Source organism: Flavobacterium panacis, assembly GCF_024649945.1.
GTDB lineage: Bacteria > Bacteroidota > Bacteroidia > Flavobacteriales > Flavobacteriaceae > Flavobacterium > Flavobacterium panacis.
This window is the reverse complement of sequence record NZ_JANKMS010000010.1, coordinates 1-115,343: the sequence shown is the minus strand read 5'-3', so window position 1 is coordinate 115,343 and position 115,343 is coordinate 1. Positions and strand designations below refer to the sequence as shown.

Annotated in this window: 115 protein-coding genes (1 of these 115 running past the window's edge); 61 read left to right on the top strand and 54 right to left on the bottom strand. The window is 33.5% G+C overall.

All coding sequences use genetic code 11. From position 1 onward, the window contains the following. The 3 genes from NQQ59_RS20060 to NQQ59_RS20050 form a co-directional block, all read left to right on the top strand. Positions 1–579, top strand: partial view of an alpha/beta hydrolase gene (locus NQQ59_RS20060; protein WP_144216773.1) — the 3' portion only. The gene continues 573 nt to the left of window position 1, outside the view; only the last 579 of its 1,152 coding nucleotides appear in the window; its start codon lies beyond the left edge, outside the window; it ends in the stop codon at positions 577–579. Between the two features lie 3 nt (positions 580–582). After that, positions 583–1,944, top strand: coding sequence for a DNA repair protein RadA (gene radA, locus NQQ59_RS20055; protein WP_144216771.1), 1,362 nt, complete (start codon positions 583–585; stop codon positions 1,942–1,944). 118 nt (positions 1,945–2,062) lie between these two features. After that, the gene (locus NQQ59_RS20050; protein WP_144216769.1) at positions 2,063–4,027 is read left to right on the top strand and encodes a transglycosylase domain-containing protein; all 1,965 of its coding nucleotides are present in this window, start codon (positions 2,063–2,065) and stop codon (positions 4,025–4,027) included. A 270-nt stretch (positions 4,028–4,297) separates the two neighbouring features. Here NQQ59_RS20050 and NQQ59_RS20045 read toward each other — a convergent pair whose 3' ends face one another. Together NQQ59_RS20045 and NQQ59_RS20040 are read right to left on the bottom strand one after the other, a co-directional pair. Then, a complete protein-coding gene (locus tag NQQ59_RS20045; RefSeq protein ID WP_222104911.1) occupies positions 4,298–5,044 on the bottom strand; it encodes a LytR/AlgR family response regulator transcription factor in 747 nt (248 codons plus the stop codon). Next, a complete protein-coding gene (locus NQQ59_RS20040; RefSeq protein ID WP_144216765.1) occupies positions 5,044–6,867 on the bottom strand; it encodes a tetratricopeptide repeat-containing sensor histidine kinase in 1,824 nt (607 codons plus the stop codon). Before NQQ59_RS20040 ends, NQQ59_RS20045 begins: the two co-directional genes overlap by 1 nt. Positions 6,868–7,034: 167 nt before the next feature. Here NQQ59_RS20040 and NQQ59_RS20035 point away from each other — a divergent pair, with 167 nt between their 5' ends. Then, the gene (locus NQQ59_RS20035; protein WP_144216763.1) at positions 7,035–8,195 is read left to right on the top strand and encodes a vWA domain-containing protein; all 1,161 of its coding nucleotides are present in this window, start codon (positions 7,035–7,037) and stop codon (positions 8,193–8,195) included. 8 nt (positions 8,196–8,203) lie between these two features. Continuing rightward, complete coding sequence (locus NQQ59_RS20030) at positions 8,204–8,827, top strand: murein L,D-transpeptidase catalytic domain-containing protein (RefSeq protein ID WP_144216761.1); 624 nt, start codon at positions 8,204–8,206, stop codon at positions 8,825–8,827. A 69-nt stretch (positions 8,828–8,896) separates the two neighbouring features. On the opposite strand, the gene NQQ59_RS20025 is transcribed toward NQQ59_RS20030, so the two are convergent. The 5 genes from NQQ59_RS20025 to NQQ59_RS20005 all read right to left on the bottom strand — a co-directional run bounded on the left by NQQ59_RS20025 (position 8,897) and on the right by NQQ59_RS20005 (position 12,597). Further along, the gene (locus NQQ59_RS20025) at positions 8,897–9,934 is read right to left on the bottom strand and encodes an aldo/keto reductase (protein WP_144216759.1); all 1,038 of its coding nucleotides are present in this window, start codon (positions 9,932–9,934) and stop codon (positions 8,897–8,899) included. Between the two features lie 148 nt (positions 9,935–10,082). Then, positions 10,083–10,376 (bottom strand): type II toxin-antitoxin system RelE/ParE family toxin, encoded by a 294-nt coding sequence (locus tag NQQ59_RS20020; RefSeq protein WP_144216757.1) that lies wholly within the window; start codon positions 10,374–10,376, stop codon positions 10,083–10,085. Next, a complete protein-coding gene (locus NQQ59_RS20015) occupies positions 10,369–10,620 on the bottom strand; it encodes a hypothetical protein (RefSeq protein ID WP_144216755.1) in 252 nt (83 codons plus the stop codon). The genes NQQ59_RS20020 and NQQ59_RS20015 overlap by 8 nt, the downstream gene beginning before the upstream one ends. A 146-nt stretch (positions 10,621–10,766) precedes the next feature. Then, complete coding sequence (locus NQQ59_RS20010) at positions 10,767–11,711, bottom strand: OmpA/MotB family protein (protein ID WP_144216753.1); 945 nt, start codon at positions 11,709–11,711, stop codon at positions 10,767–10,769. A gap of 124 nt (positions 11,712–11,835) precedes the next feature. Then, complete coding sequence (locus tag NQQ59_RS20005) at positions 11,836–12,597, bottom strand: exodeoxyribonuclease III (protein WP_144216751.1); 762 nt, start codon at positions 12,595–12,597, stop codon at positions 11,836–11,838. Positions 12,598–12,715: 118 nt separating this feature from the next. Between NQQ59_RS20005 and NQQ59_RS20000 the strand changes: the two genes are divergently transcribed. Further along, positions 12,716–14,524, top strand: a complete 1,809-nt coding sequence (locus tag NQQ59_RS20000) for a GNAT family N-acyltransferase (protein ID WP_144216749.1) — start codon at positions 12,716–12,718, stop codon at positions 14,522–14,524. A gap of 67 nt (positions 14,525–14,591) precedes the next feature. Here NQQ59_RS20000 and NQQ59_RS19995 read toward each other — a convergent pair whose 3' ends face one another. The 6 genes from NQQ59_RS19995 to NQQ59_RS19970 form a co-directional block, all read right to left on the bottom strand. Then, the gene (locus NQQ59_RS19995; protein ID WP_144216747.1) at positions 14,592–15,692 is read right to left on the bottom strand and encodes a suppressor of fused domain protein; all 1,101 of its coding nucleotides are present in this window, start codon (positions 15,690–15,692) and stop codon (positions 14,592–14,594) included. 220 nt (positions 15,693–15,912) lie between these two features. Then, a complete protein-coding gene (locus NQQ59_RS19990; protein ID WP_144216745.1) occupies positions 15,913–16,245 on the bottom strand; it encodes a DUF805 domain-containing protein in 333 nt (110 codons plus the stop codon). Positions 16,246–16,439: 194 nt separating this feature from the next. Then, positions 16,440–16,712 carry a TM2 domain-containing protein gene (locus tag NQQ59_RS19985; RefSeq protein ID WP_144216743.1) on the bottom strand — a complete coding sequence of 91 codons (273 nt, stop codon included), beginning with the start codon at positions 16,710–16,712 and terminating at the stop codon, positions 16,440–16,442. Between the two features lie 78 nt (positions 16,713–16,790). Then, entirely contained in the window at positions 16,791–17,255 is a 465-nt protein-coding gene (locus NQQ59_RS19980) for a DUF2752 domain-containing protein (protein ID WP_144216741.1), read from the bottom strand. Continuing rightward, positions 17,230–17,607, bottom strand: a complete 378-nt coding sequence (locus NQQ59_RS19975) for a DUF4234 domain-containing protein (protein ID WP_144216739.1) — start codon at positions 17,605–17,607, stop codon at positions 17,230–17,232. The genes NQQ59_RS19980 and NQQ59_RS19975 overlap by 26 nt, the downstream gene beginning before the upstream one ends. Before the next feature lie 193 nt (positions 17,608–17,800). Further along, a complete protein-coding gene (locus NQQ59_RS19970) occupies positions 17,801–18,745 on the bottom strand; it encodes a 2-hydroxyacid dehydrogenase (RefSeq protein WP_144216737.1) in 945 nt (314 codons plus the stop codon). Between the two features lie 240 nt (positions 18,746–18,985). Here NQQ59_RS19970 and nhaA point away from each other — a divergent pair, with 240 nt between their 5' ends. The 3 genes from nhaA to NQQ59_RS19955 are packed head-to-tail and all read left to right on the top strand — an operon-like array spanning position 18,986 to position 21,104. Continuing rightward, entirely contained in the window at positions 18,986–20,143 is a 1,158-nt protein-coding gene (gene nhaA, locus NQQ59_RS19965) for a Na+/H+ antiporter NhaA (protein WP_144216735.1), read from the top strand. Further along, positions 20,140–20,652, top strand: coding sequence for a hypothetical protein (locus NQQ59_RS19960; RefSeq protein ID WP_144216733.1), 513 nt, complete (start codon positions 20,140–20,142; stop codon positions 20,650–20,652). The genes nhaA and NQQ59_RS19960 overlap by 4 nt, the downstream gene beginning before the upstream one ends. A gap of 32 nt (positions 20,653–20,684) precedes the next feature. Beyond that, on the top strand, positions 20,685–21,104 hold the full coding sequence (locus NQQ59_RS19955) for a c-type cytochrome (RefSeq protein WP_144216731.1): 420 nt from the start codon (positions 20,685–20,687) through the stop codon (positions 21,102–21,104). Positions 21,105–21,256: 152 nt separating this feature from the next. Here NQQ59_RS19955 and proC read toward each other — a convergent pair whose 3' ends face one another. The 10 genes from proC to NQQ59_RS19905 all read right to left on the bottom strand — a co-directional run bounded on the left by proC (position 21,257) and on the right by NQQ59_RS19905 (position 31,434). After that, positions 21,257–22,033, bottom strand: a complete 777-nt coding sequence (gene proC / locus NQQ59_RS19950; protein ID WP_144216729.1) for a pyrroline-5-carboxylate reductase — start codon at positions 22,031–22,033, stop codon at positions 21,257–21,259. A gap of 111 nt (positions 22,034–22,144) precedes the next feature. Then, entirely contained in the window at positions 22,145–23,494 is a 1,350-nt protein-coding gene (gene mgtE / locus NQQ59_RS19945) for a magnesium transporter (RefSeq protein WP_144216727.1), read from the bottom strand. Next, a complete protein-coding gene (rsmA, locus tag NQQ59_RS19940) occupies positions 23,478–24,263 on the bottom strand; it encodes a 16S rRNA (adenine(1518)-N(6)/adenine(1519)-N(6))-dimethyltransferase RsmA (RefSeq protein ID WP_144216725.1) in 786 nt (261 codons plus the stop codon). Before rsmA ends, mgtE begins: the two co-directional genes overlap by 17 nt. A 33-nt stretch (positions 24,264–24,296) precedes the next feature. Next, the gene (locus NQQ59_RS19935) at positions 24,297–24,950 is read right to left on the bottom strand and encodes a hypothetical protein (protein ID WP_144216723.1); all 654 of its coding nucleotides are present in this window, start codon (positions 24,948–24,950) and stop codon (positions 24,297–24,299) included. Positions 24,951–25,096: 146 nt separating this feature from the next. Beyond that, entirely contained in the window at positions 25,097–25,408 is a 312-nt protein-coding gene (locus tag NQQ59_RS19930; RefSeq protein ID WP_144216721.1) for a DUF4286 family protein, read from the bottom strand. 124 nt (positions 25,409–25,532) lie between these two features. Continuing rightward, entirely contained in the window at positions 25,533–27,314 is a 1,782-nt protein-coding gene (locus tag NQQ59_RS19925; protein WP_144216719.1) for a tetratricopeptide repeat protein, read from the bottom strand. 166 nt (positions 27,315–27,480) lie between these two features. Next, positions 27,481–28,311: a prolipoprotein diacylglyceryl transferase gene (gene lgt, locus NQQ59_RS19920; protein WP_144216717.1), complete on the bottom strand. Its 831-nt coding sequence runs from the start codon at positions 28,309–28,311 to the stop codon at positions 27,481–27,483. Positions 28,312–28,395: 84 nt separating this feature from the next. Further along, positions 28,396–29,667: a serine--tRNA ligase gene (serS, locus tag NQQ59_RS19915; RefSeq protein ID WP_144216715.1), complete on the bottom strand. Its 1,272-nt coding sequence runs from the start codon at positions 29,665–29,667 to the stop codon at positions 28,396–28,398. 160 nt (positions 29,668–29,827) lie between these two features. After that, the gene (locus NQQ59_RS19910) at positions 29,828–30,748 is read right to left on the bottom strand and encodes a PA3715 family protein (RefSeq protein ID WP_144216713.1); all 921 of its coding nucleotides are present in this window, start codon (positions 30,746–30,748) and stop codon (positions 29,828–29,830) included. A 146-nt stretch (positions 30,749–30,894) separates the two neighbouring features. Beyond that, positions 30,895–31,434 carry a DMP19 family protein gene (locus NQQ59_RS19905; protein WP_144216711.1) on the bottom strand — a complete coding sequence of 180 codons (540 nt, stop codon included), beginning with the start codon at positions 31,432–31,434 and terminating at the stop codon, positions 30,895–30,897. A gap of 161 nt (positions 31,435–31,595) precedes the next feature. Here NQQ59_RS19905 and NQQ59_RS19900 point away from each other — a divergent pair, with 161 nt between their 5' ends. The 3 genes from NQQ59_RS19900 to NQQ59_RS19890 all read left to right on the top strand — a co-directional run bounded on the left by NQQ59_RS19900 (position 31,596) and on the right by NQQ59_RS19890 (position 33,770). Then, on the top strand, positions 31,596–32,690 hold the full coding sequence (locus tag NQQ59_RS19900; RefSeq protein WP_144216709.1) for a hypothetical protein: 1,095 nt from the start codon (positions 31,596–31,598) through the stop codon (positions 32,688–32,690). Positions 32,691–32,728: 38 nt separating this feature from the next. Continuing rightward, the gene (locus NQQ59_RS19895) at positions 32,729–33,163 is read left to right on the top strand and encodes an SMI1/KNR4 family protein (RefSeq protein ID WP_144216707.1); all 435 of its coding nucleotides are present in this window, start codon (positions 32,729–32,731) and stop codon (positions 33,161–33,163) included. Positions 33,164–33,320: 157 nt separating this feature from the next. Further along, positions 33,321–33,770, top strand: a complete 450-nt coding sequence (locus NQQ59_RS19890) for a protease complex subunit PrcB family protein (RefSeq protein ID WP_144216704.1) — start codon at positions 33,321–33,323, stop codon at positions 33,768–33,770. 66 nt (positions 33,771–33,836) lie between these two features. Here the strand turns inward: NQQ59_RS19890 and NQQ59_RS19885 are convergent, their stop codons facing one another. The 3 genes from NQQ59_RS19885 to NQQ59_RS19875 form a co-directional block, all read right to left on the bottom strand. Beyond that, complete coding sequence (locus NQQ59_RS19885; RefSeq protein ID WP_186296607.1) at positions 33,837–35,390, bottom strand: patatin-like phospholipase family protein; 1,554 nt, start codon at positions 35,388–35,390, stop codon at positions 33,837–33,839. A 154-nt stretch (positions 35,391–35,544) separates the two neighbouring features. After that, entirely contained in the window at positions 35,545–35,772 is a 228-nt protein-coding gene (locus NQQ59_RS19880) for a CDGSH iron-sulfur domain-containing protein (RefSeq protein ID WP_144216700.1), read from the bottom strand. Between the two features lie 358 nt (positions 35,773–36,130). Further along, on the bottom strand, positions 36,131–37,630 hold the full coding sequence (locus NQQ59_RS19875) for a family 43 glycosylhydrolase (RefSeq protein ID WP_144216698.1): 1,500 nt from the start codon (positions 37,628–37,630) through the stop codon (positions 36,131–36,133). 444 nt (positions 37,631–38,074) lie between these two features. Here NQQ59_RS19875 and metG point away from each other — a divergent pair, with 444 nt between their 5' ends. The 12 genes from metG to NQQ59_RS19815 all read left to right on the top strand — a co-directional run bounded on the left by metG (position 38,075) and on the right by NQQ59_RS19815 (position 51,049). Next, a complete protein-coding gene (gene metG, locus NQQ59_RS19870) occupies positions 38,075–40,210 on the top strand; it encodes a methionine--tRNA ligase (RefSeq protein ID WP_144216696.1) in 2,136 nt (711 codons plus the stop codon). Between the two features lie 165 nt (positions 40,211–40,375). Beyond that, complete coding sequence (locus NQQ59_RS19865; protein WP_186296606.1) at positions 40,376–40,939, top strand: NfeD family protein; 564 nt, start codon at positions 40,376–40,378, stop codon at positions 40,937–40,939. A 16-nt stretch (positions 40,940–40,955) separates the two neighbouring features. Beyond that, complete coding sequence (locus tag NQQ59_RS19860; RefSeq protein ID WP_144216692.1) at positions 40,956–42,470, top strand: flotillin family protein; 1,515 nt, start codon at positions 40,956–40,958, stop codon at positions 42,468–42,470. 126 nt (positions 42,471–42,596) lie between these two features. Further along, complete coding sequence (locus NQQ59_RS19855) at positions 42,597–43,484, top strand: DMT family transporter (protein ID WP_144216690.1); 888 nt, start codon at positions 42,597–42,599, stop codon at positions 43,482–43,484. A gap of 286 nt (positions 43,485–43,770) precedes the next feature. After that, the gene (locus NQQ59_RS19850; RefSeq protein ID WP_144216688.1) at positions 43,771–44,478 is read left to right on the top strand and encodes an HAD family hydrolase; all 708 of its coding nucleotides are present in this window, start codon (positions 43,771–43,773) and stop codon (positions 44,476–44,478) included. Then, entirely contained in the window at positions 44,478–45,107 is a 630-nt protein-coding gene (locus NQQ59_RS19845; protein WP_144216686.1) for a chloramphenicol acetyltransferase, read from the top strand. The genes NQQ59_RS19850 and NQQ59_RS19845 overlap by 1 nt, the downstream gene beginning before the upstream one ends. A gap of 33 nt (positions 45,108–45,140) precedes the next feature. Next, on the top strand, positions 45,141–46,535 hold the full coding sequence (locus tag NQQ59_RS19840) for a hypothetical protein (protein ID WP_144216684.1): 1,395 nt from the start codon (positions 45,141–45,143) through the stop codon (positions 46,533–46,535). A gap of 165 nt (positions 46,536–46,700) precedes the next feature. After that, positions 46,701–47,831 carry an OmpA family protein gene (locus tag NQQ59_RS19835; protein ID WP_144216682.1) on the top strand — a complete coding sequence of 377 codons (1,131 nt, stop codon included), beginning with the start codon at positions 46,701–46,703 and terminating at the stop codon, positions 47,829–47,831. 167 nt (positions 47,832–47,998) lie between these two features. Then, positions 47,999–49,390 carry a hypothetical protein gene (locus NQQ59_RS19830; RefSeq protein WP_257698415.1) on the top strand — a complete coding sequence of 464 codons (1,392 nt, stop codon included), beginning with the start codon at positions 47,999–48,001 and terminating at the stop codon, positions 49,388–49,390. 95 nt (positions 49,391–49,485) lie between these two features. Next, the gene (locus NQQ59_RS19825; RefSeq protein WP_144216678.1) at positions 49,486–50,004 is read left to right on the top strand and encodes a ferritin; all 519 of its coding nucleotides are present in this window, start codon (positions 49,486–49,488) and stop codon (positions 50,002–50,004) included. Between the two features lie 82 nt (positions 50,005–50,086). Continuing rightward, on the top strand, positions 50,087–50,272 hold the full coding sequence (locus NQQ59_RS19820; protein ID WP_144216676.1) for a hypothetical protein: 186 nt from the start codon (positions 50,087–50,089) through the stop codon (positions 50,270–50,272). An 81-nt stretch (positions 50,273–50,353) separates the two neighbouring features. Then, complete coding sequence (locus NQQ59_RS19815; RefSeq protein ID WP_144216674.1) at positions 50,354–51,049, top strand: DUF2461 domain-containing protein; 696 nt, start codon at positions 50,354–50,356, stop codon at positions 51,047–51,049. Positions 51,050–51,137: 88 nt separating this feature from the next. On the opposite strand, the gene NQQ59_RS19810 is transcribed toward NQQ59_RS19815, so the two are convergent. After that, positions 51,138–51,464 (bottom strand): single-stranded DNA-binding protein, encoded by a 327-nt coding sequence (locus NQQ59_RS19810; protein ID WP_144216672.1) that lies wholly within the window; start codon positions 51,462–51,464, stop codon positions 51,138–51,140. A gap of 176 nt (positions 51,465–51,640) precedes the next feature. On the opposite strand from NQQ59_RS19810, the gene NQQ59_RS19805 reads away from it, so the two are divergent. The 12 genes from NQQ59_RS19805 to NQQ59_RS19750 all read left to right on the top strand — a co-directional run bounded on the left by NQQ59_RS19805 (position 51,641) and on the right by NQQ59_RS19750 (position 65,551). Next, a complete protein-coding gene (locus NQQ59_RS19805; protein WP_144216670.1) occupies positions 51,641–53,170 on the top strand; it encodes a bifunctional GNAT family N-acetyltransferase/carbon-nitrogen hydrolase family protein in 1,530 nt (509 codons plus the stop codon). 34 nt (positions 53,171–53,204) lie between these two features. After that, positions 53,205–54,224, top strand: a complete 1,020-nt coding sequence (locus NQQ59_RS19800; protein ID WP_144216668.1) for a hypothetical protein — start codon at positions 53,205–53,207, stop codon at positions 54,222–54,224. 69 nt (positions 54,225–54,293) lie between these two features. Next, positions 54,294–54,641 carry a hypothetical protein gene (locus tag NQQ59_RS19795; protein WP_144216666.1) on the top strand — a complete coding sequence of 116 codons (348 nt, stop codon included), beginning with the start codon at positions 54,294–54,296 and terminating at the stop codon, positions 54,639–54,641. Positions 54,642–54,656: 15 nt separating this feature from the next. Then, positions 54,657–57,047, top strand: coding sequence for a M28 family peptidase (locus NQQ59_RS19790; protein WP_257698414.1), 2,391 nt, complete (start codon positions 54,657–54,659; stop codon positions 57,045–57,047). Between the two features lie 96 nt (positions 57,048–57,143). Continuing rightward, positions 57,144–57,959 (top strand): Rossmann-fold NAD(P)-binding domain-containing protein, encoded by an 816-nt coding sequence (locus NQQ59_RS19785; RefSeq protein WP_144216665.1) that lies wholly within the window; start codon positions 57,144–57,146, stop codon positions 57,957–57,959. A gap of 119 nt (positions 57,960–58,078) precedes the next feature. Next, positions 58,079–58,555, top strand: coding sequence for a methylated-DNA--[protein]-cysteine S-methyltransferase (locus NQQ59_RS19780; protein ID WP_144216663.1), 477 nt, complete (start codon positions 58,079–58,081; stop codon positions 58,553–58,555). 136 nt (positions 58,556–58,691) lie between these two features. Continuing rightward, complete coding sequence (locus NQQ59_RS19775; protein ID WP_144216661.1) at positions 58,692–59,405, top strand: 3'-5' exonuclease; 714 nt, start codon at positions 58,692–58,694, stop codon at positions 59,403–59,405. An 86-nt stretch (positions 59,406–59,491) separates the two neighbouring features. Further along, on the top strand, positions 59,492–60,565 hold the full coding sequence (locus NQQ59_RS19770) for a winged helix DNA-binding domain-containing protein (RefSeq protein WP_144216659.1): 1,074 nt from the start codon (positions 59,492–59,494) through the stop codon (positions 60,563–60,565). A gap of 406 nt (positions 60,566–60,971) precedes the next feature. After that, entirely contained in the window at positions 60,972–62,411 is a 1,440-nt protein-coding gene (locus NQQ59_RS19765) for a nucleoside recognition domain-containing protein (RefSeq protein WP_144216657.1), read from the top strand. A 24-nt stretch (positions 62,412–62,435) separates the two neighbouring features. Then, the gene (locus NQQ59_RS19760) at positions 62,436–63,122 is read left to right on the top strand and encodes a hypothetical protein (RefSeq protein ID WP_144216655.1); all 687 of its coding nucleotides are present in this window, start codon (positions 62,436–62,438) and stop codon (positions 63,120–63,122) included. A 4-nt stretch (positions 63,123–63,126) separates the two neighbouring features. Continuing rightward, positions 63,127–63,876 carry a hypothetical protein gene (locus NQQ59_RS19755; protein WP_144216653.1) on the top strand — a complete coding sequence of 250 codons (750 nt, stop codon included), beginning with the start codon at positions 63,127–63,129 and terminating at the stop codon, positions 63,874–63,876. Between the two features lie 70 nt (positions 63,877–63,946). Next, a complete protein-coding gene (locus NQQ59_RS19750) occupies positions 63,947–65,551 on the top strand; it encodes a fumarate hydratase (protein WP_144216651.1) in 1,605 nt (534 codons plus the stop codon). Between the two features lie 125 nt (positions 65,552–65,676). Here the strand turns inward: NQQ59_RS19750 and NQQ59_RS19745 are convergent, their stop codons facing one another. Together NQQ59_RS19745 and dinB are read right to left on the bottom strand one after the other, a co-directional pair. After that, positions 65,677–66,177 carry a PAS domain-containing protein gene (locus tag NQQ59_RS19745; RefSeq protein WP_144216649.1) on the bottom strand — a complete coding sequence of 167 codons (501 nt, stop codon included), beginning with the start codon at positions 66,175–66,177 and terminating at the stop codon, positions 65,677–65,679. Between the two features lie 102 nt (positions 66,178–66,279). Continuing rightward, positions 66,280–67,362, bottom strand: a complete 1,083-nt coding sequence (gene dinB, locus NQQ59_RS19740; RefSeq protein WP_144216647.1) for a DNA polymerase IV — start codon at positions 67,360–67,362, stop codon at positions 66,280–66,282. A 139-nt stretch (positions 67,363–67,501) separates the two neighbouring features. On the opposite strand from dinB, the gene NQQ59_RS19735 reads away from it, so the two are divergent. Beyond that, on the top strand, positions 67,502–68,236 hold the full coding sequence (locus NQQ59_RS19735; RefSeq protein WP_144216645.1) for a metallophosphoesterase family protein: 735 nt from the start codon (positions 67,502–67,504) through the stop codon (positions 68,234–68,236). A 50-nt stretch (positions 68,237–68,286) separates the two neighbouring features. Beyond that, the gene (locus tag NQQ59_RS19730) at positions 68,287–68,814 is read left to right on the top strand and encodes a DUF6646 family protein (protein WP_144216643.1); all 528 of its coding nucleotides are present in this window, start codon (positions 68,287–68,289) and stop codon (positions 68,812–68,814) included. Between the two features lie 128 nt (positions 68,815–68,942). On the opposite strand, the gene NQQ59_RS19725 is transcribed toward NQQ59_RS19730, so the two are convergent. The 5 genes from NQQ59_RS19725 to NQQ59_RS19705 form a co-directional block, all read right to left on the bottom strand. Continuing rightward, positions 68,943–69,596, bottom strand: a complete 654-nt coding sequence (locus tag NQQ59_RS19725; protein ID WP_144216641.1) for a 3-oxoacid CoA-transferase subunit B — start codon at positions 69,594–69,596, stop codon at positions 68,943–68,945. A gap of 101 nt (positions 69,597–69,697) precedes the next feature. Further along, entirely contained in the window at positions 69,698–70,399 is a 702-nt protein-coding gene (locus NQQ59_RS19720; RefSeq protein WP_144216623.1) for a CoA transferase subunit A, read from the bottom strand. Between the two features lie 165 nt (positions 70,400–70,564). After that, positions 70,565–72,865 (bottom strand): penicillin-binding protein 1A, encoded by a 2,301-nt coding sequence (locus NQQ59_RS19715; RefSeq protein WP_144216621.1) that lies wholly within the window; start codon positions 72,863–72,865, stop codon positions 70,565–70,567. Positions 72,866–72,875: 10 nt separating this feature from the next. Further along, a complete protein-coding gene (locus NQQ59_RS19710) occupies positions 72,876–73,355 on the bottom strand; it encodes a gliding motility lipoprotein GldH (protein WP_144216619.1) in 480 nt (159 codons plus the stop codon). Next, positions 73,339–74,733, bottom strand: a complete 1,395-nt coding sequence (locus NQQ59_RS19705) for a PSP1 domain-containing protein (RefSeq protein ID WP_144216618.1) — start codon at positions 74,731–74,733, stop codon at positions 73,339–73,341. The genes NQQ59_RS19710 and NQQ59_RS19705 overlap by 17 nt, the downstream gene beginning before the upstream one ends. A gap of 270 nt (positions 74,734–75,003) precedes the next feature. Here NQQ59_RS19705 and NQQ59_RS19700 point away from each other — a divergent pair, with 270 nt between their 5' ends. The 12 genes from NQQ59_RS19700 to NQQ59_RS19645 all read left to right on the top strand — a co-directional run bounded on the left by NQQ59_RS19700 (position 75,004) and on the right by NQQ59_RS19645 (position 85,572). Continuing rightward, positions 75,004–75,795, top strand: coding sequence for a hypothetical protein (locus NQQ59_RS19700; RefSeq protein ID WP_144216616.1), 792 nt, complete (start codon positions 75,004–75,006; stop codon positions 75,793–75,795). Positions 75,796–75,992: 197 nt separating this feature from the next. After that, positions 75,993–77,171: an ankyrin repeat domain-containing protein gene (locus NQQ59_RS19695; protein WP_144216614.1), complete on the top strand. Its 1,179-nt coding sequence runs from the start codon at positions 75,993–75,995 to the stop codon at positions 77,169–77,171. 33 nt (positions 77,172–77,204) lie between these two features. Further along, a complete protein-coding gene (locus tag NQQ59_RS19690) occupies positions 77,205–78,551 on the top strand; it encodes an ankyrin repeat domain-containing protein (RefSeq protein WP_257698413.1) in 1,347 nt (448 codons plus the stop codon). 52 nt (positions 78,552–78,603) lie between these two features. Then, positions 78,604–79,125: a hypothetical protein gene (locus NQQ59_RS19685; RefSeq protein ID WP_144216610.1), complete on the top strand. Its 522-nt coding sequence runs from the start codon at positions 78,604–78,606 to the stop codon at positions 79,123–79,125. Between the two features lie 19 nt (positions 79,126–79,144). Next, positions 79,145–79,432: a hypothetical protein gene (locus NQQ59_RS19680; RefSeq protein WP_144216608.1), complete on the top strand. Its 288-nt coding sequence runs from the start codon at positions 79,145–79,147 to the stop codon at positions 79,430–79,432. 20 nt (positions 79,433–79,452) lie between these two features. After that, positions 79,453–79,995 carry a hypothetical protein gene (locus NQQ59_RS19675; protein ID WP_144216606.1) on the top strand — a complete coding sequence of 181 codons (543 nt, stop codon included), beginning with the start codon at positions 79,453–79,455 and terminating at the stop codon, positions 79,993–79,995. Positions 79,996–80,167: 172 nt separating this feature from the next. Next, positions 80,168–81,028, top strand: a complete 861-nt coding sequence (locus NQQ59_RS19670; protein WP_144216604.1) for a hypothetical protein — start codon at positions 80,168–80,170, stop codon at positions 81,026–81,028. Between the two features lie 166 nt (positions 81,029–81,194). Next, positions 81,195–81,962: a hypothetical protein gene (locus NQQ59_RS19665; protein WP_144216602.1), complete on the top strand. Its 768-nt coding sequence runs from the start codon at positions 81,195–81,197 to the stop codon at positions 81,960–81,962. 27 nt (positions 81,963–81,989) lie between these two features. Continuing rightward, positions 81,990–82,742: a hypothetical protein gene (locus NQQ59_RS19660; RefSeq protein WP_144216600.1), complete on the top strand. Its 753-nt coding sequence runs from the start codon at positions 81,990–81,992 to the stop codon at positions 82,740–82,742. Positions 82,743–82,758: 16 nt separating this feature from the next. After that, positions 82,759–83,253 (top strand): hypothetical protein, encoded by a 495-nt coding sequence (locus tag NQQ59_RS19655; protein WP_144216598.1) that lies wholly within the window; start codon positions 82,759–82,761, stop codon positions 83,251–83,253. A gap of 59 nt (positions 83,254–83,312) precedes the next feature. Continuing rightward, entirely contained in the window at positions 83,313–84,515 is a 1,203-nt protein-coding gene (locus NQQ59_RS19650; RefSeq protein WP_144216596.1) for a hypothetical protein, read from the top strand. A gap of 10 nt (positions 84,516–84,525) precedes the next feature. Continuing rightward, a complete protein-coding gene (locus tag NQQ59_RS19645) occupies positions 84,526–85,572 on the top strand; it encodes an XAC2610-related protein (RefSeq protein WP_144216594.1) in 1,047 nt (348 codons plus the stop codon). A 55-nt stretch (positions 85,573–85,627) separates the two neighbouring features. Here the strand turns inward: NQQ59_RS19645 and NQQ59_RS19640 are convergent, their stop codons facing one another. The 12 genes from NQQ59_RS19640 to NQQ59_RS19585 all read right to left on the bottom strand — a co-directional run bounded on the left by NQQ59_RS19640 (position 85,628) and on the right by NQQ59_RS19585 (position 97,860). Beyond that, entirely contained in the window at positions 85,628–85,858 is a 231-nt protein-coding gene (locus tag NQQ59_RS19640; protein WP_144216592.1) for a ferredoxin, read from the bottom strand. Beyond that, complete coding sequence (locus tag NQQ59_RS19635) at positions 85,858–87,099, bottom strand: peptidase U32 family protein (protein WP_144216590.1); 1,242 nt, start codon at positions 87,097–87,099, stop codon at positions 85,858–85,860. The genes NQQ59_RS19640 and NQQ59_RS19635 overlap by 1 nt, the downstream gene beginning before the upstream one ends. Positions 87,100–87,547: 448 nt before the next feature. Further along, entirely contained in the window at positions 87,548–87,994 is a 447-nt protein-coding gene (gene tnpA, locus NQQ59_RS19630) for an IS200/IS605 family transposase (protein WP_144216588.1), read from the bottom strand. Between the two features lie 24 nt (positions 87,995–88,018). Further along, a complete protein-coding gene (gene trhO / locus NQQ59_RS19625) occupies positions 88,019–89,377 on the bottom strand; it encodes an oxygen-dependent tRNA uridine(34) hydroxylase TrhO (protein ID WP_144216586.1) in 1,359 nt (452 codons plus the stop codon). 276 nt (positions 89,378–89,653) lie between these two features. Further along, complete coding sequence (locus NQQ59_RS19620) at positions 89,654–90,064, bottom strand: BrxA/BrxB family bacilliredoxin (protein ID WP_144216584.1); 411 nt, start codon at positions 90,062–90,064, stop codon at positions 89,654–89,656. A gap of 127 nt (positions 90,065–90,191) precedes the next feature. After that, a complete protein-coding gene (locus NQQ59_RS19615; RefSeq protein WP_144216582.1) occupies positions 90,192–90,620 on the bottom strand; it encodes an ArsR/SmtB family transcription factor in 429 nt (142 codons plus the stop codon). A 158-nt stretch (positions 90,621–90,778) separates the two neighbouring features. Further along, complete coding sequence (locus NQQ59_RS19610; RefSeq protein WP_144216580.1) at positions 90,779–91,936, bottom strand: lycopene cyclase family protein; 1,158 nt, start codon at positions 91,934–91,936, stop codon at positions 90,779–90,781. A gap of 111 nt (positions 91,937–92,047) precedes the next feature. After that, positions 92,048–93,244, bottom strand: coding sequence for a glycosyltransferase (locus NQQ59_RS19605; protein WP_144216578.1), 1,197 nt, complete (start codon positions 93,242–93,244; stop codon positions 92,048–92,050). Between the two features lie 304 nt (positions 93,245–93,548). Continuing rightward, a complete protein-coding gene (locus tag NQQ59_RS19600) occupies positions 93,549–94,013 on the bottom strand; it encodes a thioredoxin family protein (RefSeq protein ID WP_144216575.1) in 465 nt (154 codons plus the stop codon). A gap of 92 nt (positions 94,014–94,105) precedes the next feature. Further along, on the bottom strand, positions 94,106–96,358 hold the full coding sequence (locus tag NQQ59_RS19595) for a TonB-dependent receptor (RefSeq protein ID WP_144216573.1): 2,253 nt from the start codon (positions 96,356–96,358) through the stop codon (positions 94,106–94,108). Positions 96,359–96,585: 227 nt separating this feature from the next. Beyond that, a complete protein-coding gene (locus tag NQQ59_RS19590; protein ID WP_144216571.1) occupies positions 96,586–97,494 on the bottom strand; it encodes an NAD(P)/FAD-dependent oxidoreductase in 909 nt (302 codons plus the stop codon). 12 nt (positions 97,495–97,506) lie between these two features. Next, positions 97,507–97,860 carry a MerC domain-containing protein gene (locus NQQ59_RS19585; RefSeq protein WP_144216569.1) on the bottom strand — a complete coding sequence of 118 codons (354 nt, stop codon included), beginning with the start codon at positions 97,858–97,860 and terminating at the stop codon, positions 97,507–97,509. Positions 97,861–97,952: 92 nt separating this feature from the next. On the opposite strand from NQQ59_RS19585, the gene NQQ59_RS19580 reads away from it, so the two are divergent. The 3 genes from NQQ59_RS19580 (at position 97,953) to NQQ59_RS19570 (ending at position 101,016) form a co-directional block, all read left to right on the top strand. Beyond that, the gene (locus NQQ59_RS19580) at positions 97,953–98,345 is read left to right on the top strand and encodes a Fur family transcriptional regulator (RefSeq protein WP_144216567.1); all 393 of its coding nucleotides are present in this window, start codon (positions 97,953–97,955) and stop codon (positions 98,343–98,345) included. Positions 98,346–98,419: 74 nt separating this feature from the next. Further along, positions 98,420–100,288, top strand: coding sequence for an Nramp family divalent metal transporter (locus tag NQQ59_RS19575; protein ID WP_144216565.1), 1,869 nt, complete (start codon positions 98,420–98,422; stop codon positions 100,286–100,288). 74 nt (positions 100,289–100,362) lie between these two features. Next, positions 100,363–101,016: a metal-dependent transcriptional regulator gene (locus tag NQQ59_RS19570; protein WP_144216563.1), complete on the top strand. Its 654-nt coding sequence runs from the start codon at positions 100,363–100,365 to the stop codon at positions 101,014–101,016. Between the two features lie 94 nt (positions 101,017–101,110). Here the strand turns inward: NQQ59_RS19570 and NQQ59_RS19565 are convergent, their stop codons facing one another. From NQQ59_RS19565 to NQQ59_RS19530, 8 genes are all read right to left on the bottom strand, one after another. Then, positions 101,111–101,632, bottom strand: coding sequence for a hypothetical protein (locus tag NQQ59_RS19565; protein ID WP_144216561.1), 522 nt, complete (start codon positions 101,630–101,632; stop codon positions 101,111–101,113). A gap of 15 nt (positions 101,633–101,647) precedes the next feature. Then, positions 101,648–102,046, bottom strand: coding sequence for a hypothetical protein (locus NQQ59_RS19560; RefSeq protein ID WP_111425377.1), 399 nt, complete (start codon positions 102,044–102,046; stop codon positions 101,648–101,650). Positions 102,047–102,134: 88 nt separating this feature from the next. After that, positions 102,135–102,917, bottom strand: a complete 783-nt coding sequence (locus tag NQQ59_RS19555; RefSeq protein ID WP_144216559.1) for an enoyl-CoA hydratase/isomerase family protein — start codon at positions 102,915–102,917, stop codon at positions 102,135–102,137. Positions 102,918–102,928: 11 nt separating this feature from the next. After that, a complete protein-coding gene (locus NQQ59_RS19550; protein ID WP_144219795.1) occupies positions 102,929–104,344 on the bottom strand; it encodes a sensor histidine kinase in 1,416 nt (471 codons plus the stop codon). A gap of 318 nt (positions 104,345–104,662) precedes the next feature. Further along, complete coding sequence (locus NQQ59_RS19545; RefSeq protein WP_144216557.1) at positions 104,663–105,211, bottom strand: CopD family protein; 549 nt, start codon at positions 105,209–105,211, stop codon at positions 104,663–104,665. An 86-nt stretch (positions 105,212–105,297) separates the two neighbouring features. Continuing rightward, the gene (gene hemH / locus NQQ59_RS19540; RefSeq protein ID WP_144216555.1) at positions 105,298–106,317 is read right to left on the bottom strand and encodes a ferrochelatase; all 1,020 of its coding nucleotides are present in this window, start codon (positions 106,315–106,317) and stop codon (positions 105,298–105,300) included. A 157-nt stretch (positions 106,318–106,474) separates the two neighbouring features. After that, positions 106,475–106,948: a hypothetical protein gene (locus NQQ59_RS19535; RefSeq protein WP_144216553.1), complete on the bottom strand. Its 474-nt coding sequence runs from the start codon at positions 106,946–106,948 to the stop codon at positions 106,475–106,477. 68 nt (positions 106,949–107,016) lie between these two features. After that, complete coding sequence (locus NQQ59_RS19530) at positions 107,017–107,892, bottom strand: AraC family transcriptional regulator (protein WP_144216551.1); 876 nt, start codon at positions 107,890–107,892, stop codon at positions 107,017–107,019. Positions 107,893–108,119: 227 nt separating this feature from the next. Here NQQ59_RS19530 and hemA point away from each other — a divergent pair, with 227 nt between their 5' ends. From hemA to hemF, 8 genes are all read left to right on the top strand, one after another. Further along, on the top strand, positions 108,120–109,370 hold the full coding sequence (hemA, locus tag NQQ59_RS19525) for a glutamyl-tRNA reductase (protein ID WP_144216549.1): 1,251 nt from the start codon (positions 108,120–108,122) through the stop codon (positions 109,368–109,370). Between the two features lie 231 nt (positions 109,371–109,601). Beyond that, on the top strand, positions 109,602–110,525 hold the full coding sequence (hemC, locus tag NQQ59_RS19520) for a hydroxymethylbilane synthase (RefSeq protein ID WP_144216547.1): 924 nt from the start codon (positions 109,602–109,604) through the stop codon (positions 110,523–110,525). Beyond that, positions 110,525–111,190, top strand: a complete 666-nt coding sequence (locus NQQ59_RS19515; protein WP_144216545.1) for a uroporphyrinogen-III synthase — start codon at positions 110,525–110,527, stop codon at positions 111,188–111,190. The genes hemC and NQQ59_RS19515 overlap by 1 nt, the downstream gene beginning before the upstream one ends. 50 nt (positions 111,191–111,240) lie before the next feature. Next, positions 111,241–112,266, top strand: a complete 1,026-nt coding sequence (gene hemE, locus NQQ59_RS19510; RefSeq protein ID WP_144216543.1) for a uroporphyrinogen decarboxylase — start codon at positions 111,241–111,243, stop codon at positions 112,264–112,266. Between the two features lie 80 nt (positions 112,267–112,346). Further along, complete coding sequence (locus NQQ59_RS19505) at positions 112,347–113,015, top strand: hypothetical protein (protein ID WP_144216541.1); 669 nt, start codon at positions 112,347–112,349, stop codon at positions 113,013–113,015. 3 nt (positions 113,016–113,018) lie between these two features. Beyond that, entirely contained in the window at positions 113,019–113,396 is a 378-nt protein-coding gene (locus NQQ59_RS19500) for a hypothetical protein (protein WP_144216539.1), read from the top strand. 2 nt (positions 113,397–113,398) lie between these two features. After that, positions 113,399–113,944: a GNAT family N-acetyltransferase gene (locus tag NQQ59_RS19495; RefSeq protein WP_144216537.1), complete on the top strand. Its 546-nt coding sequence runs from the start codon at positions 113,399–113,401 to the stop codon at positions 113,942–113,944. Continuing rightward, positions 113,941–114,846, top strand: a complete 906-nt coding sequence (gene hemF, locus NQQ59_RS19490; protein WP_144216535.1) for an oxygen-dependent coproporphyrinogen oxidase — start codon at positions 113,941–113,943, stop codon at positions 114,844–114,846. Before NQQ59_RS19495 ends, hemF begins: the two co-directional genes overlap by 4 nt. Positions 114,847–115,343: the final 497 nt, after the last annotated feature.

Genomic DNA, 115,343 nt, shown 5'->3' with positions numbered 1-115,343 from the left:
TACCTTTCTGCAGGAGAAGGTGATATTAAAAAGATAAAAGAACCGATTGAAAAATTAAACAGTAATATTAAAATCGCTAATAATCCGTTAGTGAATTATAAATATGATGTTTTTAAGGGCGCTACGCATTATACAGAAGTATTGCATTCTATTCCAAGTGCGTTGTACCAGATTTTTGAAGCATACCGACCTATAAATTCTGCCGAATACAATGACAAAATTGCGGTTCTTCAAGAAGGCTATGCAGAATATTTAGAAAAAAAATACGCTGACATGTCTGAAGTTTTAGGCGTTCAGATTCCCGTTCGAATGAGCGATTTTAAAGTAGTTGAAAATCTTATTTTAAAAAGAAACGCCTACAGCGAACTAGGGAAAATGGCCGAAATAGGAAATGTAAATTATCCGAAAGCCATGTTGGGAGAATATGAATTGGGATTAATGTATGAAAAACAAGGTGATCCTAAACACGCATCAAAAAAATATCAAAACGCTTCGCAAATGGAGCCAATTGGTGATTTGAATAAAGATATGATGTATGAGAAAATTGACGAAATGAATACACTTGCTAAAAAAAAGTAAATAATGTCAAAAGTTAAAACTTCCTTTTTTTGTCAAAATTGCGGAACCCAGTACTCTAAGTGGCAAGGGCAATGCAATGCCTGCAAAGAATGGAATACGATTGCTGAGGAAATCATCCAGAAACAGGAAAAAGTAGCCTGGAAAAGTGAAGCTACTCCAGTAGGAAAAGCACCAAGACCTTTAAAAATTAACGAAATTGATTCTGCTCAGGAAGTTCGAATGGACACCACTGACAGCGAATTAAATCGTGTTTTAGGTGGCGGACTTGTTCCTGGATCACTAACACTTTTAGGAGGAGAACCTGGAATCGGAAAAAGCACACTTTTACTTCAAGTTTCATTAAAGTTACCTTATAAAACATTATATGTTTCGGGCGAAGAAAGTCAGAAGCAAATAAAAATGCGTGCAGAAAGAATTACGCCAAACAGTGATAATTGCTACATTCTGACCGAAACCAAAACACAGAATATTTTCAAACAAATTGAAACCATTCAGCCTGAAGTAGTCATTATTGACTCGATTCAGACTTTGCATACCGATTATATCGAATCTACTGCAGGAAGTATTTCTCAAATTCGAGAAACTACTGCCGAATTGATAAAGTTCGCCAAAGAAAGTAATATCCCTGTAATTTTAATTGGGCATATTACCAAAGACGGGAATATTGCCGGTCCAAAAATTTTGGAGCATATGGTTGATACTGTTTTACAATTTGAAGGCGATCGAAATCATGTCTATCGCATTTTGCGTTCACTGAAAAACCGTTTTGGATCGACCGCCGAATTAGGAATCTATGAAATGCTCGGAAGCGGTTTACGCGAAGTTAATAATCCGTCTGAAATATTGATTTCACACAAAGACGAAGAATTATCTGGAACTGCAATTGCCACAACTCTTGAAGGCATGCGTCCGTTGATGATTGAAATTCAATCTTTGGTAAGCACTGCAGTTTATGGAACACCTCAACGAAGTACAACGGGTTATAATGCCAAAAGATTAAACATGATTTTGGCTGTTTTAGAAAAAAGAGCCGGATTTCGTTTAGGCGCAAAAGACGTTTTCCTAAATGTTACAGGAGGAATTTCTGTCGATGATCCTGCAATTGATTTGGCTGTTGTAGCCGCGATTTTATCATCAAATGAAGATATTCCTGTTGGGAAAGGTTTTTGTTTTGCTGGTGAAGTCGGACTTTCGGGAGAAATTCGTCCTGTAAATCGTGTGGATCAGCGCATTCAAGAAGCCGAAAAACTAGGATTTGATACTATCTTTGTTTCCAAATACAACAAAATTGCTTTAAAAAATACAGGAATTAAGATTGAATTGGTTGCTAAAATTGAAGATGTTGCGAGCATTCTTTTTGGTTGATTTTATTTTAGCCCCGAATTACACTAATTTGCACTAATTTTTATTTTTTTAATGAATTTTATTCGCCCGAAGCTTAATTCGAGAAATTAGTGTAATTCGCGGCAAAAAACTAAACTCTATGAATTTTCCAAAACAAAAAATATACAAAGCATTAAAAGTACTAGGAATAATAGTGGTTTTGCTTTGCATCGCACTTTACTATTTTCGGGATTCCCTTTTAAAACAAGCCATTGCAAAAGTCACCCACAAAATGGCTGTCGAATACAACAGTAATTTCTCTGTAAAATCGGCTTCTTTTGATGGTTTGTCTACCATACATTTGACAGATGTTGTTTTGGCTCCTATAAATGCTGATACACTTTGCAAAATAAAAAATGTAGAAACCAGCATCAGTTTAAGCAATTTACTAATTGGAGATGTTCAAGTTGGAACTTTAAAAATTGATAACGGTTACATTCAACTGGTTAAAAAAGGTAAAAAAAGGAATTTTGATGCTTTTCTAAAAAGAGATCGAGAAGAAACTGATTCTAACGAAAAACGTAAATACGCTGCTTTTGCCTACAGAATTATTTCGAAAGTATTGAATTTGGTGCCAACCGATATGGATTTGAAAAACTTCAAATTCAAAATCAATGATAATGACAAATTAACTACTGTTGATGTAGACAAACTGGTTTTAAACAATAAACAATTAGAAACCAATCTTCATGTTCAGGCAAAAGATTTTGATCAGCGCTGGAACATCAAAGGTTTTGCTGATCCAAGAAATAAAAAGGCAGATATTCGTTTTTTCAATTTAGATACTGGCGCTATTCGAGTTCCGTATTTGGATCAGCGTTATAACTTAAAAGCAAGTTTTGATTCGATTCGTTTGAATGTTCAAAACATTGACAAAAGCGGCAGTGAATTGCATATTGACGGTTATACTTCTATTGCCAATCTGACTATCAATCACCCTAAAATTGCCAGCAAAGACGTAGTCATCAAAAATGCTCGTTTTGATTATCGCTTTTTACTAGGAGATAGCTTTATTTCGATTGACAGTACTTCAACTATGCAATTGAATAAAATTAAAGTTCGTCCCTATATTTCGTACGATACCGAAAAAGACACCATTTATACTTTGAAAATGGATATTCCAAAAATGAAAGCGCAGGATTTTATCGTTTCGCTTCCAGATGGTTTGTTTACGCATTTTCAAGGCATGCAGGCGACTGGAAACTTCGATTACAAATTGGATTTCAAATTCAATAAAAACAAGCCAAATACACTTGTTTTTGATAGTAAATTAAATAAAGAAGATTTACGAATCACAAAATATGGCGAAGCCGATTTAAATAAGCTAAACGGCGAATTTGTCTATCGTGCCATAATTCAAAATGTATTACAAAGACCAGTTTTGGTTGGAAATGCCAATCCAAACTATACTCCGTTAGATCAAATTTCTCCTTATTTAAGAAAATCGGTTTTAACGACAGAAGATCCGTCATTCTTCTCACATCGCGGATTTATAAATGAAGCTTTTAAACAATCGATTCTTAAAAACATTCGAACGAAGAAATTCTCTCGCGGCGCCAGCACAATCAGTATGCAGTTGATTAAAAATGTCTTCTTAACTCGTGAAAAAACGCTTTCGCGAAAGCTGGAAGAAATTTTATTGGTTTACATTTTAGAAAACAACCGAATTGTAAGCAAAGAAAGAATGTTGGAAGTATATTTCAATATTATTGAATGGGGACCAAACGTTTACGGAATTGGCGAAGCAAGTCATTTCTATTTTCAAAAAAATCCAGCCGATTTAAATGTTGATGAATGTTTATACTTGGCAACCATTATTCCAAAGCCTAGAAAATTCATGTATCAGTTTAACGATCAAGGAAATTTGAAAGATTATGCTATAAAAAATCAAAAGTTCTTGAAGAATTTAATGTTCAGAAGAGGGCTTTTAGTTCCTGAAGACACAACAGGTATATTACCCGTTTACATTTCAGGAAATGCCCGTTCATTTATAAAAATTAAAGTACCAGATTCTACAGCTATAAAAGCAGATTCATTGGCTGTTGATGATGAATTTGATTTGTAATGTTTTGCCACGAAGGCGCTAAGACACTAAGATTTTTTTAATCTCGCAAAGACGCAGAGTCGCAAAGTTTTTATTTCACGCAGATTTTATAAGATTTAAGCAGATTCTGCAGATGATTTCAAAAAAAATCTGTCCAAATCTTATAAAATCTGCGTGAAACTTTTTTTTTGCTTTTAGTAAATAAAACTTTGCGACTCTGCGTCTTTGCGAGCAATTAAATATGCTTTAATAAAAAAACTTTGCGCCTTTGCGCCTTTGTGGCAAAAAAAACTATTTAAAATTCTTCAAAAAATCCTCTTTATAAGTTGGCGAAACTTCAATTTCAGTTCCATCGTTTAGTGTGACAATTCCACCTTTGTTATATGATTTTACGCAATTAATGTTGATCATATGCGATTTATGAACCCGAATAAAAGGCAAAGGAAGAATTTCTGAAAAATGCTTTAAAAAACGACAAACCATTTTTTTACTTCCGTTGTTAAGGTATAAATCGGTGAAATTTCCATTACCTCTTAGACGTACAATTTCTTCCATCTTTACAACTTCAAAACCTTCTAAAGTTGGTAAAATTACTTGTTGTTTCTCCGGTTTTTGTTCATGAAAATTTTGAACAATAATTTTATTTCTATTGAAAATTTCATGGTTTACGATTTGATGATGCACTTTATTGACCGCAACTATCAATTCTTCTATACTAATCGGTTTCAATAAATAATAAGCTGCACTTTGATTTAAGGCTTTCAAAGAATATTCAGAAAAAGCGGTTACAAATATGGTTTCAAAATGTAAATCTTTACAGGCTTCCAAAACATCAAAGGCGTTTCCGAAAGGCATTTCGACATCTAGAAAAACCAATTGCGGTTTTATTTCATGCAATAACGGAACAGCTTCTTTGATATTCTGCGCTTCACCGACAACCTCAACTTGCGGACAATATTTGCTCAAGTAATTTTTAAGCACTTCTCGCGCTGCCAATTCATCTTCGACAATTACACTTTTAATTTTCTGCAAAGTCATCATATTTTGTCAATTAATGGGAAAACAATTTCAACAATAGTTCCTTTTTCTTCTCCTTCTTTTTCTGAAATTGTAAACGAAATATCTTTTTTATATAATTCATTCAAAAGATCAATTCTCTCTTTTGTATTATTTAAACCACGTGATTCGTAGATTTTCTGATTGGTGGTTTTGAGTTCACGACTTTTGGTCAAACCAATTCCGTTGTCTTCAATAGTCACGATTATTTTTCCATTTTTAAAATCAAATCTTAAAGACAGAAACCCTTTTTTATCCAAATAACGCAATCCGTGCCAAATTGCATTTTCCAGATGAGGCTGCATAATCATATTCGGAACAAAAACTCTTTCGGTATCTAGCAAATCATCTACCACAATTTCAAAATCGAATTTATCCTGAAAACGCATATGTTCTAAATCCAGGTATTTTTTTAAATGTTCCACTTCTTTATCCAACGAAATAAAATCTTTATTCGAATTTTCCATTGTATTTCGCATTAGATTTGAATAAGAAGTCAGGTATTTGTTGGCCTCCAATTCTTTATTTTCTGCAATAAATTGATTGACGCTGTTCAAACTATTAAAAATAAAATGCGGATTCATTTCACGACGCAAAGATTGTAAAGCAATTTCTTTGTTTTTGATTCTAATGGAATACCAAGCTTTTACAATGAAGAAGAACAAAAGCAACAACAAACCAATAGATCCTAACAAGAAATAATTGAACGTGTTTTTCTTGGAAATCAATTCATCTTTTAAAACCTTTTCTTTTTCCAACTGACGAATTTTGTCTTCTGTAACCTGAAAAGTTTTGGCATCAATTAAAGTCGTATCGGATTTGATTAACTGCTCGAAATTATCAAAAAACTGTTCGTACAAAGCCATGCTTTCTTTGTCTTCTCCTTTGGTTTTATAATATTTAATTAAGGAGGATAAACTCTTTCTGGCTTCGGTTGAATTTCCTTTTTGAAAGGATAAATTATAAGCTGCTTTTAATGAAGAAATGGCATTTTCAGGTTCTTTCTTTTCAAAATAAAGCGATGCTAAAGATTGTAGTTGTTTTATTTCGGAAGTGTAATTTTTCTTTTTTCTCGCCTCCTCCAATATTTTTTTAGTAATCAAAAAAGCTTCATCAAACTTATTTTGTTCTGCATACACCTTGGCAATTTCATTTTTGATTCTTACAACCTCGTCTGGTTTATCTTTTGCATAATCCAAAGCCTTATTGTAACTCTCAATCGCAACATTCTTATCTTTTAACTGTAATGAGTTTTGTGCTTTTTGTATGTAAGCCTCTTTAACTTCGCTTTTTCTGCTTTCTTTTTTCAGCAATTCAATATTAGAATTTAAATAATCGGTCTGACTTGCTGGATTAGATTGATTTTTAAGTCGGTTGGCATCATTTAAATTAATTTTTTCTTCAGAGGCATCTTTGGTCAACGAACCAGCTTTTTCATAATTTTTTATAGCCGAATCAAAATTTTTCTGGTTTTCCTGAACTTTGGCCAGACTTCTAATCACGCGAGTTTTATCCTCAGTCAGTTTTAGTTTGGTATAACTGCTTAAAGCTCTTTTAAAATATTCTTCTGCTTTAACATTATCACCTTTATTCAAAAATTCATTGGCTAATTTTTCGTAATTCAGAGCGATTTTCGATTCATCGTTTTCATCCAATGATTTAGATAATTCATCAGCTGTCTTGCTGATTTTGGCTTTACTCTTTTTTTCGATTTTTTGTGCAGGAGCTTCTTGCGCTATCATTTCCACAGGAATTAATAGCAATAGAAATAAAGAAAGCATAAACTTCAATAGTAAATATCTCATAATTGTAATTCTATAGTCTTCAAAAACAACAATGTAAAGTAAAGTATTTTACAATCCTTTTACAACCAGTTTCACCAAGTCAAAACACTGTTTCACCATTTGTCTGAAAAATAGGCCTTTTTAGTTTTTAAGTTTGGTCTATAATCATCCAATTAAAAACTAAAATTATGAAATCAAATCTTTTAATAACAGCACTTTTGGTAGTAGCAATTTCTTTTGTAAGCTGTAATTCATCAAATGCAAAACCAATAAAAAAAACTGAAATCGAAAAACCGGCAACAATTTCCAATACCAAAATACAAGTTGCTCTTTTGCTAGACACTTCGAGCAGTATGGATGGTTTAATCGATCAGGCGAAATCAAGATTATGGAATATTGTAAACACATTGACTACTTTAAAATACGATGGAAAAACGCCTGATATTGAAATTGCTTTATACGAATATGGGAATGATGGTTTATCTGTAAAATCAAATTACATCAGACAAGTTACACCTTTATCAACCGATTTGGATTTAATTTCGGAGAAATTATTCGCCCTAAGAACTAACGGCGGAAGCGAATATTGCGGAGCCGTTATTCAAGATGCAACCAAAGAATTGAAGTGGGCAACAGAAAACAGCAATATGAAACTCATCTATATTGCAGGAAATGAAGAATTCAATCAAGGAACAATCAGTTACAAAGAAGCCATCAGCAATGCTTTAAAAAATAATATTTATGTGAATACTATTTTCTGTGGCAATAAAACTGAAGGCATCAATATTCTTTGGAAAGATGGAGCAGATCGCGGAAAAGGAAAGTATTTCAATATTGATTCTGACAGAGCTGTTGAATACATCGCTACTCCTTATGACGATGAAATTGCAAAATGCGATGAAAAAATGAATAAAACTTACATCAATTATGGTGCAAAAGGAGCTGAGAAAAAAATGAATCAGGTCATGCAAGATCAGAATGCCAAAAAAGTTTCAGCTTCTAATTATACCGATCGTGCAGTGAGTAAATCAAAAGCCGTTTACAAAAATGATAGTTGGGACTTGGTTGATAAAGTAAAAGATGATGCTGGAGCAATTTCAAAAATCCAAAAAGAAGAATTACCAGCAGAACTTAAAAACAAATCTACTGCCGAAATTCAGGCCATTGTAAACGAAAAGAAAAAAGAAAGAGAAACGATTCAGAAAGAAATCAGTGTTTTAGCCAAAAAACGTCAGGAATATATTGACACCGAATCTAAAAAGACCAAAAAGCAAGATGATTTAGGAAACACAATAAATTCTTCTATTCTGGCTTTTGCTAAAGTAAAAGGGTATACTGTTGAAAAATAAGAATCCAGATGAAAAAGAAAATCTTATTTCTTCTCTTTTCAGTGATTCCGCTTCTCTGTTTAAGCTGTGAAAATAAAAAAGAGAAAACAATACATACTAAAAATTCAAAACCGATTTATTCTTATGAAGAGAAATTAAAAACTGAAATAGCTGAAGTGAGGAGCTTCTTGGGGAAATCTCCAAAATACAATTCAGATGTTGCCTTTTTTTTAGATATGAAGATAGAATCAGGAAGAAATCGGTTTTTTATTTATGATTTGAAAAACAAAAAAGTGCTGAATAAAGGTTTGGTCGGACATGGTTCTGGTTCGGAGACAGGAATTAAAGGTGAACTAAAATTCAGCAATGTCAAAAATTCTAATTGCAGTTCGCTGGGTAAATATTCAATCGGTGGTTCTTATGTGGGGACATTTGGAAAAGCCTATAAATTGCATGGTCTCGACAAAACCAACAGTAATGCTTTTGACCGAAACATTGTACTTCACAAGTATGTCGACATTCCTTTTGAAGAACAACCTTATCCAATTTGCAACAGTTTGGGATGTCCAATGGTAAACGAAAAGTTCTTTGGCGTTCTCGAAAAACTGATTGATAATTCTAAAAAGAAAATTTTATTGGTGATGTATTATTAATTCTTATTCCAAAAAAAATCCCGACAACTAAATATTATCGGGATTTTGCTTTTATTCTATTTCCTAAATTTAAGGAGCAGGATCTGGAATTATAGCTTGAACTGCATCAATTTCTGCTAATATTTGTTTAGAAAGTACAATATCTATTGTGTCGATGTTTTCTTTTAATTGTTCCAATGTTGTAGCGCCAATAATCGCACTGGTTAAGAACGGCTGTTGCAAAACAAATCCCATTGCCAATTGTGTTAGCGTTAAACCATGTTTTTTAGCGATTTCCTGATACAATTTTGTCGCTTCGGTACATTGATCGCTATTGTAACGTTTGTATTGCGGAAAAAGGTTTACTCTGGCTTTTGGATGACTTTCTCCTGTCAAGAATTTTCCAGTCAAAACTCCGAAAGCTAAAGGAGAATATCCTAGCAAACCAACATTTTCGTATTTAGAAACTTCGGCAGAATTTACTTCAAACAAACGGTTCAATAAAGAATATGGATTTTGAACAGTTTTGATTCTTGGTAAATTATTGTATTTGCTTTCTTCCAAAAGACGCATCATTCCCCAAGCATTTTCATTTGAAACTCCAATATGTTTGATTTTCCCTTCTTTGATTAATCCGTCGAACGTTTCCAAAATTTCTCTGAAGTTATCTTCCCAAACATCATCATGTCCATGAAAAGCGCGCTGTCCGAAGTTATTCGTTTTTCTTTCTGGCCAGTGCATTTGATATAAATCGATATAATCGGTTTGCAATCTTTTCAAACTGTTTTCAACTGCATATTTAATACTTGCAGGGGAAAAATCCAGTTTTTCACGCATGTATCCAAAATTCGGATTTGGACCTGCGATTTTAGATGCTAAAATAACCTTATCTCTGTTTCCTGATTTCTTAAACCAGGTTCCAATAATTTTTTCTGTGCTTCCGTAAGTCGCTTCGCTTGCCGGAACCGAATACATTTCGGCTGTATCAAAGAAATTCACTCCTCTTTCAAGAGCATAATCCATTTGTTGGTGTCCTTCTGATTCTGTATTCTGCTGTCCGAAAGTCATCGTTCCAAGACAGATTTTACTAACTTTTATATCGGTGTTAGGTAATGTAGTGTATTTCATTTTTTTCTTTAGGTTCAAAGTTGCAAAGAGACAAAGGTACAAAGGCATTGTTCAAATCGAAAAATGAGAAAGGTTAAAAAAAGTACAAGATTTTGCAGCCCTGATAGGATAAAAAAAAGGCTCAAAAGTAAAACCTTTGAACCTCTGTTTATTTTAAACTTTTTAATGGATTTTGAAATGTATTGAAAATTCTAACAATGAATACAGGATCATCTTTGACTTGATAGAGAATTTTAAAATTTCTGACGACAATTCGATGACAATCGATTCTATATTCATCAAGTTGAAATTGTTCAGCAAAAACGATACTATTTGCATTATTAAATAACTCTTCTCTCACTTTCAATGCAGTTTCCTTCGAATATTTACTTTTGAGCTCAAAATAAATTTCTTTCAAATCTAACTTCGCATTTTCTGACCAAAAAACTGCTGGTTTATTCATTATCCCAATCTTTCATTTCTTTTGATAAATCTTCACTTGAAATTGTTCGATTGTATTTTATATCCTCTAAACCTTCTTCCACTTTATTATGATAATCAGTCAATGTCACAGGATTCCCTTTCGCGTCGTATGAAACTACTTCATTTAAATAATTATCAAATACTGAAGAAACAATTCGCAGAACTCTTTCATCAGCCAAATCTAATTGATTTTTTATCTTCTCTTTTAATTCTGGAAGTCCCATAATTCTTAATTTATAGAAACCAAAGTTACAAAAATTTAAATTCCAATAATGAAATCCCAAATTCCAAACACTTTGAAAAATTGGAATTTGGGATTTAAAAAAAGGCTCAAAAGTAAAAACCTTTGAGCCTTTGTCACTTTGAACCTTTAATTTATGCTATTAAGCATCTCAGCAATCTCATCCAATCTTGGCGTCAAGATGATTTCGATTCTACGGTTTTTAGCTTTTCCTTCTGGTGTTGCGTTGCTTGCCAAAGGAGAGAATTCGCTTCTTCCTGCTGCTGTTAGTTTTTGTTTATTGATTTTTGGGTTTTCACTTAAAATCGCTACAATTGCAGTTGCTCTTTTGGTAGATAAATCCCAGTTGTTTGCAATTGGTCCAGAACCTGCATACGGATCGTCATCTGTATGTCCTTCGATTAAAACAGAAAGATCCGGATTGTCACCTAAAACTTTTCCAAGTTCAACAACAGCTCTCTTTCCTTCAGATCCAACGGCCCAGCTTCCTGAGTTGAAAAGCAATTTGTTTTCCATAGAAACATATACTTTTCCGTTTTTATGTTCCACTGTCAAACCTTTACCTTCAAAACCTGTTAAGGCTTTAGATAAAGTTTCTTTCAATTTACGCATTGCTTCTTCTTTCGCAGCAATCATATCTTCCAATTCTTTTAGACGATTTGCTGTTTTGTCTAAACGAGCTTGTTCATCAGCAAGAGCTTTACCTTTTGCTTCTAATTGCGCTAACAATTCACGGTTTTTAGCCAAGTTTTTCTCTAATGCATCGTTGCTGTTTTTCTCCAATGCATTATAAGAATCCTGAAGAACTTTATATTTCTTTTGTTCAGCCGCTAGATCAGCTTTTTGTTTTGCCAACTCATCTTTAGTACTGGCCAAATCTTTAGTCAGTTTATCACGATCTAACTCTAATTGATTTTTTGCTTTCTTCAGATTTTCATTTTCATCCGTAATTGAACGATTTTCTTTTTTCAAATCTGAATACTTTGTTTCTAAGTCATTGTAAATTTTCTTTGAAACACAAGACGTCGTGGACAAGGCTAATGCCAGCAATCCGATGGAGGCTTTTTTAATCATCTTTCTTTGTTTTTATTTCTGGGGCGTTTAATAAATGTTTTTTCGTCTAAAAAGCAATTTCGGGAATTCTAAATTCCAATCCTTTTTTAAACCGAGATACTCTCAGCAAGAACAGTACCAAAAATTAATCAATTTCAACTAAAATCGGGCAATGATCTGAATGCATAGCATCTGGTAGTATAACAGCTCTTTTCAACCTGTTTTCTAACGCATTGCTCACCAGATTGTAATCGATACGCCAACCTTTGTTGTTTCCTCTTGCTCCTGCGCGGTAACTCCACCAAGAATAATGATGTGGTTCTTTATTAAAATGACGGAAACTATCAATAAATCCAGATTTCATAAAAGCATCTAGCCACGCGCGCTCGGCCGGAAGAAATCCAGAAACTGTTTTATTACGAACAGGATCGTGAATATCAATCGCTTCGTGACAGATATTATAATCGCCACATATAATCAGGTTCGGAATAGTTTTTTTCAATTCATCGATATAATTCTGAAAATCATCCATGAACATAAACTTATGATCCAATCTTTCAATGTTTGTTCCAGACGGAAGATACAAACTCATCACAGAAACATCGTCAAAATCAGCACGAAGATTTCGGCCTTCAAAATCCATATGATGAATTCCTGTTCCGTACACAATATTGTTTGGTTTGGTTTTAGACAAAATAGCCACTCCACTGTAGCCTTTTTTGGTTGCAGGATAATAATATTGAAACGGATAACCCGCAGCAGTAATATCGTCTACAGGAATCTGATCTTGTGTAGCTTTTATTTCCTGAAGGCAGATAACATCAGGATTTGCTTGCTTTAGCCACTCAATAAAACCCTTGTTTATTGCCGCTCTAATTCCGTTTACATTATAAGAAATAATTTTCATCAGTGATTTTTTTAGGATTTCAAATGTAATAAAAAAGTGCAAAGTTTGTCTTGGAAACAATGAAAAGTAGACTTTTTTGTTATCTTTGTTCGCTGTTCTAATAAATTAAAAGTAGTACATGGGTTTAGTTACCGCGAAAGAAGTTGCAAAGGCAATAAATGTTGAAAAGTACGGCGTTTTCGGTACTTTTTCTGGCTGGATTCTTATGAAGGTTCTTAAGATCTCAACCCTTAATAAAATTTACGATCGTAATAAACACTTGACAGACCTAGACTTTTTGAATGGAATTTTGGATGAGATGGAAATCAAATTTGAAATCCCTGAAGAAGATTTAAAGCGTTTGCCAAAAGATGGCGCGTATATTACCATTTCCAATCATCCGCTTGGTGGAATTGATGGAATCTTACTTTTGAAATTGATGCTTGAAAGAGAGCCAAATTTCAAAATCATTGCCAATTTCCTGTTACACAGAATTGTTCCGATGAAAAAATACATTATGCCGGTTAATCCTTTTGAAAATCATAAGGATGCAAAATCGAGCGTAATTGGTATTAAAGAAACGTTACGTCACTTAAGTGATGGAAAACCTTTGGGAATTTTCCCTGCTGGTGAAGTTTCGACTTATAAAGATGGAAAATTGGTAGTGGACAAACCTTGGGAAGAAGGTGCGCTGAAACTTATCAGAAAAGCAAAAGTTCCTGTTGTTCCAATTTATTTTCACGCTAAAAACAGTAAATTATTCTATTGGCTTTCTAAAATTGACGATACTTTAAGAACGGCAAAACTTCCTTCTGAACTTTTGACACAGAAAGATCGCGTGATTAAAGTTCGTATCGGAAAACCTATTTCTGTTAACGAGCAAAATGAAATTGAATCTTTTGAAGAATACTCAGAATTCTTAAGAAAGAAAACCTATATGTTGGCCAATCCTTTTGAAAAGGACACCAAACTGATTGACACTGCAACTGCAAGTCTTAAAATCACAAAAACTCCTAAAAAAATTGTGACCGCAGCCAACGAATCAAAATTAATTGATGAAGTTCAAGCTTTAAGAAACAGTGATAGCAGATTTTTACAAAGTAAAAACTATGAGGTTTTCTTTGCCAGCGCAAAAGAAATTCCGAACATTTTACATGAAATTGGTCGTCTTCGCGAAATCACTTTCCGTGAAGTTGGTGAAGGAACAAACGAATCTATTGACTTAGATGAATACGATCAATACTATCACCATATGTTTTTATGGGATGATGAAACCAAAAAAATCGCTGGAGCATACCGTATGGGATTAGGTTCTGAAATCTATCCAAAATACGGAATTGAAGGTTTTTATTTGACAGATCTTTTCAGATTTGAACCGGAACTTCACGATATGATGCACAAATCGATCGAAATGGGTCGCGCATTTATCGTAAAAGAATACCAGCAAAAACCAATGCCATTGTTCTTATTATGGAAAGGTATTATTCATACCACTTTGCGTAATCCAGAACATAAATATTTAGTTGGTGGTGTAAGTATCAGCAATCAGTTTTCAGAATTCTCTAAATCGTTGATGATTGAATTTATGAAATCAAACTATTACGATCCGTATATTGCGCAGTACATTCACCCGAAGAAAGCATATAAAGTAAAACTAAAAGATGCTGATAAAGATTTCATCTTCGACGAAGCAGAATCTGATTTGAATAAATTTGACAAAATCATTGACGAATTAGAACCAGGAAATTTACGTTTGCCCGTTTTGATTAAGAAATACATCAAACAAAATGCAAGAGTTGTTGCTTTTAACGTCGATCCTTTATTCAACAATGCAATTGACGGTTTAATGTATATTAGAATTGCAGACATCCCAGAAAGCACTATGAAACCTGTTATTGAAGAATTTCAGCTTGAATTGGAAAAGAAATTATCTGAGAAAGAAGATTAGCAATTATCTAAAATAAAAAAACTCATAAGCTTAAAAAACTTATGAGTTTTTCTTTTTTATACTATTCTTAAACAACTTCTTTACGGTTCAAATTGAATATTTCTTCGCCGATGTCGTCCAGTTTATCCAATATAAATTGCGAACCAGATTCTTTCATTACCTCCCATTCTGTATCTGAAACAGGTACAATCCATAAAAAATTGGCTTTTGAATTTCCAAAAGCAGGAACATTCATCTGAGGTAAAACTTTTAATTTATTAGTTAGAACTGCATATTTAAATTTTTCACTAACCGCTGTCTGAAACTCTATAGTATGTCCTTCTGCCAAAAAAGTGATATAATCCCACGGTATTGCAGTAGTTCCGCTAACAAAACTTGCAACACTATTCATTTGTTCATTGGTTAATCCTGATTTTAAAATTATTCCAAGTTCGATTCTATTTACTTTTTCAGGATTTTCAAAATACATTTCGATTTTGGGTTGAGATCGCAATGACACTGCTACCGTTGCAAAGACAATCTTTTCTGGACCTTCATACACATACAATCCTTTCGGAGGCCATTCTGAATTATCGATTGCATAATACTTCTCACTTTTACCAAATATTTCATCATAATAATCCAAAATTTTTGGCTGGATTAATTGAAAAGGATTCCCTTCCTCTTCCCATTCTTTTATAAATGAAGCTGCATCTTTAACTCGTTTTTGCATTTCATTATCTTCTGAAAGCTCCCAAGCAAAAGGACCTGCCCCCATACAATCACGTGCATAACCATAAAATTCGCCGTCACCTCCCCAACTCGGAATTACACATAAAATTTCTCCATTTTCTAACAATGCTGCTCCGTCTCCTTCTTGTAACCAAATTACTTCTAGATTGCTCTCATTAAGCAATTCTTGTCCTTGTGGAAATTTACAAAACTCTTTTGGCAACATTGGAGGTACGCCTTTTTCCATCAATTTTACCTCTATCGTTTCTGGCGCCACAGTTAAATTTCGTATCCAACAGCTTTTTACACCAAAATCTTCATTATCTCCAAACAAATAAAAATAAGACGTTCTGTTATCTTGTTCTACAATTGCAGTTATTGGACAACTAGGACTTCTAAGTTCAAGAACAACCTCGGGTTTTTCAATCTTATTATTGTTTCTACTAAATAATCCCATAATTTTATTACTATTATTTTTAGATTTAAACTTTATTCAAGTAACGATTTTTATTCAGAAAATACCATTTGTTTTTAAACAAATTTTAGTTTTTAAACTTATCGTTATTGTTACAAACACAAAAACCCCATTTGCAAATGCAAATGAGGCTTTTCAATCAACAATTTTTATTTAAATCTATTTGGCTTTTTTCGTTTTCCAATCAACCGGTACGCGTGAATTATTTTTTAGGATCTTCACCATATTGATTTGAACCTTTGTCACCCTCAATTGTAAACAAATAAATGTTATAAAGAGGAATTAAAATATACCACCACTCTTTATTAATGTCCTGCATTCTTCTTACAGCAACACCAAGACCTGGAAGCAAAACGGCTAAACTGTAAACATTCGAAATAATCATTAAGCTTGGCGATATTAATCCTGTAACCAAACCAAGTATAATACTAATTATAACGTTTACTAAAAAAAACATCCAAAACTCTTTTCTTCGTGCTCTTCCCTTAAAATTTACGTAGTTTTCAAAAACTACTTTTTTGTAGATTTCTAACATCTTTTCTTTTTTTTCAATTATCCTACTCTTAAGGATTTTCGGTTACTCCATTACTTTCTAACAAAAAGCAAGATTACCTACTGTTGAATTTATTTTAGGGATGTATACGCTATAATTATATCAGAAAAAGACAATTTTAAGCAATAAAAAAACCATTCATTTCTGAATGGTTTTCTGAATTTGATATTTTTTACTTAGAACCAGCCTCTATACCCTTTTTGATAGGTCTGATAAAAGTCATCATCAGATTTTGTTAAATAAATGACTCCTTCTATTATTCCTATTATACCTCCCAGTCCCAACATCAGTCCCAGAAGAAGCTGAATTAATCCTTCTTTAGTATAACCCAGATAGAATTTATGAATTCCTAAATATCCAAGTAAAATAGCCAGAATTCCAGCTACAATTTTTTTGTTTTCCTGCTGATAGCGGGGGTTATTCCAATCTTCTCTTTTTGTATTTTCCATAATCTTAATTTTTATAATTCTTAAAACAGTACTCGAACAAAAAATCTGATTCTAAACAAAATCAAATTGCTGGATTTATTAAAACCAAATTGACTGATGCAAAACATCATCAAAAGAGTTATTATTCACAAACAAAATCAATCTTATAAAATGATAAACAGCTAGAAAAATAGCCAATCCGTAAGCTAATTTTCTATTGTACAAAAGGGCAGTAAAATATTCTTTTTTGGTAATTAATTCCGTAATTAAGACTACAATTGTTAGCACGCAAAAAGCAATAACAAAGGGTCCTAATATATGATAACTCATCGATTTGTATAAATCTCCCTGATAAAAGTAAACAAGAGATTTTGTAATACCGCATCCCGGACATGGAAAGCCCGTGAGCATTTTAAAAGGACAGAATGACTGATCGGTTTCTAAATGATCATTATGATTATGAAGCATTAAAAAAAACGGAACTATCAGTGTAATTGCTGCACCGATAATTCCGTAAATTTTACGTCTTATTTGACTATTATTTATATAACCTGTTGATATCACCTTGTACAATCATTGCTGCTGCCATAGGAAAAAAGAATCCTAAAACAATTAATAATGTAGATTGGTCTTTTTGAAGTTCACCAGTTCTCTCATATACTTTTGGTAATGCATCTTTTCCTGCTAAATAGTAGAAATAAATATTAACTGGCATACAACAACCTGCAAAAATTGCAATTGGTTGCGAAATAACTTCTTTTTTTGCCACTGCGTTAAAAACTTCTGCAACTTTAATATTCCAATAAATCAAGTACAATCCACAAGTTAAAAACCCATAAATTAGTACCATAATAGGATCTACATTAAATACCGGAATTGGTTCTTCAAAATTATTCGATGTCTTTTCTAAGTCCATTTTTACTTATTAAATTTGTTAATTCCTACTCTTTAGGATTTTCGGTTTCTCCAAGTTTTAAAAGATTATTTAGATTGATTCTTTTAAAAACCAGAAACAATATTATTAAAAATTAACAAACAAAACTAATCTCAGCTGGTAAAATTTACAAGAAAAAACTCGTTATTAAATTCTAAAGGCCGTAGGCTACTTTTTATTGATAAATCGCTTTTATCTTATCTACAATTACTTGCGCCAAACGTTCGTGACTTTCAAAAGTCCAACCCGCAATGTGAGGTGTAAGCAAAACATTTTTTGATTCTAATAAATATTGAAAAGCTTCTGGTGTGTTTTTATCCTGAAAAAGCGTTTCAAAAGAAAGCTTCTCATACTCTAAAACATCCAAACCTGCTCCAAGTATTTTTTTTGCTTTCATAGCTTCAACTAAATCGGCAGTCACTATATTTTTTCCACGAGAAGTATTGATAATCCAAAACGGCTTTTTAAACGCATTTATAAAGTCTTTATTGACCATTTTATCTGTTTCTGGTGTCCAAGGAAGATGAAGACTTAAAACGTCTGTTTTTTCACGTAATTCTTCTAAGGAAACTTGTCTGGCATTTTCGTCACCAACATGATCCAAAATATCATAACATAAAACTTCCGTTTCAAAGCCTCTTAGTTTTTTAGCAAAAGCTTTTCCCATATTTCCATAACCGATAATTCCGACAGTTTTCAAATCTAATTCGTGACCGCGGTTGCTTTCACGATTCCATTGTCCCGCTTTAACTTCGGCATCAGCCTGATTTAAATTATTGAATAAAGACAAAATAACACCAAGTGAATGTTCTGCAACAGCGTTGCGATTTCCTTCCGGAGCCGCAATTAGATGAATTCCTTTTGAAGAAGCATACTCACAATCAATGCTTTCCAAACCTGCGCCAACTCTCGCAATAAATTGCAACTTTGTTGCAGCATCTAAAAATGTCTTGTCAATCTTGAAACGACTGCGAATTACGATTCCGTTATAGTCTTTTATTTTTGCTTCGATTTCTTCTTTAGAAGATTTAAAATCAGCGTGATTTTCGAAACCAGCTTCTTCCAATTGATTCCAAAGAATTGGATTATTGCTGTCGATATGAAGAATTTTTATGCTCATTTTGTATTGAATTTTATACAGACAAAAATACGGGAAATGTTTAAGTTTTTTGTTTACACTTTAGTTTTAATCTCGCAAAGACGCGAAGTCGCAAAGAAAAAAATTAAAAATCTAAAACAAAAAAACTTCGTACCATTGTGCCTTAGTGGCAAATCTCTTTTTATTGCTCAGATTTTTTTTTAACTTTGAAAGTATAAGGATTGTAAAAATCCGCCATAAATCTTCAGAAAATCTTCCCAAATGAAACTAACTAAGACTTTTACAGCCTTTTTTGAAAACGAAAAATCAGGAGGAATTATCTTGCTTGTTGTCACACTTTTATCTCTTTATCTTGCCAATTCTTCTTTTCAGGTTCCCTATGTTGCTTTTTGGGAAAAAGAAATTGCTGGACATACCATAACCGATTGGATTAATGATGGCTTGATGACGATTTTCTTTCTATTAATCGGATTAGAACTGGAACGCGAAATTTATCATGGAGAATTATCCAATTTTAAAAATGCTTCATTGCCTATCATGGCCGCTTTTGGAGGAATGCTCGTTCCTGCTGCCATCTTTTTGGTTTTAAATTACGGAACAACTACTCAAAATGGAGCTGGAATTCCAATGGCGACAGATATCGCTTTTGCAATCGGAATTCTGTCTCTTCTCGGAAACAAAGTTCCTGCATCTTTAAAAGTATTTCTGACCGCTTTGGCTGTAATTGATGATTTAGGAGCAATTATCGTAATTGCAATTTTCTACACCACTTCAATTTCTTTTCTAAATCTCGGAATCGCACTTGGAATTTGGATAATTCTATTTGTTCTGAATCGAATGAAAATTCATAATCTAATTCCGTATCTGATTGGTGGTGCTATCATGTGGTATTTTATGCTCAATTCTGGTGTTCATGCCACAATAACTGGAGTAATTTTAGCTTTTGTAATTCCATTTGGAGATGGTGGAGAAAAAACATCATCATTTAGACTACAGCATTTTTTACATCAGCCAGTCGCCTTTTTTATCTTACCACTTTTTGCGATTGCAAACACAGCATTAACGATTACCGAAAACTGGCACGAAGGTTTAAACCATTCAAATACTTACGGAATTATCCTTGGACTCGTAGTCGGAAAACCACTTGGAATATTACTTTTCTCTTCTGTCGGCGTAACTTCCGGCTTGTGCATGCTTCCAAAAAACTTAAAATGGGCTCATATTTTGGGCGCAGGAATGTTGGGCGGAATTGGTTTTACCATGTCAATCTTTATAACGGTTCTAGCTTTTAAAAACCCAGAGATTATTGTTTTTTCTAAAATAGCTATTTTGATTGCATCGTTTTTAGCTGGACTAATGGGATTTCTTTTTCTAAAATATGTTTTGAATAAAAAACACAATGATATACTAGAGTTATGAATAAAATTGTAATAATTCTGTTTTCTTTTTTTCTGATTTTGAGTTCTTGCAATCAAAAACCAGCAACAATTCCAGTTACTGAAAGTTCAAAAACTGACACTCTATCCATAGTAGCAAATTCAAAAGATGAAATAGAAGGAACGTACAAAGCTGCAGATTGTGACCTTTCAATAATCATCTCAAAAATCAAAAATGATTATCAATACGTTTTCAAAACCAATCTTAGAACTTTAAAAGGAAAAGCGACTTATTCTAAAAGCAGTTCTTGTGAAAACTATATTACTTTAGAAGGAATTCAATGGGATGAATACGAAGGCGATATTAGCAATGAGGATGAAAATGATTCAATTCCGAAAAAAGAATTAGAAATTCCAGTTGGAATCGATGCTTTGTATATAAAAGATACCTTAACGATTCAGAATTATGGAAATGCAATGAATTATTATACAAAGATTTCGGAATGTGGATTGAAGTATATTCAGTTGATTAAATCAAATTCCAAAAAATAAAAAATTCCAATTGCAATTGACAGTCTTTTAAAATGAAAAGAATTAGATTAATACTTAGGATCTCAATATTGCTCATAATAGTGCTTGTTGGCGTTATCTTTTATCAAATAAAATATAATCCTTCTTATTCCGATTTAAATTGTCAAACACCAGTTCCTTTTTGCGGAACGAAACCACCTGAATTAACAGAGAAAGAAAAAGAAGGACAAATAGTTTTTAACTCCAATTGCGCTGCTTGTCATAAACTAGACGCAAGAAGTACAGGTCCAGCACTTCGCAGTAAAGATTCACTCGTTTTTGTAAAATGGATTATTGGTAAAAATCACAAAATAGATACCACGAAAATTGAAGAACTAGGAATAGATTATCATAGAATGATGTTTTCTGAACGTGTAAAAGAAAAAGACTTGAAATTAATAATCGAATATTGCTCTCGAGAACGGGATTATTAATTTCTAAAAAAAAACACTTTGGCGAATTTCTAGTGCGATTCCTCGTTCCTCGGAATGACAACTATACCATTCAATATTCGTTAAAACAAAAAATCCCAAACCCCAACAAAATTTGGAATTTGGAATTTAAAAATATTGTAATTTCTTTAAATCTAACCTTTGATTTGTTTCAAAGAAGTCTTGATTCCTTTAATTAATGAAGAACTGAAACCATTGTGTTCCATTTCATTTAAACCAACAATTGTACAACCTTGCGGCGTTGTAACGCGGTCAATTAATTGTTCTGGGTGTACTCTTTCTTCTAAAAGCATTTTTGCAGCTCCTTTTACCGTTTGTGCAGCAATTGCAAGAGCGGTGTTCGAATCAAATCCGATTTCGATTCCTGCTTGCATAGACGCACGAATATAACGTAAAGCGTATGCTGTTCCGCAAGCACCTAAAACAGTTGCCGCATCCATCAATTTTTCGTCGATTACAGGAGCAGTTCCTAAATCCTGGAACAAATCAACAACTGGCGCAGCATTTTCTTTGTATTTTTCTGGGAAAGAAATACAAGTTGCCGATTCTCCAAATTGAGCCGCAATATTTGGCATAATGCGAACTACCGGATATTCGTAATTTGTTTTGGTTTGAAGCACCTCCAAAGACAATCCGCTTACAGCAGAAGCAATTGTTTTCTTTTGAATAACAGGTAGAATTTCAGCTAAAACAGTATCAACCTGATACGGTTTTATAGTCAAAATCACCACATCAGCTTCCTGAATATTGTGTTTATTATCATTAGAAACAGTGATTCCGTATTCTGATAAATATTGAATACTCGCTGTGTTTCTTCTTGTTACGGTAACTTGGTTGTTTTTCGAGAATTTAGCAATTCCCAAGGCAATAGAAACCCCAAGGTTTCCTCCTCCAATAATGTGTACATTCATACTTCTTGGTTTGAATTTATGATGGCAGATTAACAGTATATTTTTCGCCTGTAAATTACGCAGATTTTAGAGATCTTAAATCACTGCAATCCGTTAATTTGTGGCAAAAATCTAGAATCCAAGAATCAAGTTTGCTACTCCAAAGTAGAGCATAATTCCAAAAACATCGTTGGTTGTTGTGATAAATGGACCTGTTGCAATTGCGGGGTCAATTTTATTTTTGTTCAGAAAAAGCGGCACTAAAGTTCCTAAAGTCGCTGCAAACAAAATCACTACAATCATGGAGATTGAAATAGCAAATCCAACCAAATATTGTTGATACATGATTGAATGATATCCTAATAAAAGCAATGAAATTATACTTCCAGAAATCATCGAAACGGTAATTTCTTTCGTAAAATAACCCCGACTGAATTCTTTTAAAGTTCCGTTTGCCAAACCTTGAACCACGATCGCCGAAGCCTGAACTCCAATATTTCCTGCAGTTGCAGAAAGCAAAGGCACAAAAATGATTAAGGTTGAATATTTTTGAAAAGTGCTTTCGTTTCCTTTTAAAACAAAAGAAGCCACAATTTCAATCACCATTCCGATTAAAAGCCAAGGCAGACGCGCTTTTGTTAATTCGTAAACGCTGTCATTCGATTCAACGTCTTGTGTAATACCCGCTGCTAATTGGTAATCTTTATCAGCCTCTTCCTTGATTACGTCTACAATATCGTCAATGGTAATTCTTCCAACTAGACGGCCTAACTCGTCAACAACCGGAATCGCCTCCAAGTCATACTTTTGCATGATACGAGCTACCTCAACATCTTCTGTATCAACTTTTACAAAATTTAATTTTCGGATGTAAACGTCACCAATTTGAGTTTTGGTTGAAGAAGTTAGTAGATCTTTAAGTGATAATCTTCCTTTTAAACGGTTTTCATCGTCAACCACATAAATAGAATGTACTCTGGATACGTTTTCTGCTTGAATTCGCATTTCCTTCACGCAAGTTAGAACGTTCCAGTTTTCATTCACTTTTACCAGCTCTTTTCCCATCAAACCACCGGCAGTGTTTTCGTCGTAACGCAAAAGATCAACAATGTCTTTGGCGTGTTCAACGTCTACTAATTCTGAGATAACTTCCGCTTTAATATCATGCGAAAGTTCGGCGATAATGTCGGCAGCGTCATTGGTTTCAAGCTCATCAAGCTCTTCTGCAATTTCTTTTGGCGAAAGTCGGCTTAAGATATTTTCACGCAGATCTTCTTCTAATTCCAGAAGAATTTCCGCTGTTTTATCACTATCTAAAACCTTAAAGATATAAGTTGCTTCGTCAAAATCTAGTTCTTCTAAGATTTCGGCGATATCGGCGTGGTGCAGATCATTAAGTAAAACTTCAAGTTCGTTGTCGTTTTTCTTAGTGATGAGCTCCTCTAATTGGTGTATAAATTCTTTACTAACTTTGAACTCCATCGGTTTCTATTTTTTGAGTTAGTTCAATAAATTCATCGACGCTTAATTGCTCGGGACGTTTATCAAAGATAGTGTCTTCTCGCAATTGGTCTGATAAATTTAATGTTTTCAAACTGTTACGTAATGTTTTTCGTCTTTGCTGAAAAGCAGTTTTTACAACTGTAAAAAACAACTTTTCGCTACAAGGAAGACTATAATCTTCCTTTCGGGTCATTCTCATCACACCCGATTTCACCTTGGGCGGAGGAATAAAAACGTTTTCATCAACCGTAAACAGATACTCAGTAGTATAGAAAGCCTGGGCTAAAACTGATAATATTCCGTAGGTTTTCGAGCCTTTCTTTTCGCAGATACGCTCGGCTACTTCTTTCTGAAACATTCCCGAAAATTCAGGAATCTGATGTTTAAGATCTAATGTTCTAAAAACAATCTGAGAAGAAATATTATACGGAAAGTTACCTATTATGGCAAACTGTTTATTTTCGTAAACTTCATTTATATTATACTTCAGGAAATCCTGAGAGATAATTTTGTCTTTTAATTTAGGATAATTGGCATCCAGATACGCTACCGATTCGGTATCGATTTCAATAACGTGTGTATTAATTGGCTTTTCAAGCAAATACTTCGTAAGCACACCCATCCCTGGTCCTATTTCTAAAACCTCATCATATCCTTTAAAAGTCAACGTATCTGCAATTGCTTTTGCAATACTTTCGTCTTTAAGAAAGTGCTGTCCTAAATGCTTTTTAGCTTTTACTTTTTCCATATTCGTTATTTGCTTTCTGCTTTTGGTATTATTTTAATGAGCAGATCCTATAATCGTATTCATAAACTTATATTGAAAATGAATAACGTCAAATTGAATTTTTTCTAAACCTGTCAGCAGTCCAATATTCGCTTTGTAACCAAATCTATAGTTTAAAAAATCTACACTTTTATTTTCCTTATTAATGAAGGTTTTATTAGTGTTAAATAGCTTTTCATTGTCTCCTTTAAAAGAAGCAAAAACTCCTCCAGAAGATGTAATCACTTTATTTTGTTTGTAAAATTTATCTATTTTACTTTTCAAAACAGCATATTTTTGTTTTACAAATGCATCGTAAAGCGCAGTATCATTTGTTACAAAACAATCTTCTTCTGAGATTTCTGCTTTAATTTCCTCAATGTAATCGTTAATTTCATTGCCCGTATCATAAATCTGTGTTGCAAACTTCATCATTTCTCCAAATGATTTAGGCGACTCTTCGTTTTTTACTTTCAACACTTCGTATTTAGAAAAAACAGTATTTTTTAAAATTTCTTTCGAAGTATTACTAATTTCTCTAAATTCATTCAGTTGTAAAACAATAGATTTTGAGGTTTCTTCTTCATTCCACACGCCATTTTTACTTTGACAGCAAACATTCAGACTTAGCAATAAAAATAAAACAAGTTTTATGTAAAGGTGTTTCATAAATAAGGGGCGTGAACAAGCACAATTTTTAATTAGAAATTAATTTTTTGCAAATATACTTTTTTTAGGTATTAAGCAGATAGACCTGTTAATTTTAATCTTAATACAAATTATGTACATTTCTAATTAAAGAATACTACTCAAAATTAGTGTTCTGAAACAACCTCTAATTCTGTTCTAAAAGAAAGCATTTTATCTGCAAACAAACTCAGTGCTTCTCTGTGAAATTCCGGTTCGTCTTCGATATAAAATCTATCCAGAGTTTCTTTACTGTCTGTCACATACTGTGTAGAATAAGTAATTCCACCCATTTCTTCTTCAACTAAAACTTTGACAATTCTTGCCGAAGAAAATTTCTGAGTTGCCAGAATTTCTGGTATGTGTTTTTCCTGCATCCATTTCAACCATTTTTCATGAACGCTTTCGTGTATATTGGTGGTAACGTTGTAAATAATCATTTTTTTCTAAGGTTCTGAGGTTCTGAGTTGCTAAGGTTCTGAGGTTTTTCTCGGAACTTACAAACAGATTACCTCACATTTCTAATTCTTCTTTCTTTGGGATTTTGATTTTATAAATTGGAATTTACAAGTTCTTATCCCCTCTCAATTCGCGGTATTTTTTTCTGGCATCAACAAAGTAAATACTGTCTTGATGATTAAAAATCACCTTTTCATATAAAGGCTTTGCCTTTTCTAGATCTTTTAGTTCGTCATTGTAAATTTCTGCTGAGAAAAACAGTGCTTCATCTACATAAATTCCGTCACTATGATTATCGATTATCTGCTGATATTGGCTTAAAGCCGAAGCAAAATCTTTCTGACTTTCGTAAATTTTTCCTAAACGAAGTAATGTTACAGCCTCTATTTCTTGTCCTTTATAATTCTTTAAAATATTCTGAAACTGTGTTATCGCTTCTTGTTTTTTATTCTGATAAATTAAAAAATCTCCTTTTGCAAACTGCTTCAGAGCAACCTGAGTCGAATCTGCAGCGGTATTGTCATTAATTAAAAGAAAATATTCCAGAGCGTCGTTGGCAATTAACTGAGTGTTTGCGGCTTTTAATTCTTTGAATTGTTTATTTGCCCATTCAAAATCACCTTTATAATAACTCGTTTTGGCTGCTTTTAAACTTGCTTCATGCGCCATTACATCATTCTTTAAATCCAATTGAATCTGCGAATAATAAATAAGCGCCTGATTGTATTTTTCTTCTAAAAGCAAAATATCAGCCAACTCCATTTTCGCATCGGCTTTTTGATATTCGTTTAAATTTAATTCTAAAGCTTTTTTGATTACCGTCTTTGCTTCTTCTGTTTTTTTCAAATTAAAAGCCAGAAAATGGGCCTGAATAATTTGCAAAGATAAGGTAAAAGGATTGATTTCGTAAGTTGTCAACAATTGCTGCAACTCCTGATTGATAGCTGGATAATCTTTTTCCTGTGCATTATCAATTTTAATCTGCATTAAATACGCATTAGACTGAATCAAGAGATTTAAATCTTTTGTATTCTGAAGAATGAAATTTAAAATTTCCGTCGCTGTTTCGTCATCATTTTCATTCATGGCAAACTGACTCAGATTAACGATACTCATCAAAGATTCTGGTTCACGCTTGTAAATCGCTTTTTCCTGAATAAAAGCTTTTCCGAATTCTTTCTGTTGAACATAAAACCAACTCAAATAATGATTCCAGAAAACATCTTGATCTTTCTGAGTTTTTAGGATTAATGCTTTTCGCATCGCATCTTTGAAAGCGGTATTATCCGTTTCGCCATTCATGAAACGAGACAATTGTGTCTGAATCAAATTTGTATTCTGCGGATTGGTAAAAGATTCTGTCAATAATAAATCGATCATTAAATCAGTTTTTCCCAACTGACCGTACAACATTCCGATTTGGAAATTGAAATTAAAGTTCGGCTGAACTTGCATTGCGGTTTGATAGGCTTTTAAAGCATATTCCAACAATACTTTTTTCTCAAATGAACTCGCAATTCCGTAAACATCATTCGGACTTGTTTTTATTTTTTCGATTGCCTGTTCGTAGTAACTTTTAGCTTTCGATTCGTTTTTTTGTAATTGAAAATTATATCCCAACTCCACTAAAAAAACGCCTTGTTTGTAACGATTGAAACGATCTTGAATTGCTTTTTCAGCATTCGCATATTGCTGTAATTGCTGATAACAATCCACAGTTCGCAAAAAATATTGAGTATTAGAAGGCGCAGCTTTTAAAAGTTCTTCGTAACTGATTTTAGCTTTCTCGAAGTCGCCTTTATCGTAGTAATATTGCGCCAGCTGCTCGTTTTGTCCAAATGCAAAACCAGAACATAATAAAACGATACAGATTAATATGTTTCTCATATTTTTAGTTTTTCAGTCGCAGTCGCGGTTTTCAGTCTAAGCCTACTGTAAACTGTCACTTTTTTTAGTTTTCAGTCGCAGTCTCAGTTCTCAGTTTTGTTAAAACTGTAAAGTGCGACTGTAAACTGTGACTTTTTAAGTTTTCAGTCTCACAAACTGTAAACTGTCACTGTAAACTGGGACTTTTAAAATTTTTCCAAAAAATCAATCCTAAACCAATTAAAATAAAGGGAATACTCAAAATCTGTCCCATATTAATCAGCATATTATTCTCGAAAGCTTCTTGGTTTTCTTTGAAAAATTCAATTATAAAACGAGCTGTAAATAATAAAGTTAAGAAAGTTCCAAAGATTAATCCCTGCGCATTTCTAATTTTCTCCGATTTATACATATAAAACAGGACTACGAAAATCAATACATAGGCAAAAGCTTCATACAATTGTGTTGGATGTCTCGGAATCAAATCGTCTCTTTGAAAAACTACTCCCCAACTTCCGTTGGTTGGTTTTCCGTAGATTTCAGAATTCATAAAATTTCCCATTCTGATAAAAGCGCCCGTTACAGGAACTGCAACTGCCATTTTATCCAAAAGTCCTAAGAATTGTACTTTATATTTTCGACAATATAAAATCATTGCCGTAATCACTCCAATCGAACCTCCATGACTTGCCAAACCTTGATAACCCACAAATTGATACGCTCCTTTTATTTTTTGAATTGGTAAAAGAATTTCTATCGGATGTTTAAAGAAATAATCTGGCTCATAAAAGAAACAATGTCCAAGTCTTGCACCTAAAACGGTTCCGACAATGACATAAATAAGTAAAGAATCGAGATTGTCTAAGGAAAGATTTTCTTTTTTATAAATGTTTCTTACGATATAAAACCCGAGAAGAAGTCCGCAGGCAAAAAGAGCTCCGTAATATTTAAGAGGAAAACTATCTGTAATCCAGAATATAACGGGATCCACGTTCCAGTTTAAGATACCGTTTTTCATTTAGTGTCAGTTTTCAGTCTCAGTTTTCAGTCGCCGTCCCAGTTTTCTTTACCGAAAACTGGGACTGTGACTGTAAACTAAAAACTAGTTTATAATATCAAATCCGCAGTAAGGACGTAAAACCTCTGGGATTACGATTCCTTCTGGAGTTTGGTAGTTTTCAATAATTCCAGCTAAAACACGTGGAAGCGCTAATGAACTTCCGTTAAGAGTGTGAGCCAATTGATTTTTTCCATCTTTGTCTTTGAAACGTAATTTCAAACGATTTGCTTGGAAAGTCTCAAAGTTAGAAACAGAACTGATTTCTAACCAACGATCTTGTGCAGTAGAAAACACTTCAAAATCATAAGTCAAAGCGGATGTGAATCCCATATCACCTCCACAAAGACGTAAAACTCTATATGGCAATTTCAATTCTTGAAGAATCTCTTTTACGTGTTCAACCATTCCGTCAAGTGCCGCATAAGAATTATCTGGGTGCTCTACACGAACAATTTCTACTTTATCAAATTGGTGCAAACGGTTTAATCCGCGAACGTGTGCTCCGTAAGAACCTGCTTCACGGCGGAAACATGGTGTATACGCTGTATGTAAAACAGGAAGATCACTTTCGTTTAAAATAACATCGCGGAACAAGTTTGTAACTGGAACCTCAGCCGTTGGAATCAAATATAAATCATCAATTGTAGAATGATACATTTGTCCTTCTTTATCTGGCAATTGTCCTGTTCCAAATCCTGAAGCCTCATTTACCAAATGAGGAACCTGAACTTCATTATATCCTGCAGCCGTATTTTTGTCTAAAAAGTAGTTGATTAATGCACGTTGTAAACGAGCCCCTTTCCCTTTGTAAACTGGAAATCCTGCTCCAGTGATTTTTACACCCAACTCAAAATCGATAATATCATATTTCTTTACCAATTCCCAGTGTGGTTGAGCACCTTCATGTAAAACTGGAATATCTCCTTCTTGAAAAACATTTAAGTTATCATCTGGCGTTTTTCCTTCAGGAACAATATCTGCCGGAAGGTTTGGTAAAGTGTATAATTTATTAGTCAACTCAACAGCCAAAGCATCTGCTTTTTCGCTCAGTTCTTTACTTTTCTCTTTTAGTGAAACTGTTTTTTCTTTTAAGATTGCTGCTTTAGCTTTCTCACCAGCTTTCATCAATTCACCAATATCTTTGGACAATTTATTAGATTCTGATAAAGTATTGTCTAATTCTACCTGTGCAGCACGACGATTTTCGTCTAATTGAACCACTTCTTCAACAACGCTTTTAGCATCGATATTTCGTTTTGCTAAAGCTTTGATTACTTTCTCTTGATTTTCTCTAATAAATGCAATTTGTAACATAGCTTGATTTTTATAACTATTGTATTTTTTATAACGGAAGCAAATTTAATGAAATGTTTGTTAACAATAGGTCAAAGTTTTGCAGTAAAACTGAAATCTCTTATAAACAACAAAAGCACCTTAAAAGTGCCTTTGCTGTTATTTTGAAATTTCTATTTTTTTATTCCAGAAAACGATGTCTGTCGTCTCTATGAAAAGCATATTCCCTTCCGTTGAACTTTAGTTTTTCAGATTCCTTTTTGATTTTGAGTTCTTTGTTTTCTTCCATTTCGCTTTCTAAACTGTCTTCGATGGCTTCTTCGTAAGAGAAATTTTTAGTCACAATTAAATCAAAAAAGCCATTAGTTTTCTGATCTCCCAAACTCATGCCGGTCTCCAGAGTTTCAATCTGATAGGTTCCGCTTCCGTTCGAATCTCCATTAGTCAGTCGAATTGGATATTCGTATAAAACTTTCTTAATTTCGTTATCTGCAAGAGTAATTAGAGTGAATTTCTGCTCGTTGTACAAAACTATTCTGCTGCTTGCGCTGGCTTCTGTATAAAAACCGACAGCAGGAGTATTTTCGTTAAGATAAACCAGATTTTTCAAAATATGAGATTTAGAAAAACGAATGGCTTCATTATGATAATATCCTAAATTCGCATCAAACTCTTCTGCAATCACATTCCCGCTTTCGCGATCTACAAACAAATATTTACGTTGAAAATAATTACCTAAATTTTCGTAATCATCCAAATGTTGCTTTTTCTTATTATGCTCTACAATAGTTAAGACAAAAAAAGCAGTCTTATCATCATAGTTTATAGAACTGGTCTCATCAATTTTAATATTTGAATATTTAATTTTTAGATTGGATGCGACTTTTGAAAGCAATGGAAGATTCAACTCTTGCGACTCCTCTATATTATCCAGATTTTTAAAAATGAGTTTTTTAAACTCTTTTTTATTCACATTTGTATCTGTTTCTATCAGCGAAAGAAGTTCCTGATTCTGAATTTCTGCTTCGTTCTTCGTCTTTTCGCTTTTACCACAAGCGAATAAAAACGCTAAAACTCCACTTAAGAGTACAATTTTTCTCATAGGCATCGATTTGTTTGTAGAATATTTTGGGTTCTCCAAATATATACTTTTCTTACAAAACATCTTAAAAAAATTAAAACATCAAATCAATGCGCCAAAAAGAGTTTGTTTTTCTTATCTAAAATTGAATTTTACTGTTTAAAATCTTAATCTCTTTTGATTTCGTGACCAACAAATTCTTCCAGAGCTTTAAACATTTCTTCTACCGAAAGCACTTCTGTATCTGGATGTGACTTTAAAAAAGCTGCATTTAATTCGACCAGATTTTCATCCAATTCAAAATAAGTATTATTATTTAAAAGATCACGTAACGGATTTGGAGTTTCAAACTTTGCCTGTAGAAATTTTCCAAGTTTAATAGTACTCTGCAAACGTAGTTTTCTACTTTGTTCTTTAAATAATTCCAAATGTTTTTCGGCACCGATTAAAGCTAAACCTTCTTCAATCAATTCATTCAATTCTTTGTTCCAACCTGAATCGTGAACAAATTTCGAAAAATTTCCTTCCGTATATTTAGAAGCATAAAAATCTAAATAATAACTCATTAAAGCATCTTCGTGAATCAAATCATCGTCTATTTTTTCTTCACGCATTAGATTGATTACCGAAATATTCGAATTAACAACGTCTTGAGGATTTTCGCTGTTTGCTGCTGTTTCTGAAATAATGATTTTACCGAATTCCATTTGAGTTTTTTGTTTAAGGATTGCTTTTGCAAATTTCGAATAAAATATTCTATAAGTGTCCTTTTTTAAATTTTAAAAACCACAAAAGAAAGAAAAGGATTACTACATTTGCTCTAAATCATACTTTTTAGTACCCGTTTTATAATTCTGAATTTAAGAACATGAAAAACATTATTAAAATAAATCCATTTAAATCCAATATACAGCATACTGACTTTGGAATTCTAACAACACTTGAAACAGAAGTAGAAATTTCGACAAAGGACAGTATATATCATGATAATAAAAGTCTTTTAGCAAACTATATTTATAGTGTCAATGGAACTTATCAATTAGTCTACACCATAATTGACAATGAAGGAAACTCTGAGAGTTATTTGGAAGAAGACGGAATATTACCAACTTTATTTCTAAATCCTGAATTGGAAAATTACGTCTCAATAATTCCGTACAATCCTGATAAGGAACTAGAAATTTCTTTACCTGTTTTTAATAGGCAGAATGAAGACAATCCTAAAGGCAATAAACCTTTTACTGGTGATTTTATTGGCATTGCCAATCAGTATTCTATTTTCTATGATAGCGACACTTGGTCAGAAACAAAACCTGACAAGATTCTGGCAATAGAATTTAATGGAAGAACAATTAAAAAGAAACATAACGTAAAAGTTCCTTTTCCAAAAAACAATAAAATATTTATATCAAATAATGAGATTCATCTATTGTCCATTCAAGATTCTTTTTGGCTTCACAGACAGATCGATGAGAAAGGAAATATTTTAAAAGAGAGAAAAATCAAATCTGATGGCGAATACATTGATCAGATTTTAACTTTATCATTTGAACGCACATCAAGTTTTTTCTATCAAAAAGAAGATAAAATAGGCATTGTAGAAATCGATTCAAATAACAATTTAAAATACAAAGATTTACTTCGATTTAAAGATCCGTTTTTCAACACTTGGAGACCCGAAAAAATTTCAAGAGATACGTATGTAATACGATTTAATACAGAATTCGGTAATGGCTGGCTTACTTTACAAAATGAAAATATATTTGATTTCTTTTATAGTAAAGAAGTGAACGGTTACAAAAACTTAATAACAAACGAAGTTTTAGAAATGCCAACAGAAAACCTAATAATTTCTAGTATAAACAAAACAAAGGAAAATAATTTTTTAATTGTGTTTTATCCACTAACAGATAGACATATTAAAAACAATAAAATAATAACTTTGAATAGAGAATTAAAATAGACGCAATTACTCAAAACATTTAAAACTATTCATTATTTATGTCCATTTATAACTTAGAAAAAGAATTCCTTAAAAATGTTGAAACCAACAATGTAGTAAACAAAAGAGAAACCTTAAACCCTGAAGAGATTAATAATCTCCTATCAGAATATCCTAAACTACCAGAGGATTATTTAATTTATTTACAGGAAATTGGTTCAGGAAGTTTTAGAGAATCTCAATTCAATATTACATCTTCATTGTTCGACTTAGAAGATTTGGGTTTGGAAGATCATTACGAATTAAAAGCAAATGTTTATTTTTTTGGAGATAATTTTTCTGGAGATTTTTCCGGATTTGACTTTGATAAAAATGATGGAAAAGTGGTAGAATTTTGGCATGAAAGTGGTGAACTCTATTATACAAATAAATCTTTTCAGACTTATATTAGAGAACAAATGCTAATGAATGAAGAGGGAAAAGAAATAAAGTGATTTTTTTTGATGTCTATCACAATTTTTAATCAAAACTTACGTTATATCGGGAAGTGATCTAAAAGTTTAATTTCACTTGAACGCAACCATTTAAAAAGAATAGCATCTTTTTAATAAACAGAACTTTATAAAGTTCTCGCAACCAAAACCACAAAACATGAAAAGGATTATCCTAATATTTAGCATATTGCTAGCTTTAACAAGTTGCGACAAAGACGATTTGCCAAATTCTGATGTGCAATATTCGTTAATTGCTAAAGGAGATTCTTTTCCAAATGATGAAACTCTTGCTCCAATCCATTTAATTATTAAAGATCAGAAAGCTTGGGATAAATTAATTGCAGAAATGAACGTTTCTACCAATTTATCTAAAGACTTTAAAGAAATAAACATTAATTTTAGTAAATATCAAGTGATTGCTGTTATAGACAAAACTCAAAACACCGAAGGACATTCTATTGATATTGTTGAAATTACCGAAAATCGAAATACTATAATTGTAAAAGTCGAAAGATTAAAAAACGGTAATAGTACTTTAAAAGTATCCAGACCTTACGACATTATCAAAACAGACAAGACAGAGAAAAAGGTTATTTTTGAGGAATAAATCTGTTTTGAATCATCCACAGCTTTAGCTAAAAACGTTTCAAGCTTTAACAAAACTACGCTGAGTTTAAAATCCTTTATTCTCTACCAGTAAACCTTTCAATTCATTGGTTTTCAAATAAGCTGCAAAACGTCCAGACAGCAATAACATTTCTTTTTCTTCAGGAGTTATTTTTAGTTTGGTTTCAACGTGCGAAGTGTATTCATACAACATTAAAAGTTCACTGGCTCCAAAATCCTTAAACGTCTCTTTGTCTAAACTAGAAAGTAATGGCTCTCCTATTTTATCTTTTTTGAAACGGTCAGCACCAAATTTTTCAATCAGTTTTTCTCTAAAATCATTATGCAGTTTGAGCCAGCTTGCCGCTTCATCATCAGTACTTTTTAGCTCGGCTGCCAAATCATCATAAGCCTGATCTTTTTTCAGTGTTAGCAAATAATCCCTTAAAGTTGTAAAACCAATAATCTGATAGTTGGAAGTCGGAATCTTATATCTTTCCAAAATATTTTCTACATCTTTTTCAAAAGTCATATATCGCGTTTGAACCGTATATAAAGAAGCCGTTTCCAGCAAAGAAAGCAATCCAATCTTTCCATCATTTATAAAAGGAGCTTTCTTTCCTTGTCCTAAACAATCAATAAAAAGCGCTCTTTTGTTTTTGTCATTTACTTTATCGTTATGAAGCAGTTCTACCAACGTTTCATATCCCATATTGTCCGATGCTCCGCCATCAATCACACATAAAATCTTATCCTGATTTTTGATTCCGAATTTGGTTTTTGGTAAAACACCAGGAAAAGCAGAACTTGCTGTAATAGCGTAGGTAAGCGGAAAATCGTAACCATTATTAATTTGATTTTCGTCAAGCGAAAGTGACGCTTTATTGGGAGCCAAAGATGAATTGATTTTTAAAGCACGAATAATATGCGGCATAAACGGAAAACGTTCGCCGTTGTTGTAAGCCGTTCCGTTGGCCACCATAATGGGCAACTGCGGATTTAATTTACTGTCTTTCGGAATAAAGAAATCAGACAACAACATTTGTGTTTTAAACTTATTCTGATTGTCTGGATTGGTACTGTCGTATTGCAAAACTTCCAAATCTAATCGCTGGGCCATGGAGACTTTTTCTCCTTTTTCGTTTCTGCTGTTATTCAAAAGAGAAAAAAGCGTAGCCGATTTATTGACATCTGATTTGAAAGCATCGGCTTTAGAAAAATAAAATTCGTTGAAAGTACAATTGTCATATTGCAGTCTGTTTTTCAGAATCGTCAAATAATATCCTGCTGAATAACATCCTCCAGAAACCGTGGAGAAATAATCGATTTCATTCAAAAAATTACGATTTGACTTATCTTCCTGAATTTCTTCCAAACCCAAAAGAACTCCAAGACTAAAAAACTGCGCTCTGGATCCACCGCCTGAAATTCCGACTCCCAAAGCAATATTAGGATTTTGAAATCGGCTGTCACGATCCTGAACCGACTTGTATTCATTCAAATTAACAGCTGGAATCGAATTGTAATTGATTTCAGAAAACAGATTAATCTTGTTTTGAGCCATTCCTTCATTCATCAAAACAAGAAAAAAGAATCCTATTGAAAGTCTTTTAAACATCATAAACTGCAACATTGTTTTTGAAGGCTTAAAATTAGCTGAATTAATTCAAAATGAAATAATTGTATTTCAATTTTTAACTTTTCTATAAAGTACTAAAATAAAAAAACCGCATCTGGCAGAATGCGGTTTAAATTATTTAAAACTAGAAAACTTCTTAATTGGTTTTCATCGGTGGTAAATCGAATGCAACTGAATCGTGTTCAAAGTTATTTCTGTGTCCTCCGTCGCAGAATGGTTTGTTTTTAGACAATCCACAACGGCAAAGTCCTAGTGCAGATCTTCCTTGTAAACCGTAAAGTGCTCCTTCTGGATCCATGATTTCAAAATCTCCTTCGATCTTGATAGAACCGTTTTTATTGATGATTAATTTAGTCTTGCTCATAAATTTTGTTTTTTTTCGGCTGCAAAGATTGCGAAATATATTGTCATTTATAAGCGCGAAACGTAGTTTAAACTGGTTCTATTTTATTTGAGTTTTTGCCACGAAGGCACTAAGGCGCAAAGTTTTTTTTTCTACATTACATTTAAAATAATCTCGCGAAGACGCAGAATCGCAAAGTTTTATTTTAAGCCAAAGGTAACCGTATTGTTTGTCATTTCGAGGAACGAGAAATCTCCGCGAGTAACTCCGTTCCTAAAAGACCCCATCTTTGTCGAGCTTCTTATGGAGATTTCTCGTTCCTCGAAATTACAAACCAGAACAAAAATCTTAGTGTCTTTGCGCCTTAGCGGCAAAAAAACTATAGCGTCTTGTAAACAAAGTTTTTAAATTTCACACTTCCTTTTCCTATTGAACAAAGACCAATTCTTAATCCCAAGAAGCCACTCAAAACATTATGATTGTATCCTGAAACTTCTACTGAGTTCTCGATTTTTTTCCAGTCTTTTCCATCAATACTATAAAACATATCAACCGTATTTTTGATGTTTTTTAGTTTCAAAAAGACTTTTCGTTTATGTATATTTTTCTCTGTTGGAAATTGCCATCCTCTCAAATTCGCCAAAATATCGTTCTGATCGGCTAATATTCCTGAGTAATATTTATTATCGTAAAAAAGCGTTAATCCGCCTATGGCATTACCTTCAATTTCCATTTCAACCTCAGCAGAATACGAATGTCCGCCAGGAACAACTACCAACGGAGAACTGTTTCCTACTCCATCGCCTTTTCCTTCAATTGTTAATGTGTTGTTGGCGACTTTAAATCTTGAAGCTTCTACTCCACTATAAAACTTCCATTGTGGTTTTAGAGCCGAACCTCCAAAATTGTCGCTCAAAGAAAATTCGGGAAGCGTTTTTCCTTCTGGTTTTGCAATTGGTTTATCGGTCTGAATGTTATCTGGAATTTTGTACCAACCGTCTTTTGTCCATTCAACTGGTTGCAATAAAGTTTGGCGTCCTAAATTGTAATAATCCTTTTCGTAACCGTGAAAAATCATCCACCATTTTCCGTTTGCATCTTCAAAAACGGTGCTGTGACCTTTAGACCACCAAGTTTCAGAACTGCTGTTCGTTCTCACAATCGGATTATGAGGCGAGTTTTCCCAAGGTCCAAAAGGCGATTTTGATCTTGCCGAAATCACCATATGACTTGTCGCTGGGCCCGCAGTTCCGCCTTCGGCAACCGTCAAATAATAATATTCTCCACGTTTAAATAATTTCGGGCCTTCCATACAAAAACATTCAATACTCCATTCGCGCGGAATTTTCCAACCATCATAAACATGTTTTAATTCGCTCGTTACCGAAAGTCCGTCTTTAGATAAAGCGACATAACCGCCATTACTGAAATACAAAAACCTATTTCCTTTATCGTCTGTAACATGTCCGGGATCAATATTTCCGATTTTCAAATCTATAGGTTCGCTCCACGGACCATTTATAGAATCTGCTGTTACAACAAAATTGGTATTATTCGCAGGGAAATAGATGTAATATTTGTTGTTGTATTTGATTAAATCTGGCGCCCAAACTGCTCCAACGTATTTGTGAAGCGCATTGGTTACAGGTTCCCAATTCATTAAATCGGTCGAATGCCAAATTAAAAGTCCAGGATAATAATCGAAAGAAGAATGCACGACATAATAATCTTTTCCGTCGCGCAGCAAACTCGGATCTGGATAATCGCCCGCAAAAATTGGATTGGAATAGTGTCCTTGCTTTAGACTTTCTGCCGACTGCGATTGAGAATAACCGTAAAACGAAAACAGTACTAAAAAGGTTAGATATATTTTTTTCATGTTTTGATATTTTTCTCAAATATAGTCAAAAAGACCATAAGGTTTTGATTGAGGAGAATTTTTGTAATTGTTACGCAGAGATGCGCGGAGGAATTCGCAGAGATGCGCAAATTTTTTTATAGTGCTCGCAAAGACGCGAAGTCGCAAAGTTTTATTTTAAGCCAACAGTAACCGCGCTATTTGTCATTTCGACGAAGGAGAAATCTCCGCGAATAACTCCGTTCCTAAAAGAGCCAATCTTTATCGAGCTTCTTGCGGAGATTTCTCCTTCGTCGAAATGACAAACTGATGCGAAAAAACTTTGCGCCCTTGCGACTTTGCGAGATTAAATTTCACTTCTTTCAAAAAAATCTTTGCGAATCTCTGCGAAAAACCTCTGTGAATCTCTGTGTAATATTAAAATCTCAATTCTATTGCTTATTTTTGCACTCTAAAATTCATATAATGACACAGAATCCAAAGAGATATACGATCACGGCGGCATTGCCTTACACCAACGGACCTATTCATATTGGTCACTTGGCGGGGGTTTATGTGCCTGCAGATATATATTCGAGATATTTAAGATTGCAAGGAAAAGATGTAGCATTTATTTGCGGGAGCGATGAACATGGGGTTGCAATCTCTATGAAAGCCAAAAAAGAAGGAATTACACCACAGCAGGTTATTGATAAATACGATGGAATTATCCGTAAATCGTTTGAAGATTTCGGAATTTCATTCAACAATTATTCAAGAACTTCGGCGAAAATTCATCATGATACGGCTTCGGAATTCTTTAGAACATTATATGATAAAGGAGATTTTATCGAAGAAGTTACAGAACAATTGTACGATGCAAAAGCAAATCAGTTTTTGGCAGATCGTTTTGTGGTAGGTACTTGTCCGAAATGTGATAATCCGGAAGCTTATGGAGATCAATGCGAAAAATGCGGATCTACTTTGAATGCGACAGATTTGATCAATCCAAAATCTACAATTACTGGAGAAACTCCTATTCTTAAAGAAACAAAACACTGGTTTTTACCTTTAGACAGATATTCTGATTTCTTAACTGAGTGGATTTTAGTTGGACATAAAAACGACTGGAAAACCAATGTTTATGGTCAAGTAAAATCTTGGATTGACGCAGGATTAGAACCTCGCGCCGTAACTCGTGACTTAGATTGGGGAATTGATGTTCCAGTTGAAGGTGCTGAAGGCAAAAAACTTTATGTTTGGTTTGATGCGCCAATTGGATACATTTCTTCTACAAAAGAATGGGCAGCGCGCGAAGGAAAAGATTGGGAACCATATTGGAAAGATGAAGAAACAAAATTGGTTCACTTTATCGGAAAAGACAATATTGTTTTCCACTGTATCATTTTCCCAGCGATGTTAAAAGCGGAAGGAAGCTATATTTTACCAGACAACGTTCCAGCAAATGAGTTCTTGAACTTGGAAGGAAACAAACTTTCGACTTCTAAAAACTGGGCGGTTTGGTTACACGAATATTTAGAAGAGTTTCCAGACAAGCAAGATGTTTTGCGTTACGCTTTAACATCAAATGCGCCTGAAACAAAAGATAACGATTTTACTTGGAAAGATTTCCAAGCGAGAAATAATAACGAATTGGTTGCTGTATTTGGAAACTTCGTAAATCGTGTGGTGGTTTTAACCAACAAATATTACGATGGCGTTATTCCAACTCCAAACGAATTTACAAAAATTGACGAAGCGACTTTAAACGAATTAAAAGCGTATCCAGCTGTAATTGCAAGTTCGGTGGAGCGTTACAGATTCCGTGAAGCTTTGGGCGAATTGATGAATGTGGCTCGTTTAGGAAATAAATATTTAGCAGACGAAGAGCCTTGGAAAGTAATGAAAGACAATCCAGAGCGTGTAAAAACTCAAATGTATGTGGCATTGCAAATTGCTGCTGCATTGAGCGTTTTAGCTGAACCATTTTTACCTTTTACAGCGGCTAAATTGTCCAAAATTTTGAATCTAAGTGATTTGAAAGAACACTTTAAAGGATTCAGTAAATATTTGCAATTGAATCATCCTGGATCGACAGATGTTGTTTTGGATAAAACGTTAGGATGGAATGATATTTCTGAAAACTCAGATTTAATTCCTGCTGGACATAAAATTGGTGAAGCAGAATTGCTTTTTGCTAAAATCGAAGACGAAGAAATACAAAAACAAATAGATAAATTGGAAGCAACAAAAACAGCTAATTTGGCTGAAAACAAACAAGCTGAACCACAAAAAGATTTAATTCAGTTTGAGGATTTCGCGAAAATGGATATTCGTATTGGAACTATTCTTGAAGCTGAAAAAATGCCAAAAGCAAACAAACTTTTAGTTCTTAAAGTAGATACAGGAATCGATGTTCGCACCATTGTTTCAGGAATTGCTGAGAGTTTTTCTCCAGAAGAAATCATCGGAAAACGTGTTTCTGTATTAGCGAATTTAGCTCCAAGAGCTTTACGCGGTGTTGAAAGTCAAGGAATGATCTTGATGACAACCAATGCAGAAGGAAAGTTGGTTTTCGTAAATCCAGATGCTGATGCGCCAAATGGGGCGACTGTGAACTAAATTTCACACATTACATAACATGAAGCGTGAATCGATTGAATTTCTCAATTGATTCACGCTTTTTTCATTCTACAAATAGCTGTACATACATTTTTCTTTAAAATTAGTTTTCTTACAAAAAAAATGAGATATTAGCGCCAGAAGTTATTCGAAAAACCGACAATTATGGAAGTATTAGAAAGTTTACCTACGTTGCTTAAATCTTTTTGGTATATCGCTATTCCAACAAGTTTAATTTTTCTTATTCAAACCATTATTACCTTTTCGGGTCTAGATATTGCCGATGGTTTTGATACCGATTTTGATGCACATCTGCATGACGGAGGCGATTTTCAGTTCTTTTCATTAAGAAACCTAATCAATTTTCTTTTAGGATTTAGCTGGACTGGAATTTCGTTCTATTCTACAATTGGCGAACAGCCTTGGTTTCTCATTACGCTCGCTTTTGTTGTTGGAGTTTTCTTTGTTCTTCTGTTTTTCTTCGTGATTAAACAAGTACAAAAACTAGCTGAAGACAATTCTTTTAAAATTACCAATACACTCGATAAAACTGCAGAAGTTTATTTGACCATTCCAGAAAATAAAACTGGAAAAGGCAAAATTATGATTAGCGTAAACGGCGCTTTTCACGAGTTGGAAGCCATGACCGAAAACAATAGAATTCCATCTGGAAGTGCTGTAAAAGTAATCAAAATCGAAAACAATATTTTAATCGTAGAAACCATATAACATAAATACAATGATAATGAACCCAATTATTTTGATTGCAGTTGCGGCAATCGTTTTATTCGTAACCATTTCAGCATTAATCTCGAGGTACAAACGTTGTCCTTCAGATAAAATTTTAGTTATTTACGGTCGTACCGGCGGAACCTCAGCACGATGTGTTCATGGTGGAGGTGCTTTTATCTGGCCCGTAATTCAAGATTATTCTTTTCTAGATTTAAAACCGCTTTCTATCGAAGCGAATCTGACAAATGCCTTAAGCCGTCAGAATATTAGAGTCGATGTACCTTGTCGATTTACCATTGCCATTTCTACAGAATCTGACAGTATGAATACGGCTGCTGAAAGATTACTAGGTTTATCATCTGAACAAGTTCAAGAGCTTGCAAAAGATATTTTGTTTGGTCAATTGCGTTTGGTTATCGCTACCATGACTATTGAAGAAATCAACTCAGATCGTGATAAATTCTTAGATAATATTTCTAAAAACGTTGATAGTGAATTGAAAAAGATTGGTCTTAAATTGATCAACGTAAACGTTACTGATATTAGAGACGAATCTGGTTATATCGAAGCTTTAGGAAAAGAAGCGGCTGCAAAAGCCATCAACGAAGCGAAAATTAGTGTTGCTGAACAGGAAAAAATCGGGGAAATTGGTAAAGCTCTTGCCGATAGAGAAAAAGATACTCAAATCGCAGAAACACATAGAGATCGTGACGTAAAAATTGCGATTACTCAGAAAGATAAAGAAATTAGTATTGCAACTGCTTCTAAAGACGAAACCATTGGTAAAGCAGAAGCACAAAGAGATACAAGGGTAAAAACTTCTGAAGCTAATGCCATTGCGATTCAAGGAGAAAACGAAGCGAAAATTGCCATTGCAAATTCTGAAGCTATTCGTAGAGAAAGAGAAGCAGAATCTTTGCGTATTGCAATAGCAGCAGAAAAAGTACAGCAAGCAAAAGCATTAGAAGAATCATATCTTGCAGAGCAAAAAGCCGAGTTGGCTCGTTCTGAAAGAGAGCGTTCTACACAAATTGCCAACATTGTAGTTCCTGCAGAAATTGCCAAACAAAGAGCCATTATCGAAGCACAAGCTGCTGCAGAAACCATCAGAGAAAATGCAAAAGGAGAAGCTGATGCTATTTTCGCTAAAATGGAAGCAGAAGCAAAAGGTTTATTTGAAATCTTAACCAAACAAGCAGAAGGTTACAAAGATGTTGTGTCTGCAGCAGGCGGCGATCCAACCAAAGCATTCCAACTTTTATTATTGGAGAAACTTCCTGAACTGGTTAAAACTCAAGTCGAAGCGGTTAAAAACATCAAAATTGACAAAATCACGGTTTGGGATTCTGGTAATGGTCAGGGCGAAAATGGTTCTACAGCCAACTTTGTTTCTGGAATGATGAAAACGGTTCCACCATTAAATGACTTATTCAATATGGCAGGATTAAATCTTCCAACGTATTTAAAAGGCGAAGATGTTGCTCCTGAAGTTCCTCCAACTGTACAAGTAGAAGAAACCAAAGAGTAAAAAAACTTCTTTTTAAAATAAAAAAGCGCGAACCGATTAAGATTTTTAATTGATTCGCGCTTTTTGCTTTCAAAATAGTGACTTTCTAAACTATCTTTGAAAAATAATTTACGAATAAAATTCATAATGAAAATTACCAAACCAAGATTAGCTTTAATTGCTGGAATACTTTGTATTTCAATCTTTCCAATCTTGGTAAAATTACGTTTAACTCCAGGGTTAATTTCGGCATTTTACCGAATGGCTTTTGCAGTTACTTTACTTTTACCTTATGTCATTGTTACAGGAAATTTTAAACTTCCAAAACCAAAATTTTTGATTTTAGCAGCACTTTGTGGTGTTATATTCTCGTCGGATGTTGCTGTTTGGAATATCGCCATTCAGGAATCGAGCGCGACACAAGCTTCACTTTTAACGAATTTATCTCCGGTTTGGGTTGGAATTGGCTCCTTTTTCTTTTTGAAAGTTCGTCCAGCCACTAATTTTTGGATCGGAACTGTAGTTTCACTTTTCGGAATGATCACTTTGGTTGGCTTTGAATTTTTTGTCGATCTCAACTTTGACAAAGCGTTTCTTTTTGCAGTTTTATCCGGGATCTTATATTCGATTTATCTTTTAATCAGCAAAAATGTTTTATCGCAGGTTGATGTTCTTTCGTTTATGACGATTAGTTTAATGTCTTCCAGTATTTATTTGGGAATTTTATGCTATTCGCAAAACGAACCTTTTACTGGTTTTACAGATGCTGGCTGGTTTGTCTTGGTTTTACAAGCTGTAATTTGTCAATTGTGTGCGTGGCTTTCAATCAGTTACGCAACACAGCACATGCGCGCGACCAGAGTTTCATTGAGTTTGTTAAGTCAAGCTGTAATTACCTCGATTTTGGCTTGGTTGTTTTTGGAAGAAAAAATAACTTTACAAATGGTTTTCGGCGGAATCGTTCTCCTTTTCGGAATCCGAATTACTTTTTACGATAAAACGATTTCTTTGAAAAGGTTATTTTCTAAAGATTAAGATTAAAAGTTTCACGCAGATTTGAACAGATTTGAGCAGATTTATTTTTAAAAATCCTAGAAATCATTTTATCCCGATAGCTATCGGGAGTGGCTAAAAAGGTTTCCCGCAGATTTGGCAGATTAAGCAGATTTATTTTTTATCTTAACAGAAAAAATTCGTGAAATTACTTCTCCAGATTTCAAAATAATTTATCTCATTAGCTATCAAATAAAAAATTCGTGACTCGAGCGATAGCGAACAGATGAAATAATTCGTGGCTAATAAAACTTGAAACAAAAAAACTATGTTACATAAAACTAAAATACCAAACCTAAAAGTAATCGCCTTTGATGCCGATGATACTTTGTTTGTAAACGAGCCTTATTTTCAAGAAACCGAACATAAATTTTGTGCTTTGATGGAAGATTATCTTTCGCATCAAGGCATTTCACAAGAATTATTCAAAATTGAAATTGCCAATCTGCCATTGTACGGATACGGAATCAAAGGTTATATTCTTTCGATGATCGAAGCGGCAATGAATATTTCAAACAATACTATTCCCGTTGAAGTGATTGAAAAAATCATTCAATATGGAAAAGAATTATTGGAGAAACCAATCGAACTTTTAGATGGAATCGAAGAAACTCTCGAAGCCTTAAAAGGAAAATACAAATTGGTTGTTGCCACAAAAGGAGATTTAAAAGATCAGCACAGCAAATTGCATCGTTCTGGATTGGGTCATTATTTTCATCATATCGAAGTAATGTCAGACAAACAAGAAATTGATTATCAAAAACTGTTGGGTCGTTTAGACATTCAAGCGCATGAGTTTTTGATGATCGGAAATTCACTAAAATCAGATGTTCTTCCAGTTTTAGGAATTGGCGGTTATGCTGTTCATATTCCGTTTCACACTACTTGGGAACACGAAAAAATTAATCATACCATAGAACACGAGCATTTTAGTTCATTTGAAACTATTGCAGAAGTGGTTCCGAATTTATTATAATGAAAACACTTTTAGACTTAGAAAACTGGAATAGAAAAGAGCATTTTGCACATTTTAAACAAATGGAAGAACCTTTCTTTGGTGCAACCGTAGAAATCGATTGTACCAAAGCCTATCAAACGGCCAAAAGTTTCAACAGTTCTTTTTTCATTTTCTATTTACACAAAACTTTAACTGCGGTAAACGCAATTGAAAATTTTAAATATCGAATTTCAGGAGATCAGATTTACATTAATGAACGTGTTGATGCTTCGGCAACAATTGGCCGTGAAGATGGTACTTTTGGTTTTTCATTAATTGAATATCATCCTGATTTTAAAACATTCGAACAAAATGCATTAGCAGAAATCGAGCGTATTCAAAACACAACTGGACTTTTCACCAGATCATTTGATGATGACAATTTGATTCATTTTTCGGCGATTCCGTGGTTGAACTTTACATCGCTTACACATGCAAGAAGTTTTACCTATCCAGACAGCTGTCCTAAAGTTTCATTTGGCAAAATGATGGTTTCTGAAACAGGAAAAAGAACCATGTCAATGGCTGTTTATGTTCATCATGGTTTAATGGACGGAATGCATTTAGGACAATTTGTAGATCTTTTTCAAGAGCTTATGAATCAATAAATTAAATGGAATAATTTTTGTTCAAAAAAACACATGAAACAAATCTTCCTTTTTTTGGCTGTAATCTGTAGTACTGTTTCGATAAGTCAAACAGTACTAACTTCTTATCCAATAGATTTAAAAACATCAAAGGAAGAATGTGAAACTTTAAATGCAGAAAACACCATTACACATGATGTTTTTGTTTTTATAGCATCGCTCAATAATTTTACGATTCTCAAATACAATAGTGCTCTCTTCCTGAACGATCAGTTTGTGGCTACACGCCAATATGTCGAAAACAGATCAATCATGGGATATAGCTTCAGTGAAGATGGTAATCCGACCGTTTACTGGTTTTCGGCTGTAGAAAAGAACATCATTGTCATCAAGTATTATTTTGAAACTAAAACCACAAAAGCATTAAAATTTACTTTTCCTTCTGAAAATCAATCTATTATTGCACAATATCAAAAAGACAACAATTTCTATTTGATTCTGAAATACAAAGACAAACAGGCATTAACCGCATATACTTTTAAAAACGGAATTGCCGACGAGAAGTTTCTAGATTTCTCTTCTTTTACGTTTAGAGATCGAAAAACCCAGCAGAAAACCTTCAATCAGATTTTAAATGAAAACCCGATTGAGAAAATGGATTCCGGAGAATACAATCCATTGTATCGGGTTGTGGCAAAAAGCAAATTATATACGCTTCCAAATCGTTTAATTTTGACCTTAGACCAAAGTCCTAGAAAAACTCAACTTTTTGATATTAATTTAGAAAATTCTGAGATTAAAGAAAAGACATTTATAAAGCCTTTAGGTCAGAAAAACCCAAGAACTTCCAATTCTTATTACCACGAAAACAAACTGTATCAGCTCACTGTAAATTCAAATGAGCTTTTATTTGACGTGAAAGATTACGATTCTGGTGAAGTTTTAAAATCGTTTAATGTGACGAAAAAAGATACCATTCGCTTTAACAATTCACCACTTTTGATGCAGATTGAAAACCGAAAACCTAAAGTAATCAAGAAAACCGCCAGCTTTATAAAAGAATTAGCATCTGTTGATGCAGGACTTTCGGTATTCAAAAACAAAAAGAATCTTTTTATCACTTTAGGAGGTTCCGGTAGTAGTTCAAGAACCGTATCTATGAATGGTTTTAATATGTTTGATGATTCTTTTGGAGATTTTCCGTCCAGCAATTACAGTATAGACAGCAATTATTCTGTATTTTTTGAAAGCGTGTGGACTAAAAAACTGGAATTAACCACCGAAACTCATGAACCTTTTGCAACAGACAAAATGTATTATTTTATAGATAATCATCGAGAAATATTTTTTCCGAACATTCTAAAGCTAAGCAATTATTCGATCTTGGGGTATTACGATACAATTGCAAAAGAATATGTTTTACGCAAATTTACAGACGGATTTGATTAAATATTTCATTATGAATCAATTACCAAAAAACACCTCATTCCCTCCTTATTTTTACTTAAAAACTACCTCGTAAATTATCCTATTATAGCATTTTTCTGACTTATAGGGGAAGAATTTACTTATATTTTATTGTTGTTTTGAGCCAAATTTAAAACCTCAATAAAAATGAAAAAAGTTGTCATGACTTTAGCATTTGCTCTTGCGTTGACAGGAGTTCATGCACAAACAGAAAGCAACAGTGGATTCAACAAATGGTCTGTAGAATTTGCTGGAGGATTAACTAAACCTCAAAGGCCTTTTTCTTCAGGTTATTCAACAGATACTCCAAGTCCTTGGGTTGGTGATCTGGGAGTTCGCTACATGTTTAACAACAAATTTGGTTTAAAGGTTGACTTCGGATATAATAGTTTTACCGGGAAAAAAAATTCTATCGATTTTGATTCAAAATACTACAGAGTAGATTTACAAGCTGTTGCCAACTTAGGTCGTATCATGAATTTCGAAACCTGGACTAAAACTTTTGGTTTATTAGGACATGCTGGTTTTGGTTATGCGCAATTAAGAAGCGATAATTTTAAAGGCGCCGATGAAATAGGCAATTTTATTGCTGGTGTTACTGGACAAATAAGATTATCGAACAGAGTTGCTTTAACAGGTGATTTTTCTACTATTTTGAATGCTACACAAGATCATACTTTTGATGGAACGTTTGTGGAGAATAGAGGTTTTTCGGGATTAATCTTTAACGGAACAGTTGGTTTAAACATTTACTTAGGTAAAAACACAAAACATGCTGACTGGGTTGTAACTGATAACAACACTAACTATGCTGATATTTCTGCCTTAGAAAACAAAGTATCAGAACTTGAAGAACAAATCAAGAAAATACCTTCAAAGAAAGAAGTTGTAATCGAAAAACAAACTCCTGCACAAGCTGTTGATAATGATTTGATCAAAAAAATGATTAATGACAAATATTACAGCGTGTACTTTGATTTTAATAAAACAACTCCAATAGAAAACTCGACTGCTGCTATTGATGTTGTTTTAAATTATCTAAGACGAAATCCATCTGCCACTCTTGATCTTATAGGATATGCCGATCAGGTTGGAAAAGCAGAGTACAATGAAAAACTATCAAACACAAGAGCAAATAATGTAAAAACTATTTTTGAAAAAGCTGGAATTGCTTCTTCTCGTTTGAATGTTATTGCAAATGGTGCAGATACATCAATTCAAAAAGATTCTGATGAAGCAAGAAGATTAGCAAGAAGAGTTACATTTTTAGTAAAATAATTCCTTTTTTTAATTACAAATAAAAAGTCCTTAAGAAAGTTTCTTAAGGACTTTTTTGTTTAACTTTCAGTTAATATAATGGAATAAAATTTGATAGATATTTCTCTATGAAAAAACTGCTACTCCTCTTGCTTTTGTGTTCTAAGACAGTTCTGTTTAGTCAAACAGTGCTAAATTCTTTACCATTAAATCTGAACTTTCTAGGAAAAACTCAGATTTTAAATGCTCAAGATGAAAAAACCAAGGATATTTATATTTTTACTTGGGACAATAAAAACGTAAATATTTTAAAATACAATACGTCTTTATTCCTTACAAATCAATTTACAGATTCTATAAAACATGAAATTAGCCGAGATTTAATTGGTTACAGTATAGATGAGCATAAACAACCATCGCTTTACTGGAATTCCAATAATGATAAAAACATTTTAATCACAACTTATAATCTCGATAACAAAACCTCAGAATCCTTAAAGTTTGATTTTCCTAAAAATCACGAGTATATTATTAGCTGTTTCCAACAACTTAACAAGTTTTATATTCTGGCAAAAGAAAAAGATTTTGAGCATCTGCTTCTTTACAAATTCGAAGATGGAAAATGCGAAATTAAAATGTTTGATTTTTCATCATTTATTTTCAAGAATGAAAGGAATGTACAGATTTCTTTCAATGCACTTATTAAATATTTCCCGATAAACAAAATCGACCCAAATATTTACACTCCTATAGAATTGGCTTCAAGCATAAGCAAAATGTATGTTGTTCAAGACCATATTATTTTGACATTCGATAATACACTTACCAAAACACAAGCTTTCGACCTTAATATTAAAACTGGTGATTTAAAAGAAAAAACTTTTGATCTGCCTGCTTCAGGAACTCCATTCCGAACAACGAATTCATTTTATAGTGATAATAAAATATTCCAAGTGAAGGCAAATAGAGAATTCATTCTGTTTGAAATCAAAGATTTTGATTCCGGAAAGGGCATTAAGAATTATTCATTCTCAAAAAATGATACGATTCCTTTTATGAACTCACCTTTTATAATACAAATTGATAACAATTCTCCTCGTCAATTAAAAAACACTGAAAAATTCCTGAAAAATATAAACGGACTTCCTGCTGGTATTTCTATTTTTAAAAACCACCAAAACAGTTTTATCACTTTTAGCGGTTTTGGAGAATATTCCGATTTTTATTTTTCATTTAATTCTTCAACAGATTTTGGCGAACGCACTCCATATTCGCTAACTAAAGCCGTTTACTTTGATGCTATGTTAAACGAAAACTTAAACTTCACAAGAGATCATCAATCAAGGCCTTTGGCTATTGACAACTTATTTTACTATTTAAATAGCAATAAAGACATCAGAATATATGATGTATTAAGATTGAAAGATTATTATGTTTTGAGTTATTTCGAAAGTGGCTCTCAACAATTTTTAATGCGAAAATTTACGGATGGCATGATGATCCAAGACAATGGAAATCCAATTATGAACAAATCTCAATTCTCGAAACCGTTCACTTTTGGCGATATAAAATCACATTAACTTTAATAAAAGTTAATCAAAATGTGTAATGTTTTCGCGGTTTTCAAAAAGTGATTTGGATTATTTTTTCTAATTTTACAAAAAAGACACATATTATGCTATCAAAAAATATTGAATCAGCTTTAAATAAGCAAATCAGAATAGAAGCAGAATCTTCACAAACGTATCTTTCAATGGCTTGTTGGGCGGAAGTACAAGGATTAGAAGGAATTGCTCAATTTATGTACACACAGTCAGATGAAGAGCGTGCACATATGCTTAAATTGGTTAAATATGTAAATGAACGTGGTGGACATGCTCAGGTTACAGATCTTAAAGCGCCAAAAACAACCTATTCTACTTTCAAAGAAATGTTTGAGGAACTTTACAATCACGAACTTTTTGTTTCTCAATCGATTAACGAATTAGTGCATATTACTTTTGAAGAAAGAGATTATGCAAGTCATAATTTCTTACAATGGTACGTTTCGGAACAAATCGAAGAAGAAGCTACAGCAAAATCAATTCTGGATAAAATCAATTTAATTGGTGATGATAAAGGCGGACTTTACTTGTTTGACCGTGATATTCAGCAATTAACAGTTACAAGTTCAATTGCTATCAATCCAAAATAAAAAAAGTTAAAGTTTATTTAGAATACTTAAAAATTACTTTTTTGATTTATATTTGTCTCTGTTTTTATAATACAGAGGAAAATTGGGCAAGAAAGAAAAAGACAAGGACAAGAAAAAGGATAAAAAAGACAAAAAAAATAAAGTTATCCTTGAGAAAATTAAGAAGATTGAAAACTGTAAATCTTCTTGTTGTGAGAAATACAAAAAAAGCGAAAAGAAGCGTTGCTCACGTTGTCCTATGTTTGATTTATTCAAAAAAACGGCTTAACAAAATATAGAAAAACCCATCAGATTTCTCTGGTGGGTTTTTTAGTTTTAAATTGCAGTCTCTTTCGATTTTAAATTCATTATGGAAAACAATATTACAATCCCTAAATCAAGTCTTGATTTCTTGGTTCAGCTAAAAGAAAACAACAATAAACCTTGGTTTGAAGCTAATAAACCTCAATATTTAATCGAGTTAAATCATATTGAAAACTTTGCAGGCGCTTTGCTAAAAGAACTTTCTAAAACAGATGTTTTAGAAAATACTTCGGGCAAGAAAAGCGTTTACAGAATCTATCGTGATATTCGATTTTCTAAAGACAAAACTCCCTTTAAAGATTATTGGGGTGGCAGTTTTACTCGCGCAACCGCAGCAAGACGTGGCGGTTATTATTTTCACCTCGAAAAAGGAGGAAACAGTTTTTTCGCAGGAGCTTTCTGGGGACCAAGCGCTGCGGATTTAAAAAGATTAAGAGCCGAATTTGCCCAAGATCCCGAAACCTTTCAAAAAATACTAAATTCAAAAACTTTCAAAAGTAACTTTGGAACTTTGCAAGGCGAACAACTCAAAACAAAACCAAAAGGTTTCGATATTGATCATCCCGCTATCGATTTACTTCGTTACAAACAATTTCTAGTCATAAAACGCTTTACAGATGAAGAAGTTTTAAGTCCGAATTTTTTAGAAATGGCTTTGGATGCTTTTAAAAACATGAGACCTTTTTTTGATTATATGAGTGAAGTGCTTACGACGGATATAAATGGCGCTTCAATTCTATAACTATATTGCATTATAAAAGTTAAACCCGACAGGTTTTTAAAAATCTGTCGGGTTTAATTGTATTTCGTGGCGTTTAGTCAAAGATTATTTATAGCAACAAAATCTCGTTTACAACAACTTCTGTAATGTATTTTCGCTCTCCATTTTTGTCTTCATAACTTCTGTGCGTCAACTTTCCGTCAACAGCAACTTCTTTTCCTTTTGAGACAAACTTTTCGATAATTTCTGCCGTTTTACCCCAAGCTGTTACTCGATGCCATTCGGTTTGTTCTACCTTATCTCCTTTTTCGTTTCTGTAAACATCGTGGGTAGCGATTGTTAAATGCGCTAGTTTTTTACCGCTTTCTAATGTTTTGATTTCTGGATCATTCCCTACGTTCCCGATTAACTGTACTCTGTTTTTCATTGCATTCATGGCGTATATTATTTTAAGGTTATATAAATTGAAATTATTCGTCAACTTCAACGATGCAAAGATGAGAAATCCCTTAAACGACAGTCGGTTATTAACTATTTACTATCGACTGTAACTATTTGTAAGCGTTTGTAAATGGAAATCTTTTTTTGTATATTTGAGATAAATCTTACTATATGCAGGCAAAAATCAAAAAAGTAGAATTACGAAATTTAGAAATTGAAGATTACAAACAGTTAAAAAAATCAATGATCGAATCGTATCCAGAAATGGCCGATTCGTATTGGGGATCTGATGATATCGAAAGACTTCTTTCTATTTTCCCAGAAGGACAGCTCGTAATTTTAGTGGATGGAAAGGTAGTAGGCTCTGCATTATCGCTCATTGTCGATGAAAAACTAGTAGAGAAAAGACACAATTACCAACAAATTAGCGGTGATTACACCTTCTCTACTCATAATCCAAATGCTGAAATTTTATACGGAATAGATGTTTTCATTCATCCAAACTATAGAGGTTTGCGTTTGGGAAGACGTTTGTACGACGCGAGAAAAGAACTTTGCGAACAATTAAACTTAAAAGCGATTGTTTTTGCAGGCCGAATTCCGAGTTATAGAGAACATGCTAAAAAAATGTCTCCTAAAGCGTATATTGAAAAAGTTCGAACGAAAGAATTATACGATCCAGTATTGACTTTTCAGTTGAGCAACGATTTTCACGTTTTAAGAATCATCAAAAATTATTTGGAAGGTGACGAGGAATCAAAAGAATTCGCTGTCTTACTGGAATGGAATAATATTTATTATGAAGATAGTCCGAAACTGATTAATCTTAAGAAAAACATCATTCGTTTAGGATTAATTCAATGGCAGATGCGTCCTTTAAATAATGTTGAAGCTCTTTTTGAACAAGCAGAATTCTTCATCGATGCCGTTTCAGGTTATGGTTCTGACTTTGCTTTATTTCCAGAATTGTTCACCGCTCCTTTAATGGCCGATTACAATCATTTATCTGAGGCAGAAGCTATTCGTGAATTGGCACGTCATACCGATCCCATTCAAAAGAAATTCCAGGAATTTGCCATTTCATACAACATCAATATTATTACAGGAAGTATGCCTTATGTAGAAAGTGGAAATCTGTATAATGTCGGTTTTTTATGTAAAAGAGACGGGACTTCAGAAATGTATACCAAAATTCATATTACACCAAACGAAGTAATTCACTGGGGAATGAAAGGCGGTTCTGAATTTAAAACTTTTGATACCGATTGCGGTAAAATTGGAATTTTAATTTGTTATGATGTCGAGTTCCCAGAACTTTCAAGACTTTTGGCAGATGAAGGAATGAACATTTTATTCGTACCCTTTTTAACCGATACACAAAACGGTTACACCCGTGTAAAACATTGTTCGCAGGCACGCGCTATCGAAAATGAGTGTTATGTAGCCATAGCAGGTTGCGTTGGAAATCTTCCAAAAGTGAACAATATGGATATTCAATATGCACAGTCTTCTGTATTTACTCCATCGGATTTTGCTTTTCCAAGTAACGGAATCAAAGCAGAAGCAACTCCAAACACAGAAATGACTTTAATTGTTGATGTTGATTTGAATTTACTGAAAGAACTTCATGAACATGGAAGCGTAAAAACATTAAAAGACCGTAGATCTGATCTTTACGAAATTAAGAAATTGAATACCTGATAAAAATGTTGTACAAAGGCCAATAAAAGTGCTTATGAAAAAAGTAATGTTTCTTTTTATAATCTCAATATTATACAGCTGTGGAAAAGATCCATATCCGAATGCTATTTCAGATTTCAGACCTGAATTACAAACTCATCTTAAAAAATTAGCATCAGAAAAAAAACTTCCATCAGGAGATACTATTGCAAGAAACTATATAACTAAAAATTGCACAAAAAATGAACTTTTAGAATTACTTAAATGCAATCAGCCAGTCTTAAGAGTTATTGCCTACAGAACTTTGGTAAATAAAAAGGACAAAGATTATTTTAAAATTCTTTTAGGCCATTTAAGCGACACGGCTAAAGTAACTTGGTGGTTTTATGAAGATGCTGCTGATGATTTTACAGTCTCTGATTTATTAATTAGAAAGGCAGAAGATGGCAAAATGTTAACTAAAGCCCAAAAAAGTATTTTAGTCGATAGTGTTTTATTAAAGCATTCTTACTTAGATGTTGCCAATTGGATGATTTATGATGTTGAACCTAATGAAAAATATTATGCACTAATAAAACAAAAATCAAAATTGAAAACCAATAGATGTGGTAAACAGCTTGGTGCATGTTATGCTTTATCAAAATTTAAGAAAAAAGAAGATTTAGCCTATTTAAAGAGTGTTTTTAATAAGTTCGAAAGCCCTTGCGAGGATTTAATTTTTAAGGCAATTGAAGAAAATCCAGATAAGATTTATTTTCCAGTACTTGAAAAGTATTTTGAGACAGTCGTTAAAAAGAAAAAACAATATTCATACGATGATTTAAAAGATTATTGTCTCGCAGTTGCAAAATATAAAAATGAAGAGAGTCTAATGCTTCTGGAAAAATTATTAATTAAAAAAAATTATCCAGATCCATGGTACTTTAAACATAATGAAGGGTACGTTTTTAAAGCCATCCATAAATATAAAGCTCCCATTTATGACGATTTGTATAAAAGATTAAAACCTAAAATGAGTGAATTTACCATCGAATATCTTGATAAGCCAGATTATGATGATAGAAAAACGTGGTAAAATAGTCCTATTTTACTTTTAAAAATAAAATAAATCAAGTCAAATAATTTTAAAAATTAAGACAGATCTATGAAAACATGCCTCGAATGTTCTATTAAAATTGTTGGTCGTGAAGACAAGAAATTTTGTTCGGATGGTTGCCGAAATGCGTACAATAACAAAATAAATAAAGATAGTACGAATTTCATGCGAAATATAAACAACAAGTTACGCAAAAATTACCGTATTTTGGCAGAGTTAAATACAGAGGGAAAATCAAAAGCAACGCGTGAGAAAATGTTAAACAAAGGCTTTGATTTTGAGTTCTTTACTAATATTTTACAAACCAAGACAGGAAATACATATTATTTCTTGTACGACCAGGGCTACCGTTCCTTGGACAATGATTATTATATGCTTGTTAAAAAAGAAATATAGATAGTTTTATTAACCATGAGAAAAAACCAAACCTCCATTCTCGCAATTGCCTGCGTTTTAGCTTTGCTAGGCATTATATACGCCACAATGATGCCGCAAGGCATCAATAAAGACGACGAAGCACTCGCAGAATTCTCTACCGAAAGGGCTTTAAACCAAGTCGGAATTATTGCGCAAAAACCACATTATGTCGGATCTACAAATCATGAACTGGTTGCCAATTATCTGAAACTTGAATTAAACAGAATTGGTTTAGAAACGAGTGTTCAGGAAGGTTTTACTCTAAACGATAAAGGTCTTTTAGTAAAGTCAAAAAATATTTTGGCTCGAATTAAAGGAACAAACAATACCAAAGCACTTTTACTTCTTTCTCATTACGACAGTGCTCCGCATTCTTTCTCAAAAGGTGCAAGCGACGATGCTTCTGGTGTCGCAACAATCTTAGAAGGCGTTCGTGCCTTTTTATACTCTAAACATCCTCAGAAAAACGATATAATCATACTCTTTTCAGATGCGGAAGAATTAGGCTTAAACGGTGCCGCTCTTTTTGTAAACAAACATCCTTGGGCAAAAGACGTTGGATTGGTTTTGAATTTTGAAGCACGCGGCTCTTCTGGTCCAAGTTATATGTTAATGGAAACCACTAAAGGAAATGAAGCGCTTGTAAAAGAATTTTCTAAAGCAAAAACTTCTTATCCTGTTTCTAATTCGCTGATGTACAGCATTTATAAAATGCTTCCAAATGATACCGATTTAACTGTTTTTAGAGAACAAGGAAACATTCAAGGATTTAATTTCGCTTTTATTGATGGGCATTTCAACTATCACACACAACAAGATGATGTTCAACATTTAAGCAAAACTACTTTAGCACATCAAGGAACGTACTTGATGCCATTATTGAAATACCTGACCAACATTGACTTAAACCAAACAGAATCTACTGAAGATAACGTTTATTTCAGTGCTCCTTTTTCATTCATCAACTACCCGTTTTCTTGGGTAATGCCAATGACATTAATTGCTTTTGGATTATTGGCTTTATTTATTTTCGTCGGAAAAGTAAAAAGAATCATCACTTTTAGAGAAATATTCAGAGGATTTGTGCCTCTTTTGGGTTCTATAATTATTGCAGGATTAGTAACTTTTTTAGGATGGAAACTTATTTTAGAAATTTATCCTCAATATTCTGATTTACTAAACGGCTTTACTTATAACGGACACGCTTATATTGGCGCTTTTGTCACTCTAAGTATTGCGATTTGTTTTGCTTTCTACCATCATTTTTCTGATACCAAAATCACAATGAATCACTTTGTGGCGCCATTGTTACTTTGGATCATCATTAATGCCTTTTTAGCAAATAGTTTAACGGGAGCAGGATTTTTAATTATTCCTGTTTATTTCGGAATATTATTATTCGGAATTTTCGTTTTCACACAACATTACAGTTTAGGAGTAAATCTAATTTTCAGTATTCCGGCTTTGGCTATTGTAGCGCCATTTATCGTAATGTTTCCTGTTGGCTTAGGACTTAAAATTTTGTTTGGAAGTGCCATTTTAACTGTTTTATTGTTCGGATTGTTATTACCAATATTTGGAGATTTTGCCAGAAAAGGAATTTGGACAGTTGTTTTCTTCCTAACTTCTATTGGATTTTTCATCTATGCTGGATACAATTCAGGCTATGAATATGGAAAAGCAAAATCAAACAGCTTATTATATGTTTACAATGCTGATCACAATTCTGCAGTTTGGGCGACTTATGATAAAAACTTGGACGATTGGACCAAATCGTATTTAGGAGAGAAAAATCAAAAAGCGGTTGGTTTAAATTCGCTTCCGTTGGCAAGCAAATACAATTCAACATTTACTTATAGTTCAATTGCGCCTGTTGTTGATGTTCCGAAACCTACCATTCAATTTTTGAGAGACAGTGTAATTGGAAGCAATAGATATCTAAAAATCAAGATAACGCCAAACAGAAAAGTAAATCGTTACGACATTTATGCCAACCCAAAAATGACGTTTTACAACTTTAAAGCAAACGGAGTAACGACTTCTGGAGAAAAAGGCAATCGTTTACAAAGAGAAGACAGCAAAATTTTATGTTATTATGTTGTCGGAAATGAACCGCTTGAAATGGAATTCTACATCAACAAATCGTCTATTTTTGATATGGATTTGATAGAAAGTTCATTTGATTTAATGACAAATCCACTATTAAACGTCAAACCAAGAGAAAACTGGATGATGCCAACTCCTTTTGTTTTAAATGATGCTGTTTTAATTCAGCAGAAAATAAAAAGATACGTTGCACCAATAAAACCAATTGAACCTGTAATCGTTAAAGATAGTTTGGCGATTCCAAAAGACAGTATAAAACCGGTTGTAACACCAGAATAATAAATAAAGGCAGATTTTAAAATCTGCCTTTTTCTTTATAGCTCAAAAAACTTTGCAACTCTGTACCTTTGTTACTTTGCACCTCAAAACAAAAAAATGAAACAAATAAGCATATTAGGTTGTGGCTGGCTCGGATTTCCTTTAGCAACAAAGTTAATTGAAATTGGAAATTCAGTAAATGGATCAACAACTTCTGAACATAAACTTTCTATTTTAGAAAGTGCTGGAATAAATCCGTTTTTAGTAACTGTTGAAAGCGAAAGTGTTTCTGAAAATATCGCTGATTTTTTAGCGCAGAGCGAAATTCTAATTATAGACATTCCGCCAAAATTGCGAGCTGCAAACCCTGATTCTGAAAGGAAACTTTTTGTTGAAAAAATCGAAAATCTAATTCCTTTCATAGAAAAATCAAAAATTAAGAAAGTTCTCTTTGTAAGTTCAACATCGGTTTATGGCGATGATAACAGTAAAATAATCGAAGAAAGCATTCCAAATCCCGAAACAGAAAGCGGAAAACAATTGCTGTTGGCAGAAAATCTTCTTCAAGAAAATAAAAACTTTGAAACCACAATTCTACGTTTCGGCGGATTAATCGGCGAAGACCGTCATCCTATTAAATTTTTATCCGGAAAGGAAAACATTGAAAATCCAGATGCGCCTGTAAATTTAATTCATCAAAAAGATTGTATTGAAATCATTGAAGCCATCATCAATCAATCCAAATGGAATGAAACTTTTAATGCCGTAGCACCTTTTCATCCTACAAGAAAAGTATATTATACTCAAAAAGCAATTGAAATGAATTTGCCATTACCGAAATTCAGTTCACAGCAATCTAACATCAAAAAAGTGATTTCAAGCGAAAAAATTGAAAGTGTTTTAGATTATAAATTTAGAATGAACAATTATTAAACCATATAAGTGATGTAAGTAATTTAAGTTTTAGAGAATTAAATGAACTTATATGACTTATATGGTTCAAAAAAAATTCGCGAACTTTGCGAAACTCTTCGCGCTTTTGCATTTAAACTATGGAAACAGTCTTCATCAATTCACCTTTAGGAATCACCAAAATAGTTGGAGATGAAGATGGTATTGCCATAATTTCTGTTTCTGATGTTGGAACAAATGAAGTTTCTACAGAAATTCCAGAAGTTTTGAAAGAAGCCGTTTTACAGCTAAATGAATATTTTGAAGGCAAAAGAACCGATTTCGATCTAAAATTAAACCCAAAAGGCACCGAATTTCAGCAGAAAGTATGGAAAGCGTTATTAGAGATTCCGTATGGAAAAACGGTAAGTTACATGGATCAGACCAAAAAGCTTGGCGATGTAAAAGCAATCCGCGCCGTAGCATCGGCAAATGGTAAAAATCCGCTTTGGATTGTTATTCCTTGTCATCGTGTTATCGGCACAAATGGATCTTTAACAGGATACGCCGGCGGATTATCACGCAAAAAATGGCTTTTGGAACATGAATCACCTTCTGCACAACAAAGTCTGTTTTAGTTTTTTTGCCAATTAAGTTTAAAACTTATAAATCTTCCCCAATAAAAAGTAGTAAAATTCCGCATTAAACCTTATCGCTTTATATTTATCTTAAAAAGAATTTGTGTAAATTCGTGTAATTCGTGGCAAAAAAATTATGATTGAAAAAATAAACCTCAATAACATTCTCTTTCTGGATATAGAAACCGTTCCTGAAGAAGAGAATTTCAATTCGCTTGACGCGGAAATGCAATCGCTTTGGGATTCGAAAACGCAATATCAGCGAAAAGACGATTTTTCTCCTGAAGAATTTTACGAACGTGCAGGAATTTGGGCTGAGTTTGGAAAGATAATCTGTATTTCTGTTGGCTTTTTTACCATCAAAGGAGATGTTAGAAACTTTAGAGTGACTTCTTTTTTTGGTGACGAAAAGAAAATCCTGAAAGACTTTTCAAATCTGATCAACAATCATTTCAATCAGCCGCAGCATTTAATGTGCGGACACAACTCAAAAGAGTTTGACATTCCGTTTATTGCCAGAAGAATGATCATCAATCAAATGCCGATTCCTGACAAATTAAACCTTTTCGGCAAAAAACCTTGGGAAATTCCGCATCTGGATACTTTAGAATTATGGAAGTTTGGCGATTACAAACATTTTACTTCTTTAAAACTGTTAACCAAGATTCTCGGTGTCCCATCGCCAAAAGGCGATATTGACGGAAGCCAAGTTGGTCATGTATATTATGTCGAAAAAGACATTGACCGAATTATAACCTACTGTGAAAAGGATACAATTGCCGTAGCTCAGGTTTTTCTCCGATTAAGAAGAGAAGATTTATTGATTGATGAGGAGATTATTCATGTTTAGTTTTTTGAGGTCCTAAGACTCTAAGACGCTGAGGTGCTAAGGTTTTAAAAACTAGAATTACTTATATCACTTATATGGTTTACAAAATGACGCACGAGCAAATTTCACATCATCGTTTGGTTGCTCAAAAGTTGTACAAAACTAGCCCTTGTTCTCCACAAGAAGTGGTAAAACATTTTGGTGCCATGCAGGCGCAGGATTACGCCATGGCAAAATGGGCGATTGGTTCTCGTTGCGATTCATCAGAAAAAGAGATTGAGGAAGCTGTAAATTCGGCTAAGATTATTCGAACCCATATTTTGCGTCCAACGTGGCATTTTGTTTCTCCTGATGATATTTATTGGATGCTTGAACTATCTGCTCCACAAGTAAAACGTTTCACCAATTCTGCAGCTAAAAAATTTGGCTATGACGAGAAGAAGCTTAATCAGGTCAATTCTTCTATCGAAAAACTACTCGCAGGAAACAATCATTTGACACGTGATGAAATCATGCAAGAACTTGATATCAAAAAAACCTCAAAGGAAGATTTCCTAAGTGCTGCCATTATGATGAATGCCGAATTGGATGGTTTAGTCTGCAACGGAAGAATGAAAGGCAAACAAATTACTTATGCTTTGCTCGAAGAAAGGGTTTCTAAACCAAAATCCAAATTAAGTAAAGAAGAAGCATTGGCAAAACTTGCCCAACGTTATTTTGAAAGTCATGGCCCCGCAACCCTGCTTGATTTCTCTTGGTGGTCTGGTTTTGCGCCAACAATCTGCAAGAATGCAATTAACGCAATAGAGTTGCAATTAAACTCTGTCTCTATTGACAATCAGCTATATTGGTTTAAAAAAGAGGACACTAAAGAGAATGACTTTCACGAAAGCGTTCATTTTCTTCCGGCGTTTGATGAGATTTTAATTTCATATAAAACACGTGAAGCTTCTTTCAATACAGAACATCAATCTAAAGTTTTTACCAATAATGGCATTTTTAAACCCATCATTTTAGAAAACGGAAAAGTGATTGGAATCTGGAAAAGAACCATTAAAAAAGATTACGTCAAAATAGAAACAGAATTTTTTAATGAAACCGAAAATTCTAAAAAAGAGATTTTATTTGAAGGAATTAAAGCTTTTGAGAATTATTTGGAAATGAAAATTACCATTGAATAATTCATTATTATGTCGCTCCGCTGGAGCTTTTGGTTGTCTTTAGATTTTATTTTCTATAAATATTTCGCTCTTCTAGAGCTATTGGATTTTTTTAAATTTATAATATACTTTCTTTGGCATATCGCTCCGCTGAAGTTTTTCATTATTTTCCAATTTGATTTCTATAAAAATTTCACTCTTCCAGAACTGCCAAATTCTTTCAAATTGCTCTCACTCAAAAAGCTCTGGAAGAGCGAAATATTTATAGCTCAAAAAATCCACATAATAAAGAGCCCCAGCAGGGCGACATATAAATTTAACCTCATTTGTCATTATTTCTCATTTACAACCCATCAAATTCTTCATCAAAAACAAAATATTTATGCATTTTATCGCTAAATAATTACATTTACAAAAAAATGTAATTATGGTATTAAGCAGATTTTGGTTAGTTATTTTTATTTCTTCGATTCTTTTTATTGTAGTCAGTTTATTTACTGCCAATACTTATACCATTGATTCTGTTTTAAATGGAAAAAAAGATGATCCGATTTTAGTTTCTGAAAAATATGTAGAAGAACTTCCTACTTTCATCAAAGACAGCATTAAAAAAGCGCCAGATCAAACCATGATTATCAATCGTGATACGCTTAATGCCGACACAACTTACGTTTTTAAAAACAAAACTGTAAAAATCTACAGCGGACTTCAAAAGTCTGATGGTTTACTACCAACTTGTAAAAGCACTTTGGTCGATTTAATTCTGCCTCTAATTGCTTACTTGGCCTTTTTCTGTGGTTTAATGGAACTTCTAATCATTTCTGGAGCTTCTGGAAAATTGGCAAAAGCGTTAAGTCCAGTATTTGTAAAAGTGTTTCCAAGTATTCCTAAAAATCACCCTTCGATATCGTACATGACTTTAAACTTTGCTGCTAATTTCTTGGGATTAGATTCGGCTGCAACACCTTTTGGATTGAAAGCCATGGAAAGTTTACAAGAAATAAACCCTGACAAAGACAAAGCCAGCGATGCACAAATTATGTTTATGTGTCTTCACGCTTCTGGTTTGACCTTAATTGCCACTTCGATTATTGGATATCGTGCTGCTGCAAATGCCAGTAATCCTGCCGATGTTATGCTTCCGTGTATCATTACTTCATTCATAGGAACTATCGCTGCTTTCTTAATTGTCGGAATCAAACAAAAAATCAATTTTAAAAGTGCTTCGCTTCTAATTGGTTTAATGGGATTAATTGCCGCTATTGTTGGTTTGCTGATGTATGTGAATCATTTGGATTTAATTGGAAAAAACTATTTTACGTCAAACCTTTCTGGATTAATATTATTGGCGATTATTGCTTTTACCCTGATTTTTTCTTTCAGACATGAACAGAAATTTAAAGATGCTAATACAACAGTCTTCGACACTTTTGTAGTTGGAGCAAATAACGGAGTGAAAACGGGAGTTACTATTTTTCCGTACGTTTTAGGAATGTTAGTAGCCATTTCACTATTCAGAAATAGTGGTTTATTCGAAATCATTAGTGACGCAATCGGATTTGTGTTTTCTAACTTAGGCGTAAGCAAAGAAATCACTAACGCACTTCCTGTTGCAATGCTTCGTCCGTTTAGTTCTGCGGGATCTAGAGGTTTCTTGATTGATTCAATGAATACCTTTGGCGCCGATTCTTTAACTGCTAGATTAAGCAGTATTTTTCAATGCAGTGCCGAAAGTACATTTTATGTAATTGCGGTATATTTTGGTTCAGTTAACATCAAAAATACAAGATATGCTTTAGGCACAATGCTTTTAGTAGATTTAATTTGTGTAATTACAGCAATATTTGTAGCAACTTGGTTCTTTTAATTTCATTTCATAAAAGCTCAAAATATGAATTTATTTAAAAAATTATTCGGCAAGGAAAAGGAAGTTAAAACGGTCAAAGAAGAGCCTTCTTCTGAGCAGTCCAAATTTACAGAAGAAGCACAACCTTTGGAAAATACGCAGTCTGAGGAAAATCAATTTGAACCCAATAAAATCGACTGGCTTATAAACGATTCTATCTTGACTTTTATGCCAAGAGAATTGTATATGCATTATTCTGATTCTGAAACCGAAAAAGACTTTCAGAATCCGTCATGGCAAAATCAGGGAATTTATTTCTGGAGAGAAAAAGAAGCTTTTGAAAACAAATCTCTTCCTGAATTCTTTCAAACAATGAACCAACGTTTATTTGTGATCAATGAAGCTCCAGATTACATCAATCTTGTATCAGGAAAAGCAATGCCTTGGTTTGGAATGCCTGGAGGTGGTGAAAAATTCTTTTTTAGATATGATGAAAGTACGCCAGTAACTCTGGAAGAAGCACATAAGCTCAATATCATCAAATATGTTGAAGTAATCGAATTGAATTATGATAACCTGAGCGTTTTAAACGATCGTGATAACTACTGTTTTTTAATTGATCCTAATGAAGTAAAATTTGAAGACCAACTTTTTTACTTCAATGGCGAAAAAATATCACTGGCAGAACTTTATCAAAAGAAAAAACTTTTAGTTTTACTATTAGAACAATAATACCATGAAAATACAAGCCCTCCTCTTCTCAATCCTACTAATCGGATGCCAAAAAACAAAAACCACAGATTCAGAAATTGCAGCATTACCGGTTGTTCAGGAAATTCCAATGGAATCTATCGACACTTCGGCAGATGAAAAAATCATAAAAACGGATACCGTTGCAATTTATGTTAATGGCGAAGAATCTTCAAAAGACTACATTTTAGCCAATTTGGTAGAACAGCAAGCAGACAAAGACAGCATTGTAACCGTAAAATACCGACTGGATTTTTATCAGAATAAAAGCAAAACAGGATCTTCAAAAGTTACAATTAAAGGTTTTGAAAAAGGTTCAGACTGGATGGCTTCTTATGGATTGACATCTGAAACTTCCAAAAATTCGCCTTTCATACATATTTCAGTGGGATATCCTGCTTGTGGTTATACGCATGACAACTATTTATATTACTTAAAAAACAATAGCTTACAGCTTGTTCATCAATGGAATACACTATCTGACAGTGGTTGGGGAAGTTGGGTAGAAATCGCTAATCCATCAAAAAGTTCAGATCCAAAATCTTTTTATTGCAAAACTGTTGCATTTGTACCAGCAGATGAAGATGAAAACATGGACATGGGAATCCTAACACATTCTGATTCAATTTCTTTTGAATTGAAAGGTAACCAATGGAGCAAGAAATTACTATCGGCAAAAGACAAAGCTTACTTTCAAAAGAAGATGACTTTTGATCAGTTTAACAGTCAGGAATAAACTGCTCCAGAACGCTTATTCAAACTCTTTCTAAAATAAATTCTTTCTAACTTTGTGAAAAAACAAAGCAATGATTGATTTTATATACCAAGATCCTTATCCGATCTTAAAGGATGATACGCAGTACCGCAAAATCACCTCAGATTTTGTGAAAGTGGAACAATTTGGAGAACGCGAAGTTTTAACCGTTGATCCAAAAGGTTTAGAATTATTAGCAGAAGAGGCATTAACAGATGTTTCGTTTATGCTAAGAACGACTCATTTGCAAAAACTTAGAAAAATCCTTGATGATCCAGAAGCTACAGATAACGATCGTTTTGTAGCCTACAATTTGCTTCAAAATGCTTCTGTTGCTGCTGAAGGTCAATTACCAAGCTGTCAGGATACGGGAACGGCAATTGTTATGGCTAAAAAAGGCGAAAGCATTTTTACAGGTGTTGATGATGCAGAATGGTTAAGCCGCGGAATTTTTAATACTTACCAAAAAAGAAACTTACGTTACTCGCAGATTGTTCCGATTTCGATGTTTGAAGAGAAAAATTCAGGATCAAATCTTCCGGCACAAATTGATATTTATGCTAAAAAAGGAACTTCTTACGACTTTTTGTTTATGGCAAAAGGTGGAGGATCTGCAAACAAAACATACTTATACCAACAGACAAAATCTTTGTTGAATGAAAAATCATTAGACGAATTCATTCGTACAAAAATCAAAGATTTAGGAACTTCTGCTTGTCCTCCATACCATTTAGCTTTGGTAATTGGCGGAACTTCTGCAGAAGCCAACTTAAGCGCTGTTAAAAAAGCTTCTGCAGGATATTATGATCATCTTCCAACTTCTGGAAATATGTCTGGTCAGGCTTTCCGTGATTTTGAATGGGAAGAAAGAGTTCAGAAAATTTGCCAGGAAAGTGCAATTGGAGCACAATTTGGAGGAAAATATTTCACGCACGACGTTCGTGTAATTCGTTTGCCTCGTCACGCGGCTTCTTGTCCAGTTGGATTGGGAGTTTCTTGTTCTGCAGATAGAAACATCAAAGGAAAAATCACGAAAGACGGAATCTTCGTTGAGCAATTAGAAGTAAATCCGAAACAATTTTTACCAGAAACAGCACCGCATTTAGAAGCTCCTGTAGAAATTGACTTAGACCAACCAATGGCTGATATTTTAGCTAAATTATCTCAATATCCAGTTAAAACGCGTTTGAAACTAAACGGAACTGTAATTGTTGCGAGAGATATTGCTCACGCAAAAATCAAAGAATTGTTAGACGCTGGAAAACCAATGCCAGAGTATTTCAAAAATCACCCTGTTTACTATGCTGGTCCTGCAAAAACTCCAGACGGAATGGCTTCAGGAAGTTTCGGACCAACAACTGCTGGGCGTATGGACGTTTATGTAGATGAATTCCAAAAAAATGGCGGAAGCATGATTATGTTGGCAAAAGGAAACCGTACCAAACAAGTAACTGATGCCTGCAACAAATACGGCGGATTCTACTTAGGTTCTATCGGAGGTCCTGCTGCTATTTTAGCTCAAGACAACATTCTAAAAGTTGAAGTGGTTGATTTTGAAGAATTAGGAATGGAAGCCGTTCGTAAAATCACCGTTAAAGATTTCCCAGCATTCATTATTACAGATGATAAAGGAAATGATTTCTTTGCTGATTTATAATAGAATTTGCCACGAAGGCGCTAAGACACAAAGTTTTTTTATAAATAAAAGCCACCAATAGGTGGCTTTTATTTTTTCTTTATTTAAAAATATCTTCGTGTCTTAGCGCCTTCGTGGCAAAAAAACTAAGCACTTAAATCCTGTTTTTCAAAAGCTATAAAATGCGATATTTCGCCATTTAATTTATAAACTGGCGAAGCATCAATTTTACATTTATACGTTTTACCGTTTTTACGGTAGTTTTCAAGCGTTTTTTCAAAAGGAATCTTCTTCTTTACTGCTGCTCTAATTTCTCTTAAATCTTTTTTAGAAGTTGCTGGTCCCTGAAACATTTTTGGGGTTTTACCGAGAATCTCTTCTTCTTTATAACCCGTCATTTTTTTGATTCCGCTTGACGCGAAAACTATTCTTAAATCCAGATCCGTAATCAAAACAACTTCATCTTTGATTCTTTCGCTGATATTCAGTTTTTTTTCATCCCAAGTAAACTCACTAGAAATTTTACTTACTCTTTCCAGATCATCCGTTAAAGCTTTCAGTTCTTTTATATATTCATGGTGAAAATCCCATGACAGAATTGGAACCGTGTTTCGTTGTAAAAAATCGTCGGAATTTTTATTTTTCATGTAAAATACAATTTAAATGATCAATAAATATTTTATCCAAAGATAGAGGAAAAATCCTCCCAATAAGTATCATTAATACTCTTTTAAGCATTGAAAATGTTATCAAAACGTAAATTTTAACTGAACCACTACTTCTTTTTTAATTTCATTGTTCAGATTGCTTAACGAAATACCGAGCAATCTTACAGAATCTTTCATTTTTTCCTGGTATAATAATTCTTGTATATTCTCCATAATCAATTTTTTATCGGAGATAAAGTAAGGAAGCGTTTTACTTCTGGTTTGTTGCGAAAAATCACTGTATTTTATTTTAAGTGTTATAGTTTTACCTGAAAGTTTATGTCGTTCGAGTCGTTTTTCTAAAGAAGCTGCAATTCCTTCCAGTTGCTCAATCATAAAAATTTCAGAAGAAAGATTAACGTCAAAAGTATGTTCTGCGGCAACTGATTTGGTAATTCTGGATGATTTTACTTCACTATTGTGAATGCCACGTACTACATGATAATAAAATGCACCCGATTTTCCGAAGTGTTTCTCTAAAAACTCTAAGGATTTACTTTTAAGATCTGTTCCCGTAAAAATACCAAGCTGATACATTTTTTCAGTAGTTACTTTCCCTACTCCATAAAATTTTCGAATGGGCAAATCTTCTAAAAAAGCTTCTACTTCATCCGGATTTACCGTTTTCTGTCCGTTTGGTTTATTGTAATCACTCGCAATTTTAGCCACAAATTTATTAATCGAAATTCCCGCAGAAGCCGTTAAACCAACTTCATTAAAAATTCTCATTCTAATTTCTTCTGCTAACAAACTTGCACTCGGATTTCCTTTTTTATTATGAGTAACATCCAGATAAGCTTCATCTAGTGAAAGAGGTTCCACTAAATCAGTATACTCATTAAAAATTTTATGAATTTTGGATGAAATCTCTTTGTAACGATCAAATCTGGGACGCACAAAAATAATATCGGGACAATATTTTTTGGCCAAAACTCCGCTGATAGCACTTCGAACACCAAATTTTCGAGCCTCATAACTAGCTGCTGCCACAACTCCTCTATTTTCTGAACCACCAACTGCCAAAGGTTTCCCACGCAAATCTGGATTATCCATCTGTTCTACAGACGCATAAAAAGCATCCATATCGATATGAATAATTTTTCTATATGTAGCTATTTCAGACATTTTGCAAATTTAAAAAGGAAAGCAATAAAAATGCACCCGAAATAGTTATAAATAGTATCAATTTTTAAAGAATATAAATTAGGTGAGTGCAAACCAATAATTCTTTTTATTTTTGTTCTTCTACTCGAAAAATTAAATAATGCGAACATTTGTTATAGGTGACATTCATGGCGGATTACTTGCACTTGAACAAGTGATGAAAAGAGCCGAAGTTACCACAGAAGATACTCTAATTTTTTTGGGCGATTATGTTGACGGCTGGAGTCAGTCTGTTGAAGTGATCGACTATTTGATTGATTTAAAAAGCAAACAAAACTGCATCTGCATAAGAGGGAATCACGATCAGCTGGCATTAGACTGGCTGGAAGAACGAAATGATGACTTTGATGAAGAAATGTGGTACAAGCACGGCGGAAAAGCAACTGTTGAAGGTTACGCTAAAATTTCGGCTGATAAAAAGAAAGCTCATATCGAATTCTTGGAAAATCTTCAAGATTATTACCTTGATGATCAGAATCGTTTGTTTGTTCACGCAGGTTTTACCAATTTAAATGGTGTAAAATGGGAATATTTTTCAAAACTATTTTATTGGGACAGAACACTTTGGGAAACGGCACTTTCATTAGACCCAAAATTAAAGGAAGACGATTTACACTATCCTAAAAGATTTACCGTTTATAAAGAAGTTTACATCGGACATACTCCTGTTACCAGAATAGGAAAAACGGTTCCAGTAAACAAAGCTTGTGTTTGGAATGTTGATACGGGTGCTGCCTTTAGAGGTCCGCTTACGATTATGGATGTCGACACCAAAGAATACTGGCAAAGCGAGCCGTTAAACGAATTGTATTTCAATGAAAAGGGTAGGAATTAATTGATAAAAAAATTACATTTGCCCAGCAAAATAATTAATATTTAAAGTTTATGAAAAAGGTTTTTACACTCTTGTTTTTAGTATCATTCGGATTTATTAATGCACAAAGTGCCTTTACAGGAAAAGGTGACACAAGAGTAAATGTTGGAGCTAACCTTCAAGATGGTGGGTCTGGAATTCAAGGATCTATTGATTTTGGTTTAGGAGAAAATTTCTCATTTGGTTTTGTTGCAAACTACTTATTAGGCGTTGATAATTTTAATGGTTTTTACCACGGCAGTACAGTTTATTACGGCGATGCAAAACCAGATTTCGGTGATCGTTTTGATGCAAAAGCAAGAATAAATGCGAACTTATCTAGTGTAATTGGAGTGGAACAATTGGACGTTTATCCTGGTTTAAGCTTAGGTTTGCATAATTTTGGAGGACATGTTGGTGGTCGCTATTTCTTTACTGACGGATTTGGTGTTTTCACAGAAATCGGATTTCCAATTGCAAAATACGGTTCAAACAATGATCCATTTTATCATTTGAATAATCAAGCTACTTTTAGTTTAGGAGCTTCTTTCAATCTATAATATTTTGTGTTTTGCCAAAAAGGCACAAAGACTCAAAGTTTTTATTATAAAAAAACCGCCTTATTGGGCGGTTTTTACTTTTACTTAAAAAATACTTTGAGTCTTTGTGCCTTTGTGGCTGTATTTTTCTAAATCGACATTTCAGGAATTTCGCCTTCGATGATTAAATCAGCTTCAGTCGAAGCGATGATATGCTCGACTGAGACACCTGGTGCTCTTTCTAAGAGCTTAAAACCTTTTTCTGTTACTTCGAGAACCGCGAGCTCCGTTACAACCTTTTTAACGCATCCTACGCCTGTTAATGGCAAAGTACATCTTTTTAAGATTTTTGACTCTCCTGCTTTGTTCACGTGCATCATGGCAACAATGATATTTTCGGCAGAAGCCACCAAATCCATTGCGCCTCCCATTCCTTTTACCATTTTCCCTGGAATCTTCCAGTTGGCAATATCTCCGTTTTCTGAAACTTCCATTGCGCCTAGAATAGTCAAATCTACTTTCTGGCTGCGAATCATTCCGAAACTAAATGCCGAATCAAAAAAACTGGCACCCTGAAGCGTGGTAATAGTTTGCTTTCCTGCATTAATAATATCAGCGTCTTCTTCTCCTTCAAAAGGAAAAGGTCCCATTCCGAGAACACCATTTTCACTTTGGAATTCAACTGCTATATCTTCTCGAACGTAATTCGCTACCAAAGTCGGAATTCCGATTCCAAGATTTACGAAATAACGGTCTTTAACTTCTTTTGCAATTCGTTTTGCTATATCTTCTTTTGTTAACATAGTTTGAATGTGTCTTTTTAATGTGTCAATTAGTTAATTTGCCAATTAGAAAATGCTCAAGTAAACTAAAAAATTATCTAATTATCACATTTCCTAATTATCTAATTTCTAGCTCTTACAGTACGTTGTTCAATTCTCTTTTCAAACTTTTCTCCTTGAAAGATTCTCTGCACCATAATTCCTGGAATATGAATCTGATTGGGATCTAATGTTCCAACAGGAACCAATTCCTCAACTTCCGCAATTGTAATTTTTGCCGCTCCAGCCATTGGCGCATTAAAGTTTCTTGCTGTTCCCTTAAAAATCAGATTTCCAGCTTCATCACCTTTCCATGCTTTTACAATAGCAAAATCGGCTTTGAAAGCTTCTTCCATAATATGCATTTTTCCGTTGAATTCTCTAGCCTCTTTTCCTTCTGCAACTTCAGTTCCGTAACCTGCTGGTGTAAAGAAAGCTGGAATTCCCGCCTGGGCCGCTCGACAGCGTTCTGCCAAAGTTCCCTGTGGTGTTAATTCAACTTCCAATTCTCCTGAAAGCATTTGACGTTCGAATTCGGCGTTTTCTCCCACATAAGAAGAAATCATCTTTTTAATCTGCTTTTTCTGCAACAATAATCCTAAACCAAAATCATCTACACCTGCATTGTTAGAAATACAAGTTAAATCTGAAATGGAAGTATTTACCAAAGCTGCAATTGTATTTTCTGGAATACCACACAATCCGAAACCTCCAAACATGATGGTCATGCCACTTTCAATTCCGCTTATAGCATCCTGAACGTTATTTACTTTTTTTGTTATCATAACAAACTATCTTTATTGCTGAATATTTTTGATAAAAATAAGATTTTTAGATGAAATTATAACGATTTCGTAAAAATAAAACCAAAAGAAAAATCCCTTTACAAATCTTTCAAAAGAACTGTAAAGGGATTGATATGTAATTAAATACGTTTTATTGCAACATTGTTACAATTCAAATTCATCTGTATTTTGTTCGGTCTGCGTTGTATCTTTTACAATCGCTGGTCTTTGGTAGCAATCTACTTTGATCGAAAGGTTTGCTGGACGTTCAAATTCTGCTTTAGAAATTTGAAGATCTTTATCGGCATAACATTTTTTCATATAATACCCCCAAACTGGTAATGCTGCAGTTGCTCCTTGTCCGTACGTCAAACTTTTGAAACGTGCAGAACGGTCTTCACACCCAACCCAAACACCAGTTACTAAATTAGGAACCATTCCCATAAACCATCCATCAGACTGGTTTTGTGTTGTTCCTGTTTTACCAGCAATCGGGTTTGTAAACATGTACGGATAACCTGTCCAACGATTATCTCCACTTCCACCGCCTTGCGTACGCAAACGTACACCAGAACCACTTTCTGTTACCCCTTGAAGTAATTTGATTACTGCAAAAGCAATATCTTTATTTAAAACGTCATGAGACTCAGGAATCGGTTCGTAGATCACTTCACCACTCTTATTCTCAATTCGGCTTAAAAACTGTGGTTTTACATAAACACCTTGATTAGCAAATGTGCTGTACGCCGCAACCATATCTTCAACAGTAATATCTACAGCTCCTAATGCGATTGAAGGTTGTACTGGAATTTCTGTTTTTACTCCTAACTTTTTAGTTAATTCTACAACTGCTTCTGGACTCGTTCTGTCAATTAATTTTGCCGAAACGGTATTAATAGAAGCCGCCAAAGCTTGTTTTAAAGTAACCATTCCTCTATATCTATAATCAGAGTTTCTTGGTTCCCAGTCTGCAGTAACGTGGTGGCGTCCTTTATGAATCATGAAAGGTCCATCTAGAATAGAATCACAAGGAGACATATTTAATTCTTCGATAGCAGTTGCATAAACGAATGGCTTGAAAGTAGAACCTACTTGTCTCGCTCCTTGTCCTACGTGATCATATTGGAAATATTTGTAATTGATACCTCCAACCCAAGCTTTAATTGCTCCTGTTTGAGGTTCCATCGACATTAAACCAGACTGTAAAAAGTGTTTGTAATAACGAATAGAATCAAGAGGCGTCATTGTGGTATCACGCTCCCCTTTCCAAGTAAAGACACGCATTTTTGTCTTTATTTTGAAAGAAGCAATAATATCCTCTTCACTTTTATCTGCTTCTTTCATTTGAGCCCAACGAACAGAATTTTTCATGGCTTGCATCATGATTCTGTCTGTTTCAGCTTGTGTAATATTTACGAAAGGAGCGTTTTTATTGTTTTTTTGTTCAATAAAAAACTGCTGTTGAAGGTTTTGCATATGAGCCGCAACTGCTTCTTCTGCATACGTTTGCATTCTAGAATCTATTGTAGTATAGATCTTAAGTCCATCTTTGTAGATATCGTATTCTGATCCGTCAGGTTTTTTATTTTCGGTAACCCATTTTTTCATATAATCACGAAGATACTCTCTAAAATAAGTTGCCATACCTTCACGGTGGCTTTCCAATTTAAATTTCAACGTAATTGGCAAGGCTTGAAGTCTTTCTTTTTCAGCTTCTGAAATCATTTTTGCCTTTTCCATCTGAGACAAAACCACATTACGACGATTTTTTACTCCCTGTGGATTACGAACTGGATTATATAAACCTGAGTTTTTGAACATTCCAACCAAAATTGCCGATTCATCAACTGTCAAATCTTTTGGATCTTTAGAAAAATAAGTCTGAGCTGCTGAACTTACCCCAACAGAATAGTTTCCGAAATCATAAACGTTGCAGTACATCGCTAAAATTTCATTTTTGGTATATTGTCTTTCCAGACGAATGGCGATAATCCATTCTTTTATTTTTTGTACAATCCTGAAAGGCAAAAACTTAGAACCTTCACCATGAAATAATTGTTTTGCAAGCTGTTGCGTTAATGTACTTGCACCTCCATTTGTTCCTAAACTAAAAACAGCTCTTAAAGTTCCGCGTCCGTCAATTCCTGAATGTTCGTAGAAACGTGCATCTTCAGTTGCCACAAGTGCTTCGACTAAATTTTTAGGTAAATCAGAATATTTAAGTTGTGATCTGTTGGTTTTGAAATATTTACCCAGCACTACTCCATCAGAAGAAATGATTTCTGTAGCAAGGTTTGAATCTGGATTTTCTAAATCCTCAAATGAAGGCATAGAACCAAATAATCCCCATGAGGCAAATAAAAAGAAGGCTAAAATCCCTAGCATTGTGTAGGCAAAAACCCGCCAGAATTTCTTTTTATAATAATTAATATCCTTGTTTGATTGATTGTTTTTTTTAGCAGCCATAACTATTTATCTAATCTTTTTGTTCTATTCTAAAACCAACGTCTGTAATTCCTTCTAAAGCTTCAACACCAGGTATTTTTCCTGATTGTCTTACTGCTTGTTTGATGTGGACTTTGTAAGTTCCTTTAAACTTAACATCTTCTTTGTAAAACAGTTTACTTTCTTTAATATCAGTAAAACCGTTTCCTAGTAAAGTCCCGTCTGGAGCTGCCATTTGGTATTCTAAAGTATCTACTTTTGTAAATCCGCTTGGCGCTTCAATAGCAACAATTAAAAACAAATTATTAAACGGATAATTGTTGTTGTCTCTAATGTTTACAAATAAATTGTACTTTTTTGTAGAATCTAAAACTGGCAGATTAAAGCTTACAATACTGTCTTTATGCCAAGCACTTCCAACAGATTTATACTCGTCGAATACTCTTTTTTTATCACAAGAAAAAAGAAGTATTGCCGCCAAAAGAAGAATTCCGCTATTTTTTATTCTCATTTTTAGTATTCGTTATTGGTTTTCTAGGTTCAGCAGATTTATTTTCATTAGAATTCTGCTTATTCGAATTATTTTGTTTATTCGGATTTTGCTTATTTCTATGATTTTGCTTATTTGAATTATTCTGTTTGTTCTGCTGATTCGGATTTCCATTTCCTGAAGGTTTATTATTTCCTGCAGGTTTAGGATTATTATTCGTGTTTTTTTCCTGTTGTGGTTTCTGCTGAGTCGGAACACCTGCAGGTTCAGCATTTTTGCGTTTGCGGTTTGGCTTTTTCTTTCTTTTTGGTTGGTCAAAACGAGTTAAACTCTCTTGTCCCATTGCATTATTGAAATCCTTTTCAGGCTCTGCAACTACCTCAACAGCAAAATCTTCTAAAGATGAAACTTTATTTTTTTGTTTGTTCTCAGCAATAATTTCTTTTACCTGATCAATTTTTAAAACATGCCAGTTTGCGAAATTGTTGGTGTAGGCAAACCACATTAAGCCTTTAAAAATATCCTGTTTTTGGCAAACGGCATCACCTTTTTCAGTAATCAGTTTGGTATCATAATCTGGAAAATCTTTAAGAGCATCCATATAAGTGTCTAACTCATAGTTCAGACAGCATTTTAATTTACCGCATTGTCCAGCCAATTTCTGTGGATTCAATGATAATTGCTGATAACGTGCCGCAGAAGTATTTACACTTCTAAAATCGGTCAACCAAGTTGAACAGCAAAGTTCACGTCCGCAAGAACCAACTCCACCTAAGCGAGCTGCTTCCTGACGGAAACCAACTTGTTTCATTTCTACTCTCGTACTGAATTCTTTAGCAAAATCTTTAATCAGCATTCTAAAATCGACACGATCATTTGCGGTATAGTAAAACGTCGCTTTTGATCCGTCACCTTGAAATTCGATATCCGAAATTTTCATTTCCAATTTATGCTGAATAGCCAATTCACGTGCACGAACTTTCATTGGTTCTTCACGATCACGTGCTACAGACCAGATATCAATATCTTTTTGAGATGCTTTTCTGTAAATTTTTGGAACTTCATTACTTTCGTAATTCACTCCTTTTTTCTTCATTTGAATCTTTACCAATTCTCCTGTAAGAGTCACTATACCAATATCATGTCCTGGTGAAGCAACAGTTGCTACAATATCACCAATACTTAAAGTTAATTTTTCTGAATTTCTAAAAAATTCCTTACGTCCGTTTTTAAAACGAACCTCCACACAATCAAAAATCGCCTCTCCATTAGACGGGCTCATGTTCGAAAGCCAGTCAAAAACTGTCAATTTATTGCAGCTATCGGTGCCGCAAGTCCCATTATTTTTACAACCTTTTGGTGCGCCACCATCTGAGGTTGAACAACTTGTACATGCCATAATTATATATGTAGTGCTGCCACAATGCAGCTTAAGTTCATAAACGTTTGATCGGTAAAGATAGTATTTTTTTTATTTGGCTATTTATAGATTAATTCTAAAGGCTTGTTAAATAAAAAATCACTCTTTTTTTCGAGTTCCAATATCTTCATTTTTTTTATCATTAGTCAAAAAACATTCCATAAAATTTACCTTTCGCAAAAGCTTATTTTGAAAAGTGAATAGAATCGGCTTAACTTTAGGCTCATTTATAAATTTTAAATTCAAAACATGACATTTTCAATACTTACCAACCGAAACGAACAAGAAAAAATCGTAAAAGACTTTGACTATATTGAAAATGAATTGAATAAATGCAAAAAGATAGACGATTTTATTATCTTAAATAGCGTTCCCGCTATTGATAACGCCATTTATCTACAAGCAATCGTTACAAGCAAAAATAAGTTTACGCTCGAAATAAGACTGGAAACTGAAAATGATTTTTCTCAATTTGGTATCGAAGAAGCAGACAAAACAGTTTGCCTGAACATGTTTAAACAATATTTCGAAGGTCATTTGCCCGATTTAAATCAATGGGAAAACATTACAAAATATGTGAAACAATATTACTATGATAGCGAAATTGGTCTAAATCAAGAAACTGTACATCCATCATTCAATGATTACTTCAAAGAGGATTGCTATTTTAGTATAAGTGATTATCATTCGCCATTTGGGAATGATGCCGGATTTGACACCATGATGGAAGCCGAAAGGTTTTTACAAAGTGATGATTCTAACAATTTTTATCTCATACAGTTAATCGACGAAATGAATATTGAAAGTTATGATTATGATGAAAAGAGAGATAACGAAAACTTGCATTTAATCGTTTACAATCATAATTGTGCTGTGGCAATTGGCTTTACAAACCTAAAAGTAAACGGATATATTCTGGAAGATGTAAAAGAAAAGACGTTAGATTCACTTCGTTTTTTAAATCAAGTACAAAATCACGAAAATTATCAAACCATGATCGCCGATTTAAGTAAAGTGGAAGCTGTAACCTATGGTTCGTAAGTCTTCGGTTTTTGACTGTCAATGCTAATTTTTTCTTCAGAAAAACATATTCTGTCTGTTTTATGCCGTAAATGGTCTTTTTTACTTTTTATCCTGAAATATATTTACGATTTTTATGTTTTATCTTACAGCATGGTTTTTAATCTAAGACCAAACCGTACTTAAAGTTTATCATTCATTTTTTAAATATATTTCAAATGCAGACAAACCAAATTGAAAATTTCCTTTTTCAGGGAAAATTTGACGAGGCCAGAGAATGCCTAAATAACGGAGAAAAGTTTAACGAACAATATCTTAAAAACAACTTTTCGCAGATCGCAGCCAGAATTATCGAAGCGAAAGAGATTGATTTTATAGAAAAACTCATAAAAGCCGGTTTTATTGAAACGGATATTTACGAATTGGACAATTTTGACCAATCTATTTTTAAACCACTGGCTTTATATTTAAAAGATGACGAAGATTCGATTGCTTTTTTCAAAGAATTGATGTCAAAAATAGACAACATTAATGACGAAATCAGCGATAAAACGCTACTTGGTTATTTTCTTGAAAAAGGAATGTCGCCAAAAATTGTTCAAGTTTTAGTTGAAGATTTTGGAGCTAACACTCAGTATAAGAACAATGCAGGAGAAAATTTCATCTATACCATTCTAAACACTTATGGTCTTGACGCTGAAAAAGTAAAAGAATACATCAGCATTTTGATCAACAATGGCGTTGACATCAACGAGAAAAACATTGTTGGAACGACTCCACTAATTTGTGCTGTTAAGAGAAATCAAAAAGACGTTTTGCCATTTTTATTAGAAAATGGTGCCGATCCTAATGAAACTGATAACCAAGAAAACAGTTCTTTTTATTATGCGGCAGCTGAACAATTTTCTTTTCCGATGTACGAACTTTTAGCAGAATCCTCATCAGCCAATTTTAATAGTATCAATAAAAACGGAAAAACTTTGCTTACAGAATTTATTCGAATGATGTCTGATTCTGAATATGATCTGAATTCGCTGCAAAGATTATTATCAGATGGAGCCGATTTAAATCATTGCGCTGAATATTATGGAAATCCGAAATCAGGTGTAGATTATATTGTGGAGAAAAAATCAGGTATTTTAAAATCAGTGCTTGATACTGGTTCTGTTGATGTTAACGAACAAGACAACCAAGGTAACACTGTTTTACACAAAGTCTGCGCATATAATGTAAATTATGATGCCGAAGCCGCAAAAGAAATTTATAGAAAAGTAAAACTACTTCTTGAAAATGGTGCCGATAAAGAAATCACCAATGATAAAGATGAAACGGCTCTTATGCTTGCTTCTGGCGACAATCTGAAAATTAAAACAGTCGAGCTTTTAATGAAAAACTAACGATTATTTATTTAAAAAACTTTAAACATGTCCATGTCCTTTATAGTTGCCTGTGAAAACGGGAACAGAAAAATAGCCGAATTATTGCTTCAAAACAAAGAAGTAGACGTTAAGTATACTGATGAATTAGGAAGAACAGCTCTTCATTATGCTGCACATCGCGGTTATCTTGATATTGCAAAAATCCTTACCGAAGATGGGGCCGATATTAATTACGAAGATCATCAGGGAGAAACGCCATTGTATTTTGCCTGTCTTCAAAAACAGAAACAAACTGCATTGTTTCTTTTAGAAAATGGTGCAGAAATTACCAAAAACGACAAATACGGAAACAGCCTTCTGCATTTAGTCGTTCAAACAGCTCAAATCGAAATTGCAACAAAGTTGCTTGAAGCCGGAGTTGATGTTAATTTACTGAATAACAATGGAGAAACACCATTATTATTGGCTTCAGCAAAACTAAATCGAGAAATTATTCAGTTGCTTTTAGACAAAGGAGCCGATATTAATATTACCGATAAACAAGGAAATACGCCTTTATTGTACGCTTGTTATACCAAATCGATTCCGATGGTAACCTTGCTTTTGGATAATGGTGCTGATGTAAATCATGTCAATCATTCGGGAGAAAATGCACTTTTAATTGCCTGTTATGAAACCAATCGAATGTTGGCCAAATTATTGGTTGAAAGAGGTGCTGATGTTTTCACTTCAAATAATAATGGATATTCTCCTATTTGGTACGCTTGCGCGAATAATCAAAAAGAAATTGTGGCCTTGTTTTTAGAAAACGGAGTCGATGTCAACTACAGTAAACCTGTTGCAGGCGACACTTCATCAATGAATGATTATCTGGATTGGGTTACAAGTGCATCAAGTATTGCTAATGAATCTAGTTTTACATTAAACAGCTCTTATACTTACGGTGGAGAAAGTCTTTTGCATGTAGCAACTAAAAAAGGTAATCTAAGCATGGTAAAATTATTGATTGAGGCTGGAGCAGATATCAACATCCAGGACGAATCTGGAAATACGCCATTACATTACAGCGCAGCCAACGGAAAGAAAGATGTTGTAAAATATTTATTGGATAATAAAGCCGATGCTTCAATCGTAAACGTAAAAGAGCAAAAAGCAATTGATTATTCGAACGTAAAAGGTTTCAATGAAATCACAGAATTAATCTTGAAATATGCGCCTTCGGGAACAGTTGTAACTCCGATAAACACAGCACCACAGACTGAAGCTCCAAAAGCGGACACTTCAAATTCTATGGAGGCTAAGAAAAAAGCATTACTAGATTTAAAAGAACTTCTGGATGCTGGGATTTTGACTTCGGAGGAATTTGAAAGCGAGAAAAGTAAAATTTTGAAAGGATAATTTTTCTTTTACCAGAAAAGTATCAACGTATTCAAATCATATCTATCATTTTATGACTCAAATTGTCTCTAAAGAAAACCGATTGAATGAACTTTTGAATTTTGGATTTCCAAAAGAATTTTTAGAAAACATCGGAAAGATTCCTGAACTGGCCTATCGAGTTCAGGATACAGAAGGAGCTTATTATTATTTGCCCACGATATTGAATTATGAAATTCTGAAGGGTAAAGACATTGTTCCTATTTATGGTTCTGGTGAAAGTTTTTGTGTTCTTATTTCTGATAACGAATCCAGAAAAATTATTTGGTTCGAATTAGAATGCGATGAGATTTATAGAGATTACAGAGATAACTGGGAATTGCTCCTTATGGATATCATGATTGAATATTTTGATGATACTATTGATAATGAAATCGGAATCGAACAATTCCAATCCGTTGCCCATAAAATAGGTTTCAGTAAATCGGAAGCATTGTTTCGATTAAGAAATCTTTCGATAGACGAATACAACTCCAAATATGAAGAGATGGAAGAATGGCGAAATGAAATAGCAAGGGAACTACAAATACTTTAAACAGTAAAAAAACCTTACAATGAAAAAAATCATATTCATCTGTCTCTTTACAATAATTACTTTTACTGTACTTACTTTTTCGACTGCCTCTCTACAAAGACAAGTTGATGGAAATGACAGGTATGGTTTTCCGGCTTCTTTCTATATACTTTATAGCGAAATGGTCTACCCCGCACCTGTAGAAGACATGACCCGCTTCGTTTTTCTAAATCTAGTTCTGGATATTGTCGTTGCTTTTGGAATCACAATCATCATTCTAGGAATTTATAAGAAGATCATTAAAAAATTAAAACCCCTAAAAGAATAAATAATAAACAAAATTAAAAAATGAAAAAAATATTAAATACCACAATCTTATTTTTAGTAGTAATAGCAGGAAGTTTAATCGCTACTTCTTGCTCTAACTTTTCACCAGAAAAAACTTTTGATATAGCGGTTCTAAATTCAAATTTATTATCCCGTTTTGGAAGTAAAGAAATTAATGAAAAGCTACAATCAGAGGCACAAGTTTATGATGAAAGTCAAAAAAAGATGATTCCTTCTTCTTATCAGGATGCTTTCAAATATGATATATCAAATTTAGAAATCCGTTTAAAATCCATTTCGGAAATAACAGAAGATGAAGACAACAAAGAGCTTTTACAGGCATCAAAAGACCTATTCTCTTATGTAATTACAAAACAAAAAGAAGGTTATTTACCAATCGCTAAGATGAAAGACGAAAAAGCTTCGCCAGAACAAATAGAAAAAGCAATAGCCGATTTTGACACTTCAACTCAAACCGAAGTTGATGCCAAGTTTACCAAATTAATGACCATTGGAAAAGCATACGCTGAAAAGCATAATATTGATGCCAAATTTGGGATCTAATAAACTTATCGCTCTTAATAAATAACAAGAACCCTACTTTGTAGCATTACAAGTAGGGTTTTGTTTTTTATCAGATTTTGTAAGTATTAAAACTTATTTGGGTTCTGAATTCCACATAAGTCCATATATTTGAGAATTGACAACAATTTTCTCTATATAAAAAAACAAAAAAATGAATCAAAAAACATTGGAAGAAAGACATCCGGTATTTAAAGAATTATATAATCGAGTTGATGATTTAATATATTTAAGCAATTATACAACTTTTAGGTTACTCTCTGATTTTCGTACAAATGATGACTCTTTAACCATCCTAGAAATGTATGGAGAATTGCTTAATAGTTATCCTAATTTAAAAGATATACCTTTTGCGGCAGAGTTTAATTTTAATGATAATGACAAGGTATTACTTCTATCTCCTGACAATTGTATTACATATATTGACCAAAACAAAGACAATAGTTATAAAACAATCAGTACATCAATTGAACAGTTGTTTGAAAATAAAGTTTCTGAAATTCCAGATAATGATAACATAAAGCATGTGCAATCTATGGGACATAAGTATCAAATCATAACTAAGGATATAACAATAGAAGATATTTTACCTTCAAACCGATACATTGAATTGGCCGAGAATGGATATTATACAATTGATGATTACAAAGAATTAATATTAAAAATTTTTCAACTTGATAGCGTTTCCGGAGATGTTTATAATGTAAAAATAAATACATCAAACGTTGAGAGTGACATTAAGCATGAGATTGCTCTGGTGAAAAACAATAAAATTGACAGTTTTGATTTAATGGAATCAGACGATCCAAGCACCATCAATAGTGGTGATGGATTTCTGAGTTATGATTTCATCAAAAACATGACAGATTATTTTGCTATTAATAAAAGCGGAAACTTCTTTTTCAAGTTCGCTGAAGTCCCTAAAGCTTTTACCAAACACAAGGAATATTTTATATTTATTAATGAAGCAGAATTTGAACAATTAGTCAAATTTAATTTTCGATTTAGATTTTAACTTAGTAATCTTTATTGATTCGGTGGAAAGAGGTGATTCTTTTTAAAAGAATTCACCTCTTTTTATTTTGAGATTAAAAACACAATAAACAGAGAAACTTCTCACAATATTCACTTTTAATGCTATTTTTGAAGAAAATGAAAACAACTGTGATTATAAATAAAGAATGAAAAATAAAATATACTTTTTACCTCTTCTTATTCTTCTGTTTTCTTGTCATAAAAAAGATTCTACAACTGCTTTTATTAAAAAGGCTATCGCAAAAGATAGCATAGAGTCAGTACAAACAGAAACTGATTCTGTATACAGAGTTGTTTTTGAAGTCAATTTTCCTCCAAATGCTCAGGACATAGACGAAATTGATTTTGCTAAAGAAAAACCTATCGGCGAATTTGAATTGAAGGGAAAAATTCCGCTGAAATATTCTTTTCATTTAGAAAATGACTCGATAGTTTCTCTTTATCAATTTAAAAACAACACATTTCAGTTTGTAGAAAAGATAAACTATCAGCCCATTTATTGGCATTTTGATGGAAATGAGCTTGTTTCGAACTTTAAAATTCTTGATTTTGATCATGATGGAGATGAAGATCTGGTATGTTGGGTATTTTCGAATATTAACGGAAATGAATGGACAGTTGTATACCTAAATGACCAAACTCAGCAAAAACTGGTAAAGTTATACAATACAGCTGATGATACAGCTATTTGGGATAAACCAGAATTTGACAAAAAGACCCGAACAATAAACACAGAACGCTATGGAAGCGCTTTTGGAACTTCGGAAGAAGGCAATTATAAATTAAATAATGATCTGACTATTATTCCATTAAAAAAACATTATCAAGACCGAACTGGGAAAAATGTGTTTGATTATGAATACATTGGAAAGAATGGAAAATGGAAATTAAAATCTAAAATTAAGAACCAATAATCTGTTAAAATATTCAAGTAAATCAATATGAACAAATATTATTTTCTGCCAATCCTAATTTTAATCCTTTCTTTATCCATAAGCTGCAAGAAGGATTCTAAAAACAACTCAGAAACACCGAAAACAGAAGTTGTAGATCTAAAAGAAATCCCAGAAGTTGAAGAAACTACAGTCGAAACCAAAAAGAATCCGACCGATTTTATTCCAAAAAATTATGTTGCTTTCGATACCATTTATGGCGATTTAGATAAAGATGGGCTAGAAGATTGTGTACTAATCATTAAAGGAACTGATAAAAGCAAATTTGTTAAAGACGAATCGCGAGGTGAATTAGATCGAAATCGAAGAGGAATTTTAGTACTCTTCAATAAAAATGGAAATTACGAAATGCTGGTGAAAAATTACAATTGCTTTTCTTCTGAAAATGAAGATGGTGGTGTTTACTACGCTCCTGAACTTGATTTTGGAATAGAAAAAGGTAAATTATATATTAATTATCGTCATGGCAGGTATGGCTACTGGCAATATACATTTAGATATCAAAACAATGATTTAGAATTGATTGGCTATGATGAGAACAGTAATCGCGGGCCTATTACGCTTACAGAAACCAGTATCAATTTTTTAACCCGAAAAAAAATTGTCAACCAAAATGTTAATGAAAACACTTATGATGGTGAGGAAATTTTTGAGAAAACAGAATCTAAAATCAAAAGAACAAAATTGATTAAATTATCTGAAATCAAGGATTTTGATGAACTTGAAGTTTCAAACGATTAATTATTACCTTAAAAAAATGAAAAGCAAAATACTTTTTCTAGCCCTGATTATCATTCTCTTTTCTTGTCAAAAAAACGAAAAGACAAAAGCCACAGAACCTGTAATCACTAAAAAGGTTGTTGTAAAAGACAGCGCAAAATCTGAGGCGACAGAAAAAACAGTTGATTCGATAACTTGTGTTGATGTTGTTTTAGAAATTCTCACCACTGCTCCTTCGTATGTTGAAGGAACAAAAGGTTTGTACGAAGCTGTTGTAAAAAATGGCGGCACTTCATTCGGAATTACTGTTGAAGGAAGTCCGAATCCTAAAATTGACAAAGCTTGGAGTTATTCTGAAACTTATGATTTAAATCTTCACGAAACTTATCCTGATCGAATGCCAACAATTTCACGTTACACATTTGATCCTGCTAAAAAACAACTTTTTGAGTATAATACTGCAAACGACAGTTTGATCCCAATTGATTTTAATAAAGATTTACTTTTAAAATTTGACAAAATCTGTAAATAAGACATTAAAATTGAATAGTAACGAAAGAAATTTCATTTAACCAAAAGTATTAGAATCATATGACTAGAAACTTAAACCGACTCGGACAACCCGTTTTTATTTGCTCTTTGATGATTCTAATTCTTAACGATTGGTTCTTTAAAAGCATTTTCCATAATTTCATTACAGGAAAACTATCCGATTTTGCTGGTTTATTTGCCTTTCCTTTCTTTTGGAGCGTTCTTTTCCCGAAGAGAATTAAAGAAATCCATTTGGGTACACTCCTATTTTTTGTGTTTTGGAAAAGTCATCTCTCAGATGCATTTGTTGCATTTACCCAAACCTGCAGAGTGGTCGATTTTTCAGATAACATTGCGCTTATAAGTATTTTTATTTCCTATCGGTCACTTCAAAAAGAGGCTTCTGTTTTAAAACTTTCTCCTGTTTTTCTATCGTTGATTGTATTGCTTTCCTGTTTCTCTTTTATTGCAACGACGCAAAAACGGGAACTTCAAGATTATAATGAAAACTTAAATCTTGTTTTAGACAATCAAACAGACCAAAAGTTAGTGGTACTGATTGATTTTAAATATTCTGAAAAAGAAATAGACACTTATAAAAAGCTTCAAATTTCAGAAACTATAAAAACATTTAAAGAGATTTATGCTAATAACAAAACCTTTGTTTTCAAAAAATCTGATTCGATAGACATTGCAAAAGCAGTAAACGAACAATGGAATATCATGAATACAAACACTATTTCAGAACCAGTAGTTTTGGATATTCAAAAATCAGCAACTGTTCAACTGCCTAAGTCGTATCATGAAAACTTAGTCGGTTTTCCAGAAAACTTCAAAATTTCAGTGCTTGATTCAAAACAAAAGATCATTAAAACGTACAATAAAAAGACCTTTTTCGAAAAAATAAACCAAAATTCATCTGTTGTACAAAATGAGTTTTTTTGCGAAAACACCTTATATCTAACTTTTGGAGAAGCAAAAAAACCTTTCATCGTATCTTATTATTATGGAAAATGGGAATCTAAAAACACTGGAACTTTCAATAAAATAGAATTCAATTCGAAATATTTCAGCAATGACAAAACAGGCGATGTATACGATTGCGAATATAAAAACGACACTATTTTAGTCTATACTCCAGAAAAAACACACATCGGAATAATGAAAAAACCGAAAGATGATGTGCTTGTTATTTCATGGGATAACAAAAAGACTTTAACATACAAAAAATCATCAGAACCAACCTCTTTAGGAAATCAGTAATTCTATTATCATGAAATTAAAACTTATTTCTTTTTTTCTATTTGCTTCAATCGCTTTTGCAAATGCTCAAAAAGCCTATCTCGTTAATGATTTTATGAAAGGTTATACGTTGCTTTTTGTGACACAAACTACAGGCACTAAAATAAAACAATATTACAAGTTGACTGAAAACGAAAGCAAGAAAATGGTACTCGAGTTTGGCTTGAAAGAACTTTCTAAACCAACAATATTAAAAACCGCCAAAATCACTGCATTCAAAAATATTTCAGAAAGTCATATTCATATTTTGGGTGATGCTAATTTTGATGGTAGACAAGATATTTGTATTTATGAAACAGAGGCATATGATGAAGGTTGTTATACACCACAAGCAACCGCTCATGTTTTTATTAATTTGCCAACTTCTTTTGTTGAAAGTCCAAGTATAAGCGATGTATATAACAGCGCAAACTGTATGCGAGGAGGATCATTTGACATTGACACAAAAAACAAACGACTTATAACCTGGAGCCTTGGTGGAGCCGCACTTCACGGATGTTCACAGTATAGTGTTTCAGGCATCAAAGCAAAAGAAGAATGTTACTTTGAAGAAGATGGATTTGGTGCATCTCCATTTTCGCAAATAACGGGCAAAAAATTAGAAAACAACAAATGGGTTCCTTTTACCTCCCTTTCTCTATATGAAGAAGGTTTAGAGGAAGATAAACTGCTTGCCTTTGACACAAAAAATGGCAAAGGACGTATCATACTTTTTAAAGTAAATAATGTACTTTATTATGCTTTTCAGCAAAATGACCAATACAAGTTTATTTCTTTTGCTCATCCTTCGAGCCCAGAAAAAGCATCTAAAGCAACATTTAAATTCCGAAAACAGAATTCCACTTCTGAATTAGAATTTAATAGTGGAAGCATAAAATACATCATCTACGAAACTACAAATGCATTTGGAATCAGGATTTACGTAAATGGAAAATTATCGGATTGGCAAGGTACTGCTAAACAAGGAAGTTTAGCTAAATTGACAAACTCCAAATTCCTAAATATTTTAAAGGAATAGTTTTCTTTAATAAAAAAACAGCTGCAGTTTGCAGCTGCTTCTATTTTATATATTTCTAAGTTTCTTTAACCGTAATAATCTTAACTGGACAAGCTTTTGCTGCCAATTCGCAACTTTCAACAATGGTATGATTGGGAGATTTTAAAGTAAAAAATCCTTTTGCATTCTGTGAATGAAGTAATACCGATTTTCCGTCTTTTTTGGACATTTGAAAATGAACCGGATCCATTTCAACACAGTAATTACAACCAATGCATTTGTCTCTTTGTAAAGTAACAATGACCATTACGCTTCAACAATTTTATATAATTTGTCCGACATTCTGATTCTAAACGGAAGTTTGAAAGTACAATCGTCTCCTTTTGTTGCTTTTTCTACCGTAAGATCATTCACAAACATTTCGTCTATAATCATTTCCTGAGCTCCTGTACTTGGTCCAGTTACCAAAATTTTATCACCAATTTTGATATCGTAAGCTTCAATCTTGAATTGTCCAACTTCGGCTTTTGGAAAATAATGAGTTCCTTTTCCAACATAAACCTTCTTTTGAGTTGCTGCAGAACCTGGAATATCGCTCCACTCTCCTAGTTCCTGACCCAAATAATATCCAGACCAGAAACCACGATTGTAAACCGTATTTAAAGCTTCCATCCAAACTGCGGTTTTCTCTTTTGAGAAAGTACCTTCGTAATAGGCGTCAATTGCTTCACGGTAAGTTTTAATAACAGTTGCCACGTATTCAGGCGCACGGCCGCGTCCTTCGATTTTTAAAACCTGAATTCCAGAATCTATTACCTGATCTAAGAAATCGATTGTACATAAATCCTTTGGTGACATCATATATTCGTTATCCAATTCGATTTCGAAACCTGTTTCTTGATCGATAACAGTATATTTTTTTCGGCAGTTTTGTTTGCAAGCGCCACGATTTGCAGATGAATTATGCGAATGTAAACTCAAATAACATTTTCCCGAAACCGCCATACACAAAGCACCATGACCGAAAATTTCGATTTCTACTAAATTTCCGTTCGGTCCTTTGATTTGTTCTTTTTCAATCTGCTCTGTGATTTTCTTTACCTGACGCAAACTCAATTCACGACTCAAAACCATCGTATCAGCAAATAAGCTGTAGAATTTAATGGTTTCGATATTGGTCACATTCAGTTGAGTCGAAATATGAACTTCTATTCCAATCAATCTTGCCATGGCAATTACAGCTTGATCTGATGCAATTACTGCAGTAATATTGGCTTCTTTGGCTTTATTCAATAATGTTTTCACAACCGATAAATCGTGATCGTAAATAATGGTGTTTAAAGTAAGATAGCTTCGAACGTTTTTGGCTTCACAGCGATTGGCAATTTCTTTTAGATCTTCGATTGTAAAATTCACTGTAGATCTTGCACGCATGTTGAGTTGTTCAACACCAAAATATACAGAATCACAGCCATTATCTAAGGCAGCTTGAAGCGACTCAAAGTTCCCAGCAGGAGCCATGAGTTCGATTGTATTGTTAATTGTCATTTTTGATTTATTATTCTGATGGCATGTTTTCGAATTTAGCCACCTAACAATTGACAAAAATAATGTGGTATGGATTAGATTTCTATGATTTATATCATAGTCTATATTTAAAAATTATCGCAGGATCATTCATTAAATATAGCTTACTGTTTAAACGTTGAGGATTCACATTGTGTACCCACGGTTAAAACCGTGGGCAATGCCTAAAATCGTTGCGCAATCTTCATCAAATATAGCCCACGGTTTCAACCGTGGGAAACGTATTGTTGCGTTATATTGAGGATGCGCGTTGTCTACAATTCCCACAATCACTGCACAATCTTTATAAATATAGCCCACGGTTTCAACCGTGGGAAAAATATTGTTACGTAACGTTGAGGATTTGCATTGTGCACCCACGGTTGAAACCGTGGGCTATGTTTTTTATAGATTGTGTTATTTTTTGCGTTTAATCTTTTTGGGTATTATTTTCAAATCCATGCAGTTTTATAAATTCATCAAATTCCTGCTGCCCACTCTTTTTAAGGTGGTGCTGTTTCTGATTTTTGATATAATTATAAACAGCATCAAGCTGGGATTCACTTACCGCGAAAGCCGCATAACCTTTTTGCCATGCAAATTTTTCAAGAATTAGATTTTCTCCATTTATACAATGTGAAGAACCTCCTTTCGCTTGACGAATAACCTCTGAAATAGATTTTTGGGGATTTAGTAAAAACAAAACATGCACATGTTCAGGCATTCCATTTATGATTCTAACTGGACAACCTAGTTCAATTAATTCATCGTGAACATAATTATGCAATTTTTTTTCAATTGAATAATCAATTAGTTCTTTACGATTTTTGGTTGCCCAAATAGCATGAATCCATAATTTAGTAAAAGAATGCGACATTGTAAATTAGGGTTTTAAAAACCACTAATTTACAATTTTATACAATTTATCTGACAATCTAATTCTAAACGGAACTTCAAAAGTAACTTTATCACCAATTTTAGCAGATTGAGTTTCTGCGCCATCAACGATGAATTTATCTAAAACCAGTTCTTGATCTCCCGTTGTTGGACCCGAAATAAGGATTTTATCACCAACGTTTAATTCGTGATTTTCTATAATAAATTGTGCTACTTGTGCTTTTACATAATAATGCTCTGCTTTTCCAAGAAGTACTTTTTTTACTTTTATTTTCTGACGAATATCAGCTGGTTTTTGTGCAGTTGCTAAAGCCGTTTCTGGCAATTCCCCTGAATGTTTGAATTTCAAATTTTCAGACTTTCCTTTTCTGAATACTTTGTTTCCAACTTGTTTCCCCGTTCTTAAACGAACTTGATCAACTAAAGGCATGTGGATGATTTCCAGACATTCTGTAGAACAACAGTTTTCCATTGCAGCTTTACATTCATCACATTGAATGAATAATAAATGACATCCATCATTTTCACAGTTAGTGTGATTATCACAAGGTTTCCCACATTGGTGACATTGTGAAATAATATCATCTGTAATTCTTTCGCCCAGACGATTATCAAATACGAAGTTTTTACCAATGAATTTACTTTCTAAACCTTCTTCTTTCAATTGTTTCGCATAATTGATGATTCCACCTTCTAATTGATACACATTTTTGAAACCTTGGTGTTTGAAATATGCACTCGCTTTTTCGCAACGAATTCCTCCAGTACAATACATGACTAGATTTTTATCGTCTTTATGATCTTTAAGCTGTTCGTTGATGATTGGTAAACTTTCTCTAAAAGTCTCAACATCTGGAGTAATAGCGCCTTTAAAATGTCCAACTTCACTTTCGTAGTGATTTCTAAAATCTACTACAATAGTATTTGGATCATCAAGGATTTCATTGAATTCTTTGGCTTTCAAGTGAACACCGATATTAGTTACATCAAAAGTTTCATCGTTTAAACCGTCAGCAACGATTTTGTGACGCACTTTGATGGTCAATTTTAAAAAGGAGTGATCGTCTTGTTCTACGGCAACATTCAATCGGATGCCTTTCATGAAATCGTAAGCTTCAAGGGTTTCTCTAAAAGCTTCAAAATTTTCAGCAGGAACACTCATTTGAGCATTTATTCCTTCGCTGGCAACATAAATTCGACCTAATGCATCAAGGGCATTCCAGGCTACGAATAAATCATTACGAAATTTTTGTGGATCTTGAATTTTGGCATACGCATAGAAAGACAACGTTAGTCGTTGTTTACCTGCATCATCGATCATGATGGCTCTTTCTTCTGCGCTCAAAGTGTTGTACAGTTGCATGCTATAAACAGTTTTAAGTGAGAAATTATTTTTTTGAAAGGTGCAAAGGTAGCTAAAAAGGTTCAAAGTTGCAAAGTAACAAAGTGACAAAGGCTTCTGTAAGGTTCTAAGGTTCTGAGATACTAAGATACTAAGCTTCTAAGTTTTTTAAGTTTTTTAAGTTTTTTAAGTTTTTTAAGTTTTTTAAGTTTTTTAAGTCCATAAAAAAAGCACCCTAAAGGTGCCTTTCAAAATCTTTGTTACTTTGTCACTTTGCAACTTTGTAGCTTAAAAAAATTAACAAAACTCGTTAAAAGCGTCTTGTAAATTCTCAGCGATTAATTCAGCTGGACGTCCTTCGATGTGGTGACGCTCTAACATGTGAACCAATTCTCCGTTTTTGAACAAAGCCATAGATGGCGAAGATGGAGGGAAAGGAAACATATGTTGTCTTGCAGCATCAACAGCTTCTTTGTCAACACCAGCAAAAACTGTAATAAGGTGATCAGGTTTTTTAGCTCCTTCTAAACTCATTTTTGCTCCCGGACGTGCATTTCTTGCAGCACAACCGCAAACAGAGTTTACAACAACTAAAGTGGTACCTTCAGCTTTGATAGCATTATCTACAGCTTCAGCACTATGTAAATCTTGAAAACCTGCAGCTGTTAATTCAGCTTCCATTGGTCTTACCATGTCTAGTGGATACATATTCTTGTCTTTTAAATTTTACTTTTGAACTGCAAAGTTACAAAGTTTACTCGCAACTAGTTAATTTGAAGTATAAAGTTTTGTTATAGTTCGATATTAAATTTTTAAAATCAAATTCTACCAGAATTTAAGTAGTCGTTTCTTTGATCCGTTTATGTTGAAATTGATAATTATATTGCTTCAAATGATGATTCTTTCCGACTACATTGTGAGTAGTTAAAACTGTAGATTTATTTCGTTCTGAAATCTCAATGGTTGAAAGATAACTGCTGAAATATTTTTTAAGTATCTGAATATTATCTTTTTCAACAGAATAAATAGTCTTTTTACCTTCATTTTTAATGTTTACTAGACTTGCTTTTTTCAACTCCGTTAAATGTTTTGAGATTGTAGATTGCGCTAGCGGAATTAACTCGACAATTTCACCACAAGTTCTGTTGTCCCTTTTCCATAAAAGCGTCATAATCTGAATTCGAACAGAATGACCAAGTGCTTTACAAATCTTACTTAACACTTCTGTTTCCGAATCAAATTTTAAGTCTTTTGAAATCCCCATTGCACAGTAATTAATTCATTATCGCAAAATATCGATCTATTTTGTGAGCAACAAATCTAACAGGTTCTCTCCTTTTGTAACAACCTCAAAAAGTCATTAAAACAAGAAAATAAGTCAATCTGCATTTTTAGCCAAAAGGAATAATTGCATTATCAATGCTAAAAAAACACTCGAAACAAAGCTTTTAAAAATGGTATTTTCGGACATTTAAAAATTACCTTTAAATCCTCAATCAGATTGGTTTCTTCATCCAAAAACTTAAAGATCAAAGCAGGATTTCCTTTTTTAAACAAGGAAGAAAAAATAGTACTTCCCAACTCATTATGACGATACAAAATATCCAAAAGCAGTAAATCGTAAAACCAAAAACGATTTTTTTGATGAAAGTCTTTCATTTTGACCTCTTCATTCTGAATAAACTGCACTAAATCAGACGACTTTTTATCTGAATTTTTAAATGTATAACCTGTACTGGCTTTGGTCCAGCCACCTGCAGTACCAATATTTAAAACGCGGTTTGTGTTTTTATTCCAAAAAGGATAACAGGTCATTGCAATACTTCCCTGTTCTTTTTCTATAATTTGATATTGATGAACTCCCAATTGCTTTAAATAACTCTGAATCTCATTTTCGTATTCTTCTTTTGAAAGTAATTTTTCCGAAAACAATGTATATTCTATCAAAGCCTCTGTTGCAGAAGTTGGTAAAACATACATAAATCTAGTATTCTCTTTTTGTTGAACCGAAAAATCCATGAAAGTAACTTCTTCAGCATTAAAAACTTCTGTTTCTGACTTAACAAACCATCCCACAAAATGTTGTTGCAGAACTGGATATTTCGTCTGACTTTCGGCAAAAGCCTTGGTATAAATGCTATTGAATAAATAAGTACAGGTAAATCGGTTTTCTTCTGTACCCACGAAAACATGAGTTTCGAGTTCGTTGATATCCGTTACTTTTTCATTTAAAAAAGTAATATTAGAATATTTGGAAAGTTCTTTAAAAACAAAATTATAGAAATCTATTGCCTTAATTTGATTGTATTTATAAGGCTTCAACGCAAAATGACGATTATAACTTTCATCGGCAAACAAGGCAGAATCCCACTTTTTAGAAATAGCAGAATCCCAGACGGACTGTCCTTTTTCCCAAAAACACCAGGTTCTGTCATTGGTTTTCTTCAAATCCTGATCTAACAACAAAATGGTTTTATCTGTAAATTTTCCAGACAAAACCATTTTATAAACAGTCATTAAAGACGCAAGTCCTGTTCCTGTAAAAATGTAATCGAAGTGTTTAATTTGCGAAGAGTTCATTCTCAAAAATAAGAAAAATATATTTTCTTCTACTTTGAGATTACATACTAAGTAATTTATTTTGTTAAATACAATATACTTGAAGTCGTTAGATCTCCGAAAAACATTTCATTACAAAACATCAAATCTGGCAAACACCTCTTCTAATACCTGAAACGAAAATGGTTTAAGACTTTCCTCAGAGTTTTTTTGTAGTTCTAACCAAAGATTTTTATCCGAATATAATTCAATTATTCCTGCTGCAAATTCTTCTTTTTCTTCATGAATTAAAGCATTTTTTCGATGAACTAATTTCATTCCTTCCGCGCCTACAGGAGAAGTGACAACTGGCAAATAATATTCAAAAGCCTGCCCGATTTTTCCTTTTACTCCCGCGCCGTAACGCAGTGGTGCAACCATAAGTTTATTGCTCATAAAAAAGGGCTCGATATCTGGCACATAACCATGAAAAACAAATCTTGGATCAACAATATCTTTGATCCTGTCTTTCACATTCCCGATAATATTGACTTTTATTGTATCGTCTTTCTGCCAGACAATTGGCATAATATCATTATGAAGAAAATAAATCGCATCAATATTAGGTTCGTGTTGAGAACCTATAAAAACGATATCTTCTCTTTTTTCAAATGGAAGAACTTCTTCAATAGTACTTTTTGGATAATGAATATTCGACAGTGTAATTAACTTATTATCAGCAATATATTTCGTCATAATTTCTCTTTCGAAATCAGAAACCGTAATCACAAAATCTACATTTTGAGCTAATTTTGTTTCAATAAAAAGAAACTTTTTGTAGTTTTTTCTATTTGAAATTCTTTTTGGATCAAGTTTAATCGCTCTTTGATAACGCAGAAAGTGAATATCTGTCATATCAAAAACAGATTTAGATTCCGGAAGTATTCCTGAGATTTTTCTAAAGTTATAATCAAAAGCTCTTGCTCCATAATACCAGACAAAATCTACTTTAGGAACTGTTCTTAAAAAATCGAAATAAGTACGATATTGACTAGTTTCAACGTAAACAATAACACCTAACTTGCTAAAATCAACAACGTCTTTGTTGGTTCGAAATGTATTTCTAGAACAAATAATGCAATTGTAACCTTTGGCTTTAAAAAACAAAATGATTTCTTTAAGTCTGTTAGAACCTGAATCCTGGTCTGGAGAAGGCATACTAAGATTAAAGAAAACAATCGTTTTGTTGGATGAATTATAAGTATCATAATTCGGAATCGATTGATCCGACTGATTCTTAATTATTTCCTTTTTTTTATAATAATGCTTAAGATTTTTAAATATTCCCATCAATAATTTGTTATTCGCTATTATTTTACCCTTTTAACAATGAAGCAGTTATAACAAAAGTGATCGCCATCTTCAATTCTAAAATTACATTTATCAGATTAAAACTCATTTTGCCGTTCTTTTATTATATTAATAAAAAAATCAACTTAAAAGAGCTTTTTAATGAATTTATAATCAGAAAAATTATACTAATTCATTTTAACTGTTGTGCAAATTAATGACAAAAAACTTTCACAATAAAGATTATCATCAAATTTCTTTATTATTTCGATAATCAGTGGAATTAAGCCTTCTCAAAGTTTTTTTATTCCTTTAACTTTTCGAGAAGGTTAGTAAAATTATTTGAATCTAAGTAATTGTTATATTGAAATATAATTTCATATTTCTCATTCAAAACACACAAAACCGGATATACAATCTGGTTGTTGATGGTTCCCAATTGCAAAGCCAGTTCATGAACACCAACATTGTTTCCCGAAGGTTTATATGCAAAAGTTTGATTATGGAATCTAACTTCTCGTTTTTCCTCAGCATTAAAATCAATAAAGTAAAAATCGGAGTTCAGTTTTTGAATGATTTTCTGATTTTTGAAAGTTGTTGTTTTCATTCTTTGGCAAAACTGACACCAATCAGTATGGATAAAAACAATGATTTTTCGTTTTTGAATTTGCTGCAAACTATCTACTTCTTCAAAAGTTCTGCTTTTTAACTGGCAGAATCCCATTGAAGTTATTCCGAAGAAAAGAATAAATAGAATTAGCTTTTTCATTGTTTTTTGTTTTGCCACGAATTACACTAATTTACACTAATTAAATTCGTGATAATTGGTGCAATTCGTGGCAACATTTCGTTTAAATCTTTTTACCTAAACGTATATCGCAATCCCAAAAACCCTCGAATTGTTTGGTTTTGTCCGTAAACATAAGTCGTATCAAATGTCAATCCGTACGGATTATCGGGCGTTACCAAAACTTTTCCGGCCGAATCGTATTGCACATTTTTATCAAAAGGATCATTAGTTCTCGAAATCAAAAACGGATTGTTTTGTTTGGGTCTAAAGTTCAACAGGTTTTTAATTCCGCCATAAACCTCAAAATCTTTCCATCCTGAATATGTAAACTGAATATTCTGAATACTATACCAAGGCGATTTTGGACTTCTCGGATCGTATTCGCTCAGCAAAGGCAGTTTCATCGGACTGTAAACATTTCCAGTATAATCCATTGATAAATTCCAAGGTTGGATTTTATATGAAACACTCCAAGTTCCTGTAAAATTCTCTGTGAGATAAGGTCTTTCTGAAATTCCGTTTTCTACATTTTTATTATCTAAAACCGTAGCCCCCACAATAAATTTTAATCCCGAAGGAAAATTAAGATCCACATTGGTGCTTATTCCTTGACTTATCGCATAACCATCAATATTGTCGTAGATAATTTGATTTGGATCACTTTCATAATCTGAAATAATTTTATTGCTGAATCTGGTATAAAAAGCCGTTGTTTCAATTCCCATAAAAGTTCCATTTCCGAAGTTGATTTTCTGAATGTAATTCAAATTGACATTTACTGATTTTTCTGGTTTCAAATCGTTTTTAATAATTACATCTCTAGAACCCGTTAAAGCAGCATGATCTTCGGTAAACAAGTTCACAACACGAAATCCAGTTCCAGCATTTAATCTAAAAATCGTGTTTTCGTTGGCTTTAAATCGGTAAGCAAATCTTGGCGTAAAAATAGAACCGTGAATAGAGTTATAATCGTAACGCATTCCCAATAAAACCTGACTTTTTGGAGAAAACGTAATTTCGTCCTGAACAAAAATCCCAGGAAGCCAAGTGTTTTCTGGATCTTTTGTAGCTGGCGTATTATCATCATAATAGGTATATCGACTTGCAATTCCCGCAAGCAAATCATTTCTTCCAATCTTTTTATCCCAAGTCAACTGTAAAAAACCAATTTTCTGATTGGCGATATAAGAGGTTGTTCCGTATCGGCTGTCTTGATAATGAACATTTCCGGAGAACGAAAGCATCAGTTTTTCTTCAAATGGCAATTGATAACTTCCGATTAATTCGGCTCTTTTGGTATAAATACTTTCACCGTATATTTCGTCGCCTCCACGGTATTTCTTTTCCCAACGAATGTCTCCGCCCCAACGGTCTTCGTACATTCCGCGCGCTGCAATCGTAAAAAGGCGATTATGATTTCGTTTAAAACTCCATTTATTAAAAACCGAAATTCGTTCAGAAAGCGTGACATCCGTAAAATTGTCTTTGTCTTTATCAATAACCTGATCGTAATTAAAATAATTAATTCCAATAAGAGAAGTTGCTTTTTTCCCAACATTAAACTTCATTCCCAAATCGAGATTGCTTTCAAAATAAGAAGTCGTAAAATAATCGGCTGAAAAAGTCGGCGCGTTAGTTGGATTTTTAGTGATAATATTGATTAAACCACCAACGGCTTCACTTCCATAAAGAGACGACGCGGGACCTTTTACAATCTCTATTCTTTCTACCAAAGAATTTGGAATTCCAGACAAACCATAAACTGTGGAAAGACTGCTCACAATTGGCATTCCGTCAATCATAACCAAAGTATACGGACCTTCTAACCCGTTTATATGGATATCACCCGTATTACAAACGCCACAATTCAACTGCGGACGAACGCCATTGATATTTTGAAGTGCATCGTAAATACTTGGCGTTGGATTTTTCTTGAAGAAAACTGGTGAATAAACCTCAACAGGAACGGCACTTTCTAATCGTTTTACGGGTTTTAAAGTTCCCGAAACCACTACTTCGTTCAATTCGTTTTGATCTTCTTTTAATTCAAAATCAAGGCTTAGATTTTCATTTTCTAAAAGGGAAATTCTTTGAGTTATAGTTTTGAATCCAGTCGAGGTCACTGCGATTTTATAAGAACCGCTTGGAATATTTTCTAATGTGTAAAAACCTAAAGAATCCGTTTGAGTTCTAAAGTTTGTATTTAATAAACGAACAGTAATTTCCTGAATTGATGGAATATCCGCCTCTACTTTTCCAGAGATATTTTGAGAATAGAAGTTTTTAGTCGAAAGTATTAATATTGTCAAAAATAAATATTTCATTATTATAAAATTAAATTTAGACAAAACTAAAAATTAAATTTGACATACAATTATTCTTAAAACAAAAATTTTCAAACTGATTGAAATCAATATGTTAGATTTTTGTTTTCGCCAAATAATTAAACCATATAAGTCATATATGAAAATTTAAGATTCCCCTTAAATGAAACTTATATGGTTTAAAAAAACTTTGCGACTTCGCGTCTTTACGAGCAATTTCCACGAGCTTATTTAAAATCCTCGTCAATAAGTTCTTTATTAATTACCGCTCCCGCGAAAGATCCAGAAGAAACTGCCAAGGCAACAGAACGCATTTGAGAGGTAGCATCTCCACTTCCGAAAATACCCGGAATAGTTGTTTTCTGCATGAAATCGACTTTTAAATAGCCTTGTTCATTAATTTCACAACCTAAATCTTGTGGCAATTTGCAATGCTGTTCAAAAGGAACTCTAGCATAAATAGCTTTTACATCAACTTTTTTTCTGTTTTTGAAAACAATATTCGAAACATAACCGTCACTATGTTCTAAAAAATCAATTTCATCTTCTAACATCAAAACACCATGTTTTTGTAGCATTTGAGTTTGTTCCAAAGTCAATTCTGATTTTCCGTTGGTACACAAACGAAGATCTTTTGTCCAATTCGAAATCAGTTTGGCGAACTCAAATCCCATTTCACCATTGGCAATAATGGCTGTTTTTTCGTTTTTCACTTCATAACCATGACAATACGGACAATGTAAAACCGATATTCCCCAACAATTTGCAAAACCTTCAATTTCTGGAAGCAAATCTTTGACGCCTGTCGCAAACAATACCTTTCTCGCTTTAAAAATTTCTCCAGATTCAGTCGTAATTTCAAATCCTTTATTTGTTTTAAGTGCTTTTACAGCAAGTCCATTATAGAATTGAACTGTTTTATAAATATCAACTTGTAATTTGGCTTTCGCCGAAATTACGGCGGGTTTTTCACCATCTTGTGTAATAAAATTATGAGAATGCGGTGTTTGTCTGTTGCAAGGCAAACCGCTGTCGATAACCAAAACCTGACGTAGAGAACGTCCCAAACTCATTGCTGCCGAAAGTCCGCTGTAGCTTCCTCCAACGATAATTACGTCAAAACTCTTATTTTCCATGAGTACTACTTTTTAATGATTGTGTTTTTTGTGTAATTTGTAATTGATCAAATGCCCAATGATCATTCCTATTCCGCCAAAATAAATGAGATCTAGATGAATTTCTAAAAACAAGTCGGCCAAAATACTGATCCAAATCAAGGTCATTGAAACTATCAAAATAGAAGAAACCAAAAGAGTTGATTTTTTTGTAATTTTGAAAATTGCAAACAAACCTATTGAAGCAAATAGTAAATCGACAAAAGGATTGTGACTTAAGCCTAACGGAAGAATGGTTAAAAGTGGAAAAATCAAACAATGAACCAGACAAATAGTTGCGCTCGAAATTCCTAAAATATCGTAAAAGGGCGTCGTTATTTTCTTCATTTTGTGTACTTTTACTTAATGCAATTTTGTTGCAAATATACATATTAAAATCAAATGCAACATTGTTGCGTTAAATTTTTTAATTTATAAAAATGAAAACAACACGTAATACTACCGCGAAAACAGCTGTATTAGAGGTATTTGAAAAATCTAAAACGGCATTGTCTCATACCGAAATTCAAAAACAATTGAATGATGTTTGCGATCGCGTTACCATTTATAGAATTTTAGATCGTTTGGTAAACGACGATATCATTCATAAAATTTCAAATCTAGATGGTACTGTAAAATATGCAAAATGCAATCATTCGCATCAACGCGTACACATTCATAACCATGCACATTTTAGCTGCGAAAACTGTCATGAAATTACTTGTCTTGAAAATGTAAAACCGAGTTACATTATGCCGCACAACTATAAAGTAAACGAAATAAACTTTACATTATCAGGTTTGTGCCCAAAATGTTTGAATTCTAACATTTAAGTTTTAGACAAGACTAAAAATATTGTTGTGCGAATATAATTTTTCTATATATTTGGAAAATCAATATTTTAACAATGAGCAAATCATTAGAAGAAGTCCACGAATCCGTTTCTACAGAACATAAAAAAACAGGATTCCGAAAAATATTAGCCTTTTTAGGTCCCGCCTATTTAGTAAGTGTTGGTTACATGGATCCAGGAAACTGGGCCACAGATATTGCCGGCGGAAGTCAGTTTGGCTACACTTTAGTTTGGGTTTTGTTAATGAGTAATTTAATGGCTTTGCTTTTGCAGAGTTTAAGTGCAAGACTTGGAATTGTAACACAGCGCGATCTGGCGCAGGCTTCGAGAGAAACGTATTCTAAATACATTAACTACATTTTATATTTTCTGGCAGAAATTGCCATTGCTGCCTGCGATCTTGCTGAAGTTCTCGGAATGGCAATTGGTATTAATCTTCTTTTTGGAATTCCATTATTAGAAGCCGTTCTAATTACCGTTTTAGACACGTTTTTACTGCTTTTCCTGATCAATAAAGGAATTCGCAAGATGGAAGCCTTTATTATTGCTTTGGTTGCTATAATTGGCTTTTCTTTCATTTTTGAAATGATCTTTGCCGAACCTGAAATGCACAAAGTGCTAGCTGGACTTGTTCCTTCTATTCCAAACTCTGCCGCTTTATATATTGCAATCGGAATTATTGGGGCAACCGTTATGCCTCATAATTTATACCTACATTCTTCTTTGGTGCAAACCAGAAAATTTGACCGAACTCCTGCGGGAATCAAACAAGCATTAAAATACAATTTCATAGATTCTACCATTGCGTTAAATCTTGCCTTTTTTGTAAACGCCGCCATTTTAATTCTTGCCGCCGCGACTTTCCATAAAAATGGAATGTATGAAGTCGCCGAAATTCAAGACGCTCACAAATTTCTAGAACCCCTTTTGGGAACAAAATGGGCACCCGCTTTATTCGCCATCGCTTTAATTGCGGCTGGACAAAGTTCGACTGTAACAGGAACGCTCGCTGGACAAATCGTAATGGAAGGCTATCTTCACTTTAGAATCCAGCCTTGGGTTCGCCGAATCATTACACGTTTGATTGCAATTATTCCAGCAGTAATTGTGATTTTAATTTATGGCGAAAGCGTCACAGGAAAGCTCTTAATTTTAAGTCAAGTCATTCTGAGTTTGCAATTGGGATTTGCGATTATTCCGTTGATTCACTTTGTAAGCGATAAATCAAAAATGAAAGGTTTTCATATTTCTAGAACGACTCAAGTCATTTCCTGGATTATCGCTACCATTATTGTTTCACTGAATGCAAAATTGGTTTATGATGAAATTACTTCATGGTTGGAAAGCTCCAATCATCCTATGATTCTTTGGTTTACAGTTGTTCCTTTGGCTTTCGGTTTTTTAGGTTTATTGTTGTATATCATTTTTAATCCTTTCATTGTAAAAGCAAAAAATAAGAATGTCAACCATTCTCCGCATCATCTTAAACTGAAATTTTCACCAAGAGAAAGTCAGAGCATAAAAAACATTGCTATTTCTGTAGATTTCTCTTCTGCCGATGAAGCGGCTTTAAACAAAGCCTTCGAATTGGGAGGAATTGACACTGAATATACGCTTATCCACATTGTAGAAACCGTTGGCGCTTTAATGTACGGCGTTCATGTTCACGATCATGAGACTACCATTGACGAGAAATTATTATTGAAATATAAAGACATGCTTTCCGAGAAAGGATTCAAGATCAAAACGGAGCTCGGCTTTGGAAAACCAAACAAGATAATTCCCAAAATAATAAACGAAGGCAATTTCGATATTCTCGTTATGGGAACCCACGGCCATACTGGCTTAAAAGATATTCTATTTGGCACAACGGTAGACAAATTGAGACATAAAATTTCAATACCTTTGTTGATTGTTAAATAAAAGGTGCAAAGGCTCAGAGGAACAAAGTTTCCCTATGAACCTTTGTAACTTTGTAGCTTTGAACCTTAAAAGAAATGACTTTTTCAGAAGAAAATTACCTTAAATCGATCTATCACTTAACAGCGACTTCGGAAACGGAAGTGAGCACGAATGCTATTGCGGAAATCATGGAAACGAAAGCTTCCTCTGTAACCGATATGCTTAAAAAACTGGCGGAGAAAGATTTGGTGAATTATAAAAAATACCAAGGTGTTTCTTTAACAGAAAACGGAAAGTTGGCAGCCAAAATGATTGTTCGTAAACATCGTCTTTGGGAAGTATTTTTGGTGGAGAAACTTAATTTCAGCTGGGATGAAGTTCACGATATTGCTGAACAATTGGAACACATTAAATCGGAACAATTGATTAACCGTTTGGATGATTTTCTTGGAAATCCAACTGAAGATCCGCACGGAGATCCGATTCCAGATGCAAATGGCCGTATTATTAAAATTGAAAAACAGCTTTTATCTGAATTAGAAGAAAACCAGAATGGAGTTTGTGTTGGGGTTAAAGATACTTCTTCAGAGTTTCTGAAATATCTGGACAAACAAGGAATTGCTTTGGGCTCTAAAATTGAATTTCTATCTAAAGAATCTTTCGATTTATCGGTACGAATTAAAGTTAATGATAGAGAATTATCTATTTCTAATAAAATTGCCTCAAATTTGTTTGTAAAATTGATTTAGAATATAGTTATTTCACAGAGATACACAAAGATCTTTCGCAGAGACACACAGAAAATAAAAATCCCAAAACTATTTTTAAAGTTTTGGGATTTTTTCATTTCGTTTCATCAACTTTTTGTTTATCGATGAACTTAACTATGTTTTTACTATTTGTCATTATTAAGTAACCAAATAGGCCTTTTAAAAAATAAAAAATGAGCCACGAAGTACCTGCATAATCTTTAATAAGTTCTTTTTGCTTTACAAATTCATAAATTGTTGAACACAATTTAGGAAGAGCCTCTACAAATACTATTGCTCCAATAATAACTACTGCAATAGAAATAACTGTACGATACGGTAAATTTATATCTATCTTTTCTTGAGGAAAATTTTTATCCAGTTTCAATTTATTAACTATCCATTCTGTTTTGAAAAGAAAAAATCCTGTTATCAGTAAGTAAACAAATAGATTTCCTAAAAGTACAGCCCAGACTCCAGTTAAAATATTCCAGTTTACTCCATTTTCAGTAAGAGAAAATGTTGAAGCAAACTGCGGAATAATATAAACACTGTTTATCAAAAGCCACAAACCAATACCTTTTACAATTATTCTCCAAAAAGTTTTAATTTCCATAAAGACAAAGCGTTTTTAAACAATTCCTTTCTCAATCATTTCCAACATTACTGGCGAAGCATTTTTAAAAGTTGGTGCTTGCTCAATAATACTTCCTGCATTCTTTTTATTTACTTTGAAAGTAACATCATCATTTGTTGTAAATAAAAGTGCCGTTAAGAAAGGATTCTTAATGTGCGTGCCTAAAATCAATAAAGCTTCATCTAAAGTATGAATGCTTTCAATTTCTTCTGTTTTATATCTAAAAGTAAGCGAAATTGAGAAGGTGTTATCTTCATTTAGAACCAATCGGAAATAAACATTCTTAAGTTCTGTATCGCCCATCGTTTTGGCCAAAGTCAGTTTTGCGAAAGTTCCAGATTGGATACTTTCTTTAACTCGTTCACAAAAAAGGGCAAATATTGGTTCGTACATTTTCTTTTAAAGTTTCAAAGGTTCTGAGGGACAAAGGTTCAAAGGTTTAAATTCTTTGTGCAACTTTGCCAAACTCTGTGTTTTAAATTTATTTTCCTGTAAATTCCGCTTTACGTTTTTCTAAAAATGCTGTTGTTCCTTCTTTAAAATCCTGTGTGCCAAAACATTCTCCAAATGATTTGATTTCAGTATCGAAACCATTTTTGCCGTCTTTGAAATTGGCGTTGATTGCTTTTATGGCTTTTCCAATTGCAAATGGTGCATTTTTAATAATCTTATGAGCGATTACGTTTGTAAAAGACAGTAATTCTTCTTGAGGCACAACATGATTTACCAAACCGAAATCTTTTGCCTGCTCTGCGGTAATCATCGCTGCAGTCATAATCATTTCCATTGCACGCCCTTTTCCAATTAATTGCGGTAAACGTTGCGTTCCTCCATAACCTGGAATCAATCCTAAAGTTACTTCTGGAAGTCCCATTTTAGCATTGTCTGAAGCTATTCTGAAATGACAAGACATTGCCAATTCTAATCCGCCTCCAAGGGCAAATCCGTTAACGGCTGCAATAACTGGCTTTTTAAGATTTTCGATGAAATCAAACAAAGATTCCTGTCCTTCTGCCGCTAGCTGTGCACCTTCAACAGTTGTATAATTTGCAAACTCTGAAATATCTGCTCCAGCCACAAAAGCTTTTTCTCCGCTTCCGGTTAAAACAATAACGCGAACGTCCTCGTTTTGGGTTAATGATTGAATGGCATTACTCAAGTCACTAATCGTTGCTTTGTTTAAAGCATTTAGTTTAGTTGGTCTGTTAATTGTTATTGTTGCAACTCTTTCTTCAATAGAAATTAAGATATTTTCGTATGTCATAACTGCTGGTTTTATGAGTTTGTGATAGGTAAAGAAACCCTGAAAGTAGTTCCTTTTCCGTAAGTTGATTCAAAGGTAATTGTTCCTTTGTAATTTTCGATGATGTTTTTGATAATTCCTAAACCAAGTCCCATACCACTGGTTTTAGTTGTGAATTTAGGTTCAAAAATTCGGCCGATATCTTGTTTCTGGATTCCGATTCCGTTGTCTTTAACGGCAATTTCAACATTATCATTTCTTCTTTTTACAGATACCACAATAGATTTTTGAAACTGACTTTCTGGAATCGCCTGAGTCGCATTTTTAACCAAATTGGTAATCACACGAATCAATTGCGTACGATCCATTTTAGAAATGATTTCTTCCTCTTCTTTTTCGAAAGAAATATAATCTTCATTGAAAATATCCAAAGCCAATTCTACAACCTCAACAACATTCAGCGTTTCATTTTGCTGAGCAGGCATCGAAGCAAAGTTCGAAAACGCCGAAGCTACAGATGTCATAGTATCAATCTGCTGAATCAAAGTTTCCGAGTAATCATTCATTTTTTGCTTCACGTCTGGATCGCTTGGATCGAACTTTCGCTGAAAACTCTGAACTGTCAAACGCATTGGCGTAAGCGGATTTTTAATTTCGTGTGCAACCTGTTTTGCCATTTCGCGCCAGGCTTCTTCTCGTTCACTTTGTGCTAATTTAATCGCGCTCGTTTCCAGTTTATCCACCATTCCGTTATAGGCTTTTATCAAGAAATTGACTTCCTTGCTATTTGCTTCTAAAACAATTTTCTCGTTTTTCTGATCCAGATTGGTTTCTTCCAAACGATCTGAAATGGTTTTCAATGATTTTGTAATGTAAGTGGAAAGGAAATACGCTAGAGCGAAAGCCACAATCAGCATGAAAGAATACACCTGACTCAAACGAATCAAGAACGTATTCAACTCATTATCGTAATATCCGTCGTCTTCTAAATAGGGAAGATTCAGGATCCCAAGTGGTTTGAATTTTTCGTCTTTAATCAAACTGTAGGATGATCGGTTTTTGATTCCATCAATAGTTTTAATATCTACAAATCGCTTTTCGATAGAAGAACGAACTAATTTCAGAATATATTCCGGAATTGGAGGTGGCGCTTTATCAACCGCGAAAGATTCTTTTGAAGATTTTAAAAGTTTTCCGTCAAGGCTGTAAATGTTAATTTCAATTTTATGAATTTGCGCCAATTCATGGATTTTATCTTTAAAAATCAAATCCAGATTTTGGGTTTTCAGCGGATAAGTTGTAGTTGAAAGCACATAATTGATGTGTTCTTTTACCGCATTTTCTTTTCGTTCTAAACGTTCTTGATGATATTCTTTGGCTTCAGTCTTAAACTGAATAATTGAAATCGAAGCCAATAAAAAAGATGCCACAACAATCAATACAATCATCGACAGGAAAATCCTGGTACGAAGCGAAAGCATTGTCATTTTGAAGTTTAGCATATTTTTTAGTATTCAGTCTCAGTCTCAGTCCCAGTCTCAGTCTGAAAACTGTCACTGCGACTGGAAACTATTTCTTTTGCCACGACCCGAGCGATAGCGAACAGGCGAAGCAATTACATAAATTCGCACGAATTAAATTTTGATATTTTTAGCCACAGATTAAAAGGATTAAAATGATTTTTAACGTAATATATAAATCCAAATAATCTTTTTAATCTGTGGCTAAATAAATTAGTGTCAATTCGTGCAATTCGTGGCAACTTTTTATTTTTTCTCTCTAATTCTTTTATAAAATCGGAAACCCAGCATAATTAAAACCGAGAATAAAATAATTCCGATTACGCCGAAAATCCAGTTGATGGCACTTTTTAAAACTACTAAAAAAACAACGGCGAACAAAATAATCGTCGCGCCTTCGTTCCATAAACGCATGAAATTGTTCGAATATTTTACCTCATCATTTTGCAATTGCTTAAAAATCTGATGGCATTTTCCGTGGTATAAATACAAAAGGAAAACGAAGCACAATTTTACATGCATCCAAGGCATTTTTATCCAAATATGACCTGCATCTGTAAAAAACAGCATCCAAAAAGCAAAAATACTCGCCAAAACCGCCGACGGCCATGTAATAATGTACCACAAACGATAGGCCATAATTTTGTATTGTGCCTGCAAAATTTCTTTTTCTGGAGAAGGCTTTTCACTGGCCTCAATTTGATATACAAACAAACGCACAATATAAAACAAACCTGCAAACCAAGTTATGACAAAAATAAGATGCAGTGATTTTAGATAATTGTAGTATTCCATTGTTGTTTTGTTTCAGGTTTCAAGTTTCAGGTTTCTCTCAAAGTTGGCTAACTTGGAACGTGAAACCTTAAACTTGAAACAAAATATTACTTCGCCCAGTCGTTAATCCAATTCGAAACTGTCTGACACCATTCGTCGTCGTCATTCAAACAAGGAATCGCCAAGAACTCTTCTCCTCCATTTGCTTCGAAATCTTCTTTGGCACGCATGGCGATTTCCTCTAAAGTTTCCAAACAATCGGTAACGAAAGCTGGAGTTACAACCGCAATTTTCTTAATTCCTCTTTTTGGCATATTATCGATTTCAACATCGGTATAAGGCTCAAGCCATTTATCACCTGCTAATCTAGATTGGAAAGTCACACAATATTTATCTTTCGGAATTCCTAATTGTTCTACAACTAAACGGGTCGTTTCATAACAATGTGTTCTATAGCAAAATTCTGCTTCTGGAGTTCCCACTTCGCAACACATTTCATTGGTTACGAATTTTTTATGTGATTTTGTTTTATCTGTTTTGCGAACGTGACGCTCTGGAATTCCGTGGTATGAAAACACCAATTGATCATAATCATACCCTTTCAGATTCTTTTCAATAGAATCTGCTACGTTTTTGATGTAATCTGGTTTGTTATAAAACGCAGGAACATCACTGAACTTCATATGCGGGAATTTCTTCTTGCGAATTTCTTCTGCCAAAACTAAAATCGTCAAAGTAGAAGCCATCGCATACTGCGGATATAAAGGAAAAAGCAAAACCTCCGTTACGCCTTGGTCGCTCAATTCCTGTAAACCTTTTTCGATTGTCATAGATCCGTAACGCATTGCCAACGCAACAGGAATTTTAGATAAAGGCTGTACTTTTTTGTGCATTCTTTCAGAAAGAACAATTAGCGGAGAACCTTCGTCCCACCAGATTTTCGCGTAAGCATGTGCCGATTCTTCTGGTCTTTTTCTTAAAATAATTCCACGAACTAAAAATGCTCTTAATAAATACGGAACATCGATCACGTATTTATCCATTAAAAATTCATCTAAATAAGGTTTTACATCTTTTGGAGTTGGACTATCCGGAGATCCTAAGTTTATTAGTAGTGCGCCTTTCATTATGTTTTTTGCTTTAGGCTTTAAGCTCTAGGCTTTAAGCTTTTTATTTGTTTTTAAAAATTTCGGCAAAAGTAGAACTTGTAACTTTTTCGAAATATGATAATTATTACTTTTTAATTATGTTCTTATTTATAAAATTGATGCTTTAAAAGCATCATTAATTTTTATCCTTTTTATAAGTATTAAATATTTTTTCCAACAATTTATACTCTTCAGATGTTCCAAAATCTTCTGTATTAATTCCTTTTTTAGAACTAACAAAATAAAAGTCACCACAGAAAAGGCAGATTTTAGCGATCCCAGAAATTTCGTTTTTCTTTCTAAAAATCAAAATATCTCTATATTCTGGAGCACAAGCTTTTACCGTTCCAAACATTTTTAGAGAAAATTTTTCTGCAAAAACGTCATTCTTTAAATACTCAACATCCTTTTGAGATAACTCAAACTTCGAAAACCCACCAAAATTAATTGTTTTGTAAAAAACAGTATTATTTATTTTGTCTGGAAATTCTGAATACAAAATATTGTTTAAGATTGAATCTTTAATCCCTTTTCTATTATTTTCATTTACTTCGTCTTCTTTACTTTTTTTCAATGAATAATATTCAACACTGTCAAAATCAAAGAACATTTTTTCTTCTTTTGATTTGCAGGATATCATTACGAAAAGCAATAAAACTATGGAATACCTTTTAATCATTAAACATTCGCATTAATCGACATCAAATATTTTTTTGGTGTTGTTCCGAATTTCTTTTTGAATGCAGCAATAAAATGACTTCCTGTACTGTAACCAATTTTCAATCCTACTTCGTTTACATTATAAGAACCGCTGTCTAATAGTTTTCTGGCGAAATCCATTTTGTAATCGAAAAGGAAACCGTAAACCGTATCGCCGTAAATTTGTTTGAAACCCATTTTCAGCTTTTTCAAGTTCAGACCAATTTCATCTGCCAATTCTTGCAATCCTGGAGGTTCCGCCATATTCGCGATTACAATTTCTTTGGCTTTTCTGATTTTCAAAACATTGTCTTCATCAATCAAAAACGGACATTGCTCTGCATTTGGATCTTCCGTTCTATTGAAATACAAACTCAACAATTCGTATCCTTTTCCTTTATAATAAAGGTTTTTTATCGAAGGATGGAGATTATAATGAAACAACTGACTCAACACAATCGCCATCGACGGACTGATATTTCCTTCGTTATAATATTTCTTATCCTTATTGTCAGCACTTAAAAAAGTAATATAATCGGCTTCAGCAGAAAATAACGCGTGAAATTTCTTGATGGAAACAATTACTGAAATCACCCAAGAATTTGGAGCGAGTTCTAAATGAAGCGGTAATTCCTTCTGCGGATTGTATAAAAGCAATGATTTTTCTTCTTTTAACTCTAAAGCATAAGTGCCTTGATTGAATAAGAATTTTGCATTCCCTTTTATCCCGAAGTGAAACTGTATCAGACCAGTACCCACAATTTCATGTTGTGCAAAAAATGGCTCGGCACCGTCGTTTTGAAAACGGATCAGCGTAAAGTCGTCTTCAATTTTTATAATTTCTTGAGAACCCATAGCGATATTTTTTTGAAACGAAAATCAAAACAAACTTCAATTGTTATTTAGAATCACTCTAAACTAATCACTTGTAACGAGTTGATTTTGCTACAAAAGTAGTCCTTTTTACTCAAAAACACCCATTTAGGTTCAAAAAAACATACAGCGACATAAAAAGTACTTTTAGCGTTATTTTTATCGATGGTATAGTAATAATTTTGTTGCACTTTTATGAAAGTGAATTTATGGAAAACAATAACGTACCGAAACACCTTTATTTTTATTCAGTTGGTCTGAGTTATAAAAAAGCTGATGCTGAGGTAAGAGGTCAATTTAGTTTGGATGCTGCTGCGAAAACTCGCGTGCTGGAACAAGCTAAAAGCGAAGGAATAGAAAGTTTAATAGTTACTTCAACCTGCAACAGAACCGAAATCTACGGTTTTGCAGAACATCCCTTTCAATTAATAAAACTAATCTGCGATAACAGTAATGGTTCCGTTGACGCTTTTCAAAAGGTCGGTTTTGTTTACAAAAATCAAGAAGCAATCAATCACTTATTTCGCGTAGGAACTGGTTTAGACAGTCAGATTCTAGGTGATTTTGAAATTATATCTCAAATCAAAACCAGTTTCGTTCATTCCAAATCTTTAGGATTAGCGAATAATTTCATGGAAAGACTGGTAAATGCGGTTATTCAAGCGAGTAAAAGAATTAAAAACGAAACAGAAATTAGCTCTGGAGCAACTTCAGTTTCTTTTGCATCGGTACAATACATTCTTAAAAATGTAGAAGACATCAGTAATAAAAACATTTTACTTTTCGGAACTGGAAAAATCGGAAGAAATACGTGCGAGAATTTAGTAAAACATACTAAAAACGAGCACATCACTTTAATAAACCGTACTAAAGATAAAGCAGAGAAATTAGCAGGAAAATTAAATTTGATTGTTAAAGATTACTCTGAATTGCATTTAGAACTTCAAAAAGCCGATGTTGTCGTTGTGGCAACAGGCGCGCAAAACCCAACTGTTGACAAAGCGATTTTAAATCTGAAAAAACCTTTATTGATTTTAGATTTGTCTATTCCGAAAAACGTTCATGAAAATGTGGAGGAATTAGAAGGCGTAACGTTGATCCACATGGATTATTTGTCTCAATTGACAGATGAAACTTTGGAAAACAGAAAATTACATATTCCGGCTGCTGAAGCCATCATCGAAGAAATCAAAGAAGAATTTGTGACTTGGATGAAAGGAAGAAAATTTGCTCCAACAATTAATGCTTTAAAAGAAAAACTAAACGCGATAAAAACTTCGGAGTTGGATTTTCAAAGCAAAAAAATCGCCGATTTTAATGAAGAGCAGGCTGAAATCATCAGTAACCGAATCATTCAAAAAATCACTACACATTTCGCAAATCATTTAAAAGACGAAGATACCATGGTTGATGAAAGCATCGAATGGATCGAAAAAGTCTTCAAAATAAAAGCATCTTAAATTTTAATTTTACCATTAAGACATTAAGTAAATTAAGGTCAAGCTTTGTCAAGAAAATTAAGTTTTTATTCTGACAATGCTTAATAAAAATTAAACCATTAAGATATTAAGTAAATTAAGACCATTCTTTGTCAAGAGAATTAAGCCACGCTATAACACAAAGCTTAATAATCTTAAATTCAACACAAAGACTTAATTCTCTTAATGCCCTTTATGGTAAAAACAAAAAATATGGCTGAAAAAACAATCAGAATAGGAACGCGTGACAGCGAATTAGCACTTTGGCAGGCACATACTGTCGAGAAAAAACTAAACGATTTAGGTTATAAAACTTCAATTGTTGCGGTAAAATCTCAAGGTGATATTATTCTGGACAAACCTCTTTACGAACTTGGTATTACAGGAATCTTCACCAAAACGTTAGACATTGCCATGATCAATGGCGATATTGATATTGCGGTGCATTCTATGAAAGATGTTCCAACGGCGTTGCCAAAAGGTATCGTTCAAGGTGCTGTTTTACCAAGAGCCAATGTTTTAGATATTTTAGTCCATAAAGGAAATCCTGATTTTGTAAATCCAAGTACAATTGCCACCGGAAGTCTGCGTCGCCAGGCACAATGGTTCAATAAATATCCAAATCATACCGTAGTTGATTTACGCGGAAACGTAAATACACGTATGCAAAAGTTACAAGATAATGATTGGGACGGAGCTGTTTTTGCTGCTGCTGGTTTGGAAAGAATTAATCTGAAACCTGAAAATTTCATCAACTTAGATTGGATGATTCCAGCGCCTGCACAAGGAGCGATGTTGGTTGTGGGAATGGAAAATGACAATTATACTTTGGATGCACTTTCTCAGTTAAATGATATCGAAACTGAAATTTGTACACATATCGAGCGTCAGTTTTTAAGAACGCTTGAAGGTGGATGTACAGCACCAATTGGAGCTTTGGTTACCTATAACGAAGATGAGGACACTTTACATTTTCAAGGTGTTTTACTTTCTATCGACGGAAAACAAAAATTGGAAATCGACAAAACGGTTGATATTTCTGAATGGAAGAAATTAGGATTCAACTCTGCTCAGGAGATTTTGAATAATGGCGGAACGGAATTAATGCAGAAAATCAAAGAATCTCTGAAAAAATAATGGCAACCCGAGTTCAAATAGTATCTACTAAAATATTATCTCCTCTTCACAAACAAGAGTTAATGAAATACGGCGTTGAATTAATCGAAGCCGATTTCATTAAAACCGAAAACAAACCTTTCGAATTAAAAGACCTCAACGAAAGTCTGATTTTTACAAGTCAGAATGCTGTTCATAGTATTTTATCTCATCCAGATTCTGAGCAGTTAAAAAAGAAAAACGTCTATTGCGTTGGGCTTAAAACCAAAACGCTTTTAAGCGATAATGGCTTTAATGTTGTGGCTTACACAGGTTACGCTGCAGATTTGGCTGAAATTATTACTTTGATTTACGGAAATGAGAGTTATACTTTTTTCAGCGGCAATATGAGAAGAGATACTTTGCCAGAGGCTTTAAAAGAAAACGGAATTAAATTCAATGAAATTGAAGTTTACGAAACGACACTTCAACCTCAGAAATTAAAAGCAAATCCAGAAGCGATTCTGTTTTTTAGTCCGTCTGGAGTTAAAAGTTATTTGAAACACAATACTATAAATAAACAAATTTGTTTCTGCATTGGAGATACAACCGCAGAAGCTTTGTCAAAAATCACCAAAAACATCATCGTCGCAGATCAGCCTACAATCGAGGATGTGATCGAAGATGTAATTCACGAATATAAATAAGAACCTTTGCAACTTTGTCACTTTGAGACTTTGCAACTAAAATAAAAAACATGTTAAAAAACGACCTATTTTTAAAAGCATTAAAAGGAGAAACAGTTCAGCGTCCGCCAGTATGGATGATGCGTCAAGCGGGAAGATATTTGCCAGAATTTAGAGAACTTCGTGATAAATATGATTTTTTTACACGTTGCGAAACTCCAGAATTAGCTGCTGAAATCACAGTTCAGCCAATTCGCCGAATTGCTCCAGATGCTGCGATTTTATTCTCAGATATTTTGGTAGTACCACGCGCAATGGGAATTCACGTAGAATTGAAAGACAATTTAGGTCCGATTATTCCAGATCCAATTCGTACGATGGAGCAAGTAAACCAGGTTTATGTTCCAGATGTAAATGAAACTTTAGGTTATGTTTTCGATGCGGTGAAATTGACAAAGGAAATGTTGAATGACGAAGTTCCTTTAATTGGTTTCGCAGGTTCACCTTGGACAATTTTCTGTTATGCTGTTGAAGGAAAAGGTTCTAAAAGTTTTGATACTGCAAAAGGATTTTGCTTTTCAAACCCAGTTGCAGCGCACACTTTATTACAAAAAATCACAGATACCACTATTTTATATTTAAAAGAAAAAGTAAAATCGGGCGTAAATGCTGTTCAGATTTTTGATTCTTGGGGAGGAATGCTTTCTCCTGTTGATTATCAAGAATTTTCATGGAAATACATCAACCAAATTGTGGATGCTTTAGCGGAAATTACTCCGGTTATTGTTTTTGGAAAAGGATGTTGGTTCGCTCTTGGCGATATGGGTAAAAGTAAAGCTTCTGCATTAGGAGTGGATTGGACTTGTTCTGCAAGAAATGCGAGATATTTATCTGGTGGCAACATTACTTTACAAGGAAATTTTGATCCGTCAAGATTGCTTTCTCCAATTCCAACGATCAAAAAAATGGTTCATGAGATGATTGATGAGTTCGGAAAAGATAAATATATTGTAAATTTAGGTCACGGAATTTTACCAAATATCCCTGTAGACCACGCAAAAGCGTTTATTGACGCGGTGAAGGAATACGGGCAATAATAGTTTTCAGTATTCAGTCGCAGTTTTCAGTTTGACTGAGACTGGAAACTGCGACTGTAAACTTAAAAACCAAAAAGCCTATGTTTGCTACTTTAAACTTCAAAAGAAACTCCCCTTTTTCATTTATTGAATACGGTTTTCAAGCCTATTACGCTTACGTATTTTTGATGGTTTGGACACATCCAGAGCTTCATCCAGTAAGTTTGATAAATGATTTGGCGATTTTAATGGCTTTTGAGTTTATAATGGTACATTCAGGTGTTTTTATGGCAGTTATGCCCAAAAAATGGTCCCTTTTTGTATTTTTCCCTTTGTATGCAACATTTGCCTATTCTTTCAATGAATCGGTTATCAATACCAATATTCTGTATATTTATCTGCTGACCGTTTTAAATAGAATGCGATTTGCATTTTCAAATGTAAGTCCAGAAGTTCGAATGACACAAATGGGAAAATCCGCTCTAAGAGCCATTTTCTATTTTTTCCTGATTCTGGCGGTCTGTATTGGAAATGCTATAATCCCTCCGTTTGGATTGACACAAGAATATTTAGAAACAGCAGGTTATTTTCAAACCGTTAAGTCAAGCGGTTTGTTTATAGAAAAGCCTTTTGTACCAATCTGCATGGGATTTATCTATTATGCTTTGCCTGTTTTATATTTTGTTTATCGAATAATAAAGAAATTTGGTCAAACGTCAAAAGGAAAATTAGTTTATAGCCAGACCACATTCAAATCTACTAAAATGTAATTTATGCTGAACAAAGGTTTAAGAGACGAAGAAAGCATCCGAATAGAGAATACTCTACGAACTTTGCATGCTTTAATTTTTGTTCCAAAATTTTGGAATGTTGAAGATACAAGTCTTATTGACGAACAGTTAAAAAGCTTCGGTTTAAGTTTACAAAGAACAATTGAAATACCAGAAGATGAGTTAATCATTCTCTTGCAAAGATGTCATTTAGATTGGAATCAGCAAGAACAGTTCGCAGATATTCTAGTTGGATTGTCTCAAGAGAATCAATTTAATTTTTTAGGTAAAGCACTTGCCATTTATCAATACATTCAACAAGAAAGCAAAGTATTTTCTTTCGGAATAAACACCAAAATTTCTTCACTAAAAAACAAATAGAAATGAGTTTTACAGATTGGAAAATAGACCGAATTGAAAATGTTCTTCCCGAAGAGTTTTACAAACTGATTGAAAAGAATAAATCACACATTGAAAAAACTTTTCCGGTAACTTTAGCCAATTCTGACTCTTTAGAAAAAGCACAAAACTTCATTTCATTCAACCTTGAAAAAGAGAAGAACAAAGAAGCTTTTCATTTTTATGCCCGCGATATTCAAACCAATAAATTAATTGCTTATTTGAATGTAAAAACGATCGATTATCGCATTTCAAAATGTGAATTAGGATATTTTGTTGATGAAGATTATCAAGGAAAAGGAATTACATCGAAAATGGTTTCTAATGCACTTGACTTTTGTTTCAACGAATTAATGCTGAATAAAGTTTTCATTTGTACTTCCGAAATTAATATTGCAAGTCAAAGAGTCGCATTAAAACACAATTTTAAACAAGAAGGAATATTAAGGGACGAATTTAGAAACGGAGACGGCACTTTGCAGAACTCTGTATATTTCGGACTTCTTAAATCAGAATATATAAAATCATGAAAGACAAATTTTACGCATACATACAAAATTTACAAAACCAGATTTGCGCTGGTTTAGAAGCTGTTGATGGAACTACGAAATTCCGTGAAGACTTATGGAAACGTCCTGAAGGCGGTGGAGGAAGAACACGCGTTATTGAAAATGGAACTGTTTTCGAAAAAGGTGGCGTAAACATTTCAGCCGTTCACGGAAAACTTCCAGAAACGATGCAGAAAATGTTTAATGTTGGCGAAGCTGATTTCTTTGCTTGCGGATTAAGTTTGGTGATTCACCCGAAAAACCCAATGGTTCCAACAGTCCACGCCAATTGGCGCTATTTTGAAATGTATGACGAAAAAGGAAATGTAATCGAACAATGGTTTGGTGGCGGACAAGATTTAACGCCTTATTATTTGTTTGAGGAAGATGCCATTCACTTTCATCAAACTTGTAAAACAGCTTGCGACAAACACAATCCAGAGTTTTATCCAAAATATAAAAAACAATGCGATTCGTATTTTTGGAATGCGCATCGTCATGAAGCACGCGGACTTGGCGGTTTATTCTTTGATTATTGCAAAGCAAATGAACAAATGTCAATGGAAAACTGGTACGATTTCGTAACCGAAGTCGGAAATAGTTTCCTTCAAGCCTATGTGCCAATCGTAGAAAGAAGAAAAGATCTTTCATACACACCAGAACAAAGAACTTGGCAGGAAATCCGTCGTGGTCGTTATGTTGAATTCAATTTGGTTCATGACAAAGGAACTTTGTTCGGTTTAAAAACCAACGGAAGAATCGAGAGTATTTTGATGAGTTTGCCACCACATGTACAATGGGTTTACGATCATCATCCGGAAGTTGGAAGCGAAGAAGAAAAATTGATCGATGTTTTGGCAAAACCGCGCGAGTGGATTTCTTAATCTAAAAATTCATTTTGATACTTTTTTCGATTTGCTAGAGATTTGGCTTTCGATTTCTATAAATATTATGCTCCAACGGAGCATTTTTTTATACTTATTATTTAAACGTTATATAAAGTATATTTCGCTCCGCTGGAGCTCTTGATGTGGTCTAGCATTTTCAGTTCTATAAATATTTCGTCCCGCTGGGACTTAACAATTACTTAAAAATGCTATAGCTTAAGCGAAATATTTGTAGAATCTGAAATATATCATTACATCAAAAGCTCCAGCGGAGCGAAATATCTATAGAATACAAAACATATCATCCATCAAAAGCTCCAGCGGAGCGAAATATCTATAGAATAAAAAACATATCATCCATCAAGAGCTTCAGCGGAGCGAAATATTTATAGAATACAAAACATATCATCCATCAAGAGCTCCAGCGGAGCGAAATATCTATAGAATACAAAACATATCATCCATCAAAAGCTCCAGCGGAGCGAAATATCTAT

Excerpts from the sequence above, each read along its gene's own strand:
- radA (WP_144216771.1), top strand. The coding sequence starts at position 583 with ATGTCAAAAGTTAAAACTTCCTTTTTTTGTCAAAATTGCGGAACCCAG.
- NQQ59_RS20050 (WP_144216769.1), top strand. The coding sequence starts at position 2,063 with ATGAATTTTCCAAAACAAAAAATATACAAAGCATTAAAAGTACTAGGA.
- NQQ59_RS20045 (WP_222104911.1), bottom strand. The coding sequence starts at position 5,044 with ATGACTTTGCAGAAAATTAAAAGTGTAATTGTCGAAGATGAATTGGCA.
- NQQ59_RS20040 (WP_144216765.1), bottom strand. The coding sequence starts at position 6,867 with ATGAGATATTTACTATTGAAGTTTATGCTTTCTTTATTTCTATTGCTA.
- NQQ59_RS20035 (WP_144216763.1), top strand. The coding sequence starts at position 7,035 with ATGAAATCAAATCTTTTAATAACAGCACTTTTGGTAGTAGCAATTTCT.
- NQQ59_RS20030 (WP_144216761.1), top strand. The coding sequence starts at position 8,204 with ATGAAAAAGAAAATCTTATTTCTTCTCTTTTCAGTGATTCCGCTTCTC.
- NQQ59_RS20025 (WP_144216759.1), bottom strand. The coding sequence starts at position 9,934 with ATGAAATACACTACATTACCTAACACCGATATAAAAGTTAGTAAAATC.
- NQQ59_RS20020 (WP_144216757.1), bottom strand. The coding sequence starts at position 10,376 with ATGAATAAACCAGCAGTTTTTTGGTCAGAAAATGCGAAGTTAGATTTG.
- NQQ59_RS20015 (WP_144216755.1), bottom strand. The coding sequence starts at position 10,620 with ATGGGACTTCCAGAATTAAAAGAGAAGATAAAAAATCAATTAGATTTG.
- NQQ59_RS20010 (WP_144216753.1), bottom strand. The coding sequence starts at position 11,711 with ATGATTAAAAAAGCCTCCATCGGATTGCTGGCATTAGCCTTGTCCACG.
- NQQ59_RS20005 (WP_144216751.1), bottom strand. The coding sequence starts at position 12,597 with ATGAAAATTATTTCTTATAATGTAAACGGAATTAGAGCGGCAATAAAC.
- NQQ59_RS20000 (WP_144216749.1), top strand. The coding sequence starts at position 12,716 with ATGGGTTTAGTTACCGCGAAAGAAGTTGCAAAGGCAATAAATGTTGAA.
- NQQ59_RS19995 (WP_144216747.1), bottom strand. The coding sequence starts at position 15,692 with ATGGGATTATTTAGTAGAAACAATAATAAGATTGAAAAACCCGAGGTT.
- NQQ59_RS19990 (WP_144216745.1), bottom strand. The coding sequence starts at position 16,245 with ATGTTAGAAATCTACAAAAAAGTAGTTTTTGAAAACTACGTAAATTTT.
- NQQ59_RS19985 (WP_144216743.1), bottom strand. The coding sequence starts at position 16,712 with ATGGAAAATACAAAAAGAGAAGATTGGAATAACCCCCGCTATCAGCAG.
- NQQ59_RS19975 (WP_144216739.1), bottom strand. The coding sequence starts at position 17,607 with ATGGACTTAGAAAAGACATCGAATAATTTTGAAGAACCAATTCCGGTA.
- NQQ59_RS19970 (WP_144216737.1), bottom strand. The coding sequence starts at position 18,745 with ATGAGCATAAAAATTCTTCATATCGACAGCAATAATCCAATTCTTTGG.
- nhaA (WP_144216735.1), top strand. The coding sequence starts at position 18,986 with ATGAAACTAACTAAGACTTTTACAGCCTTTTTTGAAAACGAAAAATCA.
- NQQ59_RS19960 (WP_144216733.1), top strand. The coding sequence starts at position 20,140 with ATGAATAAAATTGTAATAATTCTGTTTTCTTTTTTTCTGATTTTGAGT.
- NQQ59_RS19955 (WP_144216731.1), top strand. The coding sequence starts at position 20,685 with ATGAAAAGAATTAGATTAATACTTAGGATCTCAATATTGCTCATAATA.
- proC (WP_144216729.1), bottom strand. The coding sequence starts at position 22,033 with ATGAATGTACACATTATTGGAGGAGGAAACCTTGGGGTTTCTATTGCC.
- mgtE (WP_144216727.1), bottom strand. The coding sequence starts at position 23,494 with ATGGAGTTCAAAGTTAGTAAAGAATTTATACACCAATTAGAGGAGCTC.
- rsmA (WP_144216725.1), bottom strand. The coding sequence starts at position 24,263 with ATGGAAAAAGTAAAAGCTAAAAAGCATTTAGGACAGCACTTTCTTAAA.
- NQQ59_RS19935 (WP_144216723.1), bottom strand. The coding sequence starts at position 24,950 with ATGAAACACCTTTACATAAAACTTGTTTTATTTTTATTGCTAAGTCTG.
- NQQ59_RS19930 (WP_144216721.1), bottom strand. The coding sequence starts at position 25,408 with ATGATTATTTACAACGTTACCACCAATATACACGAAAGCGTTCATGAA.
- NQQ59_RS19925 (WP_144216719.1), bottom strand. The coding sequence starts at position 27,314 with ATGAGAAACATATTAATCTGTATCGTTTTATTATGTTCTGGTTTTGCA.
- lgt (WP_144216717.1), bottom strand. The coding sequence starts at position 28,311 with ATGAAAAACGGTATCTTAAACTGGAACGTGGATCCCGTTATATTCTGG.
- serS (WP_144216715.1), bottom strand. The coding sequence starts at position 29,667 with ATGTTACAAATTGCATTTATTAGAGAAAATCAAGAGAAAGTAATCAAA.
- NQQ59_RS19910 (WP_144216713.1), bottom strand. The coding sequence starts at position 30,748 with ATGAGAAAAATTGTACTCTTAAGTGGAGTTTTAGCGTTTTTATTCGCT.
- NQQ59_RS19905 (WP_144216711.1), bottom strand. The coding sequence starts at position 31,434 with ATGGAATTCGGTAAAATCATTATTTCAGAAACAGCAGCAAACAGCGAA.
- NQQ59_RS19900 (WP_144216709.1), top strand. The coding sequence starts at position 31,596 with ATGAAAAACATTATTAAAATAAATCCATTTAAATCCAATATACAGCAT.
- NQQ59_RS19895 (WP_144216707.1), top strand. The coding sequence starts at position 32,729 with ATGTCCATTTATAACTTAGAAAAAGAATTCCTTAAAAATGTTGAAACC.
- NQQ59_RS19890 (WP_144216704.1), top strand. The coding sequence starts at position 33,321 with ATGAAAAGGATTATCCTAATATTTAGCATATTGCTAGCTTTAACAAGT.
- NQQ59_RS19885 (WP_186296607.1), bottom strand. The coding sequence starts at position 35,390 with ATGATGTTTAAAAGACTTTCAATAGGATTCTTTTTTCTTGTTTTGATG.
- NQQ59_RS19880 (WP_144216700.1), bottom strand. The coding sequence starts at position 35,772 with ATGAGCAAGACTAAATTAATCATCAATAAAAACGGTTCTATCAAGATC.
- NQQ59_RS19875 (WP_144216698.1), bottom strand. The coding sequence starts at position 37,630 with ATGAAAAAAATATATCTAACCTTTTTAGTACTGTTTTCGTTTTACGGT.
- metG (WP_144216696.1), top strand. The coding sequence starts at position 38,075 with ATGACACAGAATCCAAAGAGATATACGATCACGGCGGCATTGCCTTAC.
- NQQ59_RS19865 (WP_186296606.1), top strand. The coding sequence starts at position 40,376 with ATGGAAGTATTAGAAAGTTTACCTACGTTGCTTAAATCTTTTTGGTAT.
- NQQ59_RS19860 (WP_144216692.1), top strand. The coding sequence starts at position 40,956 with ATGAACCCAATTATTTTGATTGCAGTTGCGGCAATCGTTTTATTCGTA.
- NQQ59_RS19855 (WP_144216690.1), top strand. The coding sequence starts at position 42,597 with ATGAAAATTACCAAACCAAGATTAGCTTTAATTGCTGGAATACTTTGT.
- NQQ59_RS19850 (WP_144216688.1), top strand. The coding sequence starts at position 43,771 with ATGTTACATAAAACTAAAATACCAAACCTAAAAGTAATCGCCTTTGAT.
- NQQ59_RS19845 (WP_144216686.1), top strand. The coding sequence starts at position 44,478 with ATGAAAACACTTTTAGACTTAGAAAACTGGAATAGAAAAGAGCATTTT.
- NQQ59_RS19840 (WP_144216684.1), top strand. The coding sequence starts at position 45,141 with ATGAAACAAATCTTCCTTTTTTTGGCTGTAATCTGTAGTACTGTTTCG.
- NQQ59_RS19835 (WP_144216682.1), top strand. The coding sequence starts at position 46,701 with ATGAAAAAAGTTGTCATGACTTTAGCATTTGCTCTTGCGTTGACAGGA.
- NQQ59_RS19825 (WP_144216678.1), top strand. The coding sequence starts at position 49,486 with ATGCTATCAAAAAATATTGAATCAGCTTTAAATAAGCAAATCAGAATA.
- NQQ59_RS19815 (WP_144216674.1), top strand. The coding sequence starts at position 50,354 with ATGGAAAACAATATTACAATCCCTAAATCAAGTCTTGATTTCTTGGTT.
- NQQ59_RS19810 (WP_144216672.1), bottom strand. The coding sequence starts at position 51,464 with ATGAATGCAATGAAAAACAGAGTACAGTTAATCGGGAACGTAGGGAAT.
- NQQ59_RS19805 (WP_144216670.1), top strand. The coding sequence starts at position 51,641 with ATGCAGGCAAAAATCAAAAAAGTAGAATTACGAAATTTAGAAATTGAA.
- NQQ59_RS19800 (WP_144216668.1), top strand. The coding sequence starts at position 53,205 with ATGAAAAAAGTAATGTTTCTTTTTATAATCTCAATATTATACAGCTGT.
- NQQ59_RS19795 (WP_144216666.1), top strand. The coding sequence starts at position 54,294 with ATGAAAACATGCCTCGAATGTTCTATTAAAATTGTTGGTCGTGAAGAC.
- NQQ59_RS19790 (WP_257698414.1), top strand. The coding sequence starts at position 54,657 with ATGAGAAAAAACCAAACCTCCATTCTCGCAATTGCCTGCGTTTTAGCT.
- NQQ59_RS19785 (WP_144216665.1), top strand. The coding sequence starts at position 57,144 with ATGAAACAAATAAGCATATTAGGTTGTGGCTGGCTCGGATTTCCTTTA.
- NQQ59_RS19780 (WP_144216663.1), top strand. The coding sequence starts at position 58,079 with ATGGAAACAGTCTTCATCAATTCACCTTTAGGAATCACCAAAATAGTT.
- NQQ59_RS19775 (WP_144216661.1), top strand. The coding sequence starts at position 58,692 with ATGATTGAAAAAATAAACCTCAATAACATTCTCTTTCTGGATATAGAA.
- NQQ59_RS19770 (WP_144216659.1), top strand. The coding sequence starts at position 59,492 with ATGACGCACGAGCAAATTTCACATCATCGTTTGGTTGCTCAAAAGTTG.
- NQQ59_RS19765 (WP_144216657.1), top strand. The coding sequence starts at position 60,972 with ATGGTATTAAGCAGATTTTGGTTAGTTATTTTTATTTCTTCGATTCTT.
- NQQ59_RS19760 (WP_144216655.1), top strand. The coding sequence starts at position 62,436 with ATGAATTTATTTAAAAAATTATTCGGCAAGGAAAAGGAAGTTAAAACG.
- NQQ59_RS19755 (WP_144216653.1), top strand. The coding sequence starts at position 63,127 with ATGAAAATACAAGCCCTCCTCTTCTCAATCCTACTAATCGGATGCCAA.
- NQQ59_RS19750 (WP_144216651.1), top strand. The coding sequence starts at position 63,947 with ATGATTGATTTTATATACCAAGATCCTTATCCGATCTTAAAGGATGAT.
- NQQ59_RS19745 (WP_144216649.1), bottom strand. The coding sequence starts at position 66,177 with ATGAAAAATAAAAATTCCGACGATTTTTTACAACGAAACACGGTTCCA.
- dinB (WP_144216647.1), bottom strand. The coding sequence starts at position 67,362 with ATGTCTGAAATAGCTACATATAGAAAAATTATTCATATCGATATGGAT.
- NQQ59_RS19735 (WP_144216645.1), top strand. The coding sequence starts at position 67,502 with ATGCGAACATTTGTTATAGGTGACATTCATGGCGGATTACTTGCACTT.
- NQQ59_RS19730 (WP_144216643.1), top strand. The coding sequence starts at position 68,287 with ATGAAAAAGGTTTTTACACTCTTGTTTTTAGTATCATTCGGATTTATT.
- NQQ59_RS19725 (WP_144216641.1), bottom strand. The coding sequence starts at position 69,596 with ATGTTAACAAAAGAAGATATAGCAAAACGAATTGCAAAAGAAGTTAAA.
- NQQ59_RS19720 (WP_144216623.1), bottom strand. The coding sequence starts at position 70,399 with ATGATAACAAAAAAAGTAAATAACGTTCAGGATGCTATAAGCGGAATT.
- NQQ59_RS19715 (WP_144216621.1), bottom strand. The coding sequence starts at position 72,865 with ATGGCTGCTAAAAAAAACAATCAATCAAACAAGGATATTAATTATTAT.
- NQQ59_RS19710 (WP_144216619.1), bottom strand. The coding sequence starts at position 73,355 with ATGAGAATAAAAAATAGCGGAATTCTTCTTTTGGCGGCAATACTTCTT.
- NQQ59_RS19705 (WP_144216618.1), bottom strand. The coding sequence starts at position 74,733 with ATGGCATGTACAAGTTGTTCAACCTCAGATGGTGGCGCACCAAAAGGT.
- NQQ59_RS19700 (WP_144216616.1), top strand. The coding sequence starts at position 75,004 with ATGACATTTTCAATACTTACCAACCGAAACGAACAAGAAAAAATCGTA.
- NQQ59_RS19695 (WP_144216614.1), top strand. The coding sequence starts at position 75,993 with ATGCAGACAAACCAAATTGAAAATTTCCTTTTTCAGGGAAAATTTGAC.
- NQQ59_RS19690 (WP_257698413.1), top strand. The coding sequence starts at position 77,205 with ATGTCCTTTATAGTTGCCTGTGAAAACGGGAACAGAAAAATAGCCGAA.
- NQQ59_RS19685 (WP_144216610.1), top strand. The coding sequence starts at position 78,604 with ATGACTCAAATTGTCTCTAAAGAAAACCGATTGAATGAACTTTTGAAT.
- NQQ59_RS19680 (WP_144216608.1), top strand. The coding sequence starts at position 79,145 with ATGAAAAAAATCATATTCATCTGTCTCTTTACAATAATTACTTTTACT.
- NQQ59_RS19675 (WP_144216606.1), top strand. The coding sequence starts at position 79,453 with ATGAAAAAAATATTAAATACCACAATCTTATTTTTAGTAGTAATAGCA.
- NQQ59_RS19670 (WP_144216604.1), top strand. The coding sequence starts at position 80,168 with ATGAATCAAAAAACATTGGAAGAAAGACATCCGGTATTTAAAGAATTA.
- NQQ59_RS19665 (WP_144216602.1), top strand. The coding sequence starts at position 81,195 with ATGAAAAATAAAATATACTTTTTACCTCTTCTTATTCTTCTGTTTTCT.
- NQQ59_RS19660 (WP_144216600.1), top strand. The coding sequence starts at position 81,990 with ATGAACAAATATTATTTTCTGCCAATCCTAATTTTAATCCTTTCTTTA.
- NQQ59_RS19655 (WP_144216598.1), top strand. The coding sequence starts at position 82,759 with ATGAAAAGCAAAATACTTTTTCTAGCCCTGATTATCATTCTCTTTTCT.
- NQQ59_RS19650 (WP_144216596.1), top strand. The coding sequence starts at position 83,313 with ATGACTAGAAACTTAAACCGACTCGGACAACCCGTTTTTATTTGCTCT.
- NQQ59_RS19645 (WP_144216594.1), top strand. The coding sequence starts at position 84,526 with ATGAAATTAAAACTTATTTCTTTTTTTCTATTTGCTTCAATCGCTTTT.
- NQQ59_RS19640 (WP_144216592.1), bottom strand. The coding sequence starts at position 85,858 with ATGGTCATTGTTACTTTACAAAGAGACAAATGCATTGGTTGTAATTAC.
- NQQ59_RS19635 (WP_144216590.1), bottom strand. The coding sequence starts at position 87,099 with ATGACAATTAACAATACAATCGAACTCATGGCTCCTGCTGGGAACTTT.
- tnpA (WP_144216588.1), bottom strand. The coding sequence starts at position 87,994 with ATGTCGCATTCTTTTACTAAATTATGGATTCATGCTATTTGGGCAACC.
- trhO (WP_144216586.1), bottom strand. The coding sequence starts at position 89,377 with ATGCAACTGTACAACACTTTGAGCGCAGAAGAAAGAGCCATCATGATC.
- NQQ59_RS19620 (WP_144216584.1), bottom strand. The coding sequence starts at position 90,064 with ATGTATCCACTAGACATGGTAAGACCAATGGAAGCTGAATTAACAGCT.
- NQQ59_RS19615 (WP_144216582.1), bottom strand. The coding sequence starts at position 90,620 with ATGGGGATTTCAAAAGACTTAAAATTTGATTCGGAAACAGAAGTGTTA.
- NQQ59_RS19610 (WP_144216580.1), bottom strand. The coding sequence starts at position 91,936 with ATGAACTCTTCGCAAATTAAACACTTCGATTACATTTTTACAGGAACA.
- NQQ59_RS19605 (WP_144216578.1), bottom strand. The coding sequence starts at position 93,244 with ATGGGAATATTTAAAAATCTTAAGCATTATTATAAAAAAAAGGAAATA.
- NQQ59_RS19600 (WP_144216575.1), bottom strand. The coding sequence starts at position 94,013 with ATGAAAAAGCTAATTCTATTTATTCTTTTCTTCGGAATAACTTCAATG.
- NQQ59_RS19595 (WP_144216573.1), bottom strand. The coding sequence starts at position 96,358 with ATGAAATATTTATTTTTGACAATATTAATACTTTCGACTAAAAACTTC.
- NQQ59_RS19590 (WP_144216571.1), bottom strand. The coding sequence starts at position 97,494 with ATGGAAAATAAGAGTTTTGACGTAATTATCGTTGGAGGAAGCTACAGC.
- NQQ59_RS19585 (WP_144216569.1), bottom strand. The coding sequence starts at position 97,860 with ATGAAGAAAATAACGACGCCCTTTTACGATATTTTAGGAATTTCGAGC.
- NQQ59_RS19580 (WP_144216567.1), top strand. The coding sequence starts at position 97,953 with ATGAAAACAACACGTAATACTACCGCGAAAACAGCTGTATTAGAGGTA.
- NQQ59_RS19575 (WP_144216565.1), top strand. The coding sequence starts at position 98,420 with ATGAGCAAATCATTAGAAGAAGTCCACGAATCCGTTTCTACAGAACAT.
- NQQ59_RS19570 (WP_144216563.1), top strand. The coding sequence starts at position 100,363 with ATGACTTTTTCAGAAGAAAATTACCTTAAATCGATCTATCACTTAACA.
- NQQ59_RS19565 (WP_144216561.1), bottom strand. The coding sequence starts at position 101,632 with ATGGAAATTAAAACTTTTTGGAGAATAATTGTAAAAGGTATTGGTTTG.
- NQQ59_RS19560 (WP_111425377.1), bottom strand. The coding sequence starts at position 102,046 with ATGTACGAACCAATATTTGCCCTTTTTTGTGAACGAGTTAAAGAAAGT.
- NQQ59_RS19555 (WP_144216559.1), bottom strand. The coding sequence starts at position 102,917 with ATGACATACGAAAATATCTTAATTTCTATTGAAGAAAGAGTTGCAACA.
- NQQ59_RS19550 (WP_144219795.1), bottom strand. The coding sequence starts at position 104,344 with ATGATTGTATTGATTGTTGTGGCATCTTTTTTATTGGCTTCGATTTCA.
- NQQ59_RS19545 (WP_144216557.1), bottom strand. The coding sequence starts at position 105,211 with ATGGAATACTACAATTATCTAAAATCACTGCATCTTATTTTTGTCATA.
- hemH (WP_144216555.1), bottom strand. The coding sequence starts at position 106,317 with ATGAAAGGCGCACTACTAATAAACTTAGGATCTCCGGATAGTCCAACT.
- NQQ59_RS19535 (WP_144216553.1), bottom strand. The coding sequence starts at position 106,948 with ATGTTCTTTGATTTTGACAGTGTTGAATATTATTCATTGAAAAAAAGT.
- NQQ59_RS19530 (WP_144216551.1), bottom strand. The coding sequence starts at position 107,892 with ATGGGTTCTCAAGAAATTATAAAAATTGAAGACGACTTTACGCTGATC.
- hemA (WP_144216549.1), top strand. The coding sequence starts at position 108,120 with ATGGAAAACAATAACGTACCGAAACACCTTTATTTTTATTCAGTTGGT.
- hemC (WP_144216547.1), top strand. The coding sequence starts at position 109,602 with ATGGCTGAAAAAACAATCAGAATAGGAACGCGTGACAGCGAATTAGCA.
- NQQ59_RS19515 (WP_144216545.1), top strand. The coding sequence starts at position 110,525 with ATGGCAACCCGAGTTCAAATAGTATCTACTAAAATATTATCTCCTCTT.
- hemE (WP_144216543.1), top strand. The coding sequence starts at position 111,241 with ATGTTAAAAAACGACCTATTTTTAAAAGCATTAAAAGGAGAAACAGTT.
- NQQ59_RS19505 (WP_144216541.1), top strand. The coding sequence starts at position 112,347 with ATGTTTGCTACTTTAAACTTCAAAAGAAACTCCCCTTTTTCATTTATT.
- NQQ59_RS19500 (WP_144216539.1), top strand. The coding sequence starts at position 113,019 with ATGCTGAACAAAGGTTTAAGAGACGAAGAAAGCATCCGAATAGAGAAT.
- NQQ59_RS19495 (WP_144216537.1), top strand. The coding sequence starts at position 113,399 with ATGAGTTTTACAGATTGGAAAATAGACCGAATTGAAAATGTTCTTCCC.
- hemF (WP_144216535.1), top strand. The coding sequence starts at position 113,941 with ATGAAAGACAAATTTTACGCATACATACAAAATTTACAAAACCAGATT.